At 31.3% G+C, this 115,343-nt stretch carries 110 protein-coding genes, 1 pseudogene and 1 riboswitch (2 of these 112 only partly in view); of the genes and pseudogenes, 32 read left to right on the forward strand and 79 right to left on the reverse strand.

Annotated elements, in window-relative coordinates:
- From FNL83_RS09885 to nrdI, 5 genes are all read right to left on the reverse strand, one after another.
- Positions 1-47, reverse strand: partial view of an ABC transporter permease gene (locus tag FNL83_RS09885; protein ID WP_001829651.1) — the 5' end (the start) only. Its footprint begins 928 nt before the window's first position; only the first 47 of its 975 coding nucleotides appear in the window; the start codon lies at positions 45-47; its stop codon lies off the left edge, out of view.
- 15 nt (positions 48-62) lie between these two features.
- Positions 63-326 (reverse strand): hypothetical protein, encoded by a 264-nt coding sequence (locus tag FNL83_RS09890; protein ID WP_002456931.1) that lies wholly within the window; start codon positions 324-326, stop codon positions 63-65.
- Positions 301-1,269 carry a class 1b ribonucleoside-diphosphate reductase subunit beta gene (nrdF, locus tag FNL83_RS09895; RefSeq protein WP_001829597.1) on the reverse strand — a complete coding sequence of 323 codons (969 nt, stop codon included), beginning with the start codon at positions 1,267-1,269 and terminating at the stop codon, positions 301-303. Before nrdF ends, FNL83_RS09890 begins: the two co-directional genes overlap by 26 nt.
- A gap of 118 nt (positions 1,270-1,387) precedes the next feature.
- Entirely contained in the window at positions 1,388-3,493 is a 2,106-nt protein-coding gene (gene nrdE / locus FNL83_RS09900; protein ID WP_001829582.1) for a class 1b ribonucleoside-diphosphate reductase subunit alpha, read from the reverse strand.
- Positions 3,456-3,854, reverse strand: a complete 399-nt coding sequence (gene nrdI / locus FNL83_RS09905) for a class Ib ribonucleoside-diphosphate reductase assembly flavoprotein NrdI (protein ID WP_001829589.1) — start codon at positions 3,852-3,854, stop codon at positions 3,456-3,458. Before nrdI ends, nrdE begins: the two co-directional genes overlap by 38 nt.
- A gap of 754 nt (positions 3,855-4,608) precedes the next feature.
- Between nrdI and FNL83_RS09910 the strand changes: the two genes are divergently transcribed.
- The 6 genes from FNL83_RS09910 (at position 4,609) to adhE (ending at position 12,373) form a co-directional block, all read left to right on the forward strand.
- The gene (locus FNL83_RS09910) at positions 4,609-5,484 is read left to right on the forward strand and encodes a DMT family transporter (protein WP_001829684.1); all 876 of its coding nucleotides are present in this window, start codon (positions 4,609-4,611) and stop codon (positions 5,482-5,484) included.
- Positions 5,485-5,497: 13 nt separating this feature from the next.
- Positions 5,498-5,998: a preQ(1) synthase gene (gene queF, locus FNL83_RS09915; protein WP_001832596.1), complete on the forward strand. Its 501-nt coding sequence runs from the start codon at positions 5,498-5,500 to the stop codon at positions 5,996-5,998.
- Between the two features lie 283 nt (positions 5,999-6,281).
- Positions 6,282-7,787: a peptide MFS transporter gene (locus tag FNL83_RS09920; protein WP_001832607.1), complete on the forward strand. Its 1,506-nt coding sequence runs from the start codon at positions 6,282-6,284 to the stop codon at positions 7,785-7,787.
- Positions 7,788-8,088: 301 nt separating this feature from the next.
- Positions 8,089-8,232 carry a hypothetical protein gene (locus tag FNL83_RS12110; protein ID WP_153801568.1) on the forward strand — a complete coding sequence of 48 codons (144 nt, stop codon included), beginning with the start codon at positions 8,089-8,091 and terminating at the stop codon, positions 8,230-8,232.
- Positions 8,233-8,441: 209 nt separating this feature from the next.
- The gene (locus tag FNL83_RS09925; RefSeq protein ID WP_001829680.1) at positions 8,442-9,365 is read left to right on the forward strand and encodes a diacylglycerol/lipid kinase family protein; all 924 of its coding nucleotides are present in this window, start codon (positions 8,442-8,444) and stop codon (positions 9,363-9,365) included.
- A 398-nt stretch (positions 9,366-9,763) separates the two neighbouring features.
- Positions 9,764-12,373 carry a bifunctional acetaldehyde-CoA/alcohol dehydrogenase gene (gene adhE / locus FNL83_RS09930; protein WP_001829562.1) on the forward strand — a complete coding sequence of 870 codons (2,610 nt, stop codon included), beginning with the start codon at positions 9,764-9,766 and terminating at the stop codon, positions 12,371-12,373.
- Between the two features lie 66 nt (positions 12,374-12,439).
- Here the strand turns inward: adhE and FNL83_RS09935 are convergent, their stop codons facing one another.
- The 6 genes from FNL83_RS09935 to FNL83_RS09960 form a co-directional block, all read right to left on the reverse strand.
- Positions 12,440-12,979 (reverse strand): 5' nucleotidase, NT5C type, encoded by a 540-nt coding sequence (locus FNL83_RS09935; protein ID WP_001832599.1) that lies wholly within the window; start codon positions 12,977-12,979, stop codon positions 12,440-12,442.
- 122 nt (positions 12,980-13,101) lie between these two features.
- Positions 13,102-14,157: a histidinol-phosphate transaminase gene (hisC, locus tag FNL83_RS09940; RefSeq protein ID WP_001829653.1), complete on the reverse strand. Its 1,056-nt coding sequence runs from the start codon at positions 14,155-14,157 to the stop codon at positions 13,102-13,104.
- 202 nt (positions 14,158-14,359) lie between these two features.
- A complete protein-coding gene (locus tag FNL83_RS09945; RefSeq protein WP_001829640.1) occupies positions 14,360-15,874 on the reverse strand; it encodes an ABC transporter permease/substrate-binding protein in 1,515 nt (504 codons plus the stop codon).
- Complete coding sequence (locus FNL83_RS09950; RefSeq protein WP_001829654.1) at positions 15,867-16,841, reverse strand: ABC transporter ATP-binding protein; 975 nt, start codon at positions 16,839-16,841, stop codon at positions 15,867-15,869. The genes FNL83_RS09945 and FNL83_RS09950 overlap by 8 nt, the downstream gene beginning before the upstream one ends.
- Before the next feature lie 199 nt (positions 16,842-17,040).
- The gene (gene recQ, locus FNL83_RS09955) at positions 17,041-18,822 is read right to left on the reverse strand and encodes a DNA helicase RecQ (protein WP_086886647.1); all 1,782 of its coding nucleotides are present in this window, start codon (positions 18,820-18,822) and stop codon (positions 17,041-17,043) included.
- Positions 18,823-18,832: 10 nt separating this feature from the next.
- The gene (locus tag FNL83_RS09960) at positions 18,833-20,722 is read right to left on the reverse strand and encodes an ABC-F family ATP-binding cassette domain-containing protein (protein ID WP_172458391.1); all 1,890 of its coding nucleotides are present in this window, start codon (positions 20,720-20,722) and stop codon (positions 18,833-18,835) included.
- A 121-nt stretch (positions 20,723-20,843) separates the two neighbouring features.
- On the opposite strand from FNL83_RS09960, the gene FNL83_RS09965 reads away from it, so the two are divergent.
- Positions 20,844-21,659, forward strand: coding sequence for a ZIP family metal transporter (locus FNL83_RS09965; RefSeq protein WP_001829605.1), 816 nt, complete (start codon positions 20,844-20,846; stop codon positions 21,657-21,659).
- A 276-nt stretch (positions 21,660-21,935) separates the two neighbouring features.
- Here FNL83_RS09965 and FNL83_RS09970 read toward each other — a convergent pair.
- The 8 genes and pseudogenes from FNL83_RS09970 to FNL83_RS10005 all read right to left on the reverse strand — a co-directional run.
- Positions 21,936-22,118: pseudogene (locus tag FNL83_RS09970) on the reverse strand (hypothetical protein); the annotation flags it as partial.
- A gap of 433 nt (positions 22,119-22,551) precedes the next feature.
- The gene (ltaS, locus tag FNL83_RS09975) at positions 22,552-24,492 is read right to left on the reverse strand and encodes a polyglycerol-phosphate lipoteichoic acid synthase LtaS (RefSeq protein WP_001830354.1); all 1,941 of its coding nucleotides are present in this window, start codon (positions 24,490-24,492) and stop codon (positions 22,552-22,554) included.
- Positions 24,493-25,043: 551 nt separating this feature from the next.
- On the reverse strand, positions 25,044-26,048 hold the full coding sequence (locus FNL83_RS09980; protein ID WP_001830359.1) for a 5-oxoprolinase subunit C family protein: 1,005 nt from the start codon (positions 26,046-26,048) through the stop codon (positions 25,044-25,046).
- Positions 26,036-26,767, reverse strand: a complete 732-nt coding sequence (locus tag FNL83_RS09985; RefSeq protein ID WP_001830356.1) for a 5-oxoprolinase subunit B family protein — start codon at positions 26,765-26,767, stop codon at positions 26,036-26,038. Before FNL83_RS09985 ends, FNL83_RS09980 begins: the two co-directional genes overlap by 13 nt.
- Before the next feature lie 18 nt (positions 26,768-26,785).
- Positions 26,786-26,992, reverse strand: coding sequence for a hypothetical protein (locus FNL83_RS09990; protein ID WP_001830353.1), 207 nt, complete (start codon positions 26,990-26,992; stop codon positions 26,786-26,788).
- Between the two features lie 48 nt (positions 26,993-27,040).
- Positions 27,041-27,649: an aminotransferase class IV gene (locus FNL83_RS09995; protein WP_001830316.1), complete on the reverse strand. Its 609-nt coding sequence runs from the start codon at positions 27,647-27,649 to the stop codon at positions 27,041-27,043.
- 1 nt (position 27,650) lies between these two features.
- Entirely contained in the window at positions 27,651-28,802 is a 1,152-nt protein-coding gene (locus FNL83_RS10000) for a chorismate-binding protein (protein ID WP_001830323.1), read from the reverse strand.
- On the reverse strand, positions 28,792-29,379 hold the full coding sequence (locus FNL83_RS10005; RefSeq protein WP_001830349.1) for an anthranilate synthase component II: 588 nt from the start codon (positions 29,377-29,379) through the stop codon (positions 28,792-28,794). The genes FNL83_RS10000 and FNL83_RS10005 overlap by 11 nt, the downstream gene beginning before the upstream one ends.
- Positions 29,380-29,497: 118 nt before the next feature.
- Positions 29,498-29,544: riboswitch (PreQ1 riboswitch) on the forward strand.
- A gap of 131 nt (positions 29,545-29,675) precedes the next feature.
- Between FNL83_RS10005 and queC the strand changes: the two genes are divergently transcribed.
- The 9 genes from queC to FNL83_RS10050 all read left to right on the forward strand — a co-directional run bounded on the left by queC (position 29,676) and on the right by FNL83_RS10050 (position 35,967).
- The gene (gene queC, locus FNL83_RS10010; RefSeq protein WP_057504650.1) at positions 29,676-30,347 is read left to right on the forward strand and encodes a 7-cyano-7-deazaguanine synthase QueC; all 672 of its coding nucleotides are present in this window, start codon (positions 29,676-29,678) and stop codon (positions 30,345-30,347) included.
- Positions 30,348-30,351: 4 nt separating this feature from the next.
- The gene (gene queD / locus FNL83_RS10015; RefSeq protein ID WP_001830341.1) at positions 30,352-30,771 is read left to right on the forward strand and encodes a 6-carboxytetrahydropterin synthase QueD; all 420 of its coding nucleotides are present in this window, start codon (positions 30,352-30,354) and stop codon (positions 30,769-30,771) included.
- A complete protein-coding gene (gene queE, locus FNL83_RS10020; RefSeq protein WP_001830330.1) occupies positions 30,772-31,485 on the forward strand; it encodes a 7-carboxy-7-deazaguanine synthase QueE in 714 nt (237 codons plus the stop codon).
- A gap of 101 nt (positions 31,486-31,586) precedes the next feature.
- The gene (locus FNL83_RS10025) at positions 31,587-32,186 is read left to right on the forward strand and encodes a hypothetical protein (protein WP_001830331.1); all 600 of its coding nucleotides are present in this window, start codon (positions 31,587-31,589) and stop codon (positions 32,184-32,186) included.
- 367 nt (positions 32,187-32,553) lie between these two features.
- The gene (locus FNL83_RS12115) at positions 32,554-32,691 is read left to right on the forward strand and encodes a hypothetical protein (RefSeq protein WP_162152262.1); all 138 of its coding nucleotides are present in this window, start codon (positions 32,554-32,556) and stop codon (positions 32,689-32,691) included.
- Positions 32,692-33,286: 595 nt separating this feature from the next.
- Entirely contained in the window at positions 33,287-33,724 is a 438-nt protein-coding gene (locus FNL83_RS10035) for a DM13 domain-containing protein (RefSeq protein ID WP_001830329.1), read from the forward strand.
- Positions 33,725-33,774: 50 nt separating this feature from the next.
- The gene (locus tag FNL83_RS10040) at positions 33,775-34,248 is read left to right on the forward strand and encodes a DoxX family protein (RefSeq protein ID WP_001830332.1); all 474 of its coding nucleotides are present in this window, start codon (positions 33,775-33,777) and stop codon (positions 34,246-34,248) included.
- Positions 34,223-34,912, forward strand: coding sequence for a response regulator transcription factor SaeR (saeR, locus tag FNL83_RS10045; RefSeq protein ID WP_001830352.1), 690 nt, complete (start codon positions 34,223-34,225; stop codon positions 34,910-34,912). The genes FNL83_RS10040 and saeR overlap by 26 nt, the downstream gene beginning before the upstream one ends.
- A 2-nt stretch (positions 34,913-34,914) precedes the next feature.
- Positions 34,915-35,967 (forward strand): sensor histidine kinase, encoded by a 1,053-nt coding sequence (locus tag FNL83_RS10050; protein ID WP_025987135.1) that lies wholly within the window; start codon positions 34,915-34,917, stop codon positions 35,965-35,967.
- A 69-nt stretch (positions 35,968-36,036) separates the two neighbouring features.
- On the opposite strand, the gene FNL83_RS10055 is transcribed toward FNL83_RS10050, so the two are convergent.
- The 10 genes from FNL83_RS10055 to norA form a co-directional block, all read right to left on the reverse strand.
- Positions 36,037-37,143, reverse strand: a complete 1,107-nt coding sequence (locus FNL83_RS10055; RefSeq protein ID WP_057504638.1) for a glycosyltransferase family 2 protein — start codon at positions 37,141-37,143, stop codon at positions 36,037-36,039.
- Between the two features lie 202 nt (positions 37,144-37,345).
- The gene (locus tag FNL83_RS10065) at positions 37,346-38,185 is read right to left on the reverse strand and encodes an aldo/keto reductase (protein WP_054828590.1); all 840 of its coding nucleotides are present in this window, start codon (positions 38,183-38,185) and stop codon (positions 37,346-37,348) included.
- A 213-nt stretch (positions 38,186-38,398) separates the two neighbouring features.
- Positions 38,399-39,748: a hemolysin family protein gene (locus FNL83_RS10070; protein ID WP_002456926.1), complete on the reverse strand. Its 1,350-nt coding sequence runs from the start codon at positions 39,746-39,748 to the stop codon at positions 38,399-38,401.
- Positions 39,749-39,984: 236 nt separating this feature from the next.
- Positions 39,985-41,157, reverse strand: coding sequence for an N-acetylglucosamine-6-phosphate deacetylase (gene nagA, locus FNL83_RS10075; protein WP_001830343.1), 1,173 nt, complete (start codon positions 41,155-41,157; stop codon positions 39,985-39,987).
- A gap of 374 nt (positions 41,158-41,531) precedes the next feature.
- Complete coding sequence (locus tag FNL83_RS10080; RefSeq protein WP_002456133.1) at positions 41,532-43,484, reverse strand: PTS fructose transporter subunit IIABC; 1,953 nt, start codon at positions 43,482-43,484, stop codon at positions 41,532-41,534.
- A gap of 5 nt (positions 43,485-43,489) precedes the next feature.
- The gene (pfkB, locus tag FNL83_RS10085) at positions 43,490-44,410 is read right to left on the reverse strand and encodes a 1-phosphofructokinase (protein ID WP_002438878.1); all 921 of its coding nucleotides are present in this window, start codon (positions 44,408-44,410) and stop codon (positions 43,490-43,492) included.
- The gene (locus tag FNL83_RS10090) at positions 44,407-45,165 is read right to left on the reverse strand and encodes a DeoR/GlpR family DNA-binding transcription regulator (protein WP_002438877.1); all 759 of its coding nucleotides are present in this window, start codon (positions 45,163-45,165) and stop codon (positions 44,407-44,409) included. Before FNL83_RS10090 ends, pfkB begins: the two co-directional genes overlap by 4 nt.
- Positions 45,166-45,395: 230 nt before the next feature.
- Positions 45,396-45,878 (reverse strand): Cys-tRNA(Pro) deacylase, encoded by a 483-nt coding sequence (ybaK, locus tag FNL83_RS10100; protein WP_001830357.1) that lies wholly within the window; start codon positions 45,876-45,878, stop codon positions 45,396-45,398.
- 113 nt (positions 45,879-45,991) lie between these two features.
- Positions 45,992-46,462 (reverse strand): hypothetical protein, encoded by a 471-nt coding sequence (locus tag FNL83_RS10105; protein ID WP_001830333.1) that lies wholly within the window; start codon positions 46,460-46,462, stop codon positions 45,992-45,994.
- A gap of 321 nt (positions 46,463-46,783) precedes the next feature.
- A complete protein-coding gene (norA, locus tag FNL83_RS10110) occupies positions 46,784-47,947 on the reverse strand; it encodes a multidrug efflux MFS transporter NorA (RefSeq protein ID WP_001830321.1) in 1,164 nt (387 codons plus the stop codon).
- A gap of 409 nt (positions 47,948-48,356) precedes the next feature.
- On the opposite strand from norA, the gene FNL83_RS10115 reads away from it, so the two are divergent.
- The gene (locus FNL83_RS10115; protein WP_002438866.1) at positions 48,357-48,974 is read left to right on the forward strand and encodes a DUF1361 domain-containing protein; all 618 of its coding nucleotides are present in this window, start codon (positions 48,357-48,359) and stop codon (positions 48,972-48,974) included.
- Positions 48,971-49,240 carry a hypothetical protein gene (locus tag FNL83_RS10120; RefSeq protein WP_002438864.1) on the forward strand — a complete coding sequence of 90 codons (270 nt, stop codon included), beginning with the start codon at positions 48,971-48,973 and terminating at the stop codon, positions 49,238-49,240. The genes FNL83_RS10115 and FNL83_RS10120 overlap by 4 nt, the downstream gene beginning before the upstream one ends.
- A 49-nt stretch (positions 49,241-49,289) precedes the next feature.
- On the opposite strand, the gene FNL83_RS10125 is transcribed toward FNL83_RS10120, so the two are convergent.
- The 5 genes from FNL83_RS10125 to FNL83_RS10145 all read right to left on the reverse strand — a co-directional run bounded on the left by FNL83_RS10125 (position 49,290) and on the right by FNL83_RS10145 (position 54,861).
- Complete coding sequence (locus FNL83_RS10125; RefSeq protein ID WP_001830324.1) at positions 49,290-50,663, reverse strand: cryptochrome/photolyase family protein; 1,374 nt, start codon at positions 50,661-50,663, stop codon at positions 49,290-49,292.
- Positions 50,664-50,859: 196 nt separating this feature from the next.
- A complete protein-coding gene (locus FNL83_RS10130) occupies positions 50,860-52,416 on the reverse strand; it encodes an SLC13 family permease (RefSeq protein ID WP_002489727.1) in 1,557 nt (518 codons plus the stop codon).
- A gap of 133 nt (positions 52,417-52,549) precedes the next feature.
- The gene (mdh, locus tag FNL83_RS10135; RefSeq protein ID WP_002438862.1) at positions 52,550-53,491 is read right to left on the reverse strand and encodes a malate dehydrogenase; all 942 of its coding nucleotides are present in this window, start codon (positions 53,489-53,491) and stop codon (positions 52,550-52,552) included.
- A 128-nt stretch (positions 53,492-53,619) separates the two neighbouring features.
- The gene (locus tag FNL83_RS10140) at positions 53,620-53,913 is read right to left on the reverse strand and encodes a hypothetical protein (protein WP_001830319.1); all 294 of its coding nucleotides are present in this window, start codon (positions 53,911-53,913) and stop codon (positions 53,620-53,622) included.
- A 21-nt stretch (positions 53,914-53,934) separates the two neighbouring features.
- Entirely contained in the window at positions 53,935-54,861 is a 927-nt protein-coding gene (locus FNL83_RS10145) for a CobW family GTP-binding protein (RefSeq protein ID WP_001830339.1), read from the reverse strand.
- A gap of 220 nt (positions 54,862-55,081) precedes the next feature.
- On the opposite strand from FNL83_RS10145, the gene mgrA reads away from it, so the two are divergent.
- Positions 55,082-55,525, forward strand: a complete 444-nt coding sequence (gene mgrA / locus FNL83_RS10155; RefSeq protein WP_001830335.1) for a global transcriptional regulator MgrA — start codon at positions 55,082-55,084, stop codon at positions 55,523-55,525.
- Between the two features lie 236 nt (positions 55,526-55,761).
- Here mgrA and cydC read toward each other — a convergent pair whose 3' ends face one another.
- Positions 55,762-57,459: a thiol reductant ABC exporter subunit CydC gene (gene cydC / locus FNL83_RS10160; protein ID WP_002489726.1), complete on the reverse strand. Its 1,698-nt coding sequence runs from the start codon at positions 57,457-57,459 to the stop codon at positions 55,762-55,764.
- Entirely contained in the window at positions 57,456-59,090 is a 1,635-nt protein-coding gene (locus FNL83_RS10165) for an ABC transporter ATP-binding protein/permease (RefSeq protein WP_002455988.1), read from the reverse strand. The genes cydC and FNL83_RS10165 overlap by 4 nt, the downstream gene beginning before the upstream one ends.
- Positions 59,091-59,300: 210 nt before the next feature.
- On the opposite strand from FNL83_RS10165, the gene FNL83_RS10170 reads away from it, so the two are divergent.
- Positions 59,301-60,173 carry an undecaprenyl-diphosphate phosphatase gene (locus FNL83_RS10170; RefSeq protein ID WP_001832082.1) on the forward strand — a complete coding sequence of 291 codons (873 nt, stop codon included), beginning with the start codon at positions 59,301-59,303 and terminating at the stop codon, positions 60,171-60,173.
- A gap of 282 nt (positions 60,174-60,455) precedes the next feature.
- On the opposite strand, the gene FNL83_RS10175 is transcribed toward FNL83_RS10170, so the two are convergent.
- Positions 60,456-60,920: a GyrI-like domain-containing protein gene (locus FNL83_RS10175; RefSeq protein WP_001832179.1), complete on the reverse strand. Its 465-nt coding sequence runs from the start codon at positions 60,918-60,920 to the stop codon at positions 60,456-60,458.
- A gap of 196 nt (positions 60,921-61,116) precedes the next feature.
- On the opposite strand from FNL83_RS10175, the gene FNL83_RS10180 reads away from it, so the two are divergent.
- The 3 genes from FNL83_RS10180 to FNL83_RS10190 are packed head-to-tail and all read left to right on the forward strand — an operon-like array spanning position 61,117 to position 62,826.
- Positions 61,117-61,797: a hypothetical protein gene (locus tag FNL83_RS10180; protein WP_001832119.1), complete on the forward strand. Its 681-nt coding sequence runs from the start codon at positions 61,117-61,119 to the stop codon at positions 61,795-61,797.
- Positions 61,798-61,799: 2 nt separating this feature from the next.
- Positions 61,800-62,249: a YaiI/YqxD family protein gene (locus FNL83_RS10185; RefSeq protein ID WP_001832102.1), complete on the forward strand. Its 450-nt coding sequence runs from the start codon at positions 61,800-61,802 to the stop codon at positions 62,247-62,249.
- A 10-nt stretch (positions 62,250-62,259) separates the two neighbouring features.
- A complete protein-coding gene (locus FNL83_RS10190; RefSeq protein ID WP_001832158.1) occupies positions 62,260-62,826 on the forward strand; it encodes an LOG family protein in 567 nt (188 codons plus the stop codon).
- 298 nt (positions 62,827-63,124) lie between these two features.
- On the opposite strand, the gene FNL83_RS10195 is transcribed toward FNL83_RS10190, so the two are convergent.
- The 3 genes from FNL83_RS10195 to FNL83_RS10205 all read right to left on the reverse strand — a co-directional run bounded on the left by FNL83_RS10195 (position 63,125) and on the right by FNL83_RS10205 (position 64,649).
- Entirely contained in the window at positions 63,125-63,673 is a 549-nt protein-coding gene (locus FNL83_RS10195; protein ID WP_001832026.1) for a GNAT family N-acetyltransferase, read from the reverse strand.
- A 125-nt stretch (positions 63,674-63,798) separates the two neighbouring features.
- Positions 63,799-64,095 carry a hypothetical protein gene (locus FNL83_RS10200; protein ID WP_001832178.1) on the reverse strand — a complete coding sequence of 99 codons (297 nt, stop codon included), beginning with the start codon at positions 64,093-64,095 and terminating at the stop codon, positions 63,799-63,801.
- A 131-nt stretch (positions 64,096-64,226) separates the two neighbouring features.
- On the reverse strand, positions 64,227-64,649 hold the full coding sequence (locus tag FNL83_RS10205) for an SA0632 family lipoprotein (protein ID WP_001832142.1): 423 nt from the start codon (positions 64,647-64,649) through the stop codon (positions 64,227-64,229).
- A gap of 438 nt (positions 64,650-65,087) precedes the next feature.
- On the opposite strand from FNL83_RS10205, the gene FNL83_RS10210 reads away from it, so the two are divergent.
- Complete coding sequence (locus FNL83_RS10210) at positions 65,088-65,777, forward strand: DUF1129 family protein (protein ID WP_001832056.1); 690 nt, start codon at positions 65,088-65,090, stop codon at positions 65,775-65,777.
- A gap of 55 nt (positions 65,778-65,832) precedes the next feature.
- Here the strand turns inward: FNL83_RS10210 and FNL83_RS10215 are convergent, their stop codons facing one another.
- From FNL83_RS10215 to FNL83_RS10240, 6 genes are all read right to left on the reverse strand, one after another.
- On the reverse strand, positions 65,833-66,321 hold the full coding sequence (locus FNL83_RS10215) for a DUF456 domain-containing protein (RefSeq protein WP_001832028.1): 489 nt from the start codon (positions 66,319-66,321) through the stop codon (positions 65,833-65,835).
- A gap of 6 nt (positions 66,322-66,327) precedes the next feature.
- Positions 66,328-67,536, reverse strand: a complete 1,209-nt coding sequence (locus FNL83_RS10220) for a sugar efflux transporter (protein ID WP_001832093.1) — start codon at positions 67,534-67,536, stop codon at positions 66,328-66,330.
- A gap of 57 nt (positions 67,537-67,593) precedes the next feature.
- Positions 67,594-68,448 carry a LysR family transcriptional regulator gene (locus tag FNL83_RS10225; RefSeq protein WP_001832044.1) on the reverse strand — a complete coding sequence of 285 codons (855 nt, stop codon included), beginning with the start codon at positions 68,446-68,448 and terminating at the stop codon, positions 67,594-67,596.
- 80 nt (positions 68,449-68,528) lie between these two features.
- Positions 68,529-69,122: a ribonuclease FAU-1 family protein gene (locus FNL83_RS10230; RefSeq protein WP_001832140.1), complete on the reverse strand. Its 594-nt coding sequence runs from the start codon at positions 69,120-69,122 to the stop codon at positions 68,529-68,531.
- A 288-nt stretch (positions 69,123-69,410) separates the two neighbouring features.
- Positions 69,411-69,596, reverse strand: coding sequence for a hypothetical protein (locus FNL83_RS10235; RefSeq protein ID WP_001832064.1), 186 nt, complete (start codon positions 69,594-69,596; stop codon positions 69,411-69,413).
- Between the two features lie 19 nt (positions 69,597-69,615).
- Positions 69,616-70,761 (reverse strand): globin domain-containing protein, encoded by a 1,146-nt coding sequence (locus tag FNL83_RS10240; protein WP_001832143.1) that lies wholly within the window; start codon positions 70,759-70,761, stop codon positions 69,616-69,618.
- Positions 70,762-70,932: 171 nt separating this feature from the next.
- Here FNL83_RS10240 and scdA point away from each other — a divergent pair, with 171 nt between their 5' ends.
- A complete protein-coding gene (scdA, locus tag FNL83_RS10245; RefSeq protein ID WP_001832101.1) occupies positions 70,933-71,607 on the forward strand; it encodes an iron-sulfur cluster repair di-iron protein ScdA in 675 nt (224 codons plus the stop codon).
- A 251-nt stretch (positions 71,608-71,858) separates the two neighbouring features.
- Here the strand turns inward: scdA and FNL83_RS10250 are convergent, their stop codons facing one another.
- From FNL83_RS10250 to FNL83_RS10270, 5 genes are all read right to left on the reverse strand, one after another.
- Positions 71,859-72,335 (reverse strand): cupin domain-containing protein, encoded by a 477-nt coding sequence (locus FNL83_RS10250; RefSeq protein ID WP_001832058.1) that lies wholly within the window; start codon positions 72,333-72,335, stop codon positions 71,859-71,861.
- Positions 72,335-73,051 (reverse strand): YebC/PmpR family DNA-binding transcriptional regulator, encoded by a 717-nt coding sequence (locus tag FNL83_RS10255; protein WP_001832120.1) that lies wholly within the window; start codon positions 73,049-73,051, stop codon positions 72,335-72,337. Before FNL83_RS10255 ends, FNL83_RS10250 begins: the two co-directional genes overlap by 1 nt.
- Positions 73,052-73,303: 252 nt before the next feature.
- Positions 73,304-73,663, reverse strand: a complete 360-nt coding sequence (locus FNL83_RS10260; RefSeq protein WP_001832112.1) for a transcriptional regulator, SarA/Rot family — start codon at positions 73,661-73,663, stop codon at positions 73,304-73,306.
- Between the two features lie 114 nt (positions 73,664-73,777).
- Positions 73,778-75,952: a helix-turn-helix transcriptional regulator gene (locus tag FNL83_RS10265; protein WP_001832107.1), complete on the reverse strand. Its 2,175-nt coding sequence runs from the start codon at positions 75,950-75,952 to the stop codon at positions 73,778-73,780.
- Between the two features lie 262 nt (positions 75,953-76,214).
- Positions 76,215-76,874, reverse strand: coding sequence for a Bax inhibitor-1/YccA family protein (locus FNL83_RS10270; RefSeq protein ID WP_001832176.1), 660 nt, complete (start codon positions 76,872-76,874; stop codon positions 76,215-76,217).
- Between the two features lie 410 nt (positions 76,875-77,284).
- Between FNL83_RS10270 and FNL83_RS10275 the strand changes: the two genes are divergently transcribed.
- Complete coding sequence (locus FNL83_RS10275; RefSeq protein ID WP_001832086.1) at positions 77,285-78,085, forward strand: LysM peptidoglycan-binding domain-containing protein; 801 nt, start codon at positions 77,285-77,287, stop codon at positions 78,083-78,085.
- 192 nt (positions 78,086-78,277) lie between these two features.
- On the opposite strand, the gene FNL83_RS10280 is transcribed toward FNL83_RS10275, so the two are convergent.
- From FNL83_RS10280 to graX, 7 genes are all read right to left on the reverse strand, one after another.
- On the reverse strand, positions 78,278-79,288 hold the full coding sequence (locus FNL83_RS10280) for an inorganic phosphate transporter (protein ID WP_001832181.1): 1,011 nt from the start codon (positions 79,286-79,288) through the stop codon (positions 78,278-78,280).
- Positions 79,289-79,302: 14 nt separating this feature from the next.
- The gene (locus FNL83_RS10285; RefSeq protein WP_002457534.1) at positions 79,303-79,920 is read right to left on the reverse strand and encodes a DUF47 domain-containing protein; all 618 of its coding nucleotides are present in this window, start codon (positions 79,918-79,920) and stop codon (positions 79,303-79,305) included.
- Positions 79,921-80,441: 521 nt separating this feature from the next.
- On the reverse strand, positions 80,442-82,331 hold the full coding sequence (gene vraG, locus FNL83_RS10290) for an ABC transporter permease VraG (RefSeq protein ID WP_001832022.1): 1,890 nt from the start codon (positions 82,329-82,331) through the stop codon (positions 80,442-80,444).
- Positions 82,321-83,082: an ABC transporter ATP-binding protein VraF gene (gene vraF / locus FNL83_RS10295; protein WP_001833013.1), complete on the reverse strand. Its 762-nt coding sequence runs from the start codon at positions 83,080-83,082 to the stop codon at positions 82,321-82,323. Before vraF ends, vraG begins: the two co-directional genes overlap by 11 nt.
- Before the next feature lie 145 nt (positions 83,083-83,227).
- The gene (graS, locus tag FNL83_RS10300) at positions 83,228-84,268 is read right to left on the reverse strand and encodes a histidine kinase GraS/ApsS (RefSeq protein WP_002438833.1); all 1,041 of its coding nucleotides are present in this window, start codon (positions 84,266-84,268) and stop codon (positions 83,228-83,230) included.
- On the reverse strand, positions 84,261-84,935 hold the full coding sequence (gene graR / locus FNL83_RS10305; RefSeq protein WP_001832046.1) for a response regulator transcription factor GraR/ApsR: 675 nt from the start codon (positions 84,933-84,935) through the stop codon (positions 84,261-84,263). The genes graS and graR overlap by 8 nt, the downstream gene beginning before the upstream one ends.
- 18 nt (positions 84,936-84,953) lie before the next feature.
- Positions 84,954-85,877: an auxiliary protein GraX/ApsX gene (graX, locus tag FNL83_RS10310; protein ID WP_001832033.1), complete on the reverse strand. Its 924-nt coding sequence runs from the start codon at positions 85,875-85,877 to the stop codon at positions 84,954-84,956.
- A 108-nt stretch (positions 85,878-85,985) separates the two neighbouring features.
- Between graX and FNL83_RS10315 the strand changes: the two genes are divergently transcribed.
- Positions 85,986-86,492 (forward strand): GNAT family N-acetyltransferase, encoded by a 507-nt coding sequence (locus tag FNL83_RS10315; RefSeq protein ID WP_001832115.1) that lies wholly within the window; start codon positions 85,986-85,988, stop codon positions 86,490-86,492.
- Between the two features lie 560 nt (positions 86,493-87,052).
- On the opposite strand, the gene FNL83_RS10320 is transcribed toward FNL83_RS10315, so the two are convergent.
- The 11 genes from FNL83_RS10320 to FNL83_RS10385 all read right to left on the reverse strand — a co-directional run bounded on the left by FNL83_RS10320 (position 87,053) and on the right by FNL83_RS10385 (position 101,068).
- Entirely contained in the window at positions 87,053-88,102 is a 1,050-nt protein-coding gene (locus FNL83_RS10320; protein ID WP_002438830.1) for an alpha/beta hydrolase, read from the reverse strand.
- A 278-nt stretch (positions 88,103-88,380) separates the two neighbouring features.
- On the reverse strand, positions 88,381-89,448 hold the full coding sequence (locus FNL83_RS10325) for a YkvI family membrane protein (protein WP_001832177.1): 1,068 nt from the start codon (positions 89,446-89,448) through the stop codon (positions 88,381-88,383).
- Positions 89,449-89,672: 224 nt separating this feature from the next.
- Positions 89,673-90,173 carry a hypothetical protein gene (locus FNL83_RS10330; protein WP_001832127.1) on the reverse strand — a complete coding sequence of 167 codons (501 nt, stop codon included), beginning with the start codon at positions 90,171-90,173 and terminating at the stop codon, positions 89,673-89,675.
- A gap of 319 nt (positions 90,174-90,492) precedes the next feature.
- Complete coding sequence (locus FNL83_RS10335; protein WP_001832050.1) at positions 90,493-91,290, reverse strand: ABC transporter ATP-binding protein; 798 nt, start codon at positions 91,288-91,290, stop codon at positions 90,493-90,495.
- Positions 91,291-91,648: 358 nt separating this feature from the next.
- Complete coding sequence (locus FNL83_RS10340; RefSeq protein ID WP_001832123.1) at positions 91,649-92,482, reverse strand: YitT family protein; 834 nt, start codon at positions 92,480-92,482, stop codon at positions 91,649-91,651.
- A gap of 536 nt (positions 92,483-93,018) precedes the next feature.
- On the reverse strand, positions 93,019-94,248 hold the full coding sequence (locus FNL83_RS10350; protein WP_002493541.1) for a NupC/NupG family nucleoside CNT transporter: 1,230 nt from the start codon (positions 94,246-94,248) through the stop codon (positions 93,019-93,021).
- 285 nt (positions 94,249-94,533) lie between these two features.
- On the reverse strand, positions 94,534-96,261 hold the full coding sequence (locus tag FNL83_RS10355) for an ABC transporter ATP-binding protein (protein WP_001832157.1): 1,728 nt from the start codon (positions 96,259-96,261) through the stop codon (positions 94,534-94,536).
- Positions 96,262-97,244: 983 nt separating this feature from the next.
- Positions 97,245-97,643, reverse strand: coding sequence for a glycerol-3-phosphate cytidylyltransferase (gene tagD / locus FNL83_RS10370; protein WP_001833002.1), 399 nt, complete (start codon positions 97,641-97,643; stop codon positions 97,245-97,247).
- A 134-nt stretch (positions 97,644-97,777) separates the two neighbouring features.
- Positions 97,778-98,842: a glycosyltransferase family 2 protein gene (locus FNL83_RS10375; protein ID WP_001832059.1), complete on the reverse strand. Its 1,065-nt coding sequence runs from the start codon at positions 98,840-98,842 to the stop codon at positions 97,778-97,780.
- Complete coding sequence (tarB, locus tag FNL83_RS10380; RefSeq protein WP_001832991.1) at positions 98,842-99,933, reverse strand: teichoic acid glycerol-phosphate primase TarB; 1,092 nt, start codon at positions 99,931-99,933, stop codon at positions 98,842-98,844. Before tarB ends, FNL83_RS10375 begins: the two co-directional genes overlap by 1 nt.
- 322 nt (positions 99,934-100,255) lie before the next feature.
- Positions 100,256-101,068 carry an ABC transporter permease gene (locus tag FNL83_RS10385; RefSeq protein WP_001832041.1) on the reverse strand — a complete coding sequence of 271 codons (813 nt, stop codon included), beginning with the start codon at positions 101,066-101,068 and terminating at the stop codon, positions 100,256-100,258.
- Positions 101,069-101,399: 331 nt separating this feature from the next.
- Here FNL83_RS10385 and tagH point away from each other — a divergent pair, with 331 nt between their 5' ends.
- Positions 101,400-102,194 carry a teichoic acids export ABC transporter ATP-binding subunit TagH gene (gene tagH, locus FNL83_RS10390; RefSeq protein WP_001832071.1) on the forward strand — a complete coding sequence of 265 codons (795 nt, stop codon included), beginning with the start codon at positions 101,400-101,402 and terminating at the stop codon, positions 102,192-102,194.
- Between the two features lie 77 nt (positions 102,195-102,271).
- Here tagH and tarA read toward each other — a convergent pair whose 3' ends face one another.
- A complete protein-coding gene (gene tarA / locus FNL83_RS10395; protein WP_002494339.1) occupies positions 102,272-103,030 on the reverse strand; it encodes an N-acetylglucosaminyldiphosphoundecaprenol N-acetyl-beta-D-mannosaminyltransferase TarA in 759 nt (252 codons plus the stop codon).
- Positions 103,031-103,204: 174 nt separating this feature from the next.
- Between tarA and FNL83_RS10400 the strand changes: the two genes are divergently transcribed.
- Complete coding sequence (locus tag FNL83_RS10400; RefSeq protein WP_001832096.1) at positions 103,205-103,951, forward strand: M50 family metallopeptidase; 747 nt, start codon at positions 103,205-103,207, stop codon at positions 103,949-103,951.
- A gap of 164 nt (positions 103,952-104,115) precedes the next feature.
- On the opposite strand, the gene FNL83_RS10405 is transcribed toward FNL83_RS10400, so the two are convergent.
- Positions 104,116-104,760, reverse strand: a complete 645-nt coding sequence (locus FNL83_RS10405; protein WP_001832139.1) for a metal-dependent transcriptional regulator — start codon at positions 104,758-104,760, stop codon at positions 104,116-104,118.
- Between the two features lie 119 nt (positions 104,761-104,879).
- Here FNL83_RS10405 and FNL83_RS10410 point away from each other — a divergent pair, with 119 nt between their 5' ends.
- Genes FNL83_RS10410 through mntC form a run of 3 tightly spaced genes read left to right on the forward strand, consistent with a single transcriptional unit; the run spans position 104,880 to position 107,389 of the window.
- Positions 104,880-105,626: a metal ABC transporter ATP-binding protein gene (locus tag FNL83_RS10410; RefSeq protein WP_001832084.1), complete on the forward strand. Its 747-nt coding sequence runs from the start codon at positions 104,880-104,882 to the stop codon at positions 105,624-105,626.
- Positions 105,627-106,463, forward strand: coding sequence for a metal ABC transporter permease (locus tag FNL83_RS10415; protein WP_001832042.1), 837 nt, complete (start codon positions 105,627-105,629; stop codon positions 106,461-106,463). It begins immediately after the preceding gene.
- Entirely contained in the window at positions 106,460-107,389 is a 930-nt protein-coding gene (gene mntC, locus FNL83_RS10420; protein ID WP_001832103.1) for a manganese ABC transporter substrate-binding lipoprotein MntC, read from the forward strand. The genes FNL83_RS10415 and mntC overlap by 4 nt, the downstream gene beginning before the upstream one ends.
- Positions 107,390-108,123: 734 nt before the next feature.
- On the opposite strand, the gene FNL83_RS10425 is transcribed toward mntC, so the two are convergent.
- The 8 genes from FNL83_RS10425 to FNL83_RS10460 all read right to left on the reverse strand — a co-directional run.
- The gene (locus FNL83_RS10425; RefSeq protein ID WP_001832160.1) at positions 108,124-110,163 is read right to left on the reverse strand and encodes a cation:proton antiporter; all 2,040 of its coding nucleotides are present in this window, start codon (positions 110,161-110,163) and stop codon (positions 108,124-108,126) included.
- A 448-nt stretch (positions 110,164-110,611) separates the two neighbouring features.
- Positions 110,612-111,076, reverse strand: a complete 465-nt coding sequence (gene mnhG2 / locus FNL83_RS10430) for a Na+/H+ antiporter Mnh2 subunit G (protein WP_001832099.1) — start codon at positions 111,074-111,076, stop codon at positions 110,612-110,614.
- Complete coding sequence (mnhF2, locus tag FNL83_RS10435; RefSeq protein ID WP_001832031.1) at positions 111,051-111,353, reverse strand: Na+/H+ antiporter Mnh2 subunit F; 303 nt, start codon at positions 111,351-111,353, stop codon at positions 111,051-111,053. The genes mnhG2 and mnhF2 overlap by 26 nt, the downstream gene beginning before the upstream one ends.
- Positions 111,350-111,832 (reverse strand): Na+/H+ antiporter Mnh2 subunit E, encoded by a 483-nt coding sequence (gene mnhE2, locus FNL83_RS10440; protein WP_001832121.1) that lies wholly within the window; start codon positions 111,830-111,832, stop codon positions 111,350-111,352. Before mnhE2 ends, mnhF2 begins: the two co-directional genes overlap by 4 nt.
- Positions 111,829-113,331, reverse strand: a complete 1,503-nt coding sequence (gene mnhD2 / locus FNL83_RS10445; protein WP_011082609.1) for a Na+/H+ antiporter Mnh2 subunit D — start codon at positions 113,329-113,331, stop codon at positions 111,829-111,831. Before mnhD2 ends, mnhE2 begins: the two co-directional genes overlap by 4 nt.
- On the reverse strand, positions 113,321-113,665 hold the full coding sequence (gene mnhC2, locus FNL83_RS10450; protein ID WP_001832057.1) for a Na+/H+ antiporter Mnh2 subunit C: 345 nt from the start codon (positions 113,663-113,665) through the stop codon (positions 113,321-113,323). The genes mnhD2 and mnhC2 overlap by 11 nt, the downstream gene beginning before the upstream one ends.
- Positions 113,662-114,087, reverse strand: coding sequence for a Na+/H+ antiporter Mnh2 subunit B (mnhB2, locus tag FNL83_RS10455; protein WP_001832105.1), 426 nt, complete (start codon positions 114,085-114,087; stop codon positions 113,662-113,664). The genes mnhC2 and mnhB2 overlap by 4 nt, the downstream gene beginning before the upstream one ends.
- Positions 114,074-115,343: the 3' portion of a DUF4040 family protein gene (locus FNL83_RS10460; RefSeq protein ID WP_002438805.1), read on the reverse strand. Its footprint extends 1,133 nt past the window's final position; only the last 1,270 of its 2,403 coding nucleotides appear in the window; its start codon lies off the right edge, out of view — the gene reads right to left on this strand; it ends in the stop codon at positions 114,074-114,076. Before FNL83_RS10460 ends, mnhB2 begins: the two co-directional genes overlap by 14 nt.

The raw sequence follows: 115,343 nt of genomic DNA on the forward strand, positions 1-115,343 counted from the left end.
GTCACTAATAAAATAAATAAGGTATAACCTTTAAAAATAAATTTCATTAGTTAATCTCCTTGCTAAATATTAAAGATGTATAAGGTCAATATACGAAAGTAATGATAATGATAATGATTATCATTAACATCAATATTATAGACTCTATTTTCTTTTTTCAATAGTTTTTTCATATTTTTTGGGAATTTTATAAATGTTTTATCCAGCAGTAATAATACATCAAAATATTTTATAATACCAACTTTCATAAAAAAAGAGATTCCTACTAATTTTAATAGAAATCTCTTTAAAAGTACTATATTAATTATCAAAAACAAAGTCTTCATCACGTAGAGGCTCAACATTTAAAGCCAATGTATAGCCATCACCTTTAACAGAGAAGAAATCGTGGTTCTTTGTAGATGTATCTAGTGCATTTTCAATAATAGGGTTAAACTCTCTCTCTTCGAAATATGGTTCAAAACCTAAATTCGATAATGCTTTATTTCCATTATATCGAACATAATTTAATACATCTTCAGCAAGACCAATATCATCATATAATAAATGTGTATATGAAACTTCATTATCATAAAGTTCATTTAATAATTTGTACATTTCTTGATCAGCTTTTTGTTTCTCACTTTCAGATAACTCATTACGTAGACTTTGTGCATCTAAACCTGTGAACACTCCATGTATAGATTCATCTAAAAGTATCTTACGTATAATTTCACCTGACGTAGTCATTTTTCCTTGTCCTGCGAGATATAATGGATAATAGAAGCCAGAATAGAATAGAAATGTTTCTAAGAATACACTAGAAACACGAGCAATATATTGATCGTAAATCGATGCTTCTTTACCCCAAAGTTTGTGGTAATTTTCTACAATTTTATCTGATTTATATTTTAAATGTGGCTCTTCAATAACCCAAGTATCCAATAAATAGTTGGTTTCACTAGATGGTAATAATGTAGTGAAGATATGAGAATAACTTTTCGCATGGATTTGTTCCATCATAGCCATAAATGAATAAACAGCTTTCTTTCTTAAATCAGTAGTATGAAGCATGATTAATGGCATACCATCATCAGCTTGATGTGTATCTAAACCTGTTAAACCTGCAAGCGCTTTTTTAAAAGTATTTTTCTCAGAATCTGTTAATGTTTTCCAACTTGCTATATCTTTTGATACTTTAAATTCTGTTTCCACCCACATTTGTGAGATATTTTGACGCCAGAACATATTAGTCATATCTTCTTGGGTGTTCCAATTTACCGCCTTCATTAAAATCCTCCTGTCATATTTATGTATAAAATAAAGAGTTTTGAACCAATGTAAATCTATAATTTAAAGAAATACATCAATTCATCACTCTACTCTAAAATCTTTACAACTTAATCAATTAAATCGCACAACTTGTACATTCTTCCACACTTAATAATTTATTACGTGTATAGTATAAAGATTTAAGGCCTTTATGGTGTGCATATACATATAATCTTGAAAGTTCACGTGTTGAAATTTCTGAATTAACATAAAGTATCGTTGAAATACCTTGGTCTACGTGAGTTTGAATTGTAGCTACTAAGTCAATAAGTTTCATTTGGTCAGTATTAAATGCTGATTTGTAGTACCACATTGTTTCTGGTGATAAAAATGGCATTGGATAAAATGTTTCCGCATTTCCATACGTACGACGTTCAATTTGGTCAACAATAGGCATAACAGAACTTGTCGCATTTTGAACATAAGAAATACTTTGAGTCGGAGCAATAGCTAATCTATAAGCGTGATAAAGTCCATATTGTTCTACTTTATTTTGCAATTCTTTCCAATCATTTGAAGTAGGTATATCGATACCATCAAAAAGTTGGCGAACCTTTTCAAATTTTGGTTCAAATTCTTGAGATGTATAGAATTCAAAATATTTACCATTTGCATAGTCTGATTGCTCAAAGTCTTGATACTTTTCTCCACGCTCTTTTGCAATTTCCATTGAACGTTCGATGGAATAATAGTTCATAATCATAAAGAATATATTAGCAAAGTCTTTTGCTTCTTCAGATTCATAGCCAATTTTATTTTTAGCTAGATAACCATGTAAGTTCATTACTCCTAGTCCAACAGAATGTAGTTCACTATTCGCTTTTTTTACACCTGGTGCATTTTGAATATTTGCTTCATCACTTACAACTGTAAGAGCATCCATACCTGTGAACACAGAATCTCTGAATTTACCTGATTCCATAACATTCACTATATTCAATGAGCCTAAGTTACATGAAATATCTCTTTTAATTTCATCTTCAATTCCATAGTCGTTAATTACTGATGTCTCTTGTAATTGGAAAATTTCAGTACATAAATTACTCATTTTAATTTGCCCAATATTTGAATTCGCATGTACTTTGTTTGCATTATCTTTAAACATAAGATATGGATAACCAGACTGTAATTGTGTTTGTGCAATCATATTTAACATTTCACGTGCGTCTTTTTTCTTTTTATCGATATTAGGGTTTGCAACCATATCGTCGTAATACTTTTCTAAATCAATATCATCTAAAGTCACACCGTATTCTTGTTTAACTGTATGAGGTGCAAACATATAGAAATCTTTACCCTCTTTAGCCAAATCAAAGAATTTAGAAGGTACAATAAGACCAGTCGAAATAGTAGATAAACGTAAATCTTCATCTGCATTCACTTTCTTAGTATCTAAAAACTCTTCAACATCGTAATGGAAAATATTTAAGTACACTGCCCCAGCGCCAGGACGTTGTCCTAATTGATCTGCATAACTAAATCCACCTTCAAGTGCCTTAGCAACAGGTAAAACACCTTTAGCTACACCTTTAATTCCTTTAATTGCTTCTCCACGTGCACGAAGTTTCGATAAATTAATGGCCACACCACCACCAATTTTACTAAGTTGTTTTGCAGTTGAATCAATGAAATTGATAGAATTTAAGCTATCGTCTACTTCTAATAAGAAACATGAAACAAGTTCTCCACGTCTTGCTCTACCTGCATTCAAGAATGTTGGTGTCGCCGGTTGATAACGTTGTTCCACCATTGCAGAAATAAATTGTTTTGCTTGTTTAACATTACCATTCGCTAAATAAAGTGCAACGATTGCGACGTGCTGATTATAATCCTCAAGAAACTTAGTTTTATCATTCGTTTTTAAAGCGTAATCCTTATAAAACTTACTTGCCGACATATAACTAGCAAATTGGAAGTGAATTGATTTTGCGTATTCAGTAATTTCAATTAATTCTGCTTCGCTATATTTTTCGAAAACATTAAAATAAAAATTATTATCAACAAGATAATGAAGTCTTTCGATTTCATCATCAAAAGAAATCATTTTATCATGGATTTCTTCAAGATACACTTTCAATGCTTCTTGATCTTTCTCTAAATCAAAGAAACCATTGTCTTTTCTCTTGGTCACTTCATTATTTAATTCAATATGATTGTATTTCTTTTCTTCCATGGTTTTCATTGAAATTGCCCACCTTATCCTTAAATTCAATAATGTCTTTATTTGTCCCTTGTACTTCAAACTTCATCATTAATGGAACTTTATATTCCTCAGAAATTGTATGGCCAGCTTTAGCGAAATTTTGTCCCCAATTTCGATTTCCACTCGCAGCAACAGCTTGTAACTGAGTATGATTTACATTTAAAAAAGATTGAACCGGCTGCGGCACCTCTCCAAATCCAATAGTGCCAGTAACTAAAATGTAGGGTTCATTAACTGATTCGTTACAATTATCTTGAGTAATTTCAAATGTATCTTTAATACCAGCACGACTAATAAATCGTCTAACATTACCAGAAAATGAATAATATACTACTTTCATTGAATCACCTTCTTTCGTCAACCATTGATTCAGCCAAAAGTAGATTAGAAATGATTAAATATCTTTAATATAATTTAAATCATCTACTTATAAAAACAGTTGAAAATAGTTACTTTTACGTAAAATTTTTTCAATCTGTAAATAGCCTTTAAAATATATAAATAACCACAATATATAGTGGTTAAAACTTAAATTTGCACTACATGATAAATTATCTTTTTAGTAGGGTTTTACTATAATTGCAATATTTTCGAGATAAAAGTAGTGTCAAATTGCATTAAAATGATTAAATTCTACAACGTTAAATTCTCAGCTAAACACTATATATAGTGTTTGCATTTCTAATTTGATACTATATTCTGTGTTTCATTATACATAACTCATATCACTAATGAAAGTTAAAAATTGATGGCAGAAACAACCTATCATTTGGAAAGTGCATCACTACGAGATTAGTGTCATTATTTTAAAATAAAAAAATTTTTTTGAGTGTCTTTACTTGCTTTTCTATTGAAATTAGACATATAGGGTTAAAAGAATAGTTACGTAAATTTCTACAATAACAGATATAAATTACATTTTTAAAAACATGATTCTAGCTTTTTATTAAATTGCGCATAAGAAATAACAATCTTTAAAAGCGAACATTTGTTCGTTTTTTATTATAGCTCGTTTCCATTGAATTATCAAGAACTTATGCATAGTTAGATTTTATATGCTAATATAATGTCGTTAATCATATAATATTGAGGCGATGATATTGAATTCAAAAGTTAAAGGTATTATTGCTATATTGATTTCAGCTGTGGGTTTTAGTTTTATGTCAGTCTTTTTTAGATTGGCCGGTGATTTACCAGTCTTTCAAAAATCTCTAGCTAGAAATTTTGTAGCCATGTTTATACCATTATTTTTTATTTATAAATATAGGCAACCTATGTTTGGAAAATTAAGTAGTCAACCCCTACTCATCTCACGTTCAACACTTGGGTTAATTGGTGTCTTACTTAATATCTACGCAATTGATCACATGGTATTAAGTGATGCTGATACATTAATGAAATTAAATCCTTTTTGGACAATTGTTCTTAGTTTAATTTTTTTACATGAAAAGGTACGAAAATATCAAATCACGGCGATGATTATTGCTATAATAGGGATGCTATTAATTGTTAAACCAGAATTTTCATCATCAGTTATTCCTTCAATAGCAGGATTACTATCCGGTATTTTTGCAGCTTCTGCCTACACATGTGTTAGAGCACTCAGCACTCGTGAAAAACCTTATACGATAGTGTTTTATTTTTCATTATTCTCAGTTGTAGTTCTTATACCTTTTTCAATATTTACTTATACACCTATGACAACAATTCAAATTCTTTTCTTACTCGGCGCTGGATTATCAGCAGCTGTAGGACAAATTGGTATAACATTGGCTTATAGTTTTGCTCCAGCAAAAGATATCTCCATCTTCACATATGCGTCTATAATATTTACTGCATTATTTGGATTTATTCTGTTTGGAGAATCACCTGATATGTTTGCAACAGTAGGATATATTGTCATTATCGGAGCAAGTTACTATATGTTTGATAAAGCAAGACGTGAAACAACTATAAATCAAAATAATTAAAGGAGCTAGAAAATTGACACAAGGACGTCAAAAAGATGAATTAAAAGATATTACTTTATTAGGCAATCAAAATAACACTTATGAATTTGATTATAGACCGGAAGTTTTAGAAACTTTTGATAATAAGCATCAAGGTCGTGATTATTTTGTTAAGTTTAATTGTCCTGAATTCACATCACTATGCCCTATTACGGGTCAACCAGATTTTGCGACAATTTATATCTCGTATATCCCTAATATCAAGATGGTGGAATCTAAATCATTAAAGTTATATTTATTTAGTTTTAGAAACCACGGAGATTTTCACGAAGATTGTATGAATATTATTATGAATGATTTAATTAATTTAATGGACCCACATTATATTGAAGTTTGGGGTAAATTTACTCCGAGAGGTGGCATTTCCATAGATCCTTACACGAATTATGGTCGTCCTGATACAAAATATGAAAAAATGGCTGAACATCGATTAATGAATCATGACATGTATCCAGAAAAAATAGATAATCGTTAATATATATTTTATAAAAATCTCTACTGTTATATTTGATGGTAGAGATTTTTTGTTGCACTTTGCTGCATTAAAGCGTACTTTATATATAGCGCGTCATTGAATAAATATAGTAATAAAATTATTGAAATTATATCATCGGATTAAATGTTACAGATTATATCAATTGACAGAATTTTCTTTTTTCAAATTTTTTGAAAATTATTGAAATTTTCTTATCACAATAGTAAAATCACCTTAAAACAATTTAATAAGGTTATTTGGGCAAGAAAGGTTGGGATGATTTATGACTTCAAATAAGTCCCATGAAAAAGCAGTTCAAGAAATACCACAACATGGATTCTTCGGACATCCAAAAGGATTAGGCGTTCTCTTTTTCGTAGAATTTTGGGAGAGATTCAGCTATTACGGAATGAGAGCAATGCTTATTTTTTATATGTATTTTGCACTCCAGGAAAACGGACTTGGAATGGACAAAACAACAGCCATGTCTATCATGTCTGTATATGGATCATTAATTTATATGTCTTCAATTCCAGGTGGCTGGATAGCTGATAGAATTACAGGTACCCGAGGTGCCACATTAATCGGAGCTATATTAATTATTATAGGTCACATATGTTTAAGCCTTCCTTTTGCAATGGTAGGTTTATTCACTTCTATGTTCTTTATTATTGTAGGATCAGGTTTAATGAAACCAAACATTTCAAATATTGTTGGTAGACTCTATCCTGAAAACGACGTACGCATGGATGCTGGATTTGTTATCTTCTATATGTCAGTGAACATGGGTGCACTCGTTTCACCAATTATTTTACAATACTATATTGATATTAGAAATTTCCATGGTGGCTTCTTGATTGCAGCAATAGGGATGGCTCTTGGATTAGTTTGGTACTTACTATTTAACCGAAAAACTTTAGGTAGTATCGGTATGAAACCGACGAACCCATTATCTTCTTCTGAAAAGAAAAAGTACGGAACAATCATCGGAATCGTTGTTATAGCAATAGTATTAATCCTTATGATTGCTTACTTTACGCATACGCTATCATTTAATTTAATCAGTAATACTGTTTTAATTTTAGGTATTGCTTTACCAATCATTTACTTTACAACAATGATTAGAAGTAAAGAAGTTACTGATACTGAAAGATCAAGAGTAAAAGCATTTATTCCGTTATTCATTTTAGGCATGTTATTTTGGTCAATTCAAGAACAAGGATCTAATGTATTAAATATCTATGGTATTGAAAACTCTGATATGAAATTAAATTTATTTGGTTGGAAAACACATTTTGGTGAAGCTATTTTCCAAACCATTAACCCATTATTTATTTTATTATTTGCACCCGTGGTTACTCTTTTATGGCAAAAGCTAGGAAAGAAACAACCTAGCCTACCTATTAAGTTTGCAATTGGTACTATTTTAGCAGGCGCATCCTACATACTTATGGGAGCAATCGGTCATATTTATGGGGATACACAATTCTCAGTTAACTGGGTTATTCTTTCATACGTTATCTGTGTTATTGGTGAGCTTTGTCTCTCTCCAACTGGTAGTAGTGCAGCAGTTAAATTAGCACCTAAGGCATTTAACGCACAAATGATGAGCCTTTGGTTATTAACTAACGCTTCAGCTCAGGCCATTAACGGTACATTAGTTAAATTAATTAAACCACTTGGTCAAACCAATTACTTTATCTTCTTAGGTGTTGTTGCAACCGTGATTACGTTAATTATATTAGCGTTTATTCCTAAGATTTCTAAAGCAATGAAAGGTATTCGTTAATCATTACACTAAAATGTGGATAGAATATAAATCCTAGAAAAATAGCCAGTAAATGAGTTTTTTATAAATTCATTTACTGGCTTTTTATTTATAATACTTTGTATTGTTGGCTTGGTTTCTTAGCGGACAACTTCAGCCTATAGTCTTCAACTTGTCCTGTTCCCTCAAGAGTCTCACCAAAATACTTTGTGTTTATATGTAATTTTACATTGAAATACTTAAAAAATAAGGCCCTTTCGTATAATTTAATAAATACCAATAAACTAAATTAACGGGGTGTCTTATGTATAAAAATTATCATATGACTAAACATACTCTACCAATGGAAACTTCAGTAATTATCTCCACACATGATATGTCACAATATGTGAATGATATTGTAAAAAAATTCCAGGTACTGAATTCAGACAGCATCGTTGCGCAACATTATAGCATCCCAAAATGATATTAAAAATAATATTATATGTCTACATAAATTTTTACCAACTTAATATTCTTACTCTTAAATTTATGTTATTTTATTTGGAACATCTATCTTTATAGAACACTTAAGTTTCAATACCATAAATTTTAATTTATAATGTAAATCAAACATAAAGGAAAGTTCAAACAATCTAATTACACAAACTATTTATCGAAAGTAGGTATATATTTATGAAACAACCGTATAACCATGGTGTTCTTTTCTATCATGAACATAGCGGTTTGAAAGATATACATAATGGCATAGGAGAAGTTGCAAAATCTCTTAGTTCAATGTGTAAACACCTCTCTCTTCAACTCAGTGAAAATAAAGGCGATATTATTAAATATTGTAAATCTATTAAAAATGAAAATTATAGCTCTGATGTAGACGTTTTATTTATTTTAGGTGGAGATGGTACACTTAATGAACTAGTAAATGGCGTTATGCAGTATCAGTTAAATTTACCAATCGGTGTAATACCAGGTGGTACCTTTAACGATTTTACAAAAACACTTCAACTGCACCCTAATTTTAAAACAGCTAGTGAGCAATTATTAACATCACATGCTGAATCATATGATGTGTTAAAAGTGAACGACTTATATGTACTTAATTTCGTTGGACTTGGCTTAATAGTACAAAATGCAGAGAATGTTCAAGATGGTTCTAAAGATATATTCGGTAAATTCAGCTATATTGGATCAACCGTTAAAACGTTATTAAATCCTGTTAAATTTGATTTCTCATTGACTGTTGATGGTGAAACAAAAGAAGGCAATACTTCGATGATGTTAATAGCAAACGGTCCCAATATAGGTGGTGGACAAATTCCGCTAACCGATTTATCGCCACAAGATGGAAGAGCAAACACATTTGTATTTAATGATCAAACACTAAATATATTGAATGATATATTAAAAAAACGTGATAGTATGAATTGGAACGAAATCACACAAGGTATTGATCACATATCAGGTAAGCACATCACACTCTCAACAAACCCTAGTATGAAAGTGGATATTGATGGCGAAATTAATTTAGAAACACCAATTGAGATTCAAGTATTACCCAAAGCGATACAACTTCTTACTGCAACTGAACAAAATAATTAATATAAATTTCACTTATTCTTTATCAATTTATTTTTAAAGCATGAGCTACTGAGACATAAATGATTGTCTCAGTTTTTTATTTTATAAACTGATAACATCGTTAGTCGGGTGAGACGATAATTTCATTACAACACCCCTCATTATTTTTAGTAAGAATACTTACAATAATTTTTTTAAAATTTACTTCTTTTAAAAATAGATTTTTTTAACTACCAAATACGTCTTGTTCCCATTGCATCAAGTCTTACACCTCAACCCCGACTAAATATATAGGTTAAAAATGTGTTCATATAAACATCACAATTGACTCTTTAATAGTCTGTATTTTCTTTTAATTTGGAAAGAGCTGTACTATAATGTTTGTGAATTATTTCACAATATCTAAGGAGTGGTTGTATATGTTATCTGTAACTAAAAAAAATACATATGAATCAAACAAAGATGAAGTCACACAAATGATTGATTCATTAGCAGAAAAAGGACAAGAAGCTCTAAAAGAACTATCTAAAAAATCACAACATGAGATTAATGACATTGTACATCAGATGAGCATGGCTGCTGTTGATCAGCATATGCATTTAGCTAAACTAGCTTACGACGAAACAGGTAGAGGTATTTATGAAGACAAAGCTATCAAAAATTTATATGCCTCAGAGTACATATGGAATTCAATCAAAGACAATAAAACAGTAGGTATCATAGGTGAAGATAAACAAAAAGGATTAACGTATGTAGCTGAACCTATAGGCGTGATTTGTGGAGTGACACCAACGACCAACCCTACATCTACAACTATTTTCAAAGCAATGATTGCTATTAAAACAGGTAATCCAATTATTTTCGCATTTCATCCAAGTGCACAACAATCATCAAAATATGCTGCTAAAGTCATTTTAGAAGCTGCAACAAAAGCAGGTGCTCCTAAAGATTGTATTCAATGGATAGAAGTGCCATCAATTGAGGCAACTAAACAATTAATGAATCATAAAGATATTGCTTTAGTTCTAGCGACTGGAGGCTCTGGAATGGTAAAGTCCGCATATTCGACAGGTAAACCTGCATTAGGAGTCGGTCCAGGTAATGTTCCTACTTATATTGAAAAAACTGCTCATATCAAACGTGCTGTTAATGATATCATTGGTTCTAAAACTTTTGATAATGGTATGATTTTTGCTTCTGAACAAGTCATGGTTGTTGATAAAGAAGTATACACTGACGTCGTTAAAGAATTCAAATTACACCAAACATATTTTGTTAATAAAAATGAACTACAACAATTAGAAGATGCCATCATGAATGAAGATAAAACTGCAGTTAAACCTGATATAGTTGGTAAATCTGCTGTAGATATAGCGAAATTGTCAGGAATTAGTGTTCCAGAAAAAACAAAATTATTAGTCGCAGAAATTGATGGAATTGGAAAAGATTATCCTTTATCACGTGAAAAATTATCACCTGTACTCGCAATGGTAACTGCAAAATCAACAGGACATGCACTACAAATTTGTGAAGACATATTAAAATTTGGTGGTTTAGGTCACACTGCTGTAATTCACACCGAGGATAGTCAATTACAACAAAAATTCGGTCTAAAAATGAAAGCTTGCCGTGTATTGGTAAATACACCTTCTGCTGTCGGAGGAATTGGAAATATGTATAATGAACTCATTCCTTCACTCACGTTAGGTTGTGGTTCATATGGTAGAAATTCTATTTCTCATAATGTAAGCGCAGTAGACTTATTAAATATTAAAACAATAGCAAAACGTCGTAATAATATGCAATGGTTTAAACTCCCACCTAAAGTTTATTTTGAAGAAAATTCAGTTATGTATTTGACAGAGATGGATAATGTTGAACGTGTAATGATAGTTTGTGATCCAGGAATGGTTAATATTGGTTATACTGATATAGTTGAACAAGTGCTGAGACGCCGAGAAAACCAACCACAAATCAAAGTGTTTAACGAAGTTGAACCTAATCCATCAACTCATACAGTCTATAAGGGGTTAGAAATGTTTATAAATTTCCAACCTGATACTATTATTGCACTCGGTGGCGGTTCGGCAATGGATGCAGCCAAAGCAATATGGATGTTCTTTGAGCATCCAGAAACTTCATTTTTTGGGGCAAAACAAAAGTTCTTAGATATTCGTAAACGTACTTATAAAATTACCAAACCTAAAAACGCAAAATTTATATGTATACCAACGACATCAGGAACTGGTTCTGAAGTGACACCTTTTGCAGTAATTACTGATAGCGAGACACACGTTAAGTATCCACTAGCAGATTATGCGTTAACTCCCGATATTGCTATCGTCGATCCACAATTCGTATTAAGTGTACCTAAAGATGTTGCCGCAGATACAGGAATGGATGTTTTGACACATGCCATTGAATCTTACGTCTCTGTCATGGCTTCAGATTATACAAGAGGCTTAAGCTTACAAGCAATAAAGTTAACTTTTGATTATCTAAAATCATCAGTTCAAGAAAATGACAAACACTCACGAGAAAAAATGCATAATGCTTCAACAATGGCCGGTATGGCATTTGCCAATGCTTTTTTAGGAATTTCTCATTCTATCGCACATAAAATTGGTGGTGAATATGGTATTCCCCACGGCAGAACAAATGCTATTTTATTACCACATGTCATTCGCTATAATGCCAAAGATCCACAAAAACATGCACTGTTTCCTAAATATGATTTCTTTAGAGCAGATACTGACTATGCTGACATTGCAAAATTTTTAGGACTCAAAGGTAATACAACTGAAGAATTAGTGGATGCTCTAGCTAATGCGGTGTATGATTTAGGATGTTCAGTTGGTATTGATATGAATTTAAAATCACAAGGCGTAACTGAAGAGCTTCTTCACTCTACTATAGACAGAATGGCTGAATTAGCATTTGAAGATCAATGTACAACTGCTAATCCAAAAGAACCGCTAATTAGTGAACTTAAAGGCATTATCGAAACAGCATATGATTATGAAAGATAACTTTAAAAATGTTTAATAAAAAAGTCATAGGCCATCAAATAAAGTGACCTATGACTTTTATCTTCTCTATTTTTCAATTGAATTAAAATAATTCTTTACATCTCTCCAACCACTTACGCGTTCAAATCTATGTTCATTAACATTATGAGAAGCAGTAAACATAATTGATTTCCCTTCAAAAATTTCCAATTGCTTTGGATTATCATCAATAAGATAATCTGCAAGAATAATATTCTTTCTACCACAAAATACAAAATGTTGCGGATCTAAAAAAGGAAAGTATTCTAATAACCATTCATATTTGTCATGAAAAGAGGTTGGAACATCCATCGCTGCTGTGGCTATGTATATGTCGTAATGCTCATTGAGTTGTTTTACAACTTCTTGAGCATGCGGCATTACATCTAAATTTCTAAAGAATCCAGGTTCTTTTAAAATATCCATGACTAACCCCTCATGCTCGGGTATCATATGTTTTAATTTTTTACCGTTTAATGATTCCATTTTGATATTTAAATCCGCTCGTTCATTGACCGCTTTAACAACAGCACCCAATGTATCAGCAAGCACTTCATCCATATCAATGGCGATTCTCTGTCGCGTCATGCTCTTACACTCCCTGTTCGTGATATACGTGTTTAGTATAGCAAAATTTTTTCCTTCTGTTTAATCTATTTAACTACGATATCACATCTTTTTTAAATCAAAAGTTATCAAAGAGTGTTAGTTTAATACTCAAAATGTTTTAAAACTTCAATCATCTTATTATTTTGTTCTGGTAAACCAATAGTAATTCTAACACCGTTAGGGAATAAACGTGTAATACATCCTACGTTTAACAATGCATCATAAAGTGCTTGACTTCTTGAAGTTTTAACAAAGACAAAATTCGCTTGACTTGGTAAAAAATGCTGACTTTGAGGAATTTGATAAAATTTATCTCGTTCAAAACTATTTTTTTGTGTCACTTCTTTCAAATACTCTTGATCTTCTAAGGCAGCGATTGCTGCATATTCTGAAATTCTAGTAACATTAAATGGTGGACGAATGATATTCCACTTTTCAATGGCGTCTTCAGAGGCTATAACATATCCTACTCTTAATCCAGCTAATCCATATGCCTTAGAAAAAGTACGTAATAAAAAGGCATTGTCAAAATCCTCCTGTAATTTTAGCGTATCTGGAAAATCATCAGCAGTAACGAATTCTACATATGCTTCGTCAATTAATACAGGAATATCACTTGGGACACGTTTTAAGAAATTAAATAATTCATCGTGCGAAAAGTAAGTCCCAGTTGGATTGTTAGGATTGCATAACCAAATTAAAGACGTTTTATTATCAATTTGTTGTAACATACCATCTAAATCAAATCCACCATCTTTGAGAGGCACTTGGATAACATCAGCTGATTCCACAATTGCATTATGATAATATTGTCCGAAAGTAGATTCACTAGTGATAATCTTATCTCCTGGTGATAATACGGCTCTTGATATCATTAGAATAACCTCATCTAAACCCGCACCAAATAAAATACGAGATGCATCAACATTAAGTTGTTGACTTATTGCTTCCCTTAATTTTGGCGATCCAGATTCCGGATAATAATATAATTCATCTAAATGAGATTGAATCGCCGTTTTAACTTTTGGACTTGGACCATATACATTTTCATTTGAAGCAAGTTTATGTAATTCACCTTTAATGCCATACTGTTTTTTTAAAGATTCTGGAGAAAGCCCTGGCGTATATGCTGTTAATTGGTCTAATTGTTTCTTCATACATAAATCACACCTTAAATTGACTGAAATTTTAAAAAACTTAGTACCTATTATAAACAAACTCATACCTTAAAATCAATCACACTTCTAACATTACATTTTAAATTCACTATATCGGTTGAAATAGTTAAATTATAAATAGCTATTCGATGTACCATTTAGACATCGAATAGCTATCAAATCCATCTCGAAACGCACAATTTTATTTTATTAATTTTTCTTTTTCTAAGTATTCTCTTGCTACTTTATAAGGATCCTCTTTCTTCACTGTTACCTTATAGTTCATTTCTTGCATTTCTTCATCTGTGATTCTATTCGCCAATTTATTGAGCGGTTTTTTAACTTCAGGATGGTCTTTTAAATATTTTTCTTTAAATAGCGGTGCTCCTTGGTATGGAGGAAATACATGTTGATCATCTTTTAATACTACCATGTTATATTGTTTTAATTCTGCATCAGTAGAGTATGCGTCTATGAGATTAATATCTCCCTTTTTAACTGCAGTATAACGTAATTTAGGTTCCATAGTTTTAACATTAGAAAGATTAAGATGATACGTTTTTTTAACAGCTTTGTATCCATCTGGTCTATCATTAAATTCCAATGTAAAACCTGGTTTAAGTTTATCTTCTACCTTGCGTAAATCACCTATTGTCTTAATTTGATATTTTTTTGCAAAGTCACGTTTTACAGCTAATGCATACGTATTATTATATTTCATCGGTTTAAGCATTGTCATATCATATTTTTTTTCTAAACTAGACTTTGCTTGTTGATATACATCGTTTTCTTTTTTAGACTTTAAATCTTCTTTCGTTAATTCACCTAATACAGTACCTGTAAATTCTAAATAACCATCAATTTCATCTGACTTAAGCGCATTAAATAAGAATGAGGTTTTACCCATGCCATCTTTGACTTCTACAGTATCATCTGTGTCTTCTTCAATAAGTATTTTATACATATTCGTAATAATTGACGGTTCTGAACCTAGCTTGCCTGCGAATGTGATTTTATCACCTTTTTGCGCTGCCATAGATATGGCAATAGCTATGATAATCACAATTACAATTGTCCCTAAAGAAATGAGCAATTTTTTATATGATAAACGTTCCATGTATCTTAAAATAAAATCAAAAATAATAGCTAGAAGTGCAGCTGGAATAGCACCTATTAAAATGAGTGCACTATTGTTACGATCAATGCCTAATAATATTAAATCTCCTAGACCACCAGCGCCTATTAAAGCTGCGAGTGTAGCAGTACCAATGATTAATACCATAGCTGTGCGTATTCCTGCCATGATAACAGGCATTGCAATAGGGAGTTCGACTTTGGTCAATCTTCTAAGTGGTTTCATTCCAATGCCTTTAGCCGCTTCAATAAGAGAGGGATCGACCTCCTTAATACCTGTGTATGTATTACGTAGAATAGGAAGTAACGCATATACAACTAAGGCGATAATTGCCGGAAGTCTCCCAATTCCGAAAATTGGTATCATCAAACCAAGTAGTGCCAGTGATGGAATTGTTTGTAGAACAGCTGCAATATTCATGACGATTTCTGAAAGTTTTTTTGTTTTAGTGAGCAAAATTGCAATTGGTACTGCTATAAGAGTTGCAATGAAAAGCGCTATAAAAGAAAGTTGAATGTGTTCAATTATAGTAGAAAATAGCTGCCCTTTTCTATCACTTAATGTCGCAAAGAACTCATTCATGTGTCGCTTCCTCCTTATTAAGAGATAAATAAGTAAACACATCTTCTCTATTTAACAAATATCGACGATGTTGTTCTTTATCGTTGACCACAACTGCATCATAATGAGACAAATCTTCATAAATATTATTTAAGTACAACTCAGCATCTACTTCAGGATAATGAATAACGCTTGCATTGTCATCTACAGACCGATTAATTCCTAAATCTTTAATCTTCACTTGATTCACAATATTATGCGTTGTATCCAAATGACTACCCATGAATTGCTTTACAAAGTCACTTTTAGGTCGCGTTCTAAAACCATCAGGTGTATCAATTTGTTCAACACGCCCTTCATTGAGTAAACAAATTCTGTCACCTAGTTTCATCGCTTCTTGAATATCATGCGTTACAAAAACTATTGTTTTCTTAATTTGAGTTTGCAAATGAATCAAATCGTTCTGCAACTTCTCTCTGCTAATTGGGTCAAGAGCACTAAAAGGCTCATCCATGATAATAACGGGAGGATCTGCAGCTAATGCTCGCACTACACCAACCCTTTGTCGTTGTCCACCCGATAGTTCATCAGGTTTTCTATTTTTAAATTGCTCAGGATTTAAACCTACCATTGTCAATAATTCATCCACACGTAAATCAATATCGTTATCTTTCCACTTTTTCATTTGGGGTACTTGTGCAATGTTTTCTTTGATAGTCATATGAGGAAATAATGCAATTTGTTGTAGTACATATCCAATATCCCAACGCATTTCGTAAACTGGATAATCACTAATTGGTTTATCTTTAAAATATATGTAACCTTCGCTTAAAGGAATTAAACGATTGATCATTTTAAGTGTTGTTGTCTTACCACAACCTGAAGGACCAATTAACACAAAAAATTCTCCTTCTTTAATATTAAAACTTACATTATCTACAGCAATATTATTAGCATATCGCTTTGTGACATTTTTAAATTTAATCACTTTTTCACCTTCATTCCCTCTACAAAATAGTAGACCATTTTAATCTATATTCCCTATTAAATCATTTTTAATTGAAAATTAACATTTATTGTATTTCAAAATTCAAATTAACAAAAAGTATTATGAATACTTAATATCCAACTTCATATAATTAAAAAACGACGAAATCAAAAGATAAGAGATTTCGTCGTTCAATCATTTATATTCTAGTTTTATAGCTTTGTATGGTTTCGATAAACTTAGGACAATAATGCTTTAATTTATAACTACCTACACCATCAATAGCAATCATTTCTTGTTTCGATTCAGGTTTACGCTTAGCAAATTCTTCGAGCGTGTAATCAGAAAATATACTTACAGGTGCTATTCCAAGTTTATCACTTAGCTGTTTACGTACATCAACAAGCTCACGATATAACGCTCTATCCACACCTTCAACAGTGTTGATAAATACCTTCTCTTTAGTTTTTTGTTTGAACGGAGTGGTATAAACCTTGGTATGATTATTTAGTAATTGTTTCACTGATGTATCACACATAAGAATTTCATCATTTTCATTTAAATATCCTTTGAAACGTAGCTCATCAATTAAGTGTGATAACTCAGATGTTGTATAATTTTTCATCAACCCATGTGTCGTTAATTCATTATAATGATGGTGTTTTATATAATCTGTCACTTCTCCACGTAAAACTTGTATAATAACACTATAATTTTCCTGTTGCTTCATTCGAGCAATACAGCTAATAATCATTTTCGCTTCACGAGTCATATCATACGTTTTATTTTCCTGTATACAATTACTACATTGATTGCATTCCTCTAAATTTTCATTGGGTTCAAAATAATGAACAATTGTCGCTTCTAAACACTTTTTCGTTTTGGTATATTGAATCATTTTCGTTAATTTTTCGCCCATTTTATCTTTATAGTCATCATCAGCTTGGGATACAGTAATAAAATACTCATGTAATCCCTTATCTCGTTCACTAAACAAAAGGATACACTCACTTTTTAAACCATCACGTCCCGCGCGTCCAGCTTCCTGATAGTAAGATTCCAAATCTCCAGGCATGTTATAGTGAATGACATAACGTACATTTGATTTATCAATACCCATACCAAATGCATTTGTCGCAATGACAACCTCTACACGATCATACAAGAAATCATTTTGCGCCTCAATTCTCTCTTTATTCGTTAAACCAGCATGATAAATTGTGCTCTTAATTTTTTCACTATTTAGAGCTTCGTGTAATTCTTCTACCTGCTTACGAGTGGAACAATAAATGATTCCTGCCTGTCCTTCATGATTTGCAACATAATCCACAACAAATTTTTGTCGCTGATAAGTCGGATTGACTTTGAAGATTAAATTGCGTCTTTTAGTACTTGTTTTGACAACATCATTTTGTCCAATTGATAACTTAGACATGATATCTTGTTGAACTTCAGCAGTTGCCGTAGCTGTAAGTGCAACTATTGTGAAGTTTTGAGGTAAGGTAAAAACTTTTTGTATGACACTTTGATAACTAGGTCTAAAATCATGTCCCCACTTCGATATACAGTGTGCTTCATCAAAAGCGATAAGGGGTATTTCTATTTTACGTAATAAATTTAGAAAAAAAGTATTTTCAAAGCGCTCTGGAGCTACATATAAAAACTGAATGGCACCACGCTTTATTTGCTCTTCAATCTCTTTTTGTTGTTTATGAGTCAAACTACTATTCAAATATGCAGCTTGAATTCCCATTGCTTGTAGTTGATCAACTTGGTCTTTCATCAAAGAAATAAGTGGACTTATAACAATAGTTGTGCCACCCTGCATTAAACCTGGTACTTGATAGCATATCGATTTACCGCCACCGGTAGGTAGTACCCCCAGTGTATGCTGATGATTTAATATTTTAGTTATAATTTCTTCTTGTCCTGGTCGAAATGACTTATAACCAAAATAATGCGATAAAGTCTCTTGCATGATTACATTCCCCTTATTGTTCTTTAATTTCCTCAAGCTCACTCCATCTCGTGATGTCTGCTTCATAGGTTGCTTCAAGTTGCTCTTTTTCCTCATTAAGTTCTTTGATTCTTGCATAATTATCACTTGCATTAATCATTTCTTGTTCAAGGTCTTCTAAACGCGTTTCAGTCATTTCTATACGCGTCATAATTGTTTCGTATTCTAACTTCTCTTTATAAGATAGTCCTGTTTTCTTTTTTGGTTGATGCTTATGTTTATTTTGTTGTTCAGTTTGTTTAGATAGCATGGCTTGGCGTTCGTGTTCCTTTTTAAAAGATTCATAATCTTCAAATGATCCAATAATTTTTTCGATTTTACCATCATGAATAAACCAATATTCTTGTACCACTTTATTTAAGAAATAACGATCATGACTGACCGTAATGACAGAACCACCGAAATCATCAATGTAATCTTCTAAAATCGTAAGTGTTTCAGTATCTAAATCATTAGTCGGTTCATCTAAAAGGAGTACATTAGGTTTATGAACAAGTAAACGCAATAAATACAGACGTTTTTGTTCTCCACCTGAGAGTTTATAAACTTTTTTACCGTGTGTAGCGCTCGGAAATAAAAATCTTTCTAACAATTGTGTAACTGAAATTGAGGTACCATCTTTTTCTTTAGCCATTTCACTTTCTTCTCTTAGGTAGTCAATCACTCTAATATCACGGTCAAGTGTCTCTTCTGTTTGCTTAAAATAAGCTACCTTAACAGTCTGACCGATTTTAAGCTCACCCTCATAGTCCTGATCTTCATTACTTAAAATATTAAGTAATGTTGTTTTTCCCGCTCCATTAGGTCCTACAATACCTATACGTCTACCACTTTGAATAATTTCAGTGACATCTTCAAATAAAACTTTATTATTAATTGATTTTGATAAATTCTTTAATTCATATACTTGTTTACCTAACCTTGAATATGCAAGATTAAGTTCACCCTTATCTTGTGTATGTTGCGTCTTAACGTCTGATTCTAGTTGCTTAAATCTATTGATACGTGCCTGTTGTTTAGTAGTTCTTGCCTTTGCTCCTGCTCGCATCCATGCTAACTCTTGTTTATACAATGCTTTTTGTTTTTCTTGTTGTTTTTGTTCTACTAATTCATTTTCTGCACGCATTACTATGTAATCTTCATAATTACCTGGATATGTTTTTAACTTCCCTCTATCCAGTTCAATAATTCGCGTCGATACTTCATTTAAAAAGTAGCGATCATGTGTTACAAATAAAACTGTATGTGGATATTGCTTGACATAATTAATGAGCCAACGGATGGATTCAAAGTCAAGATGGTTCGTCGGTTCATCTAGCAAAAGTAAATCCGGTTGTTCTATTAGAGTTTTAGCCAATACAACTCTTTTTTGTTGACCACCCGAAAGTTCAACTATTTTCTTAGTTGTATCGTGAATCCCTAGTTTAGATAAAATCGTTTTAATTTCTGCATTATAGTCCCATGCATCCTTTTGATCCATTTCTTCTTGTGCTTCCATCATTTTATTAAAATTAGAGTCACTTTGATCTAACGCATAGCGATTAACTGCTTCTTCATATTTTTTTATAATTCTTAATGTAGGAGTATCCGAACTTAAAACAGCTTCGAACACAGTCATATGGCCATTGAGGTCTTGTTTTTGAGAGGAATAACGAATGCGATATTGATTAGGGTGGGTAATATCTGCAGTAAAATCTTCATCTAGACCACCAATGACTTTTAATAATGTACTTTTACCTGTTCCATTGATACCTACTAATCCAATTCTTTCATGCTCAGATATAGATAGGTTAAGATCATTAAAAATTTCTTTATCTGCATAGGATTTATTTAAATGTTCAATTTTGTATGCTTCCATGCTTATCTTCCTTTTCAAATACTGGAAATTGTCAACTATCGAATTTTCAAAAAAATTTTGTTAAGCTAAATTCAGTTCTATATATTATACACCTTTTTAGATTCAAATGATATAAGGAGACTTAGATATGTCAGATTTATTCCAAAACGCACCACCCTATATTCAGGCGCTTATAGCCGGAATAATCACGTGGTTACTTACTGCTTTGGGTGCGGCAGCAGTTTTTATATTTAAGAAAGTGAATGATAAAGTCTTAAATTCGATGCAAGGTTTTGCAGCTGGAATCATGATAGCAGCAAGTTTTTGGTCATTGTTACAACCCGCAATTGAATCGAGTGAAAATAGTGCTATGCCATGGCTTCCTGCAGCAATAGGTTTTATTCTCGGTGGCGTTTTTATCAGGGTTCTAGATTATATTATTCCCCATATTCACCAAAATGCCCAAGATAAAAACCAACAACAAGAGGGTGTGCCTACCTCTCTTGGAAAAAATGCATTACTTGTGTTAGCTATCACACTTCACAACATACCTGAAGGACTATCTATCGGAGTTGCATTCGGTGGTGTTGTATCTGGCAACAGTCACGCTACATTTTTAGGTGCGATTGGTCTAGCGATAGGTATCGGCATACAGAATATTCCTGAAGGTGCAGCACTATCGATGCCAATCCGTGCTGCAGGTGCAACACGTTGGAAAGCATTTAATTATGGACAAGCTTCAGCAATTGTTGAGCCTATTTTCGCTACTATCGGTGCTGCAGCAATTTTAGTGGTAAATCCTATATTGCCTTATGCATTAGCGTTTGCTGCAGGTGCAATGATTTTCGTTGTTGTTGAAGAACTGATACCTGATTCTCAATCAAGTAACAACACTGATTTGGCAACTTTAAGTCTAATGATTGGTTTTACAATTATGATGATTCTTGACGTTGCACTTGGATAATTCATATCATTTAAAAAAGAATCATGATAAGTTAATTAACTATAGTGCTTTACTTTATCTTTAGCTTTGTGACCCAATCATTTATAGTCAGAGAACTACATTGTTCTTAAAGTTAATCGTAATAAAAATTTGAGGTTCTCTTTTATAGTTAATAAAGCAAGTGACTTCAATTAATTCCAATATAAATAAGACATACTTATAAAGTTAAAGGAGTGTCATTGAAAGTTTCAAATTTACTTTATTTGTACAAAAATATATTAAATAAAGTAGTCACTTTTAAAGATATTCTAATTTCAAAATGATTACTAAAGACATTAATATAAAAATAAGAGGTTGGGACATAAAGTTCCAGGATAAGTAAATAAAGACAATTTCTATTGAAATAATATAGAAATTGTCTTTTTTATAATTTTTTTGATGATTTTCAGCTCGTTGAGCTGTTACTTTTCTTATATTAAGCCACGATGATGTCTGAATTCAGTCTCTAGAATTGTTTCTACAGTATCATATACATATCGTGAAATATCATTTGCGGGGATAAGTACTGAAGTTTCTATTGGTAGAGTATGTTAAGTCATATTATAATCTTTATACATAAGACACCTCGTTAATTTAGTTTAGTGGTATTTATTAAATTATACGAATGACCTTATTTTTTTTAGTATTTCAATGTAAAATTACATATAAAAACAAAGTATTTTGGCGAGACTCTTGAGGGAACAGGACAAGCTGAAGACTACAGGCTGAAGCTGTCCCCTAAGAAAGCGAGCCAACAATACGAAGTATTGTTGTAAATAAAGAAGCCAGTAAATGAATTTATAAAAACTCATTTACTGGCTATTTTGCTAGGAATTATATCCCAACCACTTAACAATTTCAATTCACTGAAAAACTATTTTTTTTCGTTCCCTTTTGGACCTGATTTATATTCATATTTACCAGGATTTACTTTTTTAAAGTCAGGATTTTTGTAGAATCTGAACAAGTCACCATTTAACACGCTGTCACTCATTTCAAGATCTTTCTCTACTTGTTTTTTATTTTTATCGAAGTCTTTAGGTTTTTCAGTAAGCAATTCATTATCTTTATTTGAGTAAATTTTACCATTCACATACTTATAATCTTCAGTGATAAAATCACCATTTCTAAACGGTACTACGTTATTGTGTTGTTTAGAGAACATGTCAGAACCAAACATTAGGTAATTCTTGCTATCAATACCAACAAGATGTAGTAATGTAGGCATAACATCCATTTGCCCAGCATACTCTTTATTTACGCCCCCTGATTTACCTGGAACTTTTAACCAGAAGCCAGTGCGGTTTAAATCTGTAAATTTAGCTGGTGTAATCTTCTCACCTAATAATTTTTCCATAGCATTATTATGATTTTCAGAAATACCATAATGGTCACCGTAAATCATAATGACTGAGTTATCATATAGACCTTTTTTCTTAAGGTCAGTAATATATTCCTCTAAAGCTTGGTCGAGATAGTGTGCCGTTTGTATATAACCGTCTACTGTTGAGTCACCGGTATTAGGTTTATCAATAGAAGCATCCTCTTCATCTAATGTGAAAGGATAGTGGTTAGTTAAAGTAATTAAGTGTGAATAAAACGGCTTTTTCATTTTAGATTGATAATCTGCTGATGCTTTAAAGAATGGTTTATCTTTTAAACCAAGATTAACAATATTGTCGTCAGACATGTCATAGTAAGTAGCATCATAGAAATTGTCAATACCGAAATGTTTATAAACTTGATCTCGATTCCAAAATGTTTTGTAGTCACCATGCATTACATTAGATGTATAACCTTGCTTTTGGTCTAGTATAGCTGGTAATGATTGATACGTATTATCTCCCTTCAGTGAATAGGCTGAGCCTTGCGGTAAGCCATATAAACTGTTGTCCATTGTAAACTCTGAGTCAGATGTTTTACCTTGCCCTGTTTGATGGAAAAAGTTTGGGAAATACGTAAAATCTTGGTTACCACTAGATAATTTATTTAAAAACGGTGTAACCTCTTTACCATTTACCTTTTTATTGATTAAGAAAGTCTGGAAACTTTCAAGGTGAATTTTAATTATATTTTTCTTTTTCGCTGCACCATAATATTCAGGATTAGGTTCAGTACGTTTCTGCTTAGTGTAATTCAGCACTTTAGTTAAGTCGTCTTCAGAAGCTAGTGCTTTTTGCTGATTATTTTCGATTGTTTTTACACCATCATAAACAGTGAAGTTATATGGTCCTAAGTATTTCACAAGATATTTATGGTCAAAAGTTCTTGTTAATAATTCGGGACGATCTGTTTCTGCAAACGCTAAATTTAAGAAAAATAATGCTACTGATGTAGCCATCACAACGGGTACGAATTTTTTACTGAATGCTCTATTATCTAACCATTTACGTTTAAATATTAAAATAGCAAGATAGATAATAGTGTCAATGAAGTAGACAAAGTCATACCATTTGAAAGAAGCACTTACTGCACCACCCATTGATTCAACGTTGCCTGCCTGGTTTAGTGTACTAAAAGTTAAGAAATCTGAGAAAAATCTGAAGTACACAACGTTTGCGTATAGTAGAAACGTAAGTAAAAATCCTCCAATAAAGATGAACCAAAATGCCTTCTTACCTTTAAAAAATAGGAAAACACTTAGTACAAGTGCAATCAAACTATAAGGATTCATAAGCAATATTAAGTTTTGTACTAAACCCTTGACACCTAAAGAAAAGTCAACATAATATGAAAAATATGTCTTCAAAGTAATGGTGAATACCGTTAATAAGAAGAACGCAAAAATTCCTATTTTCTTCTTGGGTAAACTCATGTTTGTTTCCTCCGTTTTTAGTAATGAATCATTTTTACGTTAAATGATTTACTTTACCTTCAGTTAATTCAAATTATAACTATCTGTTTAAATCACTTTATATTCATTTGATCAAATCGATTATTTCTATATATAAATTTAAGAATTTGATATAAAACGTAAATGCGAATACGTCATTGTTTAGACTATGTAGTTGTTAACTTTTTATTAAGATTTTTAAATGTTTGTAATCTTATTGTAATAAAAATACATAGTTCAATTTATAAATATATAGTATTATGACTTAAATATCAAGTAAAAGCACGCTATACAGGTAAATTGTCAACATAAAAGTGTTATTAAAATTTTAAATAATTAATCTCTTGTGCATATATAATGATTCATTATAAACTCAGTATTTCTTATGTTCATCAGTCTCCAGGACGATTCAATTTAAGTTCCAAAACTGATGGACAGGGCACAAGACTACTTATTTTTTATTTATAGGAAAGCAATTGCATAAATAATACGTCATTTTAAAATAAGATGATTTTCAACTTAAATACAGATATTCACTTTAACATTTCTAATTGCATACGGTGTTCAATACCATGGAACAATTGATTTAACCAATTGCTATACTTTATTAAGTTTTTTTCTGCAGTTTCGATATCTATAAATTGAAATTTCAATTTTGAGCCTTGTGGTTTTTGGGCTAATTTTGTTAGATGATAGCTTGCGATTGTACCTATTTGAGGATAACTTCCTAATGTATAATGATCGTTTAATAATACAATCGGTGTGCCATCTCTCTTAACTTGAATGGTTCCTCTTTTTACTGATTGATGAGCCGGCATATCATCATAGTATGCTTTGATTTGGGGGCCATCAAGCACCATACCTACTCTATTTGTTTTACTAGACACACTATATTCAGCCGTTGTAAAACGACGCGTCGCCTCTTTTTTAAAATCTTCCGTTCCCTTATTTTTTATAACATGAAAAACATCCGAAACATAATTGAAAGACAATGCGTAACCATCAATTCCCCAATCAGTTGTACGTTTGTCAGATAAGTTTTCAAATAGCTTAAGATGTCGTTGAGAATAGTGGTGTTTTAATTCTATTTCATCACCTTTCTTAAGCTTTCTTCCCTCAAAACCACCAATTTCCACATTAAAATCTGTAGATGCTGAATGAAGCCATTTTTCTAGTTTAAAACCTCCACCAACTGCTAGATAAACACGTGATGTACGACTGGTTTCATTAAATTTCAATGTCTCACCTTCATTGATGAGATATAATTTATTAGGATAAATTTTCATATGTTCAGTTTCAGCTTTAAAATTACCACCTGTTAAAGCTATAAGTGCCGGCTCAGTGAAACGAATTGTTGCCATTTTTTGAGTCATTTCAAGTGTTGCTTCATTTTTGTCATTTGCAACCAGACGGTTGGCTATTTCATGTGCTAATTCATCTAGTGCGCCACTCGGGATGACACCTTCATGTTCATATCCCTTTCTTCCAAAATCTTGAAAGCTACTAAATAGGCCACTATTTTCAATTATGATTGACATGTTTTATAATCTCCTAGTTCTATTTCATTGATATCTTTAGACTCAAACGTGACATTGTCTCCTAGCTTTAATAATGTAAAGTTTTGTTGCTCAGGAAAGAAAAGTTGAACTGGTGTATATCCGATAACTAACCAATCATTATATGTATCAGTAGTAACTATTCCACATTTTTTTCCTTCCATAATAACTGATCCACAAGGGATGAATTTTTTCTTTTCACTTGTGTGGTTCACATGCAATTTTTTATTCATTCCAGTAAGATACGGAAATCCTGGTGAATACCCCATCATTGATACAAAATATTTTTCTTGAGTATGTAATTTTACAAAATCCTCTAATTTGAGTTTAAGATGCTTTAACAAATGTTGTAAATCAGGCCCAAATTCTCCCCCATATATAACTGGAATATTAACAGATTGTTGTTTTTGAATATATTTTGCTTGAAGTTGTTGTCGATGATGTCTAATTTCTAATTTTATAGAATCAATTAAAGCTTTCATATATAAAAATGGTGACTGAATATGGTGATGTTTAATCATATCTCTTGCGTCATAACAAATCATTAGGTCAGACTCTGTAGCTACAATTTCAGTAATAAATGGATATGATTTATCAATTAAATATGCTCTCAATGAAAGTAAATCTTCTGTCAGTCTTTGAGATACATTTTTCTCTATTGAAACAACAATGGCTTGGTCGCCTTGACTATATATTTTCATAATATCACCTCGTCAAAATTAATGATGATAAAAGACATTCATCAATTTAATAATATGTGGCATTATAGATTGCATAAGCAAATAAACCAACACAAACGCACAAAATGTAGTTATAGTAGCTATTAACTTAGCAATAAGCACTTGATTGTTTTTAATGGCTTGGTTTGACATCTTTTTACCTAATACAGTAAGAAGTATTAATATAGCTAACCATAATAATGTCATAGGCTACCTCATTATTTTTTATCATTAAAATTCTTTTTCATAAATATATTATACATATACTTTAACACCGACAACCTCTCTTAAGCTATTGATTAAATAGACGTTGATTTGACTCGATTTGATTTTTTCTTTAAATTCTTCGATATAAAAATCTTTTTCTATAACTTTGCCTTGATCTATAAGAGATTGTCTCATACAGCCGGGGAGCATGTCTCCTTTATATGTTGGTGTATACAATTTATCTCTTTCTTGTATCATCACGTTGCCAATGTCAAACTCTAAAATTTTACCATCTTCATCATAGATCAGTATTAAGTCTGTGAAATGATTATGTGTTAAATAATCACGTTCTGTTGTTTTATTAGTTATGATTACTTTATCAATATTCTTTTTTTGTTGAACTAGTCGAGCGGTAAAAAAAGGTTTATCGGGTATCGGAAATAACTCATAGTTTAATTCACCTTCTTTGTTTAACGTCACCTTCAAACGAAATACGCCTTTTGAATGCAAGGTTTTTATATTATGAATAAACTGCTTCCAAAATAGATGATCAAATTGAAATCCTAGATGCTCACTAGAAGTTGAAATACGTTGATAATGGTAGTCAAGACGAGGAATGAATCCCTTATCCAATTTCATTGTTTCAAATAAATGCATATTATAACCGCTCCAAAATTTTAGTTTTATCGTGAAATTCCTGAACTTCATTTTCGGGTACTGAATCAATTGTTATACCAGCACCCACCCCATAAACCGCTTCTTCATGATTATACTCAATTGTCCGTATAGGGATATTAAATATCATCCTTTGGTTTGGAAGTAATAAGCCAATTGTTCCACAGTAAATGGATCTTGGCATGTCCTCCAACTGAGCTATATATTGCATTGTATTTATTTTTGGTGCACCTGTAATAGAACCACAAGGAAAGAGCGCTCGCATCATATCTATCAATTGAATGTCATCTTGTAATCGGCCACACACTGTACTGGTCATTTGGAAAACTGTGTCATATTTCTCAATCGAAAACAATTCAGGTACATCTATAGTTCCACTTTGAGCAATTCTTGTAATATCGTTACGTAATAAGTCTACAATCATCACATTCTCCGCCATATCTTTAGAGGAGGTTTTTAAATTATTATAATATAGCTCATCTTCTTTAACATTTTTCCCTCTAGGCATAGTCCCTTTCATCGGCTTACTAACAATCATATTTGATTTACCTTTATAGTCACCTTTTTGAAAGAAAAGTTCAGGCGATATTGATGCTACTTTTATATCAGGTGTGTCCATTAAAACGGTATAATTACCATTTTGTGACATAGTAAGTTGATAATATAAGTGACTTATAGGACAGAAAACTTCTGCTTTTAAGCGGGTTGTGTAATTCACCTGATACGTTGCCCCTTCAATAATGGCTTTATGAATCGATTTGATCTTGTTAATCATCGCTTTATCACTTTCACAAAAATAAAATCCTTCAGTTTTTATATGATTTTTATTGGGCATTACTTTTTTTATATTTTTTATCGAATTGACCGATTTAAATGAATAAGCTGCAGCAAAAATATGGGATTGTTTCACATTATTGACCACCATTTCCTTATTAAAAAAAGGTGCTGCTTCATAAGTAACATAAAGTGCAACATAGCTTCCGTTACGTTGTTCTTGTTCTGCAAAGTGAATGACATCCCCTACTTCATCAAGACGATATGCAATTTTAGAATCTTGAAAGTTATCCATTTCTAATTGATAGTCTTCATAGTCCTTTTCATTTTCATAATAGCGATACTTAAATTCAATGTGCATATTTAACCCCTACCTCGGTTAAGAATAAATTTAATTGTTCGTGACCATATTCACTTAGTATTGATTCAGGATGATACTGTAAACCATAAATAGGATACTTATGATGTGCAACAGCCATAATAACATTCTCGTTGTTCAGAGCTGTGACTTTTAATGCGCTAGGTATTGTAGAGGGGTCAGCCATAAGTGAATGGTATCGCATCACGTTAAAATACGATGGTAGACCTTTAAAAATACCCTCATTGCTATGCCTTATCTTGGTAATATGTCCATGAATAGGTTTATCATTATGAATAATGTTTCCTCCAAAGTATTCAATGATTAATTGAAAACCTAAACAGACGCCCAAAATGGGAACGTGACGGTGAAATATTTCTAATACGGATGATAGTATTGGATAATCACTAGGTTTCCCAGGTCCAGGTGAAATGACAATCGCTCTCGGATTCAATGCATCGAGATGCTGTGTCATCAAATCATTTACAGAAATGATTTTCACTTCTTCAGTAGTTTGTACTTTAATATAATCTATTAAGTTATATGTAAAGGAATCTTGATTATCTATCATTAAAATCATATTCATACCTCAATTATCGATAAAGATTGTTAATTATTATAGTTGTTACTCTCTATTATCACAGAACATGACTTGATTTTATATAGCATTTCGTTTATTCTATGTTCCGTGCAAAATAATAACAGAGGTTCCTAGCCGAAACCCTCTATAAAAAACTAGACATGAAAATTTCAACAATGAATTTCTTCATATTTATAATGTTAAGACTATATATGTCTTTAATATTTCTGTCTATCTTTTTTATAGAGATAGACTTTTTTTATGCAAAATTATCACAATGATGAGGAGTCATATCAATGTCACAAAATGACTTAAATAAAGAAAAAGCACTTGTCGTATTTAGTGGTGGTCAAGATAGTACGACATGCTTATTTTACGCTAAAAAACATTTTAAAGAAGTAGAACTCGTTACATTTAATTACGGACAAAGACATGATAAAGAAATTGAAGTTGCAAAAAAAATTGCAAAAGAACAAAATTTGAAACATCATATTTTAGATATGTCATTACTATCTCAACTTACTCCCAATGCACTTACACAACATGAGTTAAGTATTGAAGATAATGATGATGGTATTCCTAATACTTTCGTACCAGCTAGAAATCTATTGTTTTTATCTTTTGCTGGCGCGTTAGCCTATCAAATTCATGTTAAACATATTATTACTGGTGTTTGTGAAACAGATTTTTCAGGTTATCCAGATTGTAGAGATAGCTTTATCAAATCTATGAATGTAACTTTAAGTCTTTCAATGGATAAAGACTTTGTCATTCATACACCATTAATGTGGTTAGACAAAGCACAGACATGGGCACTCAGCGATAAGCTAGGTGTGTTAGATTATATTCGCCACAACACATTAACATGTTATAACGGTATCATTGGTGATGGTTGTGGTGAATGTCCAGCATGTCACTTAAGAGCTCGAGGTTTAAAACATTATCTTGAACATAAAGGAGAAGAATAAGGAAATGCAACAAATATATCCAAGTGTCACTCACCCATATCAATTCGAACTTAACAAAGATTTTAACTTTTCAGCTGCACATTACATTCCCTTTGAAGAAGCGGGAAAATGTATTCGTACACACGGTCATACGTATTACGTCAACTTAACAATCGCTGGTAATACACTAGATAAATGTGGATTTTTAGTTAATTTTAGAGATTTAAAAAAGCTAGTTCATGAACAATTTGACCATTATTTGCTTAATGACTTACCTGCTTTTAAGGATAAAAGTCCCTCAACAGAAATTGTCGCACAAACGATTTACCACATTATTCAAAAAGAGTTAAATCAAAGAGAGAATCAACCGAAATGTGTTCAAGTTTATCTTAGAGAAACACCTTCAAGTTACGTAGTTTATAGACCAAAGGAAGATCAAGTGTAAATGGCTAAAATACCCGTTTTAGAAATATTTGGACCAACGATTCAAGGTGAAGGTCGTGTAATAGGAAGAAAAACAATGTTTGTGCGTACAGCTGGTTGTGATTATCGATGTAGCTGGTGTGATTCTGCATTTACTTGGGACGGTAGTGCTAAAGAAGATATCAAATTAATGACTGCTGAAGAAATTTATGATGCGTTACTTGAAATAGGTGGTCATCGATTTAATCACGTAACTATATCCGGAGGTAACCCTGCGTTAATCAAAGGTATACAGGAATTAGTAGATTTATTTGAAGACAAACATATTTATACAGCTTTAGAAACACAAGGTAGTCGTTTCCAATCATGGATGACACAAATTGACGATTTAACGATTAGTCCAAAACCCCCTAGTTCGGGAATGAAAACTAATCTAGAAATATTAGATTCTGTTATAAATCAATGTACATTTCATTCACTTAATTTGAAAGTTGTGATTTTTGACGATGCAGACTATGATTTTGCAAAATTAATTCATCATCGCTACCCTAACATCCCATTCTATCTACAAGTAGGTAATCCTTATCTTGATGATAACGTTGACCAACATACAGATAAATTACTTGAAAGGTATGAGCAATTAGTGGATCGTGTAATGCAAAGTAGTGATATGAATCATGTCTATGTACTACCGCAATTACACACATTATTATGGAGTAATAAAAAAGGTGTCTAATATTGAAAAAACGTTTAAAAAATTTCTGAGTGTTATGAAATGATTAAGTTAATGTTAATTGATATAATGAAGAGATGAAGATTTACGAATAGGAGTTCAACATGATTATATATATATTAATTAACATCGCCATCGTCTTGCTAATTCTTGGCTTCGATTTATACCGACATCGTTTCAGACAGCTTAAGTTTAGCTCCATATTATTATCTGTTTTAATCAATAGCATGATTGATATTTTTGCGATTAATCAATTCAATTTTATTACGATGTTTACCGTCACGCTATTTATGATATGGACACTTTTACAAATATATTTAAATTTCAAGCTATATCCTTTTGTAATTTCTGACCAAAAGTTTATTGCTATAATACTAGCCATTGTTATAAGCTTATTGCAATTTATTACAGATAAATCGAGCACACAATCGGTGTACATGTCCATCCCATATTTATCACCCACGATATTTATAATAGGGGCGATTTTACTTTTTGTAGGTACTTTCAAAATAGACGAAGTTGAACGTCTTTCACTATTTCGTAAAATTAAAAGACCAATGACAACAGGTACAATTATTATTATCCTATCTCTCATATCAACGATGATTTTAACGCCCTTTTGGTATGTCTTTTTAATCATTTATAGCTTACTCATTGGTTTTATATTATGGCAAGGTGTTTTCTTCATAAAAGATAAAAAATAATTATCCTTGCTACAGTTAAAATAATGCTTTCACATTAAAATACGATACATCATCCAAACTTTACATTGATTTATAAGATAGAGGTTGGGACATAATTCCTAGCAAAATAGCCAGTAAATGAGTTTTCATAAATTCATTTACTGGCTTCTTTATTTACAATACTTCGTATTGTTGGCTCGCTTTCTTATCGGACAGCTTCAGCCTGTAGTCTTCAGCTTGTCCTGTTCCCTCAAGAGTCTCGCCAAAATACTTTGTGCTTATATGTAATTTTATATTAAAATACTTTAAAAAATATGGCCCTTTCGTATAATTTAATAAATACCAATAAACTAATTTAACGAGGTGCCTTATGTGTAAAGAATATAACATGACTCAACATACTCTACCAATGGAAACTTCAGTTCTTATCCCTACAAATAATATTTCACGACATGTAAATGATATTGTAGAAACAATTCCCGATACTGAATTCGATGAATTCAGTCATCATCGTGGCTTAATATAAGAAAAGTAACAGATCAACGAACTGAAAATAATCAAAAAATTATAAAAAAGACAATTTCTATATTATTTCAATAGAATTTGTCTTTTTTTACTTATCCTGGAACTTTTTTCCCCAGCCTTTTTTTATTTGTAGACAATATATAATGTGAAACATCTTTTGATCTTAGGTCATAAGTGATTGGATTAGCCATATTTTTCAGACAGTCTAATATAGAATTGAGAATATCATTATAGCAACTTCTAATTTAAAAACTTGTTCAACAAGAAAAAGTCACTGAGAAATTTACTTGTCATATAAGTTGTGTCGAGCTCATATTAGAATAAAGAATTCAAAATGAATGTCCTCCTACCCAAACCGTTAATTCTTATTAATTTTCAATATTGACACCTTTTCTTCATTTTATCTCTTTTATTTATTTCATTTTTTATTTATCAAGCCTATTACGTTCTAATAAAACTCTTTCATTTTTATAATTATAAATAAAAATCATTTTGATTTAATTCTTTTTTAAATGTAGTTAAGAAATAGTTAATGGTTATGTTCACGTATTCTGATTAAACTATTCTTAAATAAAAATAGAAAAGAGGAATACATTATGAATACAAAATATTTATTAGCAGTCGGAGCAATTGTTACATCACTTACATTAGGCGCATGTGGAAATTCTAACTCGGAAAGCGATCACGCTAATCACAAAGATAAACAACAAGAAGACAGTAATGTAAAAACAGACACAACCAAAAAATTATCTGGTAATTTTGAATCTAAAAACGGAGAAAAAGTAGAAGGTAAAGCTAAAATTGAAAATGGCAAACTTATGTTAGAGAATTACAAATCTTCTAAAGGTCCAGACCTATATGTTTACCTAACTAAAAACGGAGATATTAAATCCGGTAAAAAGATTTCAACAGTAGACTACAATAAATCCAAACAAACTTTTGATTTAAAAAATGTAGATTTAGAAAAATACAATGAAGTAACAATTTATTGCGAAAAAGCACATGTAATTTTTGGTGGCGCTAAATTAAAATAATTTAGCTATTAAATGTAGGCGTTTTTAACTATAGAAAGAGAGTGTTAATCATGAAGAAAATAAGTTTATTTATAATATTTTTAATTCGTGTAATTTCAGGTATTGTTATTTTCAGACAAGGATGGGAGAAATTTACAGGTGATTTTACATTAAACGGGCTAGTTCCGGTAATTAGAGATAACACAGACTCTCCTCAATGGTATAAATGGTTTTTTGAACATATTGTTGCACACACAACAGGATTATTTAATATAATCGTACCTTTAGGGGAAATGGCAATTGGTTTAGGTTTAATTTTAGGTATATTTGCATACGCTGCAAGTTTCTTTGGAGCCTTCGTTATGATAAATTATATTTTAGCAGATATGATTTTTACGTACCCTCTACAATTAGCTTTCTTTATTATTTTACTCATGAGCCACTCTTTATTGGCTAAGGTATCACTTAAAGAAATCATCGCTTATTTTAGAGACCGTAATAACCGAGGTGAAGATAAGCATGACCCACTTACTAATCGTGGATGATGAAAAAGATATTGTAGACATTTGTCAAACGTATTTCGAATATGAAGGATATCAGGTTACGACAACAACATGTGGTAAAGAAGCACTAAAATTATTATCTTCAGATATAGATATTATGATTTTAGACATTATGATGCCGGAAGTTAGCGGATACGATATTGTCAAAAAAATGAAAGATATGCAACTTGATATACCTTTCATATATCTAACAGCAAAAACTCAAGAACATGACACGATATACGCACTGACGTTAGGTGCTGATGACTATATTAAAAAACCCTTTAGCCCAAGAGAACTAGTATTACGTACTAATAACCTTCTCGCTAGAATGAGTAAATCAAATCATTCTAATAAAATTGAGCAATTAGAATTTGATGGTTTAGTTTTAAAAAATTTAAGCAAGACACTTACCATTAACAATATAGAGATACCTATGCGCATTAAAGAATTTGAATTGCTATGGTATCTTGCTTCTAGAGAAGGTGAAGTTATTTCTAAATCCGAACTTCTAGAAAAAGTATGGGGATATGACTATTACGAAGATGCTAACACTGTCAATGTCCACATACATAGAATTCGCGAGAAATTAGAAAAACATGATTTTTTACCCTACACTATTACAACTGTGTGGGGCCTTGGTTATAAGTTTGAAAGGAGCCGATAACTATTTTTTCAATAAGAAGTCAAATCATTATCGGTGTCATTTCAAGCGTTATTTTAACAACAATTATACTGGTTATTGCATATAAGCTCATGTGGTTTAATGGTCACATGACACTCACTTTAGCCATCACTACTATGATAACAAGCTGTTTAACACTTTCGATTTGTAGTATTTTTATTAATCCTTTAATTCAGAAGATTAAGCAATTCAATATTAAGACTAAGCAATTTATAAATCACGAAAAATTCATTGATGATGAAACATTTCAGTCTCCTAGAGAAATTAAAGAGTTGAATGATTCTTTTAATAAAATGGCATATGAAATCAATAATCAAATGAATATGATAAAAAACGAGCAACAAGAAAAAACTGAAATCATACAAAACCTTGCACATGATTTAAAAACACCTTTAGCTGGTATTCGATCATATTCTGAAGGTTTACGGGATGGCGTCATTAGTGATCCTCAAGAAGTTCATGAAGCATATGAAATATTAATTAAACAAGCAAATCGTTTATCAATTTTATTTGATGACATTACACATGTGATTAATTTAAATACTGGACGTTCTTATCCTTTGGAATTAATACAGCTCGATCAATTACTTGTTAATATATTACAACCATACGAACAACACATAAAACAAGAAAATCGTACACTTGAAGTTAATTTCTGCACAGATATTGATGCATTCTACCAGTATCGACCTCCAATCGAACGTATTTTGACCAATTTACTAGATAATGCATTAAAATTTTCTAATTCTGGTAGCCGTATTGATATTATTATTTCTGAGTGTAAAGAAAACGACGTCATTAGTATTTCAATAAAAGATGAGGGCATAGGTATCGTTCCAGAACTTCAATCACGTATCTTTGAAAGAACGTTTAGAGTTGAAGATTCTCGAAATACTAAGACTGGTGGTTCGGGGTTAGGATTATACATTGCAAATGAGTTAGCACAACAAATTGACGCCTCTATTACAGTCCAAAGTGATTTAGACATTGGAACCACGATGACACTTACCTTAAAAAAATTTCAATTTAAAAAGTAATTTGTATTGCATTAAAAAACCGAATGTAGCTGGAATGAGTTTGAACACTCTAGCTACATTCGGTTTTCATTAATGTACACGCTCTTTAAAACCTTCATCTTGAGAATAATTTGATGCATACGTATCACTATATGTTTTAACTTTATAAAAAGAACTTAATTTATATAAATCATTACTACGCTTGTTGTTTCTATTTTTATTCAGGTTTAAAGCATTATATCTCATGTCGAGATTCTCAGTCTGAATATTAGAGTTTTCAACAATATACTTCGTTCTATGTTTAACTTCATAATAAATACGACCAATATATTCTCCTACTACGCCAATAGACATTAATTGAATACCACCCAACAATAATATAGCAGCAATCGTAGTAAAATAACCAGGTATATTTATACCATTAATCAAAATATTTATTAATAAATAAATTATATATAAAATACTGATAGAAAACGTGAACATACCTAAGTATATCATCATGCGTAAAGGCTTATTGTTAAAAGAGATGAGTCCATCAATACCATAGTTGAGTAACTTTCTAAAAGTCCACTTAGATTCTCCATCTTCACGCGTCACATTTTCATATTGAAATACTTTTGTTTCATAACCTATCCATTCAAATAGACCCTTAGAGAAACGATTATATTCATCAAGTGTTGTTAAAGCTTGAACTGCACGTCGACTGAGTAATCTAAAATCACCAACGCCGTCTTCAAATTGGATATCCTCTACAAATGCATTAATTAATTTATAATAACAACGAGACAAAGTTTTACGTACAAAATTCTCTCCCTGACGATTTCTCTTAGCAACCACTTGATCATAACCTTCAATGTAACCCTCTATCATTTGTGGAATATATTCAGGCGGATGTTGTAAATCTCCATCAATCATAATCACCGCGTCGTGCATTGTGCTATGCTGATAGCCAGCAATCATTGCAGCTTCTTTGCCAAAGTTTCGACTGAATGAAAGATATTTAACATGGTTATCATACGCAACAATATTCTTGATATGATGTATTGTCGTATCTGTACTACCATCGTTAATAAAGAGTAAATCGTATTCATAATTTTTGATTAAACTATCTTTCTTCATTATTTCAGTTAATTTGTCATAAGTTTTCAAAACGACTTCGCCTTCATTATAGCAAGGGACGATGACTCTGATTTTCATTAAATGACATCCTTTTCTCTGAACTATTTGCTATCATTTTATCAATTTCCTTGTCATACATTCTAGTTAAATACTGTGTATTTACATAATCTTAAATTAAGCTTAATAGTTTTAAATATTTTCTTTTATGAGCATCACATTAACTTTTAGTAAAAAGAATTTAATTATTTTTTTAAAGTTAACTCTAACTGATTAATTATATTTATTTCAAATCTCCAATACTGACATTATCAGGATCTTTTCCTTGTCTAGCATTTTTATTTAAACTATCTATTTCTGCAACATCTGTTAACTCAAGATTAAAATCAAAAATATCAAAATTTTCTTTAATACGTTTAGGTGTTTGTGATTTAGGAATGATAATACGATTATGTGCAAGATGCCAACGTAAGACAATTTGTGCAGGTGTTTTATCATAACGATGAGCAATATCTGTAATTACAGGGTCATCAAGCAACCCTTTATTGCGCATTAAAGGCATCCAAGCTGTTACTTTAATATCATGTTCATCACAAAAGTCTTGTACATCTTGTTGGTTAAAGTACGGATGTAACTCAATTTGATTCACCTGTGGTGTAATTTTAGTTTCTTTCATTAACTTTTCTAAATGATGTATCTTAAAGTTACATACACCAATGGCTTTTATTTTACCTTCTTCATATAAATGTTCTAAGGCTTTATATGATTCAATATACAATTGATCATTTTCACAAGGCCAATGAATTAAAAATAAATCTAAATAGTCTAACCCTAAATTGTCCAATGATTTATTAAAGTACTCTATTGTTTGGTCATAACCTTGATAATCATTCCAAAGTTTAGATGTTATGAATAACTCGTCCCTCTCAACATTTGAATGTTTTAATGCACTACCTAAGGCTTTTTCATTTCCATAAAAGTATGCCGTATCAAATGCACGATATCCTGCATCTAAAGCTGTACGGACAACCTCTTCCATCTGCTCATCCGCTATCTTATAAACTCCTAATCCAACTGCAGGCATTGGATAACCGTTATTTAAAATTTGGACATCATTTGTCATAGTACATTAACTCTCCTTATTTACATAGAAATTATTCACTTATTAACATTTTAATACCTTTTTTATTTACTGATAAAACAAATTTGAACTATTCATTGTGTTATTTTAATATAAAGCAATTTATTATTCTTAAATGATGAGTATCCTTATATAAAACAAAAAGTGGGATAGAACTCACTTGGTGTTCTATCCCACAACTTATCTTTTGAAATATTAATCACGTTCGTCATCTTCTTGTTCTTCATTAACAGAAGGACGTCCACTATTAAATTCATAATTTAAGTTGACCCAAATAATTTGATGATTGTCGATTTCTGTAATCGTCCAACGATCATATTCAGTATCAACGAAGTCATCTTTTTGCAAATTAGTATTTTGTGATTGTAACCAACCACCAATAGTATCAATATCTTCTGAATCTTCAAACTCTATGCCAAATTTTTCATTTAAATCATCAAGTAAAACACGACCATTAATTTGATAAGTATGATCATCAAGTTTAACTATATCGTTAACTTCGTCATCATCAAATTCGTCTCTGATTTCACCAACAATTTCTTCTAAAATATCTTCCATTGTTAAAATACCAGCTGTCCCACCATACTCATCTATAATCAAACTAATATGTACATGCTCTCTTTGCATTCTTACAAGAGCATCACTTATTCTAGTTGTTTCTGAAATCATGGGTAATTCATGAATATAATTGGCGATTTTAATCGGTTTACCTGACGCATATTCTGTTAAAAACTCTTTGACATTTATAAAACCTTTTACATGGTCTTTATCACCATCTTCAGTGATTGGATATCTTGTAAACTGATGTTCTTTGATAGTATCTAATAATTCATCTACATTAAATGGTTCGTTGAGCGTAACCATTTGTGTACGTGGCACCATAATATCTTTTGCATGACGTTCATCAAATGAAAAAATATTTTGCATATACGCAAGCTCGGTTTGGTTAATCTCTCCACCGTTATAACTATTGTTTATAATAATTTTTATTTCTTCTTCTGACATTGCATCAGTTTGAGCATCTGGATCAAATCCAAACATTCTGACAATCACACGAGAAGAACCATTCATTAACCATATAAGTGGTTTCATAAAATTACCAAAATAAAATAATGGTCTTGAATATAAAAGTGCAAGTTGTTCTGTATGTTGAATAGCAAATGATTTAGGTGCCAATTCGCCTAATACAACATGTAAATATGTCACAACAATGAATGAAACAACAAATGAAATCGTCGTTGTTAAAGGACTAGGTAAATGTAATAACTCGAATAGTGGGTGCATCATCTTTTCAAATGTCGGTTCACCTAACCAACCTAAGCCTAAAGATGTTACTGTAATACCTAATTGACAGGCAGATAAGTAATAATCAAGATTGTCTATCATTTTTTTGACAATTTTTGCGCTCTTATTACCCTCATCTACTAATTGTTCAATACGCGTTGATCTCACTTTTACTAGTGCAAATTCTGACCCAACGAATACTGTTGTTAATGCAATCAAAAGAAAAAATATAGCTAAACTAATTATGGTCGAAGTTTCCAATTAATTCCCTATTTCTAGGGATTCACCTCCATATATGTTGTGTCACGCTTAGGTAACACGTATTTAAATCATCATGACTCAATAAGTGACAACTACATGCTAAGACCTTCCCATCGTGATACTCCCCGTAAAAAATGTGATTGGCTTCATTCTATCATAAATCTTTTGTTATATGTTAAACATATGCCAATACTATATTGTAGACAAAATAATTTTTTTATTCAACCAATGACAAATCATTTGAAAGCATGATATTTTCCATTTTTAATCGTCGTTTCAACATTACATGCATCATCTATGATAACAATATCTGCATCTTTCCCGATTTTAATACTACCTTTTATGTCGTCTATACCTAATGTTATCGCTTGATTTAAACTTGTTACTCTCCATAAATGCTCAATCGTGTCACCTGTAAATTGTATTAAATTTTTAAGTCCTTCGTTCATTTTGAGTATACTTCCAGCTAAAGCCCCAGAAGACAGGCGTGCTTCACTTCCCTTTACAATCACATCCTGACCACCTAAATCATAATGTCCTTCTGGCATTCCTTTAGCTCTCATCGCATCTGTAATTAAATAACAGCTTTGATTCCCCTTAAGTCTATATGCAAGTGCGATGGATGCAGGATGTGAATGAACACCATCCACAATCATTTCAGTATGCAACCCTTGATTTAACCAGGCTGCACCAAATACACCTGGTTCTCTATGTTGAAAGCCGGTCGCTGCATTATACAAATGAGTGATGTGTTTGGCACCATGACTCACAGCTGTATTCGCTTGATCAAACGTTGCCACCGTATGTCCGATTGAAAAAATGATATCATTTTTCATTGTCTTTAACGTTTCTGTTGCTCCATCAACTTCAGGAGCGTACGTAATAATCTTAATTAGTCCATTCGCTACTTCCTGAAACGACTTTATTTTATCAACCGTAGGACGTTGTACGAATTGAGGATGTTGTGCGCCTACTTTATGTTCTGAAATAAATGGACCTTCAAGATGTACTCCCACAATTTCGGCAGCATTTGTAACATCTTGTTGTTGAGTATATTTAGCAATAGTTTGAAGTGCTCGCTCAATATTGACTGTTGACTGTGTCATTGTTGTTGCTAAAAAAGATGTTGTCCCCTCAGAAAGGAGTGATTCTGCTAAATGTTGTAAGCCTTGTTCAGATGCATCCATGGCATCTTCACCATACCCCCCATGGATGTGAATATCTATAAATCCTGGCAGTATATGTCGTTTTTTTACATCAATAATGTCAATTGTATTATGCGACGATGACGGATGAAAAGGACACTTACCAACGTCTAAAATTTTCCCATCTTTAATATGAACATATCCATTGTTAATCATTTCATTTTCTGTATATACGATGCCATTCGTTAAAACATATTCTGACATGATTGAACCCTTCTTTTCTTTGAATTATTAGTAGTTGACTGAACTATTTTATTATATCTTTCTTCGTAATGAATATCACTTTTTCAATATTTTACTGGTTAACAGATGAATTTTACTAATTCACTCTATATTCTTAATTTAATAACTGTATTTTTAATTTAAGATATTATTTTCATACAAAATAACTATTTAATGTAAATTTATTAAAACTTCTTAGTCTTTATTACAACGATAACATTCAATCTAACCAATGCAACATAAGTTTCGATTCAAAAAAAACGGCAATTCCCATTTATTTTCAAAATGGAAATCACCGTTTAATTCAATTAATTTTCTATATATTTAAAGCATTGTTATTACTAATTTTAAAATTACTATTCATCCATAGCTTGAGATGCTTGAATTTCATTTTCTGTTACTTTTGGTTTCAAGAAACCATAAATTAAAGCTGAAACTAACGTACCCACAACTAAAGCAATAAGAGTTTGAAGTATATGGTTAAAATCAGTACCAATAATGACGAAAATTCCACCATGAGGTGCTTTGATACTTGATCCTAAACCTAAAGCAATTGCTCCAGCCACACCTGAGCCAACCATCATTGAAGGAATCACACGTAATGGATCGGCAGCTGCGAATGGGATGGCACCTTCAGTAATAAATGATAATCCCATGACATAGTTTGGTACAATTGAGCCTCTTTGCTCTTTAGTGAATTTTCTTCTAAAGATTAACATTGCTGTAGCGATAGCTAATGGAGGAATCATACCACCAATCATCGCTGCAGTAATAGGAGCTGCATTTCCTTCCGTTAATGCAGCAGTAGCAAATACATAAGCTGCTTTATTAAATGGACCGCCCATGTCAATTGCCATCATAGCTCCAATCACAAGACCAAGTAACATAATATTAGAGCCTGACAGACTATTTAAACCATTTAGTAGCAAATGATTTAACCAAGCTGCTGGCGGATTAAAGACATACACCATTAACAATCCAGTAATTGAAACTGAAAGTAATGGATAGATTAAAGTAGGTTTCAAGCCTTCAATTGCTTGTGGCAATTTACGTGTAATATATTTAATTCCTTGAGTTAAATAACCTGCTAAGAAACCAGCAATAATTCCACCAATAAAGCCAGAACCTCCAGAAATAGCTAACATACCACCAACTAAACCAGCTGCAAAACCTGGTTTATCTGCAATACTACGTGCAATGAAACCAGCTAAAATTGGAATAATTAAAGCAAAGGCACTATTTTTACCAATATTCCATAATTGTTCGGCAAATGCATTATATTCTGAACTATCAGGCTTAAATGAGTTTGCGCCGAATAAGAATACAATTGCCATTAAGATACCACCCGAAATAACAAGTGGTAACATATTAGAAACACCATTCATTAAGTGTTTATAGAATGCTTTTCCTGGACTTAACTTTTCTTCATTATCGTCATGTTTTTTAGATCCACCTTGCGCTACAAATGGTTTACGATTTGTATCTAAAGCTGTATTAATTAGTTCCTCGGGACGCTTAATACCATCAGCAACAGGAACCTCAACCACATTTTTCCCATCAAAACGATCAGTTTCTACATGGACATCTGCTGCAACAATTATTCCAGTTGCACGTTCTATATCTTGTTCAGTTAAATGGTTTTTAATACCACTAGAACCATTTGTTTCAACTTTAATTTTGATGTTCATCTTCTCAGCTTGCTTTTTCAAAGCATCACGTGCCATATATGTGTGGGCAATCCCAGTTGGGCATGCTGTAACAGCTAAAACATATGGCTCATTATTATCTTGATTTGAGTTGTCAGTTGAAACAGTTGCATTTTCGTTCGCTTCTGCTTCTTCTTCTTTTGTTGCCTCATCATCCGCTTCATCGATAATGTTTAACACTTCTTCAGGAGATTCAGCATGAATTAATTTTTCACGTATTTTCTCATCCATTAATATTCCAGAAAGTTTCGCAAGCGCATCTAAATGCGTTTGTGCTCCACCTTCAGGCGCTGCAATCATAAAGAATAAGTGTGCAGGTTGCATGTCTAAACTTTGATAATCCACACCTTCTTTAGATTTACCGAATGCAATTGCAGGTGTTTTAACTGCTGCAACTTTAGCATGTGGTATAGCAATACCTTCACCAATTCCTGTTGTGCTCTGAGATTCACGATTATGAATTGCCTCTTTAAACGATACAGGGTCACTTAACTTACCTGCTTTATCCAATTGATTAACAAGCTCAGTAATCACCCCACTTTTATCAGAAGCATCTAAATCCATCGCTATTGTTTCTTTAGTTAACAGTTCAGTAATTCTCATCTTTTTCACTCCCCATCAAGTACAGAAATTGTCACTTGAGATTTAATATTTTCTATAGCATCTCTTGTCGCTAAATCTTCTGAAAAAGCAGTCGCTGTTCCTGAAGCTACGGCCTGTTGAAAAGCTTCATCTATATTAAGACCCATGGACAACCCTGCTACCATACCTGCCACTGTACTATCACCAGATCCTACTGTATTAACTACATGTCCTTGTGGATTCACAGCTTTAATGCTTTGATGTTGATCAACATATATTGCACCATCGCCACCAAGTGAAATGATGACTGATTGTGCCCCTTTTTTCAAAATTTCTTTACCATATTTTATAACATCTTCATCACTCTTGACTGTAGTGTTAAACATTACTTCTAATTCATCTTTGTTTGGTTTAATAAATAATGGTCGATATGGTAATACTGTTTCAACAAGATCTTTTTCTGCATCAACAACTAGTTGCGCACCAGTTTTTTCAGTGATTTGTGCTATTTGTGCATAAGCATCACTTGGAATACTGTTCGGTACACTTCCAGCTACAATAACAATATCGTCGTTTGTAGTACGACGTATTTGAGATAAAAGTTGTTCAAATTGCGCGTGTGTCACTTTAGGTCCGGGTGCATTGATTTCTGTTTCTTGACCTGATTTTAGTTTTACATTAATACGCGTATCCTCATCTACTTGAACAAAATCTGATTGGATATTACTGTCCTCAAGTGTTTGAGCAATAAAATCTCCAGGGAAACCTCCTGAAAATCCTAAGGCTGTAGAATCAACATCTAAAGTTTTAAGTACTCTTGATACATTGATTCCCTTACCTCCTGCAAATTTATACGTTGCTTTTGCCCGGTTTAATCCTGATATTTCAAATCCATCAGTAAAAATGATGTAATCGATTGAAGGATTGAAGGTAACTGTATATATCATGATTTCCCTCCTATAAAATTAAATTCATTCATGTAAGCTTCAGTCATCTTGCTTTGCATTGCTTTTTGCGAAGTTATGATGCTAAGTCCATCTAAAATTGGAACTCTTGCAAAATAAATTTGATTAAACTTTGATTGATCGACAAGCACATATTTGTGATTTGATAGTTTCATAGCTGTTTCTTTAATCAAAGCTTCTTGTTCATCAGGGGTTGTTAATCCATATTTCACATCAATACCGTTCATTCCTATAAAAGCACGATCAAAACAATAACGTCTTAATGTTTCTAACGCGTTAGCACCAACTGTAGCCATTGTCGTAGGTTTAACTTGGCCACCAACCATTAAAGTTTTAATACCGTGCTTTAATAGTTCTTCAACATGTGTCATTCCGTTTGTTACAACAGTAATATCTTTTGCCTCAATATATTGAATTAACTCAAAAGTTGAGGAACCCGCATCTAGAAATATACATTCATGATCTTGGATATCACATGCAGCACGTTTAGCGATTTCTTGTTTTTCACGTAAATTCTGAGTTCTTTTTTCAGATAACTTAGGTTCCTTAACTCGATTTTGATGAATTGTAGCACCACCATGTACTCGTTGTAATTTACCCATATTCTGCAACTTAGATAAATCTCTTCGTATAGTTGATGCACTACATCCTGTTCTATCAACTAAATCTTGAAGTGTTAAAAAGTCCTTTTGAGTTAATTCTTGTAAAATTAAATTCTGTCGTTTTTCTGATATCACTGCTATACCTCCCCTAATTCACTTATATTGTAATGGCTACGCTTACATATTTCAATCAAAATCTTCCATTTTCAATCAAAAACAATCATTTTATGACAAAAATAAAAACACCTTTCAGATTAGGTGTTTGAAATGGATTGTATCATCACACTTTAAGACGTACATTTTAATTTTCAGAAATCATTTTCTAAGTATTAAATAATGTTGAAACATTAAATGTCTATATACGTTTAATTCTGTGTAATAGATTCTACCTGAGCCTTTGTCATGTCAATTAAATCATTCACATGAATGATAATTTGCATTCCTCTTTGACCTCCGCTAATATAAACTTTTTCTAAATTTTTAGCGGAAGCATCAATCGTCGTTTTAAAGGAATGTTTCATACCGATAGGTGAACATCCTCCTCTAACATACCCTGTTACTTGTTTTAATTGATCGAGAGGCATTAAATTCAATTTCTTTTCATTAACAACATGAGCCGCCTTCTTCATATCTAAGGTTTCATTAACTGGAATGACAAAAACATAGTGTTCATGATTGGAATTCTCTAGTACAAGTGTTTTAAAGACTTCTTCTATTTTAGCACCTACGAGTTGTGCAATCTCTTCTCCATGTTGATGCTTGTCAGTAACTTCGTAAGTATTCATTTGATAATTAATTTTAGCTCTATCTAAAATCCGCATTGCATTTGTTTTTTTAGTTTTAGACATATTCTCACCCTTTATAACAATCATTCACATCTCATTTTAACATGAAAACTTTATTTCATTTACACTAACACTATTAAAAAACACCCTTTCTTATATAGAAGAAAGCGTGTTAATTAATGATTATTGATGTTTGATGCATGTACAGTCCCACTTTTATTGACTTTAACCTTAGTTTGATGAAGTTTATTTTCACTAGAAAATACATATACTGAATGAAGCGACTCGTTGAAAGTACGCTCTATATTATATTTTTTGCTTAAATGATTCTCAGCGTAATTCAAAGCAATTACTTTACATTCCTGTGGGTTGAAATCATAAGATGCTTGCGTTCTTACACTTTGTTGATTTGTTTTATTAACATTCTTTTGGTGATCAGAGTTTTTTTCTGAAGCTTCAGCAACATGATTCATATTTAAGTTAGGGAATATATCGTTATGAGATACTGTTTTCACTTTAGTAAAAGTACAAATTGTTTTATGGACTTTCGCTAATGCATTTTGGTTTGTAGCTAAAAATAATAAAAGTACTAAACAAATTGATAAAATAACTGCAACAGAACTTAAAAATAAGTTTTTCAATTTCATCTCCTTACCCACATTTCTCTTAAGATTTATTCTATCTTAACACAACAACTTTTAATAAAAGATATGTAGATTACAATTTAAATAGATTGTAATATTTGTAACACTAACATTAATATAGTTGTTATTTTTGTTACATAAACCACTAATAACTCATAATCTTTTAAAACTTATATTTGAGATAACATCAACTTTACATTACAAGTTATAAAACAAAAGAAGTGGGACACAGAATTCGTCTTGAACACTGTGTCCCACCTCGTCCCCAAAACTTGCTCTGTCCGTAGAATTTCTCGGCGAAATTCTCTTTGTTGGGGCCCCGTATTAATTTGCTTCTTTACGGCGTGACTTAAGTCCTTTTTCAATAAAAATAATGATAATTCCACTTAATGAAACCGCAATAGCCATATATAAAGGAAACTCTAAATTAACATCGAATAATGCACCAGCTACAAGAGGACCTATAAAGTTACCCATACTGGTAAAAGTTGAATTCAATCCACCTGCAAAACCTTGCCGTTTGCCTGCTATATTCGAGAAGTAATTGGTTAAAGCTGGTCTAATCATATCAAAACCTATAAAAACAACAAAGCTAATAATCATAATCGTCCAATAACCGTTTGCAAGCACTAACATAACGAGAACAATGGCTGAATATAGTAATGACCATGCAATAAAATTAAGTTCACTCATATATTTCATAAATTTATCAAAGAAGAATACTTGGAATAATGCGCCAAACACGCCTCCACCGATAATAGCTATCGAAATATCTTTAGGAGTATAATTTACTTTGTCAGCTGTATATAAAGAAAATAATGTTTCAAAAGCAGATAAACCAAATGCTAATACAAGTGTTAATATGACTGGAGTAATAAATACTTTCCAATTAATTTTAGTGAATAATTCAGGTTGATATTGGTGGAATCCATCTGTAGTTGCTTTTTGAGGATTATGAATTAATAAAACTGACATAATGAATGCAACAACACCTAATGTTCCAGCAACATAGAAAGGTAATCTATGTGAAATTTCAGCTAAAAAGCCTCCAAATCCAGGTCCTAATATAAAACCTGAATTAATAATTGCCGACATGTAACCAAAGTTTTTAGCTTTATCAGCTCCTGGAGAAATATCTGCAATCATACCTGTTACACCAGGCATGACCATGCCTGCACTAAAGCCACCTAAAACACGTGAAATGATTAAAATGGTAAAACTTTGACCGGCTGCGAACATAAATTCAGAGACAGCAAAGAATACTAAACCGATACATATAATTAATTTTTTACCCAATTTATCAGCTAGTGTCCCACCAAATGGTGAAATAATCATTTGTGATAATGCAAAAGCAGCAACTAGCATTCCTAAGTCACTACCTTTTAATCCTAAATCCTTCAAATATACAGGAAGTACAGGAATAACTAATCCAATCCCTAAAAATATAAGAAATATATTAAAATAAAGAATGAATAATTGTTTTTTCATAGGAACCCCCCTTTTTTTCTAATATAGTAAGCATACCAATAATTTTGAAATTTATCGCAAATTTATTTTTAATGTCCCACATAAGAACTTTACTTTACTAAAAGTTTCTACATTGTATAACAATTTAACGTGACATGACAATCATTTTGAAAAACTTTAATTTTTAAATTTCACTAAACTCTAATTTTTTAGTTAAAAATTTAACATATAATTAAACGAACCTGTATCTTCATAAACTTTCGACAAAACCTTTATCCAATTGACTAAAGTCTAATGAACATACGGTATAATTTTTCTTCGCTTTCACATCTGTATAAACAGAAAACACCTCAAATTGTTTGAAATGCCTCACTGTAAAAGTTATCATTAACTCTCGATTATCAAACTCTATAGAAAGTAGTGCGTGGTTATGCAATCTCGTTACTTTGCAAGAATATACTTTATTATCTTATTTGTTATATCTATGACTGAATCACATATTTTTAACTTTATGACGTTAAATTTATTTTTAGCATACGTGCCATTTGAACTTTGTCTACTTTTAAAATTGTTCAAACCAGTCAAAGCTTTTGAATGGCCCTTATTTATTGTTTTCGGACTCATATTTCTATTATTAGTTCCAAACACATTTTATATGATTACCGATCTCATACACTTAAACCAATTTCAATTTAACTTTTTAGCTGGATTAAACATCACAGAATGGATTTATTTCACCTATTTAATACTTGGCGTACTCTTAGCAATATACCTCACAATTCTTATATTTTTAGAAATTGCACATTTTACGTCTTATGTATGGTTAAATCGACTATTGATAGTTATATTAATGTTCTTAAATGGATTAGGTATTTACATCGGTCGATTCTTAAGATTACATACTGTCTATTTATTAAATGCACCTTTAAAAATTGTGAAAGAGGTTTTTTTAATCATAGATGTTAAAGCGTTACTATTTGTCGTTTTAATGGTGCTCATACAAGCAACAGTCATATTGTTTATTAAAGGGGTGAGATTATACCAATGATAATTGAAGTAATTTTAATGGTATGTCTCATCATTATTCAACTTATGATAGGTCATTTATGGCATCAAATAGGATGGAGTTATACTAAAGCTATTTTATTAATGTGTTTACCGTTAGGGATAGGATTATATTTGATGCAATTATTTTATTATGAGCCCCGTTATACAAATTGGGAAGTACCTTTGAAAACTAAATTAAATCTTAAATATATGTATATTTTAACTTTGTTAGAATATATTTTAATCTATGTTTGCTTTTTTATGTAACTAGATAAAGATCTGAACACCTATATACTGTTGTTCAGATCTTTTTTATTTAATCTAATGCTTTGAATTCTGACATTACACGTTGTCTACTTTCTTTGTGATCAATCATTTGTTTAGGATAGTCTTTACCTATTTCAACACCTTGCCCCTTTATTTGTTGCTCGAATTTATGAGTATCGTGTAAATACTTAGCATCTACCTGATTTAATCTTGGAATGTAAGTTTTTATATATCGTGCATTATTATCAAAACGCTCGCTTTGTCTTATAGGATTAAACATTCTAAAGTATGGTACAGCATCTGTTCCAGTAGAAGCTGACCACTGCCATCCGTGAACATTTGAAGCTGCATCATAATCTATTAATTTTTGTTTGAAAAATGACTCACCCCAAATCCAGTCAATAAACAAATCTTTAGTTAAAAATTGAGAAACTACCATTCTCATGCGATTATGCATAAATCCAGTTGTTTTAAGTTCCTCCATTGCTGCATCAATAATTGGAAAACCAGTATTCCCATCTTTCCACAGTTTAAAATTCTCTTCATTATAAGACCATTTCAATTGTTGGTATTTTTCTTTAAAAGCAACATGAGCTGTTTCGGGATAATTGGTCATTAATACATAATAAAACTCTCTAAAAATCAATTCACGTATAAAAGTTTCGTAATTTTGTTCATTTTTATCATAATTTTGAAGTAAATCGTTGAAAACTTGTATAATATCTATCATTCCATAAGCTAAGTAAATACTTAGTTGGCTTGTTAATACTTCAGGCAAGTATTCCCTGTTTTCTTTATAATTTTCGATATCTTGAGATAAAAATTCAGACCAACGATTTTGAACATCACGTTCACTTATACCATATGAATGATAATCTTCTTTAATTTTATGTTGAGATTTCACTACAACCTTTGAAATATCTTCTAAATGATAGTCATATTCATCTCTAATCATTAAGTAAGGACGCCATTTTCTATAAAAACTGGTAAATACTTTATATGGTTCCCCTTGTTTATTATGTGTTTTGCGGGGGTTAAAATAATGATTTGCTCTTAATGATATTACTTGAATATTAGCTTGTTTAAATCGTTTCCTTTGATGTAAAATGTCATATTCTTCGTGATGATAACTCATAATATCACCTGCAACAACAACTTTGTCTATAGCTTGTTTTTTACAAAAGTCTATTAATTTATCATAAGACATCAAAAAGGGTTCTATATCATATCGTTGTAGTTCATACATAAACTTCTGTATGGACCCATAATAGTATTGTGCTTTCTTTTTTGCTTCTTCTTCAAACTCTTCAGTTGGAATAATAAAATAACAATGATTTATAGATTCTTTATTACTATATATATAATCAAATAATGGATTATTATTTAGCCTAAAAACTCTATTTAATATGACACCTATAGCCATTAGATTTTACCACCTAACATCAATTTTTTGTTATTCTCTAATACTAAATTCTATTTACATTCATATATTTTTTATACGATACATTTCAACTATTAAGATTAACTTGCCACGAGTTTATAAAAAATGTCTCGTAAAGTTAAAATATTAAACTTTACGAGACATTTATAATTATCATTTTAATACCTAAATCTTTTACTTACACTAAACCAAGCCATTTCCAATACGTTAAACTAAATACGATAACTAAAATATAACCTACTATCGTTAAAGGTATACCTGTCTTTAAAAAATCCTTTACGGTAAAAGTCCCAGTACCATATGCAAGCATATTTTGTGGTGCACTGACAGGTAGTAGGAAACCAAAACTAATCACAAATTGTTGTATTAATACAAAACCAATAGCATGATCACCTAAATTTAGCGTTGAAGTCAAAGAAATAAACACAGGTATTAACGCAGAGGCTAAGCTCGTTGCACTTGCAAAACCTAAATGTATTAATATATTAAATAAGGTAATTAACGCAATAGTTGCTATGATCGGTAAATGTTTAAGACCCATCAAACCAAATGTTTGATCACTTAACCATTGAGCGGCTCCTGTTTTAAGTAATACATTACCAAGTGAGATTCCTACACCAAATACTATAATCGTCCCCCAAGGAATCTTCTTTTCAACACCTTTCCAAGTAATAACACCAATCTTTGGCATTAGCATAATACCTAGAGCAACTAGTGTAATCGAAGCTGAATCAATCGGATGCAATACTTTCTCAGTCGACCAGAAGAATAATAAAAGCACTGAAATCACAATTAGTCGCCATTCTCTATGACTGACTGGTCCTAATTTATTAAGTTCCTTTTTAATTAACTCTTTTCCACCTTCAATTGCATCATGTTCAGGTGGCATAAACTTAATCATTATAAAATAAAGAGCTATAGACATAATGATTGACCACGGCGCAGCATATAAAAACCACTCTCCCCATGATACATCATGTCCTAAATTTTGGTTAATAAAATTGATGGCTACAATATTTTGTGCTGCAGCCGTTTTAATACCTATATTCCATATCGAAACTGCTTGTACAGCAGTAATAATTAATAATGAAGCAAGTCTACTATCCTTACTCACATTAAATGCAGCAATCATTCCCAGTAATATTGGGACAACTGCACCAGCACGTGCTGTAGCTGATGGTACAAAGAATGCTAGAACAATAGATACTAAAATAGCACCAATGACTATATTTCTAGTTTTATTTCCAACAATTGATAGCACAAATAATGCAAGTCGTTTATGTAAATTGGTTTCCTGCATAGCTACTGCTAAAAATAATGCTGCAGCTACAAGTGCTACGGCTGAGGTTGAAAAACCACTAAAAGCGTGACTAAGCGCGTTATTCGTTCCTAAAATATCGCTACCTTTTAGTATTATGTCGCCACTTTTAGGGTTTCCAAGTTTTTCGGATAAATCTTGAACTGGACTTAAACCTAGTAAAAGTATCATTAATCCTAAAATTAATGTTGCAGAAACTGGATAAGTAACTGCTTCTGTAACCCACATAACTACAGCGAAAGCTAAAATAGCTAGTGCTGCTTTAGCCATTACAGGTAATCCTGCTGGTGTGGGTAATAACAAGATTGTAATTAAAATAATAAAACTAATGATAATCCACACAGGTTTATAACTTTTTTTAGACTTTTTATCATGATATTTTTCAGTATGAGCTTGATATTGGTCCCCTTTAGCCATTTTAATCGTCTCCTTATTCTATGAATATATGTTCATTATATCAAGAAAGCGCTTTTATAAATCAACGAAAAAATACCCTTTACACAATTTTCACAAAAATCTAACAATTTAAGATGTAGAACTTCATAATTATTTATTTGAATTTTAGTGAGTTTTTGACTTCACTCACAGCTTGCGCAGAGTGTTGTAGTTGTTGATACTCATCATTATTCATATCTACCTCTATAATCTTTTCTATTCCTTGATATCCTATTATAGTAGGAACTCCGAAACAAATATCTGAACAACCGTATTCTCCCTCTAGATAAGCAATACTTGGTAATAACCGTTTCCGATCATTAAAAATTGCATCTATAGTTTCATATATAGCAGTTGCTGGTGCATAATATGCTGAGCCTTGACCTAGTAATGCAACAATTTCTGCACCACCCTTACGTGTACGTTCAACAATTTGATCAATCTTTTCTTCAGAAATAAGATGCTTAACTGGAATCCCATTAATGTGTGTGTTATTAATCAAAGGTAACATCGTATCACCATGTCCACCTAAAACAAACCCATTTACATCTTTGACAGACACGTTAAGTTCTTGAGCAATAAAAGTTCGATATCTTGCAGCGTCTAAAATTCCAGATTGACCAATAATACGTTCTTTAGGAAAACCTGATGCTTTAAATGCAGTATATGTCATAACATCAACCGGATTAGTCAATACAATAATTATTGAATGAGGTGCATACGTTGCAATTTGTAATGCAGTTTCTCGTACTATTTGTTCATTAGTTTGAACTAATTCTTCTCTTGTCATTCCTGATTTCCTAGGTATACCTGCAGTCATCACCACTATGTCTGAATCTTTAATATCTTCTATATTTACTGAACCATGTACAGATGTGTCAAACCCCCAAATGGGTCCGCTTTCTAAAATATCTAACGCCTTTCCTTTAGCCATACCCTCTGATTGCTGGCGTTCAATCAACACAATATCTCCTAATTCCTTTTGTGCAAGAATGAATGCTAGAGTCCCACCTGTATGTCCCGCGCCAATAATTGATATCTTTCTTCTATTGACCATAAGCAATGCCCCCTTGTTTAATTTTTTCTTTAAAAATCAAAAAGCTTTGCCACTTCATGTTAATTATAACATTGAAATGACAAAGCTTTTGAATACTTAAGTGAAATAAATATTTATATAATAACTGACTATCCAAAAATATCGTGATTTAATCCAAAAACATAAAGTAGTACAAAAAATGCTATACCACTTAATATTGTTAGTATTAAGGTTAATATAAGTGTACGTTTAAAATGTCTTATGAAGGCTATAAAAAGCATTCCTAAATTGTAAGCAAAGAATAGACCAAATAAGACCATTGTAATTTTTACATCAGTATAAAAAATATTAAATAATAAAACAATAAAGGCAAAACCTAAATATGGAAAAGTGATTAGGTTTCTTTCAAATTTAATTTGTTTGTTACGGTTATCTTCATTCATTTTTATCATACTCTCCTTGATTTATGAGAATTGCAAAACATCGAGTTTATTTTTTAGTCTGTTAACATCAAGTTGTTCACCAATCAATACTATTGTTAACGGATAATCCCCATTAATAACTTCATAATCCGGCATACCAAATGAATATTGAAACTCATATGTCACATTGGGTTCATCTTTAAATTGTACATATCCCTTTAATCTTAAAACATTATCAGGCATACGCAAAATAAATTGGTAAAATAATTGTCGGTCAATAGCTGTTGTAAATGTGTATTGCATACTATTTATACCATGGTGATGAGAATGTGTGTGTGTCATTACTAATTGATCACGAAATTGTGACAACTCCTCGATATTAACTTGTCCATAAGTAGTATATATTTTTGAACTATATTTGTTTACTTCGTTAAGTTGGTTCTTTAAAGCATCTCTGTCTTCAACAGATATTAAATCTAATTTATTAACGACGAGCACATCGCTTACCTCGAGTTGTTCTTCCATGAGACGCTTTGTGGAGTCAGTATACTGTTGTCTTTGTAAAAAGCGAAGTGCATCAACAATACTAACAACGTGGGGACGTTCAACAAACTGAACTATGCGAGGATCTTGACACGCCATAATCAATTCAATAGGATGCGCGATACCAGTTGCTTCTATTATAATATGGTCCGTTTCATGGTTGTGACTGAGCATCTCAATTTGTTGAACTAAATCTGATTTCATATCACAACAAACACAACCGTTCAACAATGGATACACTTTGACTAATTCACTCAAATGGTTACCATCTACATCAAATGATCCAAATTCGTTCATAATTACTGTTATTTTCTCATCAATTTTTAATAATTCATTAATATAATGTGTCAGGAACGTAGTTTTACCACTGCCTAAGAAACCGCTAACGATTGTGATTTTCAACTTTTCATTTTTATTATTTTTCATTTTAATATATCCTTTACTATTACAAATATTTTAATATATGATAACATAAATATTTAATTATCTTTTTACTTGATTTAATGTAAGATATCTTCTAAACTTTAAACATACTTTAATTTTAGCATGACATTGAATCATAGTGTTGTATATAAAACAAGCAACATAGATGGATTCCAATCCGAAAAAAAGAGAATACGGATAGAATGTCTGGAGGAGAACTTTAATGTCTGAACAACATAATTTAAAAGAGCAGCTATGCTTTAGTTTGTACAATGCTCAAAGACAAGTTAATCGCTACTATTCTAACAAAGTCTTTAAAAAGTACAATCTAACATACCCACAATTTCTTGTTTTAACAATATTATGGGATGAATCACCTGTTAACGTCAAAAAGGTCGTTACAGAATTAGCACTTGATACTGGAACTGTATCGCCATTACTCAAGAGAATGGAACAAGTTGATTTAATCAAACGTGAACGTTCTGAAGTAGATCAACGTGAAGTATTTATTCACTTAACAGACAAAAGTGAAATGATTAGGCCCGAATTAAGCAACGCATCTGAGAAAGTTGCAACCGCTTCTTCTTTATCTAAAGAAGAGGTCAAAGAACTTAATCGCTTATTAGGTAAAGTCATCGATGCATTTATCGAAACAAAAGAAAAGTAATGTGTTGCTGTCATGAAACTAAAGTTAAAGGTTAAGTTTTAAATACACTGTACACTCAAACATATTATATAATAAAGGTGGGGACAGAATTTGAATTAAATTCATGTCCTTCCTTGTGGTAACGAGAACTATGACTGAGAAGACTGAATACAAGTTCTTTTTCATCTTAGTCATCGACTACCAATATATAACAAAATCCTGAGACAAAATTTAGTGTCTCAGGATTTTGTTATATATTATTTAATTAAAAATTTCATTTCGTTTCCATTCATTTCTATTACTTTTTTTAAATAACCGTCATGCTGCATTAATTCTTGATATGAACCATTTTCTATTATTTCTCCGTCATTCATGACTATAATTTTATTAAATCTTGGAAGTATTTCTAAATCATGTGTAGCTATGATGAGTGTTTGGGATAAGGATTCAATCAAATTTATAATTTTTTCGGTATTATTAATATCTAGTGCTGTAGTAGGTTCATCTAATATCCAAAAACCGGCCGAAGGTCTTAATAGCAATCTCGCTAAACTTAGACGTTGAGCTTCCCCACCTGATAAATTGTGACCGTCTAACGTAACTATACTATCTAAATTTAAATATTCTAATCCAACATCTTCGAGAACCTTTTTGAGGTTATCATCTGATTGCTCAGAAAATAAATTATCACGAATTGAACCATCAAAAATATATTGAGATTGAAGCATTGCATTAAATGTTTGATATTTATCATTGTCATTGATACTGTTCATATCCTTACCATTTAATCTCACTTCTCCTTCTTCTATTTGATATAGCCCAAGTAATACATGAAGTAAAGTACTTTTACCTGATCCTGAAGGACCAATGATTGCCACCTTATCACCATATTCAATGGTTAGATTAATCTGTTTTAAAGTAGAATGATGTTGATGTTCATATTTAAATGTGACATTTTTAATTTCTAATAAAAGATTTTGCGAACGCTTTAAGTTTGTATGTTCTGAAGGAATTTTATACTTAGGTACAATAACCTCGTGTATCTCTTCAAGTGCCAGGTCTGTATCTGCTTTATAATATGCCACATTGCTCATAGGTACTGCTTGTTCAAATAAAGTTAATATCATCAATATAATACTTGTAATATAAATAGCATTGAGCTGACCATCATGAATCTGTTGCGCACCTAACATTAAACACATAAATATTGAGAACATCGCAATTAAGTTTAACAAGTAGTCATAAATAGAAAGAAATCGGCGTTCCTTAAGTTGCATATCATCAAATTGTCGTAAAGACTGGGAAACTGTATTTTTGAAGTCATCGCTGCGATTGAAACGTTTTAATTCTTCATGACCTTCTTTATAATCATAATATCTTTTAAGAAATGTTTTTTGCGTTTGGGTCACTTGTTGCTTTAATTTACGTGCTTTCATAGCACTTAACCAAGGAACAATCCATAAAGTTAATAACATACTTAAAGTAATCACTAATGCATGTAGTGGAGATAAAAACAACATAGTTATTACTGAAACAATTGCAGTTAATCCGATTACAATCGGTGGGTAATATACTCTCAGATATATGTTTTGTAAAGCTTCTACACGGCTTATCATTTTTGTAATAAGATCACTTGAATTAAATCTTCTATAGATATCTGGAACGACTGGATATAGCATTTTTAAAAATTGAACTCGTACATTACGTAACATTGTAAATGTCGTCTTGTGTGAAAGTAATCTTTCTATATAGCGTGTAATTGCTCTTAAAAAACCAAACAATTTAACAGATACAACTAAAATCATTAATGCATAAAGTGGCGCACCTAGCGCACTTTGAGTAATCATATAACCACTTAAAAAGAACATTGCTAATGTTACAATTCCGCTTAAAACACCTACCATGATAGCGCATATTAAATCTCTATCTATACTAAAATGAATATGTGATTTCATTGATCTATCTTCACCTCACTACGCGTAACAGAAATTATCGAATCATCTTTTATAAGATGACCACTTTCGATATATATACGCCGTGCTGAACTTCGAATGGTTGAATCACGGTGTGCAATAATAAACACTGTCGTTGTAGAAAAATGATGCTCTAATACTTGTTGTATGACCTTTTCAGTTTCAATATCTAATCCTATCGCTGGTTCATCAAAAATTACAATATCTGGTTTCAATAATAATAAACGACTTAACTCAATACGTCTCATTTGTCCACCTGATAACATTTCCCCACCTTCACCAATAGAAGTATAGATACCATATTTTAATGAAAGTACTTTCTCTTTTAACCCCACTTCATCAAGCACTTGAATCACTTGCTCATCACATATCTCATCATCATACATTGCAATATTATTTTTGATAGAATCTGCAAATATATGTGGGCGCTGACTTAGAAATCCGATATTTAATGATGCTTGGTTAAATGAAAGTGTTCCATGTGTGGGTGTTACTGATTGACTAAGCAACTTAGCTAAAGTGGATTTCCCTGCACCACTCGGTCCCACAATAGCGACCTTTTCTCCTTTATTTACCGAAAAAGAAATGTTTTTCAAAGCCATATGATTACTATTAGCGTATTGAAAATCAACATGCTTAATTAAAACTTGTTCAAACTGTTGCTCATCCACTTTTAATGTAGGAGAATCAGCTTTATCTTCAGATTCTAAAAATGAAAACACCACATCGCTAGCACCTTCACTTTGCTTACCTGTATGAAATGCTTGACCTAAATCTTTAATCGCATTATAAAATTCAGGAGCTAAAATAATCGCTATCGCTGCAGTCACAAAGTTGATATGGTTAAATACAACTAAGCTTAAAGCCGCTTCCAATGCGACCAATCCAATCCCTAACATACTTATGAACTCAAGCATAAGTCCTGATAAAAAGGCACTTTTCAAAATACGCATTGTTAAATCTCTAAAACGTGTACTGTCTTTATAAAGTTGTTGCTCAGATTGTTTCGTTTGATTTAAAAGTTTAAATGTAATAAGACCTTTAGCTGTATTTAAAAAACGTTGACTAAACTGGTTTAAATATGTCATTTGATCCTTTGACTCATCTCTTGTTTTAAGTCCAAAAATAACATAAAACAATGGAATAAAAGGTGCGGTAACTATCATAATAATAGCAGTAGGTAAATGAACAAAACACATGGTAATAATAATAACGATGGGAATCAACATTGATTTAAAGACTTGAGGTAAATAACTCTGAAAGAACGGACCGATACCATCAATACTTTCAGTTAAAATATTTATTTCTTCACCAATTGAACGGACACTTTTTTTCAAAATCACTTGTTCTCTAAGCATATGTTTTACTTTAAATGCCAAATGATCTCCTAAAAATTGAATCAGCATATTAAATGTTGCTCTTAAAATAAGAGAGATAAAAATAACTGATAACAATAATAATAAAGATTGTTGTTGATAATACAGTAAGTGATTTAAAAAGTGTGAAATTGAAATGTTTTGCGCAACGACCGTAAAAGATAAAAAAACGCTCATGATTAACATGAGTGTGGGGTATAATTTATAACTTAAAACCATTTTTGTTAGTTTTTTCACAATAATATCACCTACATATATTATAGAGTGTTTACAAAAAATTAAAATCAATTCGCTCACAGAATAATTCTAGTCACAACTTAATACATTTATAAGACTTTGGTCTAGTATTTAGATTGTAAACACCATCAATATGATTTTCTATGCTATGATAATATGGTATTTTGAGTACTAGTAATAAATTAATAGAGATAAGAAAGTGGGTAAAGTATGTTTTTACTTGAATTAATAAAAGGCATCATCTTAGGTATCGTAGAAGGACTTACCGAATTCGCCCCTGTTTCATCTACTGGGCACATGATACTTGTCGATGATATGTGGTTAAAGTCAACTAATTTTCTCGGTTCTCAATCAGCATTCACATTTAAAGTTGTTATACAGTTAGGTTCAGTATTTGCGGCCGCCTGGGTATTTAGAGAACGCTTCTTAGAAATTTTACATATTGGCCAACATAAACCTGAACCTTCCACTTCGGGAGACAGACGTTCAAAACCACGACGTCTGAATTTAATACATGTATTAGTAGGTATGGTCCCAGCAGGGATTTTAGGATTTTTATTTGATGATTTAATTGAAAAATACTTATTTAGTGTACCAACAGTCTTAATTGGTTTATTTATAGGTGCCATTTATATGATTATAGCTGATAAGTATTCTAAAACTGTTCAGCATCCTCAAACAGTAGATCAAATTAATTATTTCCAAGCATTTGTCATTGGTATCTCTCAAGCAATAGCTATGTGGCCTGGATTTAGTAGATCCGGTTCAACGATTTCAACAGGTGTTCTTATGAAATTGAATCATAAAGCTGCATCTGATTTCACTTTTATTATGTCGGTACCAATTATGTTAGCTGCAAGTGGATTATCTTTACTAAAACATTATGAGTATATTCATTTAGCACACATACCATTCTACATTTTAGGATTTTTAGCGGCATTTATTGTTGGATTAATTGCAATTAAAACATTCTTACACTTAATTAATAAAGTTAAGTTAGTACCTTTTGCTATTTATAGAATTGTCTTAGTTATTTTTATAGCAATCCTATACTTCGGATTCGGTATTGGCAAAGGAATTTAATAAAACGCACGTATGAAATACGTTAGTCTATTTCAATATTATAGAAATGATTGTATATCAACTTATCTTCAGTTTGTTTATCATCATTACGTATAAAATTGAAATATTGTAAGATGTTCCAGATTTTACTAGGTAATGAAAGTTACCAATCATTAAACTCTCGCCAGACAGGTGGGAGTTTTTTTATTAAACTTATATTTTCTTTATTATAAATAAAATGTGTTTTGTTGCTATAAAGGTTTTTAGTATGAATACTAAAATTATCGAAATTGTCTATGTTTTTTAATTTACTTCATAGATAGGCACTAACATTTCACACACTTTATCTGTTCCCTCTTCTTCAATGTATCTCTCTATAATTGGTTCATTTCTCATACGCAAATGACTTTCATTTAAAATATTTTCTAAATTGCTAAAGAACTTCTCTATATTTATTTTTGTATGACTAACTTTAAACACAGCATATATGCCACCTGTAAAATCTCTTTTAGATATTGTCTGATCATTTACTGTTTCATCTATTCTCAAAACAACGTCATATCTACATTGATTACTTTGAACGTGGAGAGGATTATCTAATGCTATACCTAACACACCGTATTTCTCAACATATTTCCAATAATGATTAGTCTGAATCCAATGCTTAAAAGTCTTCATCATTTCAAAGTTTTTATCACTTTGATAAGTACCTATCATTCTCATATAAACGACGCTACTGTCATCCAATTTTTCAATCTTATATTTCATATTATCGCCTCCACTGAGAAAGTAACCCGAGTTAAAATTTTTTTCAACATAAATTTTAAAATTTTGTTATACAATAAAGCGCTTTATGATGTTAATATGAAAATTTTATTTTCAACCATTCAACTAGTATCAATCGTTTATTTTCATGTATCATAGGGTATGAAAAAGAATAGTAAAAGTTATGGAGGCAACGTGTATGGACAAAAAGAAACTCATTAAAACACTTATCAATGTATTACCAATCGTTATCGTACCATTAGTAACTGAACGTAAGCGTATTAAAGAACATCCAGATGTACAGAAAGTAACTAATGCTACATCTAAAGCTACTTCAAAAACAACTTCTGCAATTTCAAATAAAGCTTCAGATGTCAAAGAGTACGTAGGAGATAAAAAGCAAGAATTTGATAATAAGCGTGAATTGAAGAAAATTGCGAAGGAAAATGATCCAGCCTACATTGAGAAAAAAGGCGAAAAATTAGCTAAACAAAATCGTAAAGAAGCAGACAAAATGGACAAAAAGCTTCAAAAGAATATTGAGAAACGTCATAAAGAAGAACAAAAACAACGTGAAGCTAATCAGAAACAACGTATTAAAGACATGAAAAAAACTCAAAAATACGAAGAGCAAGTTGGCTTAACTCCTGGTAAAATAGATCACGAAATTGAGAAAAAAGGCGAAAAACTAGAAAAAGATAATCGTAAAGATATTAAAAAATTAGATAAAAAGCTTCAAAAGAATATTGAAAAACGTCATAAAGAAGAACAAAAACAGCGTGAAGAAGCAGAGAAAGCTAGAAAAAAAGAATTTAAAAAATATGAAAATTACGTGGCTGACAGTGTCGTAAAACAACATAAGGAATCAAATCATTCTTAACCATGAAGACTAACGTAATTATAGATGGAGATGCTTGTCCTGTTGTTAATTCTGTCATTGAATTGACGAAAGGGACAGGCATTTTTGTTACAATTTTAAGAAGTTTTAGCCATTTTTCACAACAAATACAACCCGAACATGTAAAAATTGTATACGTTGATGACGGTCCCGATGCGGTAGACTATAAAATAGTCGAACTTGCTAGCAATAATGATATCGTCATCACACAAGATTATGGACTTGCTAGTCTACTGATAGACAAAGTACATACTGTCATGCATCATAAAGGAAATATTTATCACTCAAACAACATCCAAAGCTTATTAGATCAAAGATATCTAAATGCTCAAATAAGAAGACGAGGTGGTCGTCACAAAGGCCCTCCTCCCTTCACAACAGAGGATAGACTTAAATTCGAGCATGCTTTTAGAAAAATCATTAATCAAATATAGGAGGCATATTATGAAAAGAATTGCTGTTTATTGTGGTGCAAGTAAAGGGAAAAACCCATCTTATGTTAAAGAGGCATACGAATTAGGAAAATATATGGCTGAACAAGGATACGAGCTTGTATTCGGAGCAGGATCAGTCGGCATTATGGGAGCTATTCAAGATGGCATACTTGAGCATGGCGGTAAAGCTATCGGTGTCATGCCTAAAATGTTAGATGAACGAGAAATAACAAGCCAAAAAGTAAGTGAGCTTATATTAGTAGATTCTATGCATGAACGAAAAAATAAAATGACTGAACTTGCCGATGCTTTTATTATGGCTCCAGGCGGTGCTGGTTCATTAGAAGAATTTTTTGAAATGTATAGTTGGGCTCAAATTGGTATACACCAAAAGCCTATAGGTGTATTTAATTTAAATGGATTCTTTGAGCCACTACAACACTTAATCGACCATATGATTAAAGAAGGATTTATTGATGAGAAATATCAAAAGCTTGCACCTTTATATGATACTAAAGAATCACTCATCGAAGGACTTAAACATTACAAACCACTTGGTGTACGTACATACGATTAATAAAGTAAAAGGTAGAGAACCCACAAATGATTTCATCTAAAGAAACATTTGTGGGTATTTTTCAATAAAACTATTAAACTCTTTCATGTTTATTAAAATCTATCTTAAAATTAAGTATCAAATAAACATAATCATTTATTATTTAATAACTTTGTAGTTTATATTATTGACTTATTATTTTCAAGTTTTTTATTATATGGATTATCATTTCCAATTATACAAAAACTACAAATCCCCATCCGTGAAGGTGCTTTTATGAATCACAATTTCATTTGTACAAGAACTACTAACTTTCCTTTCAAGAAGGAAGTAGCTCTTTATAATATCTTACATGACGTTTAAGGGGATGGTATTTACTAAGATTCGGATATTCAAAATTGTCTAAAAAAGTCATTCCTAATTTTTCCATGACTTTTCTAGAAGGCAAATTATTTTCAGAAGTAAAACTATATAATTCTTTAATTCCTTTATCTCTAGCATATTTCATTACGGCTTCTGCCCCTTCTGTAGCTAGACCATTTCCCCATACTTCTGGAATTAGCCTCCAACCTATTTCATAAAACGGTAACTCTTTAAAAGGGTAATGGCTATCTTTTGAAACGTAATTCACACCTATAAACCCTAACCATTCTCCCGTCTCTTTCAACTCTACAGCAAATAAACCTAGGCCACTCTCTTGTATTATGCTATCCATATTTTCCATGTCTATCTCAGAACGACGATAACTAAGTAAACTAGGGAAGTATCTACGTACTTGCGCATTAGCATTCATTTTTTGAAAAGGTAATAAATCTTTGGTTTCCCAATCTCTTAAGTTTAAACGTTCAGTTTCAATATAAATAACCATCTTAAACACTCCATTTAATCGAAAATGCTTATTTTGCCTATATTTTAATATAAAATTAACGCGTTATGAAGTTTTTAACTCTACTCATATCGCGTTATTTAAACATATATTCTTTTTTATATTTATTAGTTTTTAGAAATATAACTAATCAACTTAATGTGTACCGGTATTTCTTTCAAACGATCACTTTGATTTTTAGGTGCAACAAATGTTGCATCAATAAAATCATTTTGATGATTAAGGTGGTATGTTGCTACAAATGTATCTGTATCTGATTCAAAGTTAGGCAAATGTGCAATGACTCGTTTAATATCACTTGTTGTATCTTTAATAGTACGACCAGTTAGATTCTCTAACTCACGACCTAATTCTACTAATGTCATCTTTTTACCTTCTAGAATATTAAAATCTTGTTCATGCATCGTTCTTCTCTCCTCTTAAAGCTATCAACTATTCGCTATCTTCCAATCTAAATGTTTGTTAAACTCACTAATACCTATTCGCAACATATAATACCCTTCCCGTTTCGTATTTAAACGTTAGGAATAACTACCTATCGTTCTTGTCGATGATTATTTTTTCTATCATTCTGTGAGGGCTTCTGCTGTGTATGTGGTTTAGAGGATTGACTGTCATGTTCATCTTGATTGCTTTTTATTTTGTTAGTTTGATCATCATGATTAGCAGATGTCGATTGATTATCTGAAGACTTTTCTTTTGCATCATGATTATCTTTATTTTTCTTATCTCGGGATGTGCTTTTAGCAGGCAAGTCATTTACATCTTCTTGGAGACTATCCTGTTTGTGTTTAAGCTTATCCTTTTGCTCTTGTAACTTTTTCTTCTGTTTTTTTAAATCCTTATTTTCTTTTTTCAACTGATCAATGCTTTTTTCTAAAGAAGCTTTTTCGTTACTTTTACCACATGCAGTTAACACCAATGTTGTAATTAATAGTAAGGTTAACCATTTTCTCATGATAGACTCCTTTGTAGTTACTTATCGATACTCTTTATTTTAACATGGTTTTTTGATTTAATCATTTTTTAACATAAAATATCATTTCATTACATTTAATTTCACAAAGTAACATATATATTTAATGGTAAATTATTTACTCTTTATTTATAAAAGTTTTACTTTTATTAAAGTTATCTTTTTAGTTATGATATCATTCGCGCTATTTTATCAAAATTAAACGACGTTTGTGTGAAATAGAAAAAAGATTTACAATTCCTATAATTTTGTCTAATAGCCCTTTTGAACTTGTATAAGAGTAATGATATACATGTGATAATTATGATATGATTGTGTTTATCATACTAATCATCATGTTTTTAAATGATACTTTAACTTAGTTATCCTTTTTAAAGTAGTATTTATTTATGAATTTAAAATTTAAGGGAGTATTTTATTATGAAATCCACTGCGCAATTAACAAAGGAGAATAATGTCAAAGCTTTGCGACTGAACAATACCGATCGTGAAATATTTGAAAATTACATGACATATGTGCGTGCTGACTTACGAGTTAACCCTCACGATTCAGAATTAATGTTAAACCGTACTTTGAAACACTTAATTCGTGCAGGTGATACTGGAATGCTTGCGATGGAGTTTTTCAACCATGATCCTAAAGCACATGCTAAAAAAGAGATAAGGGAACTCCCAAATGAAACATTTAAAAACATTTTTAAATATATAAGTCATAACTTCATTCTTTTAATAGGTATTTTTTGTTTTCTCAAAGGATTGATTGGCTTTTTTATAGGGGGCGATAGTAATTTACTATATTTATATACGTTTCCCCTAACTGTCATTATTGGTTTAGTAATTATATTTTTATTTATTTGGATGAACTTTAAAACGGTACAATTACAGTGCTTTAACAACTCTTATTGGACCTGGTGGCTCACCTATGGTGTCATCGCATTATTATTAATCACTCTTTTTTATGTTTTTTTTATACCGCAATCATTTTTAGCGTTTGGACCATATATTAAAGTTAGTAATTGGACTTTCATCATTATTGCGATAATAATCATCCCTATTTCATTTTATGTGAATCATCACTTTTATAATAAAGAAGCAAATACACGCATATAAAAAGACTTACACTCAAAACGTTTATTTTGAGTGCAAGTCTTTATTTTATCTCAATTTAATTTATTAGAAAGACATCTAAAAAGAACCAAATAACCATTACAATCATTATTAGACCTTGAGCAATTGTACTCGCTAAAAATGCAATCACTGAGCCAAAACTCACCTTTATAGCTTGTTGAAAGTTAAACCCTTGAACCAATTCAACAATGAACACAGCAACAAAAGGAATAATGATAATACCAAAGGGAGGAAAAACGAAACAACCTACAATCACACCTATGAGCGCTGTGTATTCACCTATTTTACTTCCTCCAAAGCGATTGACGAAATATTTATTCATCACAAAATCGGCTACTAATATCATAATGGTAAAGATAATCATTGCAACATAAAAAATCCACGATAATCTTCCCTCATGAAAACCAAATTGATAAATTAAAAAACCAATCCATAACATTAAAAGTGATGGTATCACCGGTTTAATTAAACCAATAAATGCTAACGCAAAGGCTATAATAATTAAAATCCATAATATCGCTGTCATCTCTATCTACTCCACATCTTCTATTGTAATTTTTTGATCTTTCGTAAACAAGATGAGTATCATCCCTACGAAGATAGAACTTGCTGAGACAAAGAATACATTTTCCAAACCAACCCAATGACTCATCACACCACCTAGCAAATTACCACCAAGTTGTCCTATTACCATGGCATTGGCAAAAAGTGTTGATGCATAACCTGGAAAATCAGGAAGAATATCTTGAAAATAACTAATCCCAAGACCTAGTAATATTGCTAGAAAGATGGCTAAACATATTTGTCCAACAAGCATCATATGAAAATTTTTAAATACACCAATACTAAAGTAAAATGCGCCACCAAATACAGAACCAATTATCAATAAAGTTCGAGTTGGCAATTTAGCTGATAATATACCTAATATAACCATAAACGGCACTTCTAAACCTGCACATAAACTTGCTAAATAGCCTACATATCTTTCCTTTTCATTTAAATAATCTGTCACAAAAAGTGGCATATTCATCGTATACATCCATTGCCCAATATGAAGTAATATAAACGCTATAAATGGAATAAATAATGATTTATCTTTAAACATATTTGGTGCGATTTTCTCAATATGCTGTTGTTCAGAAATTTGATTTTTTACCGGTAAATTTTTATAAAAAAACACTTGTAAAATTAAAGTAAATAAAATAATAGCTATTGTGCCACCAAATAATCCAGAATAACCTTTTAACTCAATAAGTTGTGCACCTATAAATGGCCCAAATAAAAAACCAAGTGAAAACATTGAACGTAAAACAGTATTAGCAAACTTAGCACGATCACGTGAACTTGAAGCATTGATTGATTCTCTGGCAGAGGCATACAATTGTGGCATTGCTGGTGCAAATAATCCTTGAAACAACGCATATAACACGATGAATAACCATATTTGATGAACGTAGAAATAAATTGAGAAGCTCACTGCCCCCATAAACAAAGCAGTGATGATTAGAATCTTTCTATTAAGATGATGTGTATCAGAAAATCTTGCAATAATGGAATTGACTATAAACTGACTTATCGCAGCAAGTGCAAGTAGCAGTCCATATTGTGTTGTCGTCATCCCCAAATCTTTTGTAGCAAATAAAATTAAATAAGGTACAGTCACTGCTATTCCCATACCTAGTAACAACATATTGACCACAAACAATTTATAATTCTTTATTTGCAATAATGCTGTAAACATCTTCTCGACCTCTATCCTATTTTTAGATTGCAGTTACACAACAGAATTAAGCCTCAATTATCTAATAAAGTTCAACATTAAATTTACGAATGCGTCTACTTGAGGAAGTTGTAGCATACTTGCGTCATAACTCATGTATGTTGACCGAATAAGTGGCTTTTTATCAATAGTGACTTTTTCAAATTCAAACATGTTCTTATCGATATTTTTCATCATAATTTTTGGTAGTATAGTTACCCCTACACCACTAAGCAACATTTCTTTACATGTGGCAACTTGATCAACTGTGATTGTCGCGTGATAATCATGTCCCAAATGATCGTTATACCATTGTTTAATTTGGTTAATATAAATTGGATCCGCTTGAAATTCAATAAAAGGCAGTTTAGTTACATCTTCCTTACGATCCTTAGGATATATAAAATAATGTTCATCATTAAATAAATGTGTATTCGATAAATTCATTACTTTATTTCCACGTGTAATCATCACATGGTAGTCTCGATGATGCGCTTTTATTTGTTCAGTAGATCCTACTTGAACCTGTATCTCCACATTGGGAAATTGCGAATTATAAAGACTTAATACTTCAGGAAGCAATGTTTGTCCAATAAGCGAAGAGCAACCGATTGAAATTGTACCGTTCACTTCACCAATATGTGCTTGTATTTTATCAAAAAATAAACGTTCACGTTTGAGCATATCACGCGCATGTTCAATAATCATTGAACCTTCAGTCGTAGTAATGAGCTGTTTTTTTGTACGAATAAAAATCTCAACTCCAAATGCAGCCTCAATTGCCTTTAAACGTTGAGTAACTGCAGGTTGAGAAATATATAGAATTTCTGCTGCTTTGCGTAAAGTTTTTGTCTCATCTAAAGTAATGAGCAAACGATAATCATCTATTTTCATAGCGTCCCCCTACATATGTTTTTACTTTAATCTTAGTGAAACGACATAACTTACCATCAGCGATAAATTGATTAAAATTGTTAATGTCGTCGGTGTGATTTCTTTTTAGCTTTATAGGGACGTTTATGTTTCATTTTCTGTGCTTTATGATTGATTTTATGATAACAACGCATAACCTTATCTTGTATTTCTGAAAAATTATCTTCTATTTCAATCATTAATTGATGGGCGATAATATATGCCTCATGATATTGCTTCTTTGAAATTTGTTTATTTTGTAGTGCGTACATTAAATCATCTTCATCTACAAGTTCATACTCACCATTAGGTAGAACGAGAACGTCTAAACATAAATCGATGGTACGTGCATTTCCTTTTTGAGTAATGTTCTTTATATTAATGTCAAAGTAGTATTCTAATGGATTCCCTTTATTATCAAACATGACAGTCATACTATACCGCTTCTTATCCGGTAGTATCTGTAACCATTTATAATTGTCATCTGCAACTATTATGTTTTGTCCAACTACCGTCACCTCTAAAGGCTCACGAACCTTTTTCATCGTGACCAAGCCTATAATACCTTTAAATCTATTATTATTAACTTTAACCTCTGTATATTCTCTCTCTACCAGGCGACGCCAGTGACGTTTGTCTATATATTTTACTTTCACAGTCACCAACTCCTTGCTTTTATTATATTAAACTAGGATGTCAATGTCATCTTAAGTCTCAGATAAATACTGTTTACATAAATGTTCTTATTAAATCATTAAGACTATTTTACTATAAATTGATTTATTTTACTTAAAATAGATAGAAATACTAGGTTTTAACACATAAATATTGAAATTTAAAAATGTGAACATAAAAATAAGCAACGAGTGACAGAGTCATAAACACTGTTGCTCGTTGCTTGATAAAATACCAATTTTATTAATGGTAAAACAATCATTAAAATTCTATTGCGCTTGATGTTGTTTTTTCTTAATAGTTAAATACTTTAATCCTAATGCAAATAAACCATAACCTAAAATGCCTTGCATTAATGTTTTGCATAAAGATTTATTCGTTGTTAAGCGATTAGAAATAAATGTGCTTACTAAATATAGAAAAAACACTTTAACATATCTTGGATTCATTTTCATTATATTACCTTCTTTAAAACTATACTTGAACACTTAAACGAGGAATAAATGTTTCAAAATGAACATGATTCATATCATAATTTAATTCTTTAAGAGAATTTATAATTGAATGTAAGAATTTCGTACCACCACAAATATAAATTTCAGGCTGTTCACTTAAATATTGTTCTAATTCTTTAGCTTCTAAATAACCTTCTTTATCTTTCACGTGTAAATGTAGCTGTGCTTGCTCATAATTATCTGTAATGCTATCAAGTTTTTGAGCAAATGGTCGTTCATCTTCTGTCACAACCGCTTGAATCATTTGAGTTGGAACGTTTAATGATGCAGCTTTTTTAAACATTGAAACTAATGGTGTCATACCTACGCCAGAACCAATAAACAATTGCGGTCTTTCAGTATTTTCTATTGAAAAGCCACCTACAGGAGCAGATAAATTAATCATGTCACCTTCTGATATTTCATCATGTAAAATTGTTGAAACTTCACCTTCATGTTCAGTAGTCACATCACGTTTGACACCAAATACTAAGTGATTTTCATCTCCATCTATGATTGAATAATGACGTTTAGCTCTATATGGTAACTTTTCACTAGAAACATCTACGGTAATGTATTGACCTGGTTCGAATTGACTTAAATCATATTCTTCAGATTCAACTGTGAAAGATTTGATGTCACTTGTTTCTTGTGTAATGTTTGTGATTTTAAATGGTTTAAAACCTTTCCATAACATATGGTTGTAAATTTCTTGCTCTAATTTGATAAATACATCTGCAATTTCTCCATACGCTTTTGCCCATGTTTGAATTACTGGGTCGTCACTTTCTAACCCTGTCACATCTTGAATTGCAGCAAGTAAATTTTCACCTACAATTGGATAATGTTCGGGATAAACTTGTAAAGCACAGTGCTTATGTGCCACAGGCATAATTGCTGGCTTAATTGCACCTAAATTATTAATATTCATTGCTGCAGCTAGTACTGCTTGTGCTAATGCAGCAGATTGCATACCTTTCTTTTGGTTTGTTTGGTTAAACATGTTTAATAATTCTGGGTTAGCCTCAAACATCTTAGGATAAAAAATTGAAGTAATCTCAGTTCCTTTATCTTGTAATAATGGTACAGTTTGTTTGATAATATCTTGCTCTTTTTCAGTTAGCATAATTCATTCCTCCCTCTTTTCTAATTATGATAGCTATTATCCTATATTTCAAAGGATAAATTTATGAATTGCAACCTTTTTATTATTATTTGAATATTTTATGAAGTTTATCTTTATGATTGATTCAATTTTTTACTTTTCATTTATACTAAATATTAAGGAGGAATTTTTATGATTACAAAAGAAGATATTGTTGCAGATGTTGTAACAGATTATCCTAAAAGTGCAGATATATTTAGAAATGCTGGAATAGATTTTTGTTGTGGCGGACAAGAGAGTATCGCTTCAGCTGTCAATCATAAACCAAATATTGACTTAAATTCCTTATTAAATAAGTTGAATCATATTGATAATACAGAAGGTAACAGTACCATTAATCCTAAATTTTTAAATGTTGAATCTCTTATACAATATATACAATCAGCTTATCACGAAACGCTTAAAGAAGAATTTAAGAATCTTACACCTTACATGACTAAATTGGCAAAAGTACATGGTCCTAGTCACCCATACTTATTAAAATTACAAGACTTATATCGCGAGTTTCGTGATAGTATGTTGGATCATATACGTAAAGAAGATGAGGAAGATTTTCCTAAACTCATTCAATATAGTCAAGGACAAGATGTACAAAACATTAAAATCATATTAGAAGATTTAATTAATGACCACGAAGATACTGGGCAATTATTAAATGTTATGAATCAACTAACCTCTGATTATCAAACCCCAGAAGAAGCATGTGGAACATGGAAGCTTGTTTACCAAAGATTACAAAATATCGAACGTCAAACACACCAACATGTACATCTTGAAAACCATGTGTTATTTAAAAAGGTAAGTTAATTAAATAAAACTTAGGCTTCATTTAATTAACTGAGTGCACGTGTCAAATTTCAAATTGAATTCGTTGCCCCACGTCCTGAATCCCGAACCCCAACCTGCTTTGCCTGTTGAATTTCTCGGTGAAATTCTCTATGTTGTGTTCTAAAAAATTTGAAATAGTCGTATATTAATTTAGTTATCGACTGTCAATATATCAAAAAACCTGAGACTATTACCGATGTCTCAGGTTCTTATACTTATTATATATTCTATTAATCTTCTTGAGATATAGCTAATCTTTTTATTATGCTTTCATATTGTGGATATTGACGAATCAAATATTCTTGTGTTAAAAGTTCAAAATGCTCGTATTCAAATCCAGGTTGACACATACATCCAACTAGACTATATCCCTCTGCACTATCTAAAGTAGAAGCAAAAATTGTCCCTTTTGGCACACAATATTGTAAACACTCACCACAATCTATATCTCTACCTAATTTAACAGTATGATATTCACCTTTAGGGGTTATCATATGAATCTTCAACGTCTGACCAGCATGATAATACCATACTTCATCTGCATCTATTCTATGAAAATGTGATATATCGCGCTGTGTTAATAGAAAATAAATACTGCTAAAAGACGCTCTTCCTTTACCGTCGCCTCTCATTGTTTCTTTAAAATATCCGCCTTCAGGATGCGAAATTAATTCCAACCGGTCTATCCAATCATTAGCAGTCATCATTATTTTAAATCTACATTATGGAAAACATTTTGAACATCTTCCAAGTCTTCAAGTGCATCGATTAATTTTTCAAAAATAGCTTGATCCTCTTCAGACAACTCAATATCAGTTTGAGGTAACATTTCAAACTCTGCTACTTTAAATTCCTCAACGCCAGCTTCACGTAATGCATCCTGAACTTGTGCAAATTGATCTGGTTCTGCGTAAACAATAGTCAAGCCATTGTCATCAATTACATCTCTTACATCAATATCTTGCTCCATTAGTGTTTCTAAGACTTCATCTACAGATTTACCTTCTACACCAAAGGTTGCAGTATGGTCAAACATATAAGCTACTGAACCAGATACTCCCATATTTCCTCCATTCTTACCGAACGCAGCACGTACATCTGATGCTGTACGATTTACATTGTTTGTTAATGCGTCAACTATAAGCATTGAACCATTCGGACCAAAACCTTCATATCTTAAGTGATCGTAGTTTTCGTCACCAGCGCCTTTAGCCTTATCAATAGCTCTATCTATAATATGATTAGGTACTGAATATGTTTTTGCACGTTCTAATACTAATCTTAAAGTTTGATTTGACTCTGGATTAGGCTCACCAGACTTTGCAGCTACATATATTTCTTTACCAAATTTGGCATATATTCTACTAGTATTTTTATCTTTTTGGGCTTTTTTCTCTTTAATGTTGTTCCATTTACGTCCCATAATGTCATCTCACTTTCATCATCTATGTACCATATTATATATTTAGCTACCGTCTTTGTAAAATCTGTTAACATGTTACAAACATTGTTAAATCAATCATTATAGATACCTATTGTTCCTCAAAATACAATAAACATTTTTAATAAAAAAACTGTCATCAAAATAAAACTTTTGACGACAGCAAACTCATTTTATGTAGCTTGATTCATTTCGACACATCTCTATACATTTTGTATATCGATTAAAATGTCATTAATAACTTAAGAATTTTTCAACATCTTCAAATAAAGCATCAAATTCACTCATATTATTTTCATCCATATATAGAAAAATTTTTCTTTCATCTCTATTCGATATTACTTTATTTAACTTTTCTTTGTCTATCAATCTTCTAATAGACATCAAAATCTTAGTTCTACTAATATCTAACTCTCCTGTAGCCAGTTTTAGAAAAGTTTGCATAAGAATTCGCTCATCTAAGCAATATTTTTTAGCTAAATATAGTACAGCAAGATCGTTTAACGTCAACTTATATTTTTTATCTATATATCCAGATAATGCTTTATATTGTTTGTAAAATTCTAGTAATTTAATTAATTTCTGCTCATTCAAAATCTGCACCTCCAAATATAAGTAGACAACGCATATATCATTATCTTAAATATTTGGATAATTGTCTTTGACATTTGTTTTTAAACAATTGTCAAAATTACGAATAAACACAATTTAAGTTGTGCTACGCCTTTTATTTATTTTATCTTTTTTATATATTTCAACTAAATATACTGCATTATATTTCATTCTGATTTTCAATGGGCCCTTTTTAAAGTCATGTTCCATAATGTGCATGTATGGTCTAAAGTTCTCCTCAACTCTCATCAAGAACGGTGTAGACCAAACATATTTGTGACGTAAGTTTTGAGAAATCATATGATTAATATTGCCACCTTCATCATCAACTTTAGCAATCACACAAATATATTCATCTATTAACGCTTCATCTTCAAAGTTAATCCATATATCAACGTCTTTAAAGTCGCTCTCATTAGATTCACTTTCAATCACACGCCAATCATATAAGTAGAGATAATATTGATCAGCATTTTCAATAATATTATAGAATCGTTGTTCAATTTGGTTTTGATTAGTCATCCAACTCAAATGATTAAAAATCAGTCCAAACGTTGTTTTAAACCCATTCTCATCAAATAAATGTACAGCGTTAAAGACTTTAGGATTTGAAAATACATTTAATCCGTAGCCTTTAAAATGTTTTTTTAGTTTTGAAATCGTTTTAAATAGTAATGGAGCGCTATTACTTAAATCAATTTCATTATTATTCAGTAATTGATGATTATATAAATTTAGAAAAATTAAATTTTCACTACTAAAATCAAACTGCTTTAAATCATCTATTAAATGCTTAAATTGTAGAATATTTTTGAGTAATAAACCTTCCTCATTATCAAGTAAATAGGGTGACTTTAATCTAGCATTATCAATATAAAGATAGTCAAATTTTAAACGCTTTATTTGCGAAGCTAATGATTTAAATTGTGCAGTGTCATTAAACATGCAACTAATATCTAAACCTATTTTATATTCCAATTCGATGTTTTGTATCTTCAAGATATTACGATAAATTTCTCGAATACTTTTTTCGTTCAAATTAAATATAAATTGCACATTGTAATCTGAAACAGAACATTTATTCATAATTTTTAAGTTTTCATATTGATATGTAAAAAGTTGATTAAGTTCATATATTTGCTCGATTTTATCGATGCTAAATGCGACGTGCAAGCGATATTCAATAATAATTTTAATGATATCATTCATCTCTTCTTGAGAGAACAAATTCTTATATTGGCATAAGTTAGGCATAATACAAAAAATAATATTTGAACCTTCATACCCTATTTTTTTATGAATACCTTGCAAAAACAACATTTTAATTTCATCAATTGAATTAATTTGAACGACAGAATAAAACGTTGAAACATTAGAAATTGGATATTGGTCAATAACAATTTCATCATAATTATCTAACTCATTCGTTGGCATTTTAGAACATATTAATGATTGTACACATGATTTTAAGTGTTCTGAAACATCATCATCAGAACATCCATTGTACTTATCATATTTTTTCATTGCACGATATGCATTGGGCGTTACACTTAAATAATTTTTGAATTGTCTAGAATATGTAGATACATTACTAAATCCTAACGTTTCACTAATTTGGCTTATCGTTTTAGTTGTCGTAAGTAGCATCTCTATAGATTTACTAATTTTAAGTGTATCTATATATTTTTTAAATCCCATACCTAATAACAAATGAAACTGCGTAGAAAGGTTGGACTTAGAAACATATAATTTATTGGAAATATCTTTTAGAGTAAGTCTTTCTTCGATGTGATTATATATATAATTCAATTCATCCTTTAACTCACCATAATAATCATACATATATTGGTCTTCAGCAATTTTTTTGTCAATAATAGCCTCATTAGCAAGAATATGAACAATTTTATTGATAATATCTTGCTCTTTATCCACATCATTATCTAAAAAATTCAACGTAAGTTGAGCAACTAGTTCTTTAATTTCTTTCTTAGATTGTATTAAATCCGAAATATAATGGTAATTAAAAAAAGAATAGCCTAACTCTGTAAACCAATCACTAGAAATATATACTTCTAGTGTGATGCCATTGTCACTGATACTAAACACATCCATATTATTCACAATATATAACTCATCTGAGAGTATCCTTTCTTTCATAAATTGTTGAAAGTGCATACTCCCTTCGATAGGCCAAAATAATAAAATGCCGTCTTGACATCGTGTTGCCGTATATTCTTTTTTTGAAAGTATATGCAAACAAGAATTTGCCATATCTTTACCTCTTTCCCTCAGTCTTTTATGCCCATATCAATTCATGTAAATTTTCACAAGTATCAGAAAATAATCTAACACAATATAAAAATAAATCAAAAAGAAAAAGATATATTTAATCATTTTTTTATTTTTGTACTTCATCTTTTCTATTAGATATAAAAAAAGATGTGTCGTGTTGAGAGTTCAACATTAAATGAAAAACCCAGAAACTCTCTGATAGAGAAACACGATCACATCTTTTAATTCATTCATAATCTCTTTAGTTTTTAAAGCGATTTGCTAAACTAAGTATATCTTCGATGATATTTAATAAGTTGATAAACAAATTAAATCCCATTTCTCTTGGTGAGAATTGACCTCTTTTCATTCTATTAAAATCGTATAAAGTATAAAGGAGAAACAATAATAAGCTCACTATTGTAATGACAGTATGAAAAATTGGATTATTAATAAATATCCCTATAATCCCAGCTATAATTAGCGCAATTAATGTCACAAACAAATATTTTCCCATACTCGAAGCGTCTTTTATTAAAAAGTAACCTATAATACCAAAAGCTATAAATGCACCAATAGCAAGAATAATATTTTTATAGAATACTTCTGCTCCTAAATTTTGTAAGTAAGTCGTAAAAAGAGCATACGAAAGCAAACCTACAATAATAGCGTATATATGAGAGATCACTAATCCATATTTTCGCGCACGTTTAATAAACAACGTTGCTAATATCAGAATTAACAATCCTAGAGACAATGGTTTTCTCCATGACATAGGAAGATATTGTCCAAAATAACAACCAATCCCAAAAATCATCCAATAATACATAAAATATAACCAAACTTTTGCATAGGCATGTGTTTGGTTCTTATCTTGAGATTGTCTTTTATGATCAGTTGATTGGTGTGTCGATTGTGACATTATAATAACTCCTTTTCTATATTAAATAATTAGGTAATAAAAATTTTACAACACTATAAAGAATTACAAAAGTATTTAAGTTCATAAATTCTAAATATATAGAAGTTTTAGAAAACTCATTACATTGAACTTTACTTTATTACAATTTATCTAATAAATATTAAGAAAAGTAACGAAATATGTCTTATAAATAGCGATATATCAACTTTCTTTAATAAATGTTCAGAACAATACATTATTTTAACAATGTTACAAGATAATAACAAAGCCCACAAAGTCAAATATTTTTGTTAGTATGGGGTACGTAATAAAAAAACAAAAAGTTAATGTACAGAGACTTGTCGGGACAATTATCTAAATCATTAAACTTAAATCAATTAAATCTTTGTTATATTTAAGGAGGAGTTACTTTGAAAAAGTTAGCCTTTGCAATTACAGCCGCTTCAGGCGCAGCAGCAGTTCTATCACATCATGATGCTGAAGCTTCTACACAACATAAGGTTCAATCTGGAGAATCCTTATGGACTATTGCACAACAATACAATACTTCAGTAGAAAGCATTAAGCAGAATAATAATCTTAGCAACAATATGGTATTCCCAGGACAAGTTATTAATGTAGGTGGAAGTGCTTCACAAAATACTAGTTCAAACACTTCTTCAAGTTCAGCATCTTCACATACTGTAGTAGCAGGTGAATCATTAAACATCATAGCTAATAAATATGGTGTTTCAGTTGATGCATTAATGCAAGCAAATCATCTAAATGGTTATTTAATTATGCCTAACCAAATATTAACTATCCCTAATGGTGGTTCTGGTTCAGGATCAGGTGGTACAGCAACTCAAACTAGCGGTAATTATACTTCACCTTCATTCAACCATCAAAACTTATACACTGAAGGTCAATGCACATGGTATGTGTTCGACAAACGTTCACAAGCTGGTAAACCTATCAGTACTTACTGGTCTGATGCAAAATACTGGGCGTCAAATGCAGCGAATGATGGTTATCAAGTTGATAATACTCCATCTGTTGGTGCAATTATGCAAAGTACACCTGGACCATATGGTCATGTAGCATACGTTGAACGTATTAATGGTGATGGTAGTATTTTAATTTCAGAAATGAATTATGCAAATGGTCCATACAATATGAACTATCGTACTATCCCAGCTTCAGAAGTATCTTCATATGCATTTATCCACTAATCATTGATGATTAATGATTTTACTACAAGGTAATGGAATATACCTTGTAGTTTTTTATTTTAATAGAATGATTGAACCTCATTATTTTATATTTTAAGCAATTCAAATAAAAAGGCCACACAAAGTTGACTAAAAATGTCAGTCTTTGTGTGGCCTTTAGCTATATGTACTTACGTATTATACAAACCTTTTTTATTTTAAGAACAGATGAATAATAAAATAAATAATTGCTGCTAAAACAGCTGAGATAGGTAAAGTAATCACCCATGTTACAACCATACGTTGAGCAGTACTCCATTTAACACCTTTCGCACGATTTGAAGCACCTACACCTAGAATAGATGAAGACACAACGTGTGTAGTAGATAATGGGAAATGTAATGATGACGCTACGAAAATCGTTAATGCTGAAGAAATATCAGCGGCTGCACCGTTAGCAGGTCTAATTTTCATAATATTTCCGCCAACAGTTTTGATGATTTTCCAACCACCTACTGCTGTACCTAATCCCATAGCTGTTGCACACGCAACTTTAACCCATACTTGAGGTTCAACATTACTACCATCTTGTAAATTACCTACAATTAAAGCTAATGTGATAATACCCATAGATTTTTGAGCATCGTTTGTACCATGTGAGAATGATTGTAATGCTGCAGTAAAGATTTGGAAAAACCTAAAATTACGATTAGTACGTGTTAAATTTGAATTTTTAAAAACGATTTTAACAATCGTATACATCATATAACCTACACAAAAAGCTATAATTGGTGAAATGATTAATACGATAATAATTTTTGTAAAACCTTGATAGTGTAATACTGCAAACGAACCTTGCGATGCAATGGCTGCACCCGCTATAGATCCGATTAGTGCGTGAGAAGATGAACTTGGTATTCCATACAACCAAGTGATTAAATTCCAAATAATGGCAGCAATAATAGCTGCTAACACAACAACTAAACCATGTTGTAATTTGAATGGATCAACGATATCTTTTGTAATAGTTCCAGCAACACCTGTGAAGGTCAATGCCCCAATAAAGTTCATGACTGCTGCTAATAAAATAGCTCTTCTTGGTGTTAATGCTCGAGTAGAAACCGCAGTAGCTACAGCATTAGCTGTATCATGGAAACCATTGATAAAGTCAAATATTAATGAAAATATAACTATAGCTATCGTGACAATTAAAATATATGACATAAATAAAGACTCCCTTAGCTATTTTTCATGATTATAGTTTCAAAATTATTAGCAACAGCTTGACACTTATCTGCTATTTCTTCCATGCTTTGATAAATATCTTTTATTTTAATTAATGTGATTGGATCTGTTTCACTGTTGAAGATGTGTTTCATCGACTGTCTTAAGATACCGTCGCAATTTGTCTCAAATTCTTTAATATTAATAGAATGAATGCGCATGTGAGATAACTTTTTGTCTACAAGTAATCCTACAGCTAGCTTCATTTCGGCAACTGCTTTTTGTATGTTTTCTACAAATTCAGCCATGTACTCATCTGTATATTCAATTGAATACATTTCAAACATTGCTGATGTCTCTTCCATAGCATCTAGAACATCATCTATTGCATTGCATAAAGATAAGATATCTTCACGTTCAATTGGTGTAATGAATGTTTGGTTGAGATCAGAAATAACTTGATGCATAAGTTCGTCACCATGTGACTCATACGTTTTAATATTATCAGAATAAGCTTTCAAATCTAAGTGTGTATTGAAGTCCATTTTGCCGAATTCAATAGCTGCACGGTCTAGATTGAATACCATTTCTTCTAATTGAACCATGAACTTATCCTTTTTCTTACTAAACATTAAAAATCCTCCATTTTGAGCGATTGTCATCAATCACATTATTAAATTTTATTTGCGTAAGACAAGTGGTTGAGGAACTGATTTACAATTATTATAAAAAGTAACTAGCAATTCTTATATTGTAAAAATTGTGTAAATTTAATATATAGTAATCATTTATTGATGTTCGCCAACATCCAGTTTTGTCCCTACTTGAAAATATCACAAAATTTACATAACCACAATTCTATTTACAAATTCTTAACAAACTAGATATTAAATTTTTACATAAGTGTCTCATAATCTTATTAAAAATGATGAGCGATAAAATCATGGAAACACTTTTATCCACTCCAACTTTAAAATAACGATTTATTAAATCAATTTCAAATATTAATTGTAATTTTCATTCAATTTAATAAAGCGACACTTTAATCATTTGTTATTTTCAATGATTAAAATGTCGCTTAGTATTATCAATTGAGTTTTGAAAATATATTAAAATCTATAAATTAAATAACACAAATTCAATAAGTATAAATTTATATCGAATGTTTAATTGTTCTTTTAGAATGATTATAAGCTATAATAGCAAATACTGCATAAGTTGCTGTATAAACTGCCATAACTATAAAAATAGGTATTTGATTTGTCACATTCATTAAATGCATATAAGCAAGTGAAGCAAAATATGCATGCAGTAATGCAATAATTAAAGGTAAACCAAAATTAAATATTACCTTAAGTTTCAAACCTTTAGACATATCTTGATGCGTAAATCCTAGCTTACGAAGAATCGTGTAGTTCTCAAGTTCGTCTTCCGTTTCATCAATCTGTTTAATGTAAATTATACATCCTGCTGCGATTAAAAATGTAATTCCTAAAAACGATGTCACAAATAATAAAATACCAGTTAAACTAGAAATTTCACTTGCCGCTTCACTTCTTGTTTCTATATCTTCATTGATACTACTAACTAATTTTTCTAATTCTGGTAAATCATTTTTATTTTTAAGATCAAAACCATATTGGGAAACAATATTCTTTTCTTTTATATGTTCTCTAATTTTTTGATAATCTTCATCATTTAAAATAAGTGTCGGTCTACCACGATCAACATCAGACATAAAATAGACTTTATTTATCCCTTTTCTCAAACTTACTTTTAAACGAAACTTCTTACTTCCTACATAAGCCGTCCTTTTTTTGTCTGTTTTAACAACATCTTTGAGAGATCCTCTAGGTATAATAATATCTGTCTGCCCTTTTTTCGTACTTACATTTGGAATATATTTATCACTCGTTACTGTGATTTCTTTCGGTCTATATACACCTTCGCTAAAAAGATGATCTTTATAAACTTTTGCATACACGACCTCTTTATAATTATAGTAATGTTCAATATTACGGTTATTTAATTTAAAAGCAAGTTCATTTGCTTGTTTCTGATTCTTTAACGTAACATCATGTGGTGAACTCAGTAACACTTCATTTGTTAACGTACTACGACTTAACGCCGCAAAACATAATACAGAAACTGTTATTGCTGACACAACAGTCATTACAGTTAGAGAAAATGCATTCTTCTTAACACGATATATAATAGGTGATGTGAACATAACATCTGTGACACTTACCGTTCCATTTCTCAACCGCTGTATCGCTTTAAATATCAATGAAACTGTACTTCTAAAGAAAAAATATGATCCTATAACAGTTAAAAATAAAATAGCAAAAGGTTGAATAATTGTTTCTACGTTATCTACTAATTTAGTCGACATTATATAACCACTAACTATCATAATAATCCCTAGCAAACCTAATACAACTTCACCAAGTGTTGTGCGTGTATGACTGAACTCTTTTTTATTTACATCAGACGCTAACTCTTTAATAGAACGTTTAAGTAAATATACATAGCTTTGAAAGACTATAAGTACATATGACACAGCTATTAATAATAACGTTTCTAAAATGGCATGATAATTAAATATAATAGAAACACTCACGTTGATTCCTAATAATCGCAATACAATCATGAGTAAAATTTTCGAACCAAAGATTCCCAATATGATACCTACAATAGTTGTCATCATAAATGTCATCAATTGCTCCAACATAATCATTTTCATGATATCTTTCTTTGTTAGACCAATAATTTGTAATAACGATAGTTCACGACCTCGTCTTTTCAAAAATAAAAAATTAGCATAAAGCAAAAAGACCACAATAATGATAAATAAAAAATAACTTCCTACTTGTGAACCTTCTTTGATGGCAGGAAACGATTGATTACCGTGTAAATGGTGCGCATATTTTAAAGTTACAAAACTAAAATATAATACAACGCTGATAACAAGAGATAATAAATAAATAGCATAGTGCGTCACATTTTGTTTAAAGTTTTTGAAGATAATTTCATTAAAGCTCATAATTGATGCCACCAAGTACACTTTGCGTTCTTATAATTTCTTTATAAAACGTTTGTTTATCATCATCACCTTGATACAACTCAGTAAAGATTTGTCCATCCTTTAACATCACAACACGGTTTGAAAAACTAGCCGCTACTGGATCATGTGTCACCATAAGTATGGTTGTGTTAAATTCCTCATTCATATATTTAAGACGCTTAAGTAAATCTAGTGTACTTTTAGAATCTAAAGCACCTGTAGGCTCATCAGCAAATATAATTGAAGGTAAATTAATAAATGCCCTTGCTGCTGAGGTACGTTGACGCTGTCCACCTGACAACTCTGATGGATATTTATCACTAATATCACTAATGTTCAAAGCTTCTACTATACGTTGATAACGTTCATGCATTATTTGTTTATCTAACTTTTGAACTGATAGTGGAAGCATGATATTTTCTTTAACGGTTAAGGTATTTAAAATATTATAATCTTGAAAAATAAATCCAATATCTTTTTTTCTAATATCAGATAATTGCTTATTAGATAACTTCTCAAGTTGTTTCCCGTTGATTGTAATAGATCCTTTAGTCATATAATCAATCGAACTAAGTACATTTAATAAAGTTGTCTTTCCTGAACCAGAAGGTCCCATAATTGATATAAACTCACCTTCATCAACATCTAAATTAATTTCTTTCAAAACTTCTTGGAAAGCTTGCTTATCACCATAGACTTTTGACAACTGTCTTACCTCTAATATCGACAAATAATCACTCCTGTCATACTTCAACCAAATTATCTTTTTACGAAGACAAACTTAATGTAGACTATCATATCTTCTTTAATTTACATCTTTTATTATATCGATTATTTATTACAATTGTGATAATAGTAAGTAACAAAACGCACGTTTAAAATGACAATCTTGTCACTTTAGACATGCGCTCAATGATTTCATTTTGTTGTGGGAAAATGAAATAAAACGTTGTTCCTTTCCCCACTATTGAATCAACTTTAACTTCAATCCCAAGTTGTTCTTTCACGCTTTGTACAAGGTATAATCCCATACCAGAAGACGCAGTATCGTTGCGGTCTGTTGTAGAAGTAAATCCTCTATCAAATATACGTGGTAAATCTCTTTTACTAATTCCACGACCGTAGTCTTTAATTTTTAAAACAACGTGTCCTTCTATGTTATAACCACTTAAATTTATTGTAGAATTATCACTATATTTCAAAGAGTTAGATAGAACTTGCCTAATCATCATACGGCACCATTTAACATCTGTATAAACCTTTTGTTCGTCTTTAAAATCTAATTCAAAACCTATCCCTTTTGCCTGACTGATATGTCGAGTAACTTGTATTTCATCTATAACCATTCTCTTTAATGAAATATAATCAAAATACATATCACGATGATGTGTTTCAAGCCTTGTTAAATATAATTGCTTATCTAACATCTCATTAATACGAGACCATTCAAATAATAACGCTCGCTTACGCTGATCATCATTCTCTTGATCTATCAATAATTTCATAGCCGTAACAGGTGTTTTTATATCATGAACAAACTCTGTAATTGTTTGTTCATGATTTTTAATTTGTAATTGTTGTTCGACTACTTTCTCTTTTTGAGCGGCTATATGACGATACAGATAATCTATGACTTGTTGTTGAAATGGGGTTTCTGCCAAATCTTTATGCTTAATTTCTTCAATTTCTTTATCTTCATAAAAATGTTTAGATAGACGGACTTCTTTAACAAACGTAAATAATAAGAAAAGTATACTCAATCCTACGTTTAATATCACTATATAAAATACACTTTCAACTGAAATCTCATAATCTATGTAGGCAACACCTAATAAAATAATGTTGAGAAATAATATCCACAATATCCAATTAATACGAGATTTTATAAAAAACCAAAACCATCGAAAATTATTCATGAGCTAAGTATCCTTTACCAACTTTGGTTTCAATTGCACTATCCATGTCAATTTCTGATAATTTTTTTCTTAATCTATTAACATTAACTGTTAAAGTATTATCACTAACAAAAGCTTCATCATCCCACAAAGCAGTAATGAGAGTGTCTCGTGTCACGATTTGATTACGTTTATTGATTAACATCTCTAAAATAATCATCTCTGTTTTAGACAAAAAGATAGTTTTATCATCTTTTTGAATACTATCTTTTGATAAATCCACAGTAGCGTCTTGCCAACTTAACGTTCTCTTTTCTTCAACTCCAAATTCATAAACGCGTCTATAAATAGCTTGTAGCTTAGCAATTAAGACGTTTGTATAAAATGGTTTTTGCATATAATCATCTGCACCAAGTTCCATACTCATCACTTGATCCATTGGATTATCTCTTGATGATAAAAATAAAATAGGAACGTTCGACTGTTGTCTCATTTTTCGACACCAATAAAACCCATCGTATTTCGGTAATTGAACATCCAAAATAACTATTTCTGGATTAAATGTTTCAAATGTCTCCATCACATGACTAAAATCTTCGACACCAACGACATTAAAATCCCATTGTTCTAATTCCTTTTTTAATTCTTGAAAAAGCGTATTATCGTCTTCGACTAATAATATTTGCATAACGAATCACCTAATATATTATTTAGTATATTTAATCTTCTCACCTGATTGAATGCGACCTTGATAATGCTTAATTCTACAATCAATTTCAAAACCTCTCATAAGAAGTCCTTGAATCGGTGCTTGTATGAAATAGTAAATTGGCCAAAATAATCTAGGGATATAATCGTATAAATGAACCATAATTAAACGTGTTCCTTTAAGAAGTCTAAATTCTAATTTTGCTTGCTTCTTTGATTTAGGTTTCATCAATTTACCATCAACAAGATGTAATGTAATTATATCTTCTGTTGTATTAACCATTTTGAAAATAGCTAAAGGTCTTTTAATGTTCCTATTGTAAATGATGTAGTGATGATCTTGTTTTTGAGTATGTACAAAAGTTCCTTTTGTCTCATCTAACCACCTACTAAAATAGTCTACAAGTTGATTGAGCGTCCATTTCTTTGGTAAAATCATCTTCATCGCTGTTCGAACATCATCATATTTAGCTGTTTGTAATTCTACGTTAATATGAGGACGTTTCACTTCAACATCCGTACAATCAACTGGTACGCCATAAGCGCCTAAACGTTCAATAGCTTCATTATCATGACGGCTCCCCGGAATATACACAATCTTTTTCAGCTTATTTATTGATGCAGCTCTACCAAAGTTATCTGCCGCTATAAAGTTTAAATCTCGTGCTGTTGCATGTGTTAATTTAGCAGAATGTTTAGTTGGATCTAAATAATATACCGCAATGTCTATACCTTTCATAGCTTCAACTACATCTTTATGATTATATATATCGCGTTTTAACCATGTGATTTTGTTCGTAGATCCTTTGTCAGGTTTGGGATATTTAGATAAAGCAAATAATTGAGCATCATGTTCAATGACTCGACTTAAATATCTACCAATATAGCCGGTGCCACCTGCTAACAATACTTTAGGCTTCATAAATATCAACTCCTAAACTTTCTTTTAGATAATTTCATATCAAGCGTAATTATGTAAAGTGTACTATAATAAGGAAGACAATTGATTTAACAAAACAGGAGTGTTGATATGACACATCTCATTCGTGAAATTAGTATTAAAGACGTTGAAAACTTTATCAGCCTATTAAGCCAAATATATGATGAATCAGAATTTACATTCTACAATCCAGGTGAATATTCACCAACGATATCTTCCGCAAGTCAACACTTAGAAAAATACATCACCTCACCTACCAAAGCAATATATGTCGCTGAAAGTGATGAGCAACTTGTTGGATACGTATTTGTTAATACTGAAACTTATGAACGTACACAGCACGAAGCTGTGGTGTACCTTGGTGTTAGAGAATATTACCAACATCAAGGTATTGGACAAGCACTTATCAATAGAATTGAAGCATGGGCTTTAAATCATCATATTCGACGTATTGAAGCTACGGTTGTTACTGAAAACATTAACGCAATAGAATTGTTTAAAGGCATGGGCTTTCAAATCGAAGGTGAACTTAAAGATAAGCTTTTTATAAACCAAAAATATTATAACGAATATGTAATGGCTAAAATATTAAATTAACTAAGTATGTCACTATAAATTTTACCACATATTTAAAATATTAAATAATATCATCATACGTCTCTCATATTGAGGCGTATTTAAATTATCTTTACTACTTATAAGTTTAAGATTATTTATTCTTTACTTATTATGAATCTACTGCATCATCACTTCGTATATCTTTGAATTATTCTTAAATTACTTTAATTTTAAAATCAAATTTATACTGTTTAATTATAAAAACGCACCCCAAAAGCTAAAATTTAGTCTAGCTTTTGGGGTGCACAATATTGTCTTGAGCATTTTAATATGCTTTCAGTCGATGACTGGATTAAAAATGTATTTATGTCAAGCTTACTATATCAATAATTCAGAGTAGAATTTCTTACAGAAATTACAAAGATAACTGACTTTGGGATTGTTTGATGCTGATAGTCATTGCACATTGAATTTGAATGAAATCTCTTTAATGTAGTTATGGTATTTAATTATACAATCGTATTCTCAGAACATATACAGTACTCCTCGCAATGACGTACTTCAATGCACGAATCCATTGAAATACATGTTTAATAAACTTAAGAATCAAAAGGGTATAAGGATACTTCATTAGTATTTTGAGTTGGCTGATTTTGTGATGACTCGTTACTCTCCACTCCAGAAGATGATGTGTTTCGACTTAAAAATAGCAGTACTTTTTTGATATTCTCTTTTGATTCCGGTTTATCTAGATGAAATTGATATTGATGATGTAAGTGATGCGAACCATCATAGAATAATGTATCTACTGGAATATTTTCTGTTTTCAAACCTTGCGCAAATTCTTTATTTTGACTATAAAAAGGATCAGCGTCACCAACCGAAAGAAATGTCGGTGGGTATTCGTGAGTCACTTGATTGAGCGTTGACATTTGAGATAAGTTTTTAAAATCTGTTTCCCAATGACTTGTTCCAGTATAACTTTTCATAAATAATTGTATTCTCGGAAACTCAGTTGCTTTAACGGTTTTCATATTATAAAAACCACCAAAAAATACAGCAGCCTTTATTTGTGAAGGCTTGAACTGCTGTTCAAAATGCATTTCATCTCTCAAGTCTTCATTGGTTTGCATAGCTACATATTGACTAGTTAACTGAGCGCCAGCAGAGTCTCCCCCAATAACAACTTGATCAAAATCAATAGGTAACTCATGCTTATTCTCTTTTATAAACTTTACAGCTTGATTGAGTTGTACTAGCGGCGTTGGATATTTATATTGCGGAGCTAACGCATAATTTACATTGACAATGATGTATCCTTGTTCTGCAACTTTTGACAATAATTGATTTTTATATTGTTTGTCTCCAGCGATAAATCCTCCACCATGCATCCAAAAAATTACCGGTAATTTCGTATCATTGCTCATATCAGCTGGGGTAATAATGTCTAATTTGCTGTTGGGTATACCTTTACCATATGAGATATCTCTATATAATTTTACATTTTTGTTATTAATTTGAACATTTGTCTTGCTCTTCTGTTTATCATGAACATGGTTATAATGACTCTTCAAATTAAAAGCCAATATAAGTGAGACAACAAGTATGATTAGTGTTGTTATCCATATCCATTTTAGCTTTTCTTTCATCATGGCTAACCCTTTCAAATAATTACTCTACTTGTCTTGCTATTAATATAATAAAACAAATATCGATATAATTAAACAAAGGGGTAGGACAGAATCCATTTTGATGAATTCGAAGTCCCACCCCTCAAAGCTGACTCAATTTAAAATTATTTAATATAAGCGTGCATCTTTAACTTAGTCAACTCGGATGAACATATATACTTGTTCATGTATTTTTTAACCTTAAACTTCTCACGATTAAAATAAACATTTTTAATCATAAAAGTGTGAAGCAATGATTACGCGATATGCTCTTCATCATCTTTTTTACGTTTATAATATTTAATCAATACTGCTACTACAATAAATAATCCGACAATACCCATAAATTTGTATAAGACATTGATTAAATCAGCGAATCCTACGAAACTTAAAATAAATGCCATCACCATCATGATAATAATGAATATATGGTATTTTTTACTATAAGGTTCTGTGAAACGCGCTGCAAAAGAATAACAAAGACCTAAAATCGTGTTGTACATCACAGCTAACATAATGACTGTGAGTACAAGACCTAACCATGGATGTATACCTTTCGCTAGGTTAAGCGTAGGTATTGCCACATCTTTAATTTTTGAATATTCTGTTTGAAGCGAGAAGTTAATTAACGCAAGTAGGATAGCGTATAGCACACCACCAAACATTGCTCCTGCACCTGAAACTCTTCGCTTAGACGCATCACCGCCGATAGCTACTATCGTACTAAATCCTACAGCAAAGGCTAATCCGCCGTATACTAATCCCCAAAAGATACCTTTCCAAGCACTCGTTTCAGGCATAGCACTGTTTACTTCCCCTAATGAAATACTACCTGTAAATAGGTAAAACACAGCAATAAGAATAACCATTATGATTAAAAATGGTGTAACTAGTCCTAAAGCTCTTACAATTTTATTAAAATCTAATAATAATGTTAAGTAAATCAAAACTGTCATGATTAATGCGCCTAACCAAGTAGGAATTCCAAAACTTTGCTCAAAAGTAGAACCTGATCCGGCTATCATAGTGACAGCTATACCAAATAAGAAAAAGACAAGAATATAATCAAAAACTTTACTAAATTTTTTTCCAAACACATATTGCAATGTGGACTCGTGATTTTTCGCTTCAAATGCAGTACCTATCTTAGCTACTTGTCTTCCTATGAATCCAAGTATAAATCCTGAGATAATCACTCCAATATATGACCATAAACCAAATGGTGTGAAAAATTGCATCACTTCTTGTCCTGTTGAAAATCCTGCGCCGACAACAATGCCGACATAGGCAAAACCAATTTTTATAGCTTCTTTATTCAGCCCCATGTGAATATTTACCTCCTTAGAGTTGCACAGTGAGAATTATAACGTACTGACTTTTTATTGCAACCCTAAAAAAATGTATAAATTTAGCTATTCTGTATTTTTAATCATTTTAGAAAACGATTTTTCAGGAATCAATATAAATAAAAATGTATAATCAAACGTAATCATGTATAAAAAAATAGTCGCAAAAGTTTCAATAAACTTGAGCGACTATAACTCATTTTTTAGCGTGCATCTCTTTGATTGTTCAATTCATTAATGTCTACAACTACATTATCCATACGTTTTGCTGTATCTTTAAGTACATTTCGTGCAACATTATTACTTGGATCGAGTTTTAGAATTCGTTTAGCGACATCAAACGCTTTTTTATCCGAAATAACTGGCTCAGGAATAGCATGAAGCAATAACATTTGTAATAAACTCTTCACTTCATTTCCGTCAGTAAGTTTTATGGAAGAATCTGCATGATAATAAGCTGAATCTAGTGCGCCCTCATATTCACTTAAAGGATAAACAAGTAAAAGGAATGCTAAATCATGTAATTCTGATGATTCTTCTACCTTAATCATATCTAGAATACATGTATAAAACATCATACTCTCTACTTCATGAGCACTAGAGATGTATGCTTCTTCAAATTCCATAAAATCTGTTTCGGACATTAACTGTCTAACTAGTTCAAACTCGCCATTCAATACATGTTTTTTTATAAGATGTTGCATGGCAATGTCCTCCTATTGTCCAGATTTTATATAGCAATTATTATTATAATACCATAATTACCTTTAAATTTCATTTAAAAAATGATACTCAACGTTTTGTATCGTAAAATTACAATATATTTTCAAACATCTTTTCTTTATATGTATACGTCTTATTATAACAATAATAAATGTATAAATGGTGAACTTTAAAAATTATTGTGGTTCACGTGATAAAATTATTCAAACTATGGTTATGATATAAAAAAATGCTCAAAACAATTATCATTTTGAGCATTTTTTATTATCATATCTTATCAATAAGACTGTATTCATTGAATCACGAATACGTCTGACAGAATAAATCGTAAGTAACTAAAATTGGTTTCCCTGTTCTCGGATCTATATCTAAAACACCATCAATATTAAATACCTTTTCTAAAATGTCCTTAGTTAACACTTCATCAGTTTGACCAGTAGCAACAATATCTCCAGCTTTCATCGTAATGAGATGATCTGAGAAGCGAATTGCTTGATTAATGTCATGTAAAACCATCACAATAGTGCAACCTTCTTCTTCGTTGAGCTTTTTGACTAAATTTAATATTTCTAATTGATGACAAATATCTAAATAAGTTGTAGGTTCATCTAAGAAAATAATATCAGTACGTTGGGCTAGTGCCATTGCAATCCACACGCGTTGTCTTTGTCCACCACTTAAATCATTTATAGTACGATGACGAAATTCACTTGTACCTGTAACTGACAATGCCCAATCAATTTCTTTTTTATCTTCTGCAGTTAAACGACCAAATCCTTTTTGATGTGGAAAACGCCCATAAGAAACAAGTTCTCCTACAGTAAGTCCATCTGGGACCTCTGGTGATTGTGGTAAAATTGCTATTTTTTTAGCTATTTCTTTCGTGGATGTGGCATGAATACTCTTACCATCCAAATTAATTTTACCTTCTTTAATTGACAATAGTCTAGATAACGCTTTCAATAAAGTTGATTTCCCACACCCGTTAGGTCCAATAATAGAAGTAACCTTTCCATCAGGAATTGCGACATCCAAATTATTAATAATCGTAGAATCACCGTAGCCAATTTTCACTTGTTCACCACTTAAACGACTCATAATAATTCCCCTACTTTCATTCTCTAAAATCTTGCTTTATATATAGTAAAAACATTGTTATTAATTAAGTTATTCACTCATTATCAGTCACAAACTTGTAATTGATAATCATTATCACAGTTTTTATTATAACATCTCTTCTATATTATGACTAACAATTATTTTCACTAGGTTATATATTATATTCGTAAATGAGTAGTAGTAAATTAAGCGAGTAGTACTGTCCTTAATAAATAAGTAGAGAACAGTATGATAATAAAAAGCCCAAAATGACTTTAACTAAGCAATCATTTTAGACTTCATTTAAAAAAGTGCCTTACATTTTAACAACTTTTTAACTTTATAATATATTGATATTTTACTCATCTAACAAAAAACCATTACCATATACATCACGAACGTCATGAATAACTAAAAAGGCATTTTCGTCAATATTTTTGATGATTCGTTTAGCACGAGATACTTGTGTTTTAGAGATGACTACGTAAAGTACATCTTTTTCTTCTCTAGTGTAATAACCGTGTCCATTTAATATTGTTAATCCTCTTCCAACTTGCTGATCAATAGCTTTTGCTACCTCATTAGGGCGACTAGATATAATAGTCATTGCCTTTTTAGTATTTAATCCTTCTATAACAAATTCCATCACTTTTGTACCTATATATAAAGACATAACTGTAACTAAGCACTTCACTAAAGGAATTTCTGTCAATGAAATAAGCACAACGATAAGGTCAAAGAATAACAAAGCGTAAGGCGTACTAATATCTAAATATTTATTAACAATTCTCGCAAGAATAACCGTTCCAGCGGTTGTTCCCCCTGCTAAAACGATAATACCAATTCCTAAACCAACACAAGTCCCACCGAACACAGCATTAATCACAACATTCCCAGTTTCTACATGCCATGTTTCAGTTAAACCTAGAAAGATTGAAATGAGTACTGTAGCAAAAATTGTTAAATATGTACTACGTTTACTCAAATATTTATAACCCACAATAATTAAAATAGCATTTAAAACGAAATTGGTTATTCCCGGTGAAATATGAAAAGCATAATATAATACGATGGCTATACCAGTGACACCACCCTCACCCAAATTCCCTGAAATAACAAATGCATTGATACCTGCAGAGAAAATAAATGAACCTATCATAACTAAAATGATATCTCTGATAGTTTTATTCACTCAATCACCCCTAAAACTTTGTTTAATTATTAAAATGTTAGCATAAGATAACTACTTACTACAATAAAATTTCAAATAACTATATGATTTAAAAAAACAAATTCACATATCATATATTCGTAATTATAAATATATGTCATCTTAAGCGTACTAAAGTGGGAATTCAATACATCTGATTTTGAATAAATTTAAATATTCTGAATTTTTAATTTACTTATACTCCTAGGTCTGCTATAATAATTTTAACTTCTTGAAAGAGAAGTTATCTCCTTTGTGTTGTTTATAGTAACAAAACAAATTTTGCTCGAAGTACTGTGACAGTACCTAGTCCTTACCGTTACAAGTACATTAATATTCATTTCCCATAAAAGCCAAGTATAAAAAGTGTCTCCTCACTTTTATGCTTGGTTTTTATCATTTTAGAGATTCGCAAATCAATTCGTCAGCTTTCTACAAAATTAAAAAGCACACGACTCATCTAATTACAAAATAGGATGAGTAGCGTGCCTATATTAATTAAAAATCTTAAAAGTAAATTACCAAGCAAATAATCCAACAAATGCAGCAGTAAGTAAGGATACTAAAATTCCTGCTAACAACATCATCGGTACATATTTGGAAACGAAATCCGACGTTTTCTTATCAACAATACCTTTCAATGTACCTATAATCATTCCAATAGTTGAAAAGTTTGCAAAAGAAACTAAAAATGTTGATATAACTGCTCTATGATGAGGCGTCATCGCATTGACTTGATTAGAAATTTCCCCCATCACAACAAATTCGTTTGTTACAATTTTCTTCGCCATTTGTTGTGCTACTTCCCACGCTTCATTAAACGGTAAACCTAATAGTAAAGCAAATGGATACATGAAAACGCCTAAGATTTGATCAAGACCAAAGCTACCTTTGACACCAATACCATTTGCAATAAGATGTGTGATTAAATGAATCAATCTATCAATTAAGTCAGCCAAAGCTACAAAGCTAATGACAAATGCAATGATAATTAATACAAGCTTTCCAGCTGCTAAAACTGAATCTCCAAGAAATGAGAAAAATGGTTGTCTTTCAGTTTGGTGATCTTTAATGCTATACACGACATCTTCTTGTTCTTCAACTGATACAGGATTCAAAATACAAGAAACTATAATTGCGTTAATAATATTAAGTGGAATTGCCGTCAATACAAGTTCTCCAGGTATCATTTGCACATAAGCGCCCACAATTGCTCCTGAAACTGAACTCATAGACATCATCGCAATAGTTAGTACCCGCATTTCATTCATTCGTTTAAGTTGTTCACTAGAAACTGCAAGAGCTTCAGTATTACCTAAGAACATCATTTCAACACCAAAAAATGATTCAAACTTAGGTTGGCGTGTAACTTTAGCAAGTACCCAACCAATACCGCCAATGATTTTTGGAAGTATATTAAAGTACATAAGAATGTCAAATAATGGTACAACTAATAAAATAGGGAAGAGCGCGCTTACCGCCATGTCCATCATTTTATTAGACGTGAAGCTTTTAAATGCAAATCCGGTACCCTCATGTGCGGATTCTATAACCCATGCTATACCGTTAGCTGCTCCTTTAACCCCTGCTCTTCCCCATGGAAAATATATAAAGAACCAAGCTAAAAACAAATTCAAAATAACCAAAATAAAAATAGATTTCCATTGTATATTCTTCCTATTTCTAGAGAAAATAACTCCTATACCTAGGAAAATAAATAATCCAATGATATTAACTAATAAAAACATTTGGCACCTACCTATATGTATTTTTATACTTTCATGCATTGATTATGCAATCCTGTAAGACTATCAATATGTCATTCTATGTATTTTGTTAATGATGAACAATGATGAACAACAAAAAAATGAAAGCGTTTGTTTTACGTACTATATTTCTGTGCAAACCCCAAAAGTTCTTTTAATCTTACAAAAGTTATTATACCACGTGAAAAATAGGGTTAAAATGACATTTTTACAAAACTTATATAAAAAACCACGCCCTTCCACTCATTAATTAGGGCGTGGTTAATATTAATCTGATAATTTTTGAGATGTAACAAAATGTCTGTATTTATCATGACTTGCCATCAATTCATGATGCGTTCCCTTACCGGTAACTTCACCTTTATCAATAAATACAATTTGACCAGCTTTTTTTATAGTTGAAAGTCGATGAGCAATGACTACAGTAGTTCTGCCTTCCATAAGTGTTTCAAGTGCTTCTTGAATTTTCAATTCACTTTCGCTATCTAGGTTCGCTGTCGCCTCGTCTAATAACAAAATATCAGGATTTTTAACAAAACTTCTAGCGATATCTATCCTTTGTCGTTGACCACCTGATAATTTGAGTCCACGCTCACCAACCATCGTGTCGTAACCTTCGTCAAACTGCATAATAAAATCATGACAATTAGCTAGTTTAGCATACTCTATTAACTCTTCATCATCAACTTTTCTATTAATACCATATAAAATATTATCTCTTATCGTTCCACTCATCATCGAATTAGATTGCATAACATAACCAATTTTTGTGCGCCACTTTGAAAGTGGAATATCAAAAATACTTTGATTACCGTATTTAATATCTCCACGTTCAATATCATACATGCGCTCAATTAAATTAAAAATCGTACTTTTACCTGAACCAGAAGGTCCTACAAACGCGCTCACTTCACCTTGTGGAATACTAAATGACACATCTTCCAAAATCTTTTTAACGTCATATTTAAAATCCACGTGCTCAAATACTAATTCGCCGTCGATGATCGTAACGTCTTTAGATTCTGATAAAGCTTCAGTAGGTTCAATAGGCTCTTGCATAATTTCATATATACGACTGCTCGCACCCACAGCTTTTTTATAATCCGTAACTAGTGTCGATAAGTTAATCAGTGGCATAGATAACTGGATTACATAAAATATCATAGCTATAAGTGTTCCAGGAGTAATTGCTCCAGTACCTATTTCTAATGCACCAAAACCTAAAATAATCGCAATAGTTAATAGCATAACAACACCAGAAATGGGCTGTACGACTGCTGATATTTTAGCCTGTTTTAATCCTAATCTATATATTTTTTTAAGATTTGTATGCGCATTATCTAACTCTAAACGCTCAGTATTAGATACTTTAACTAAACGCATTTCGGTAAGCACTCTACCTAATAATCCACTGAAGTTCGCAATTTCAGATTGCGTATTGGTAGATATTTTTTGCATCACACGTCCCAAAGGAACGATGATTAAAATAAATACAGGAATAGTAATAAATGTTAATAAAGTTAATTTCCAATCCATGATAAATAGCATGACTAATGAACCTATTAAAGTTAAAACAGAAGGCAATAAATTAGGTAGCTTTTGTGAAATAAATTCATTAATCACTTTTGTATCATCTGTTAGACGACTCATTAATTGGCCACTTTCATTTTTATCAAAGAACGGCATTTTTAATTGAATAATATGTTCCCACAATAATGAACGAATCGCATAAATAATCTTTTCACCAATTTTACTTAACAAATATAGGCCTATACCGCTAAGCAATGCATTAACTAAGAAAATCGAGCCAAATATAGCTATCATTCCCCAATTAATACTACTGACGGAAAATTTATCAACTAAACGCCCGGTGAATAATGGTACTAATAAACCACTTAAACTTCCCAACGAAGTAATGATAACCGCTGCAATGATTAACCCATATGGCCATGAGAGTCTTTTAAATAAGAAAAACAAAGGGTTTTGTTCTTTCATAGTTATACCTCGTCTTTATATTCATATTTGATCTTGCTTAATCTTGTAAAAGTTCATTTCATCCCAAATCACAAGATATATAATGATTGCTTATTTATCAGTCTTTTAAGCAAATTTATATGACACCCAAAATGTTGCAAACTATGTAATTTTAACATTCAACTTCTCATGTACGTAACTATGTTCTTCGTAGTTGATATTATAACATTTTTTATCAGAACACACGCAAAAGATTATTTATTAGTACAAAAAATTGCACGTCATCTATTTTTATTTTCTGTCACCTTTCTGTGTTAAAAAAACACTAACGAAATATTTACTATGATACAACATTTCTACGAATAATCGATTTTATCCGAATCAGCTGCACACAAAATCTAAAAATATTAAAATGTATGTGATGAAATTTAACAATATTTAAAAATGATAATACGTGACATCAATATGGTGATTCAATTTATCAAACTCACTATCATGTAAATGTTTTATGACTTTATTGATACAAAATAAACTGTCGATTGATGTATTCTAAAAGAATTTCTATTCGTAATATAATAGCTGTCAAACCACACCTTAAAACATAATCTTTGCCATAAAACTTTTGAATAGTAGCATCCACCAAATACAATGCATTTACACCCACACATTCGTGAAAGACGAGGTTAATAAATTATCAAAATAGAAAAAAGCAGCAAGATATTTTCTCATTAAATAATATCTTACTGCTGTTCTTATAGATTTATGTCTTCACCTTTATTAAATAATATATAGGCATCTCGAATTACAGAATGTTTGATTTTAAATATAAAACCTGAGACATCTACCATTATCTCAGGTTTCATTTACATATTGACAATCGATGACTAGATAAAAATAAGTTTATATCAACCTTTTCCAACTCTAGTCACATTGATTTAAAGAACAATTCTTTCTTATCTCTATTTTCAAGATTAAATGTTCAATAGTGTCATAAATACTCTTAGTTATTTTGTATCTTTTCCGTATAATTCTTGCTTGATTTTGGTAGTTGAGATACCTTCTGTGCGGTTAAGATAAATGACTTCACACTTATCTTTAAGGAAGTCAAACTCCCCTTCCCAATCATGACCCATCACAAATACATCAACATCAAAACGATCAACATCTTTTTCTTTCTGTCCCCATCCTTCTTCAGGGATAACTAAGTCTACGTATCTAATAGACTCTAACATCATCTTACGTTGTTCATAATCATAATATGATTTTTTGTTTTTGATTTGGTTGAATTCATCAGTAGAAAGCGCAACGATAAGATAATCCCCCATCTCACGAGCTCTTCTAAGTAATTCAATATGACCATAATGAAGCAAGTCATATGTACCATAAGTAATGACTCTTTTCATGATACGAAATTCTCCTTAACTAAAAATTTAATAAAAATTTATAATCTTAATGTATCATAAATATTTTGACCATGCCATTAATACTATATTAGATACTAAACATAAATAAATTTAAAACTTACTTCAAAGAAAAGTTATTTTTTAAAAATTCTTTTTAGTGATTCTTTACCAGAAAAGGATATCTTTTTAGGTATAACTTGAAGTTTAAAACGAATTAAGCCTGGTCTGCCAATTCCAACCTCACTAAGTGCCTTTTTCCATTGTAAGTATAAAGGCTTTGTCCAATGTGTTGCACTCTGTTCAACAGCTCTAACAATTCGAAACATAGCCTCTCCCGAGTAATGTGTATGCTGCATAGCTTTCATATACTCTATAACACTTTCAAGCAAAGATTGCGTTATTTTGTTATTTTTCTTTAAATGTGCCTGTATTAAGTAACTTACTATGAGGTTATCCATTCGATAACTATAGTAGATTTTTTCGTCTAATAATAATAGTAATTCCATCACGCGTTGACGAACTTTTAACGCATCACTCATATAAGGTAAGAATGTATCAGCACGTTGCGCTGTTACTGATCCTTCTCTCTCATTATAGCCATATACAATGTTAGGTATAAGTTGAATATCTCGCGCTTTAGAGAACGCTTTGACAATAAAGGTATGCTCTTCACAGAAAACGACATCTTCATCAAAACGTAATCCAGCATACTTCGAGCTAAATAATTTTGCTCCAGGTCCTATCGATTGTAAAATATCCGGTTTACGATCAAGTGTGACAATCGCATCTTTTACCATAGATTGATGGGTCGAAATGACTTGCCATTCGCCGTTAACATCTCTTGCCATTTGACCGATAACAACATCGGTTTCTTTGTTTTTATTAAAAGCATTCACCATTAAATCAATCCTACTAGGTAAAAACTCATCATCTGCGTCTAAAAATAAAAATGCATCAACATCTTCAGACATAGCTTCTAAGCCAACATTTCTACTTCGAGCTGCTCCTTGATTACTCTGATGAATGACTTTAATGTGTGGATGTTTTTGTTGTAATTCTGTAAGTACATGTTGTGTTTGATCAGTTGAACCATCATTGATACAAATAATCTCATAAGGCACACTAGTATCAACTGAGAGTATAGCACGTTTAATCGTTTCTTCAGCGTTATACACTGGAATAATTATTGCTAATTTCATTATTTCACCAACTTATTAATAAAATGAACTAACTGGTTAAGACTATCTTTTGAGTTATATTGATGCCAATCATTAAATAAAGATTGAAATTGCTCATCGTTATCCTGTATCGCTTGTATAATTGACTCTTCATTACTCATTTTGTATCGTTCTGGAATAGCATAATAAAATTCATTCAATCCTCTTACTTTTTCATATTGCTGTTCATCATAATTATAAATAAGTGTCGGTTTATTAAGTGCGCTTGCTTCAATAGGTAATGAGCTATAATCACTTATAATAATATCCGCCATAATTAACAATGAAGTAACGTCGATTGAATGAGAAGTTTGACAATCAACAGTCGAAGGATGCAAATGACTCAATAACGTATAATTCGGCAAGTGCCGTTCAAAGTTTTCTTTATCAATAGTACGTTGTGCTACTTGACCTTCTCTATAAGTCGGAACATATACTGCGAGTTTATTTGTAATATGATATTTCTTTTTTAATCGTTGTTGTTCTAACTTAAGATTGCTTCTAAAGTATTGGGTCAGTCTTGGAAGTCCAAACTTTAACATTTGCGATGGAGATGCATCAAACGATTGTATAAAACATTGAGCCATTTTCTCCCCACCTACCAAATAATAATCGGTAGCATCATAAACTTTTTTGTATTGTCTTACCATAGCCTTATTTTTTAAATCAACTTGATGATCAGTTAAGCCAAAATTTTTAAGCGCACCAGCAGCATGCCATGTTTGAATAACAGTTTGCCCTTTTTTCTTCTGATAGCCACCCATCATTAAATAATACGTATCTAAAATAATAATCTTTGCTTTACTTAATACTTTCATATGTCTCATAATATATTTATTTCCGGCAGGTATAAAATATGCATGATTAATGTTATTAATATCTTTCTGATATATTTTTTTACCTATAACCGTCACATGGTATCCTTCACTACATAAGGCCTCTATAATAGGCAGTATATCTTGCTTAAAGGTCATCATTATCACAATGTGCTTCGAATTTACATTAAACGGTTTAAAAACCATATTTAAAAGCACAATAGCTATGATATAAATCTTTTTAATTATCAATCTCATTTTTTCACCATCTTTAAATTTCCAATCATTATATCAAATTATAAACGATACTTACTTTCAAAGAAAATAAAAGCAAATAATTTTTAATTCACTCAAAAATTCTACTAGGAGTCTCGATATTATAAAAAAAGTAGGACTACGAATTCATCTTGAATCCATTGTCCTAACTCATAACGTCAATATAGCGTATATTAAATTTGAAATATTTCTAACAAACAATTATTATAATTTCTTTTAATAAATAAACTAAATCTTTGATAATAAGTTAAATATTAATTCGTTTTATGGTAAATCGTTAATAGAACCCTCTTGATTGACACTTTTACAAGAAGTCCGCAAAGTGATCTCTATAGCGTCTATGTAAAATAGAACCTACTATAAAGAATAAGAGAATGATAATAACGTTATATAGCATTAACTTCCAATGATCTATGAAATACCATTGATGGAACAATATCGCTGCTCGGTATGATTCTGCGATAAAATATACTGGATTAAATAACATAATTTGATGAATCAAACCACTTACGCCGTGATTTTTTGGCACCCATAAAATTGGAGACATATAAAACAATATTCTCATTAATGCTTGCATAATCATCTGCGTATCTCTAATTAAAATCCCCAAAGTGGATGTTAAAAGTGCCACCGACGATGTTAGCAAATATGCAAAAGGTACATATATAAGTAATTGTACAATGTGAATTGAAGGGATAATTCCATTGAACATACAAGCTATTATAATAATTGCTAATAATCCTAAATGACCATAGAACCTACTTGTTACAATATAAGTAGGAATGATTGAGAGTGGGAAATTCATCTTTGCCACTTGATTGAATTTCTGTGAGATTGATTTAGTTCCTTCTAAGACACCTTGATTAATAAAGAACCACATACTTATACCAACTAACAACCAAAATACAAACGGAATGCCGTGTATAGGTGCATTGCTTCTAATTCCTAAACCAAAAACAAGCCAATACACCATGATTTGTAAAGCAGGATTCAACACTTCCCATGCAATACCTAGATAGTTATTATGATTGGTAATTTTAATTTGGAATTGTGCTAGTCTTTGAATTAAATAGAAGTTTTTAATATGTTCTTTTAAAACCGTTCCAACTGCGAACATTAAACTTAACCACGCTTTCTCCTATAATAGATTATCTATCTATTGTAAATCATTAATAGTTTCTCTTTAATTTGATTCATTGAGTCCATTCTTAAATAATAACATTTAACTGTTTATCATAAGCTCATTATATTATACAATCAATTCAGTTAAAAATTGTTAGAAATTTCGTGTAAGATTTAATTTTAGAAAATGAATCACTTTCTTCACTCACTGTGTTAAATTTATTTTCAACAAAATCTTCTATTCACTTTACACTAGGTTAATAAATTTAACAACTGATGTGTTGTATATTATAATCTATATAAATGTTTATAAGGAAGGTACAAAAATGAGCGTTTCGGTAAATATTGAAAATTTAACAAAAGAATACCGTATCTATAGAAATAATAAAGATAGAATTAAAGATGCATTAATACCTAAAAACAAAAATAAAACATTTTACGCTCTGGATAACGTAAGTTTAACAGCGCATGAGGGAGATGTGATAGGCTTAGTCGGCATCAACGGTTCAGGTAAGTCTACTTTAAGTAATATGATTGGTGGCTCTATTTCACCAAGTTCCGGTGAAATAACGAGACATGGTGATGTGAGTGTCATCGCTATTAATGCAGGACTAAATGGACAATTGACAGGTGTAGAAAATATTGAATTTAAAATGCTCTGCATGGGCTTTAAAAGAAAAGAAATTAAAAAATTAATGCCGGAAATTATAGAATTTAGTGAACTCGGCGAATTTATTTATCAACCTGTTAAAAAATATTCAAGTGGTATGCGTGCAAAACTTGGATTTTCAATTAATATTACTGTTAATCCTGACATATTAGTTATTGACGAAGCATTATCAGTAGGCGATCAAACATTTACTCAAAAATGTTTAGATAAAATTTATGAATTTAAAGCGGCTAAAAAAACAATATTTTTTGTTAGTCATAATATTAGACAAGTGCGTGAATTTTGTACAAAAATCGCTTGGATTGAGGGCGGTAAACTAAAAGAATTCGGCGAACTTGAAGAAGTATTACCTGATTATGAGGCGTTTCTTAAAACTTTTAAGAAAAAATCTAAAGCAGAACAAAAGGAATTTAGAAATAAATTAGATGAGTCACGTTTTGTCGTAAAATAAATTTGAAGAAAGTAAAACTTAAACATTAAGGGAGTGCAATAAAATTCATCCGAATTGATTGCCTCCCTTTTTTTCTCTTATTTTGATTTCATTTTATATTTTTGTATTGCTACCTTTAACATAAATTTAGGAATACTTATCATTCTCCCAATACGTTTCCAATCAATAAGTACACGATATACCCACTCAATATTTAACTTTCTAAATATTTGAGGTGCTCTTTTCTTTGAGCCACTGAATACTTCAAACGACCCACCTACGCCCATCATTACAGTGTGCTTAAACTTGTCCTTATGCTTTTGAATCCATTGTTCTTGCTTTGGAAATCCCATTCCTACAAAAATGTAATCGGGATTAAAACTTGTTATACGTTTTATGACTGTTTCATCTTCTAGATGAATATAGCCATGATGATGTGCAAAGTGGATATTAGGGTATTGAGATTGAAGCTTTTTCTCTGCTGTCTCAACAATTTCATTTTTAGATCCAAGCAGATATACGCGCTGATGGCTGACATGTGCTATTTTCAGACATTCTTCAAGAAGTTCTATTCCTGGCACACGCCGTTTTAAGGGCTGTTTTAATCGCTTTGAAGCTTTTACTATTCCTGTACCATCTGGAACTACATAATCAGCTTGATTAATTAAATTTCTATATAGCTCATGTTCAGTTGCATAATCCACGATTTCAGGATTAGCAGTCACTATAAATAAATTATCATCTGTATTGCTAGATATGAATTGTTTAATATTTTCTAACATTTCCAGCATTGTAGTATTATCAAAATTTACACCTAATATGTTAATTTTATCTTTTATTCTTTGGTTTTGATACATATTCAATCCCCACTTTACAACACGTTTAAAATGCATAAATTATTTTAACACATGAAAATTTAAACAAAAAATATTTTCTAATCATTTACATCTAAAGTCTAAAGGATATCCACAGTCTTTTCATATATAATTAAATAAAGATGATTTTAACTTAAAGAAATACGAGGTTCACTCATGATTTATTTACAAAATTTTATTACTACAACTATCCAATTAAATATCTATCTTATTTTAGTTATTGGACTGCTTTACGTAATCATCCACTATTATAGAAATAAAGGTGTTAACGCTTTCTTAGATATTTATTTAAATTATATACCGGTACTTACACACGAATTTGGCCACGTCTTATTTAACAAACTCGCTGGTGGAAAGGCCAAAGATCTTGTCATTGTGACAAGCCCTAGAGAAAGAAAAGTCACTTCACAACAAGGCTATGCGATTACACAATCTAAAGGATACTTAGGTCAGTTTATTACAACTATAGGTGGGTATCTTATGCCACCATTGATGTTTTTAACTGGATTGGTATCTATTCACTATCAATATCCAAGTATATTTATTACTATATATTTATTTATTTTTATATATTATTTGTTTATTACTTCCCGTAAACTATCACCTTTGATTGTCATTATACTCATCTCAAGTTTACTCTATTTAGTATTTAAACAAGACCATCAATGGTTCATTTACGACATTGTCACATTAAGTTACCATTTTATTTTAGGCGTACTTTTAGGTGAAATATTACAATCCTCATGGACGATTTTTCGTCTTACCTTTCAACGACCTAAACCTTCTTGGGATGGCAGTGCTTTAACGAAAGTTACTCGAGTACCCACCTTTATCTTTAGTTTAGTGTGGATATTATTCAATCTCTATACTGTGTATTTATTAATCAAATACACAATACTATAAATACGATAAATAGATTTTATCATCATGTACATTGAATTAGTAAGCACATTCTAACAAAGAGACAGTGACTTAAAACGCTTATTACAAACACACTTTAAATCCTTTCACTAAATGCCAATATCTTAAAAATGCCTAGGAAATTAATCCTAGGCTCTTTTTATCGTTTATTTTTCTGCAAAAATATTCATCGCATTTTCATAGCTTAAAATTGTTACAATATCATTCCTCTTAAGAATAATAACCTTATTGGTATCATCTTTGGATACAATTTCAACTGTATTTCCAATATAAATATCCTTACTTGATAAGTAAACTAACAACTCTGTCTTATCACGAACTCGTCGTACAGTAACACGTTCTCCAGGTTCAAAATTAAGAATTGACGTAGTAAAAATTTCTTTATATTGATCACCTCTAGGAATGACGCCTCCATGAGGGCATGTTTTCGGAAAATTTAAAATCTTATCTAAACGCTCTACAAATAAATCTGATATCCGATGTTCAAGTATTTCAGCTTCTTGATGAACCTCTTCCCAATTATATTGTAAAATTTCTATTAAAAATAATTCTAGTAATCGATGTCGTTTTATGATGTCTAACGTTTGCTTTAACCCTTCTTCAGTTAAACGGGCACCTTTATAATGTTTTGTTTCAACATAGCCTTCCTTTTCTAAACGCCCTACCATTTCACTTACTGATGGTGGTTTGATATTTAAAAATTGCGATAGTTTTTTATTTGATACAAAGGACACGTCGCCATCATTAGTCAAAATTGCTTTCAAATAATCCTCTTTTTCTTCAGTTAACATCGTTTCACCTCACACATTCACTTTATTGTACCATGAATTAACTTGACATGTTAAAACTTTAGAGTATATTATAAAATAAATTAGGTTAACCTAAACTTTTTATTAGGAGGTTTTAATTATTGCTCGAAGTGAATCATTTGAATTTATTTTTGGGAAAAAAGCACATTCTTAAAGATATTACATTCTCATTACCTATAAATGGTGAAATCATTGGTATTGTAGGACCTAATGGTGCCGGTAAATCATCTCTTCTCAAAGCATTTATCGGAGAATTTAAAGCGACCGGTAAACATACATTATATGATCACCCTATACATACACAACTTAGATATATTACATATATCCCACAAAAAGCTCATATTGATTTAGATTTTCCTATAAAAGTGGATCAAGTGATACTATCAGGATGTTATGAAGACATTGGATGGTTTAAAAAAGCAAGTGTAGTTGAAAAAACGAAACTTAACCAATTACTTAATGATTTAGAACTCGACCATATACGCCATCGACAAATTGCAGAATTAAGTGGTGGACAATTGCAACGTGTTCTTGTTGCAAGAGCACTTATGAGTAATAGTGATATTTATTGTTTAGACGAACCTTTTGTTGGCATCGACATTTATAGCGAACAACTTATTATGAAGAAAATTAAACATTTAAGACATATGGGTAAATTGATTTTAATTGTTCATCATGACTTATCAAAAGCAGATCAATATTTTGACCGCATTTTATTATTAAATCAATCGTTGCAGTTTTTAGGGCCAACAAAAGAAGCATTATCATCTGAACGATTAAATGCAACTTTCATTAATTACAAAGATGATTCGCTTTTAACACTATCCTCACAAGGGAGTACGAATTAGATGTTAGATTTCATTAACCATTTGCTTAGTTATCAATTTTTAAATCGTGCATTAATCACATCTATTTTAGTTGGGATTGTATGTGGAACGATGGGTAGCATTATTGTTTTACGTGGTCTTTCTTTAATGGGTGATGCCATGAGTCATGCTGTTTTACCAGGTGTTGCTTTATCTTTCTTATTTAATATTCCAATGTTTATCGGGGCACTTGTAACGGGAATGCTTGCAAGTTTGTTTATTGGTTTTATTACTTCAAACAGTAAAACAAAACCAGATGCTGCAATAGGAATAAGTTTCACTGCATTCCTAGCATCTGGCGTCATAATTATTAGTTTAATCAATAGTACAACAGATTTATATCACATTTTATTTGGCAATTTATTAGCAATTACACATCAATCATTTTGGACAACAATTGTCATTACTGTACTGGTTATTTTACTTATTATTATCTTTTATAGACCTTTAATGATTTCAACATTTGATGCAACTTTTAGTCGTATGAGCGGGCTGAACACAACATTAATTCACTACTTTGTCATGTTATTACTCGCACTTGTAACTGTTGCGAGCATACAAACAGTTGGAATTATCCTTGTAGTTGCTTTACTAATCACTCCAGCTTCTACAGCTTTTTTAATCAGTAAACAACTTTATGCCATGATGGTAATTGCAAGCATAATCAGCGTGATAAGTTCGATTATCGGTCTATATTTTAGTTATATATATAATATTCCAAGTGGAGCAACTATTGTAATCTGTACCTTTATGATTTATATTGTAACGCTATCAATTACTAGAATTAAAAATAAACAAAAAAGGAGCGCTTTAACGTGAAAAAAATTCTCGCTTTAGCAATAGCATTTTTAATTATCCTTGCCGCATGTGGGAATCACAGTAACCATGAACATCACTCACATGAAGGAAAATTAAAAGTTGTAACTACAAACTCTATTCTCTATGACATGGTTAAACGTGTCGGTGGAAATAAGGTCGATGTTCATAGCATCGTTCCAGTAGGACAAGATCCACATGAATATGAGGTTAAACCTAAAGATATTAAAGCATTAACAGATGCTGACGTTGTATTTTATAATGGTTTAAACCTAGAAACTGGAAATGGTTGGTTTGAAAAAGCACTTGACCAAGCAGGAAAATCAACAAAAGATAAAAATGTGATAGCAGCATCAAATAATGTTAAACCAATATACTTAAATGGTGAGGAAGGTAACAAAAACAAACAAGATCCACATGCATGGTTAAGTTTAGAGAATGGAATTAAATACGTAAAAACAATACAAAAATCACTAGAACATCATGATAAAAAAGATAAGTCTACATATGAAAAACAAGGGAATGCATATATATCAAAATTAGAAGAACTTAATAAAGATAGTAAAAATAAATTTGATGACATACCCAAAAATCAACGTGCCATGATGACAAGTGAAGGTGCATTTAAATATTTTGCTCAACAATTCGATGTTAAACCAGGTTATATTTGGGAGATAAACACAGAAAAACAAGGTACACCTGGTCAAATGAAACAAGCCATTAAATTTGTTAAAGATAATCATTTAAAACATTTATTAGTCGAAACAAGCGTAGATAAAAAAGCTATGCAAAGTTTATCAGAAGAAACTAAGAAAGATATTTATGGTGAAGTATTTACCGACTCTATAGGTAAGGAAGGTACTAAAGGTGACTCATACTATAAAATGATGAAATCTAATATTGATACAATACATGGTAGTATGAAATAACATGGTAAAAATAGCCCTAAATGATATGTTAATAAGACCGGATTCGTTTTGAATTCGGTCGCTAATGGCAACGAAGACTTTAGTTGAAGCAACTTATTATAAGCCAACTTTCAACTCAGTCATCGTCTGCCATTATATTGAAAAATTTTGAGCAGAGGATTACTCCTTTATACTCATCATACTATATAACTAGTAGTCCCATATCGTGTGGTTTTATATTACCCTCCTATAATATAAACAACATCTTTTACACACGATATGGTGGTATTAGTTAGCTGTGCATTATCATAATAAACTGAAGCCCCACCCTCTCCGTAAATGGTGCTTTAAATAATGATGATGTACCAATACATTACTTCATATTTTTGAGCGATAAATGTGAATAATGTATATACAATGAATATCTAATTACTTGTGTCATTATATAGTAATTAGTATTTATAAGTTCTATTCAATTTTTGAATAGTTACTAAAGCCACAAATAATCACTCAGTTATCTCCGTGGTATCCATTATCCTCCCCATGGAGAGGTTAGTTGCACTAATCAGTTGATATTAGTGCAACTTTTTCATTTTAAATAAAATTTTAAACTACATGAATACGATCTATACAAATATGTTTAACCGAGCAATATATTCTAAACAACCATTTCCTTTAAAATGAGAAAAGCTTCCAAATCAACTTTAGTTTAAGAAGTCATTTGGAAGCTTTGCTTATATATTATTTTTTATTCATTATGTCATACTATCTACAATTACCATTTCATCATAATTAATGGATTCTCTTAATTTTAATGCAGTACCTTCTGTTATCTCATCATTTTCAATTAGTTCTCTTAGAATACGACGTTGTTCTCTTAAAGCATTTAATTTAATTTTGGTAAGTGTATCTTCATGTCTGGAATTAAAGAAATTGTTTGGTGTTAAGTTATCTATTCTCATCAGATATCCATCGCAAATCATACCTACTTCTAGTTTATTATCAGTAGTAGCTTCTTTGGCTAAACGACTTACGACGTTATAATGAACAAGCTTATTGATTTTACCCAATTCTAATAAGTTATCAGTAACACTAAGAGATGATGCCGAATTAATTTTTGTTTTTACACGACGTTTCAATAGCATTCCTCTTAAACCAACAATAATTCGTCTTAATAACGAAGCTTGTTTATACACTTCTGTTCGTTCAGCGTAACGCATATAGTTTTCAAGAACACTCTCAGTAATTTCGCCATCATCAACCAATTTCTCTAGCGTTTTTGTTTCTACGTTAAATGCAATCTTTTGAAGTCGTTCTAGTTCTTTGGAGTTTTCATCTTCCTTTTCAACCGTTTTTAAAAATGTGAGTTTATCGTGGTAATCTTTAATGACGTTTCCATAACGGTAACTCGTTTCAAACGTCGATTTTTGATTTAGGTAATCGATAACATGTTCTAAAATGTAGATTCTCGCCTCTTTAAATGACATATTACCTATCTTCACTTCAGGGCTATCAGGCGTTACTAAAGGCAGAATGACTTGTGCAATAATTAAACTTAATATTACCATTCCGGAAGCAATAAATAATAAATCATTTCGATAAGCAAATGTTTCATGATTTGCTAATAAATATGGCAAGGTTAAGGCGATTGCGAGTGAAATGGTTCCATGTACACCACATAGAGTCATGATTAGTGCATATAAGCTACGCTTAGGTTTACTCTCAGTAACTTTATCTTCATCATTTTTAGAAATCATTTTTTGGAATGGACTGACAGATAAATAGAAATAAGGATAAAGTACATATACCCACACAAATCTAAAGAGATACACCGCAAGAGCGACTAGCAATGTGATGACGATTAAGAATAATAAATTATGCGGTTCAGTTTTAATAATTTTCACTATTACCTCAGGTACTAAAAAACCTAAGATTGAAAACACAAAACCATTTAAAACGTAGCCTAAAATACTCCATGTGTGATTATAGCTCATCTGTAATTGTGTTCTCGTTTGAGCTATACGGTCACGTTCAAATCCATGCACGAGTCCCGCAACTACTGCTGCAATAATCCCTGATGCATGGAATAATTCAGCAATCAAATAAGTGACAAACGGCGTCAGCAATTGTATAAATGTAAACATGTTAATGTTCTCAATGCCACGTCTCATTAATGTTAAACGAAATCTCACTAAAGCCATGCCTATAATTAGACCAACAATAGCACCTCCAATAGAGGCAATCAAAAATTGTTGAATCGCATCAAAAATGGAAAAAGTTCCAGTAATCAATACACCTACGGCAATTTTAAATGAAATGATACCTGCAGCATCATTAAGTAAAGATTCACCTTCAAGAATGGTCATTGAACCTTTTGGTAAAACCTTACCTTTCGTGATTGCTTGTACCGCAACAGCGTCTGTAGGACAAAGTATAGCCGCAATTGCGAAAGCAGCACCTATAGGTAATTCAGGCCAAATCCAATGAATAAACAATCCTACGCCTATAACGGTAGTTATGACAAGACCTAGAGCCATCATCATAACAGGTTTGATATACTTCCTTAAATGTACTCTTGAAACATTAACACCCTCAACGAATAGTAGTGGTGCAATCAATGTAACCATAAATAATTCAGAATCAAAATTGAATTCAACTGGAATGGGAGTGAGGTATAAAATCATCCCAAGGAAAATTTGGATAAATGCAAGAGGTACTTTAGGTATGAAAGTATGTACAAAGGAGCTCACAATAACTAGTGCGACAAATATGAGTAGAGTTTCAAATATCTCCACACTTTCACCTCTTTATTAATTTTTAATTGCAAATTTAGTCATCAAAACAATAAAAAGTTGCAAGGTTATCTACTGCAACACTGAAGAAGTGAAATAATAACAATAGAGTCATTCCTGTAAGGACATAACTATTAACACTCAATCATGCCACAAATATACTATTCAAAACTCAATTATTTTCTTTATCAGTGAAATCAAACATGAACATTTAAATTAACTTATGAAGCTCGCTTCTTCGAACGAGAAAATGCTTATGTGTAATTTCATTGAAAAAATTAGTGACAACTGTCATTCACAATTATTCTTGTTTACAATTTTATCATTTATTAACCAGATTCTTAAATAAATAGCTTTTATATCATTAATATCTTCACCTCAGATATACAAAAAACTACTAGCATATAAAAGATATATCTTTTATATGCTAGTAGTTTAAAAGCTTAAACAATCAATCGTCCATTTTATTAATATATTCTTTTTCTTTATAGTATAATTTTTCTCGTCTTTCTTCTCGTAGTTTTGCACGTTTTTTTAATTCTTCTGGCGTATTAAACTCTTTTTGGCTTAATAAGATAGTAGATTGTCTAGATGCATCGTCTTTCCTGTACATATATGCACCATTACGGTAGGCCGCTCTACTTATCAAATGCATTCCAACCGGAGATGTAAGATTGATAAAAACTAGTGATAATAATAATCTGACACTGAAAAAACCTGAATTCACAATAAAATAGATCAGTACACCAACTACAGTTAGTAATACTGACAATGTAGAACTTTTCGTTGAGGCGTGACTTCTTAGAAAGACATCTTGAAATTTTACAATCCCTATTGCACTAATTAATGCAATAATACTTCCTAAGAAAATAAGTATCGAAGCAATAAGACTAACGATGTCTTTTATGATTTCCATTGAAGACACGTCCTTCCCCGATGAATCTTGAAATTGAGACCGAACTGACAAACGAAATAATTGCAATTAACATGATTGAATCTAAATAAGACACTGAGTTAAAAATAACGCTCATCACACCAACAATAGACATAACAACAGCACTCGAGGCATCAAATGATACAACTCTATCAGCAGTAGTGGGACCTTTAATTAATCTGACTAGACAAACAAGTAGTGCCATACCAAAAATCACTAATGCACTTATAATAAATATTTGAGTGAACATTTCAATCATCGTGTCACCTCCAAAATTAAATCCTCATACTGCTTAATACTTTTTAGAAGATTTTCTTTATCTTTTTCTGACACATCAATACTGTGAATAAAAAATTTATTAGTATTTTTAGAAATTCGAATAACTGTCGATCCTGGAGTAATAATAATTAAAATCGTTAAAAAAGTAATAGCCCAATTACTTTTTAATGAAGTTTCATATGTGAGTAAACCTGGATTAACTTCATTCGTCTTAAATAAGATGTAATTTATGGTACTTATACTAGAAGTAATAAGCTGGTATAGGTATACAGCTAAAAATTTAATAGCCACCCATATCTTTTTCAAATAAAATTCTTCACCAAAAAAGCGATGCAGAATATAAATCACAATTAAACCAATTAAAAATCCAGCAAAGAAGGTTGTAAATTTAAATTCATCTTCATCTTGAAAGAGTACCCAAAGGAACGCGATAACAATATTTAATACAACTTGCTTCACTTATGATTAACCTCCTTCAAATGTGTATTTACATTCTTTTGAAAGACATCTTCTTTCATATTAAGATTTGTTGCATCCTCTGTTACTTTCAGAACAACAGGGGCTGCAATACCCATCGCTAATACCACTACAACTAAAACACTAAGTAAACCTTTACGATAAATAGGTAGTGGTCTAAATTGTACTTGTTCTCCGTCAGCATCACCAAAATACATTATAAACATCACTCTAAAAAGACTATACATAGCAATTAAACTTGTCACAATCATAAGTGCTAAACCAATATAATTACCATTTGTAATAGCCCCTTGGAATATTAAGACTTTACCCGGAAAGCCACTAAAAGGAGGTACGCCACCTATAGCAAAAATTACCACGACAAATGCAACACCAAAGAATGGTTCTCTTTTTGCCAGTCCACTTAAATACTGATAATTTCGATAGCCTGACATATAAACAAGACTACCAATTACAAAAAACAATAATGTCTTAACGATAATATCATTCGCTAAATAGAAGATAGCACCATTTACACCTGATATAGTATGAGAACCTAAACCTAAAATAATGAATCCAATAGACAAAATAACTTGATAAGCCGCAATTTTCTTAATATCTTTGTAAGCGATGACACCAAATGCACCGATAATCATTGTGATACAAGCCATAAACACGAGCAATGTATGCGTGACGCTTGGATGATGGTCGAATAGTAAAGTAAAAAAACGAATAAGCGCATAAGCTCCAACTTTTGTCATCAATGCTGCAAATAACGCGGCAAGTTCCGTATTAAGCACTGCATATGCTTTAGGTAACCACATGAAAATCACTAGTGCTGCCTTTGAACTAAAAGCAACTAGAAATACTAAAGATATCATCGTTATTGTTTGGTTATTTTCCATATGATTCAATCGCATCGCTAAATGTGAGAAATTAAGTGTTCCGACTGTCTTATATAACATGCCAATTCCTAATAAAAGCAACCACGAACCTAAAATATTCAGAACAACATATACTATCGCTGCACGTAATTGTTCAACAGATTGTCCTAATGTAACAAGTACAAACGAAGCAAGAAGCATAATTTCAAACATCACGTATAGGTTAAATAAATCAGAAGTTAAAAACGAACCAATAACACCTACTGTTAATAAAAGAATAAATGTAGGAAGGTGAAATCGATTGACTCGCTTCTCCCCTCTACCAAAGCCGTATGCCATTATTAGCGTAACAACAAAAGATGATACTGACACCATAAGCAGACTCAGTGAATCACCTAGAAATTGAATGCCGAAAGGTGCTTTCCATCCCCCAAAATCAAGTGTTATCGGTTTATGATTAACGACATAAATAAGTAAAGCAATTGAAATCATTGTATTAACAATCATAGTTGTAATGGATAGGATTTTCGAAATACGATTTTTATTTTTAGTGAAGACTAAAATTAAAGCACATACAAAAGGCAACAACATAGGCAATATTATTAAATTACTCATCATCTTCATCACCTTTCAATGCACTTATTTCATCCTCTTTAGTTACTCTGTAAGTTCTATATATTAACACCAATAAAAACGCAGTCATACCAAATCCAATCACAATAGCTGTTAAAACGATAGCTTGTAATAAAGGATCAACAAAGTTTTGAGCATGACCTTGAATTAGCGGTTCAGACATATGAGGTCCATATTTCCCCATACTCATAATAATTAAATTACCGGCGTGTGTATAAATAGAAATACCAATAACAATACGAATTAAATTAATAGATAAAATCATATAAGTTCCAATAAACACTAAAAATCCTATCACAAGGAGTAATATTAAATTCATGATCTACCCCCACTTATAGATAGCATAACTGTAACAATCACACCTACTACTGTTAATAAGATGCCAAGCTCAAATAAAGTCACAGTAGTAACATGAACATGTCCTAGTAATGGAAATGTTACATTTGCTTCAGTTTGATATAAAAATGGCTTCCCAAAAAACATAGGCACTGATGCAGTTGCAACAGATATGAGTGAACCTATAATCATTAATTTTTTAAAATCAATAGGCAAGCTTTTCAACACTTCATTTACATCAAAGGCAAGAAACATTAAGATAAATGCCGAGCTAAAAATCAAGCCACCAATAAAGCCACCACCTGGATTATTATGGCCAGCAAAAAATACATAAAATCCAAATGTTAACAAAATAAACACTACAATTTTTGTAACTGATTTAAGTACTACATCATTCTCTTTCATCTTGCCCCCTCCTATCTTTGTAATTAAGTAACGTATAAATACCTAATCCAGCTATGATTAACACTAGTCCTTCAAACATAGTATCTAAAGCTCTGAAGTCACCTAGTATAGCATTGACAATATTTTTTCCACCTGTAAGTTCATATGCATCTTCATAAAATTTAGCAATTGAAGGCATACCATCTGCTTGTTGAGCAACAAAAATAAGTGATACCACCGTCAATGCCATAACAAGTGACACAATGATTTTGAAGGTCTCTTTTTTTAAATTTGCCTTAACTCGAGGGATGTTAGGTAGTCTCGAAAAACTAACAATAAATAAGATTGTCGTAATAGTTTCAACAACTAACTGTGTTAAAGCTAAATCTGGAGCTTTCATTGCAATAAAATATAATGTAACTGCGAATCCAATCATTCCATTCAATACCACCATCGTTAGTCGTTGACGAATAAAGATTAATGAAATGCCGATAATCAATGTTACAACTGATAAGATAACTTCCAACGGTCCGAAAGAACTAATATGAAGCTGATGTACATGAGGAAAACCCACAGTCAAATATCCATAAACTACAATAGCTACAAAAATAAATAATGTAATCATGATGTAATAATTCAATTTATTATTCATCAATGCACGTATACCACGGGCTGAGTATAATTCAAATTCTCTATAAATTTTCCGATAGCCATCTGTAATCGAAGCACTTTTGATTATTTGATGCGTAACCTCTTTCCAATTCACAACTAGAGCTAAAATAAGTCCAATAATAATAACAACTATACTTAAAATTAATGGAAGATTCACACCATGCCACTGAGAAATATGTGGCACAAATGCATCAACCTCCGCACCTATCCCAGATACAGATCTGGTTGCGGGCAAAATAACAAAGTTGCCAAAAACGTTTGGAACAAAGAAGATAACTGGAATGAGTAACATTAAAATCACAGCTGGTAAACTAAATAGCCATGGTTCATGTATTTGTTTACGTTTAAATTTTTCTATATTGTAATTTCCCCAGAATGTTTCTTTTATCATGTAAAGTGCATAAGTAAAAGTCAATATACTCGCGATGACACCTATTGAAATAATCACAAACGTTAATACGAAGCCATATTGATCAAGTTCGTTTGCTTTAGTTAACGAATCTAAAAACATTTCCTTACTTAAAAAGCCATTTAAAAAAGGAACACCTGCCATAGATAATGCAGCGAGCAACATGACAATATGCATTTTAGGGAAGACTTTACGC

Source organism: Staphylococcus epidermidis (assembly GCF_006742205.1).
GTDB lineage: Bacteria > Bacillota > Bacilli > Staphylococcales > Staphylococcaceae > Staphylococcus > Staphylococcus epidermidis.

What these genes read in the sequence shown, in the direction of transcription:
- FNL83_RS09890 (WP_002456931.1), bottom strand. Translation starts at nt 326, where the DNA reads ATGAAGACTTTGTTTTTGATAATTAATATAGTACTTTTAAAGAGATTT.
- nrdF (WP_001829597.1), bottom strand. Translation starts at nt 1,269, where the DNA reads ATGAAGGCGGTAAATTGGAACACCCAAGAAGATATGACTAATATGTTC.
- nrdE (WP_001829582.1), bottom strand. Translation starts at nt 3,493, where the DNA reads ATGAAAACCATGGAAGAAAAGAAATACAATCATATTGAATTAAATAAT.
- nrdI (WP_001829589.1), bottom strand. Translation starts at nt 3,854, where the DNA reads ATGAAAGTAGTATATTATTCATTTTCTGGTAATGTTAGACGATTTATT.
- FNL83_RS09910 (WP_001829684.1), top strand. Translation starts at nt 4,609, where the DNA reads ATGATATTGAATTCAAAAGTTAAAGGTATTATTGCTATATTGATTTCA.
- FNL83_RS09920 (WP_001832607.1), top strand. Translation starts at nt 6,282, where the DNA reads ATGACTTCAAATAAGTCCCATGAAAAAGCAGTTCAAGAAATACCACAA.
- FNL83_RS12110 (WP_153801568.1), top strand. Translation starts at nt 8,089, where the DNA reads ATGACTAAACATACTCTACCAATGGAAACTTCAGTAATTATCTCCACA.
- FNL83_RS09925 (WP_001829680.1), top strand. Translation starts at nt 8,442, where the DNA reads ATGAAACAACCGTATAACCATGGTGTTCTTTTCTATCATGAACATAGC.
- adhE (WP_001829562.1), top strand. Translation starts at nt 9,764, where the DNA reads ATGTTATCTGTAACTAAAAAAAATACATATGAATCAAACAAAGATGAA.
- FNL83_RS09935 (WP_001832599.1), bottom strand. Translation starts at nt 12,979, where the DNA reads ATGACGCGACAGAGAATCGCCATTGATATGGATGAAGTGCTTGCTGAT.
- hisC (WP_001829653.1), bottom strand. Translation starts at nt 14,157, where the DNA reads ATGAAGAAACAATTAGACCAATTAACAGCATATACGCCAGGGCTTTCT.
- FNL83_RS09945 (WP_001829640.1), bottom strand. Translation starts at nt 15,874, where the DNA reads ATGAATGAGTTCTTTGCGACATTAAGTGATAGAAAAGGGCAGCTATTT.
- FNL83_RS09965 (WP_001829605.1), top strand. Translation starts at nt 20,844, where the DNA reads ATGTCAGATTTATTCCAAAACGCACCACCCTATATTCAGGCGCTTATA.
- ltaS (WP_001830354.1), bottom strand. Translation starts at nt 24,492, where the DNA reads ATGAGTTTACCCAAGAAGAAAATAGGAATTTTTGCGTTCTTCTTATTA.
- FNL83_RS09980 (WP_001830359.1), bottom strand. Translation starts at nt 26,048, where the DNA reads ATGTCAATCATAATTGAAAATAGTGGCCTATTTAGTAGCTTTCAAGAT.
- FNL83_RS09985 (WP_001830356.1), bottom strand. Translation starts at nt 26,767, where the DNA reads ATGAAAATATATAGTCAAGGCGACCAAGCCATTGTTGTTTCAATAGAG.
- FNL83_RS09990 (WP_001830353.1), bottom strand. Translation starts at nt 26,992, where the DNA reads ATGACATTATTATGGTTAGCTATATTAATACTTCTTACTGTATTAGGT.
- FNL83_RS09995 (WP_001830316.1), bottom strand. Translation starts at nt 27,649, where the DNA reads ATGCATTTATTTGAAACAATGAAATTGGATAAGGGATTCATTCCTCGT.
- FNL83_RS10000 (WP_001830323.1), bottom strand. Translation starts at nt 28,802, where the DNA reads ATGCACATTGAATTTAAGTATCGCTATTATGAAAATGAAAAGGACTAT.
- FNL83_RS10005 (WP_001830349.1), bottom strand. Translation starts at nt 29,379, where the DNA reads ATGATTTTAATGATAGATAATCAAGATTCCTTTACATATAACTTAATA.
- queC (WP_057504650.1), top strand. Translation starts at nt 29,676, where the DNA reads ATGTCACAAAATGACTTAAATAAAGAAAAAGCACTTGTCGTATTTAGT.
- queD (WP_001830341.1), top strand. Translation starts at nt 30,352, where the DNA reads ATGCAACAAATATATCCAAGTGTCACTCACCCATATCAATTCGAACTT.
- queE (WP_001830330.1), top strand. Translation starts at nt 30,772, where the DNA reads ATGGCTAAAATACCCGTTTTAGAAATATTTGGACCAACGATTCAAGGT.
- FNL83_RS10025 (WP_001830331.1), top strand. Translation starts at nt 31,587, where the DNA reads ATGATTATATATATATTAATTAACATCGCCATCGTCTTGCTAATTCTT.
- FNL83_RS12115 (WP_162152262.1), top strand. Translation starts at nt 32,554, where the DNA reads ATGACTCAACATACTCTACCAATGGAAACTTCAGTTCTTATCCCTACA.
- FNL83_RS10035 (WP_001830329.1), top strand. Translation starts at nt 33,287, where the DNA reads ATGAATACAAAATATTTATTAGCAGTCGGAGCAATTGTTACATCACTT.
- FNL83_RS10040 (WP_001830332.1), top strand. Translation starts at nt 33,775, where the DNA reads ATGAAGAAAATAAGTTTATTTATAATATTTTTAATTCGTGTAATTTCA.
- saeR (WP_001830352.1), top strand. Translation starts at nt 34,223, where the DNA reads ATGACCCACTTACTAATCGTGGATGATGAAAAAGATATTGTAGACATT.
- FNL83_RS10055 (WP_057504638.1), bottom strand. Translation starts at nt 37,143, where the DNA reads ATGAAAATCAGAGTCATCGTCCCTTGCTATAATGAAGGCGAAGTCGTT.
- FNL83_RS10065 (WP_054828590.1), bottom strand. Translation starts at nt 38,185, where the DNA reads ATGACAAATGATGTCCAAATTTTAAATAACGGTTATCCAATGCCTGCA.
- nagA (WP_001830343.1), bottom strand. Translation starts at nt 41,157, where the DNA reads ATGTCAGAATATGTTTTAACGAATGGCATCGTATATACAGAAAATGAA.
- FNL83_RS10080 (WP_002456133.1), bottom strand. Translation starts at nt 43,484, where the DNA reads ATGAGAATTACTGAACTGTTAACTAAAGAAACAATAGCGATGGATTTA.
- pfkB (WP_002438878.1), bottom strand. Translation starts at nt 44,410, where the DNA reads ATGATATATACAGTTACCTTCAATCCTTCAATCGATTACATCATTTTT.
- ybaK (WP_001830357.1), bottom strand. Translation starts at nt 45,878, where the DNA reads ATGTCTAAAACTAAAAAAACAAATGCAATGCGGATTTTAGATAGAGCT.
- FNL83_RS10105 (WP_001830333.1), bottom strand. Translation starts at nt 46,462, where the DNA reads ATGAAATTGAAAAACTTATTTTTAAGTTCTGTTGCAGTTATTTTATCA.
- norA (WP_001830321.1), bottom strand. Translation starts at nt 47,947, where the DNA reads ATGAAAAAACAATTATTCATTCTTTATTTTAATATATTTCTTATATTT.
- FNL83_RS10115 (WP_002438866.1), top strand. Translation starts at nt 48,357, where the DNA reads ATGCAATCTCGTTACTTTGCAAGAATATACTTTATTATCTTATTTGTT.
- FNL83_RS10120 (WP_002438864.1), top strand. Translation starts at nt 48,971, where the DNA reads ATGATAATTGAAGTAATTTTAATGGTATGTCTCATCATTATTCAACTT.
- FNL83_RS10125 (WP_001830324.1), bottom strand. Translation starts at nt 50,663, where the DNA reads ATGGCTATAGGTGTCATATTAAATAGAGTTTTTAGGCTAAATAATAAT.
- FNL83_RS10130 (WP_002489727.1), bottom strand. Translation starts at nt 52,416, where the DNA reads ATGGCTAAAGGGGACCAATATCAAGCTCATACTGAAAAATATCATGAT.
- mdh (WP_002438862.1), bottom strand. Translation starts at nt 53,491, where the DNA reads ATGGTCAATAGAAGAAAGATATCAATTATTGGCGCGGGACATACAGGT.
- FNL83_RS10140 (WP_001830319.1), bottom strand. Translation starts at nt 53,913, where the DNA reads ATGAATGAAGATAACCGTAACAAACAAATTAAATTTGAAAGAAACCTA.
- FNL83_RS10145 (WP_001830339.1), bottom strand. Translation starts at nt 54,861, where the DNA reads ATGAAAAATAATAAAAATGAAAAGTTGAAAATCACAATCGTTAGCGGT.
- mgrA (WP_001830335.1), top strand. Translation starts at nt 55,082, where the DNA reads ATGTCTGAACAACATAATTTAAAAGAGCAGCTATGCTTTAGTTTGTAC.
- cydC (WP_002489726.1), bottom strand. Translation starts at nt 57,459, where the DNA reads ATGAAATCACATATTCATTTTAGTATAGATAGAGATTTAATATGCGCT.
- FNL83_RS10170 (WP_001832082.1), top strand. Translation starts at nt 59,301, where the DNA reads ATGTTTTTACTTGAATTAATAAAAGGCATCATCTTAGGTATCGTAGAA.
- FNL83_RS10175 (WP_001832179.1), bottom strand. Translation starts at nt 60,920, where the DNA reads ATGAAATATAAGATTGAAAAATTGGATGACAGTAGCGTCGTTTATATG.
- FNL83_RS10180 (WP_001832119.1), top strand. Translation starts at nt 61,117, where the DNA reads ATGGACAAAAAGAAACTCATTAAAACACTTATCAATGTATTACCAATC.
- FNL83_RS10185 (WP_001832102.1), top strand. Translation starts at nt 61,800, where the DNA reads ATGAAGACTAACGTAATTATAGATGGAGATGCTTGTCCTGTTGTTAAT.
- FNL83_RS10190 (WP_001832158.1), top strand. Translation starts at nt 62,260, where the DNA reads ATGAAAAGAATTGCTGTTTATTGTGGTGCAAGTAAAGGGAAAAACCCA.
- FNL83_RS10195 (WP_001832026.1), bottom strand. Translation starts at nt 63,673, where the DNA reads ATGGTTATTTATATTGAAACTGAACGTTTAAACTTAAGAGATTGGGAA.
- FNL83_RS10200 (WP_001832178.1), bottom strand. Translation starts at nt 64,095, where the DNA reads ATGCATGAACAAGATTTTAATATTCTAGAAGGTAAAAAGATGACATTA.
- FNL83_RS10205 (WP_001832142.1), bottom strand. Translation starts at nt 64,649, where the DNA reads ATGAGAAAATGGTTAACCTTACTATTAATTACAACATTGGTGTTAACT.
- FNL83_RS10210 (WP_001832056.1), top strand. Translation starts at nt 65,088, where the DNA reads ATGAAATCCACTGCGCAATTAACAAAGGAGAATAATGTCAAAGCTTTG.
- FNL83_RS10215 (WP_001832028.1), bottom strand. Translation starts at nt 66,321, where the DNA reads ATGACAGCGATATTATGGATTTTAATTATTATAGCCTTTGCGTTAGCA.
- FNL83_RS10220 (WP_001832093.1), bottom strand. Translation starts at nt 67,536, where the DNA reads ATGTTTACAGCATTATTGCAAATAAAGAATTATAAATTGTTTGTGGTC.
- FNL83_RS10225 (WP_001832044.1), bottom strand. Translation starts at nt 68,448, where the DNA reads ATGAAAATAGATGATTATCGTTTGCTCATTACTTTAGATGAGACAAAA.
- FNL83_RS10235 (WP_001832064.1), bottom strand. Translation starts at nt 69,596, where the DNA reads ATGAAAATGAATCCAAGATATGTTAAAGTGTTTTTTCTATATTTAGTA.
- FNL83_RS10240 (WP_001832143.1), bottom strand. Translation starts at nt 70,761, where the DNA reads ATGCTAACTGAAAAAGAGCAAGATATTATCAAACAAACTGTACCATTA.
- scdA (WP_001832101.1), top strand. Translation starts at nt 70,933, where the DNA reads ATGATTACAAAAGAAGATATTGTTGCAGATGTTGTAACAGATTATCCT.
- FNL83_RS10250 (WP_001832058.1), bottom strand. Translation starts at nt 72,335, where the DNA reads ATGATGACTGCTAATGATTGGATAGACCGGTTGGAATTAATTTCGCAT.
- FNL83_RS10255 (WP_001832120.1), bottom strand. Translation starts at nt 73,051, where the DNA reads ATGGGACGTAAATGGAACAACATTAAAGAGAAAAAAGCCCAAAAAGAT.
- FNL83_RS10265 (WP_001832107.1), bottom strand. Translation starts at nt 75,952, where the DNA reads ATGGCAAATTCTTGTTTGCATATACTTTCAAAAAAAGAATATACGGCA.
- FNL83_RS10270 (WP_001832176.1), bottom strand. Translation starts at nt 76,874, where the DNA reads ATGTCACAATCGACACACCAATCAACTGATCATAAAAGACAATCTCAA.
- FNL83_RS10280 (WP_001832181.1), bottom strand. Translation starts at nt 79,288, where the DNA reads ATGTCATATATTTTAATTGTCACGATAGCTATAGTTATATTTTCATTA.
- FNL83_RS10285 (WP_002457534.1), bottom strand. Translation starts at nt 79,920, where the DNA reads ATGTTTAGTAAGAAAAAGGATAAGTTCATGGTTCAATTAGAAGAAATG.
- vraG (WP_001832022.1), bottom strand. Translation starts at nt 82,331, where the DNA reads ATGAGCTTTAATGAAATTATCTTCAAAAACTTTAAACAAAATGTGACG.
- graS (WP_002438833.1), bottom strand. Translation starts at nt 84,268, where the DNA reads ATGAATAATTTTCGATGGTTTTGGTTTTTTATAAAATCTCGTATTAAT.
- graR (WP_001832046.1), bottom strand. Translation starts at nt 84,935, where the DNA reads ATGCAAATATTATTAGTCGAAGACGATAATACGCTTTTTCAAGAATTA.
- graX (WP_001832033.1), bottom strand. Translation starts at nt 85,877, where the DNA reads ATGAAGCCTAAAGTATTGTTAGCAGGTGGCACCGGCTATATTGGTAGA.
- FNL83_RS10315 (WP_001832115.1), top strand. Translation starts at nt 85,986, where the DNA reads ATGACACATCTCATTCGTGAAATTAGTATTAAAGACGTTGAAAACTTT.
- FNL83_RS10320 (WP_002438830.1), bottom strand. Translation starts at nt 88,102, where the DNA reads ATGAAAGAAAAGCTAAAATGGATATGGATAACAACACTAATCATACTT.
- FNL83_RS10325 (WP_001832177.1), bottom strand. Translation starts at nt 89,448, where the DNA reads ATGGGGCTGAATAAAGAAGCTATAAAAATTGGTTTTGCCTATGTCGGC.
- FNL83_RS10330 (WP_001832127.1), bottom strand. Translation starts at nt 90,173, where the DNA reads ATGCAACATCTTATAAAAAAACATGTATTGAATGGCGAGTTTGAACTA.
- FNL83_RS10335 (WP_001832050.1), bottom strand. Translation starts at nt 91,290, where the DNA reads ATGAGTCGTTTAAGTGGTGAACAAGTGAAAATTGGCTACGGTGATTCT.
- FNL83_RS10350 (WP_002493541.1), bottom strand. Translation starts at nt 94,248, where the DNA reads ATGTTTTTATTAGTTAATATCATTGGATTATTTATTTTCCTAGGTATA.
- FNL83_RS10355 (WP_001832157.1), bottom strand. Translation starts at nt 96,261, where the DNA reads ATGAAAGAACAAAACCCTTTGTTTTTCTTATTTAAAAGACTCTCATGG.
- tagD (WP_001833002.1), bottom strand. Translation starts at nt 97,643, where the DNA reads ATGAAAAGAGTCATTACTTATGGTACATATGACTTGCTTCATTATGGT.
- FNL83_RS10375 (WP_001832059.1), bottom strand. Translation starts at nt 98,842, where the DNA reads ATGAAATTAGCAATAATTATTCCAGTGTATAACGCTGAAGAAACGATT.
- tarB (WP_001832991.1), bottom strand. Translation starts at nt 99,933, where the DNA reads ATGAGATTGATAATTAAAAAGATTTATATCATAGCTATTGTGCTTTTA.
- FNL83_RS10385 (WP_001832041.1), bottom strand. Translation starts at nt 101,068, where the DNA reads ATGTTCGCAGTTGGAACGGTTTTAAAAGAACATATTAAAAACTTCTAT.
- tagH (WP_001832071.1), top strand. Translation starts at nt 101,400, where the DNA reads ATGAGCGTTTCGGTAAATATTGAAAATTTAACAAAAGAATACCGTATC.
- tarA (WP_002494339.1), bottom strand. Translation starts at nt 103,030, where the DNA reads ATGTATCAAAACCAAAGAATAAAAGATAAAATTAACATATTAGGTGTA.
- FNL83_RS10400 (WP_001832096.1), top strand. Translation starts at nt 103,205, where the DNA reads ATGATTTATTTACAAAATTTTATTACTACAACTATCCAATTAAATATC.
- FNL83_RS10405 (WP_001832139.1), bottom strand. Translation starts at nt 104,760, where the DNA reads ATGTTAACTGAAGAAAAAGAGGATTATTTGAAAGCAATTTTGACTAAT.
- FNL83_RS10415 (WP_001832042.1), top strand. Translation starts at nt 105,627, where the DNA reads ATGTTAGATTTCATTAACCATTTGCTTAGTTATCAATTTTTAAATCGT.
- mnhG2 (WP_001832099.1), bottom strand. Translation starts at nt 111,076, where the DNA reads ATGGAAATCATAAAAGACATCGTTAGTCTTATTGCTTCGATACTTATT.
- mnhF2 (WP_001832031.1), bottom strand. Translation starts at nt 111,353, where the DNA reads ATGATTGAAATGTTCACTCAAATATTTATTATAAGTGCATTAGTGATT.
- mnhD2 (WP_011082609.1), bottom strand. Translation starts at nt 113,331, where the DNA reads ATGATGAGTAATTTAATAATATTGCCTATGTTGTTGCCTTTTGTATGT.
- mnhC2 (WP_001832057.1), bottom strand. Translation starts at nt 113,665, where the DNA reads ATGAATTTAATATTACTCCTTGTGATAGGATTTTTAGTGTTTATTGGA.
- mnhB2 (WP_001832105.1), bottom strand. Translation starts at nt 114,087, where the DNA reads ATGAAAGAGAATGATGTAGTACTTAAATCAGTTACAAAAATTGTAGTG.